Below are 115,343 nucleotides of genomic sequence, written 5' to 3' on the forward strand. Positions count from 1 at the left end.
CCGCGCAGCGCGATTTGACATCGGTCAGCTCAATCTTTCCCGGATACCTCGGGACCGCGCTGTTTCCGGCCGACGCCTCGGGCCAGTGGATGTCGGTGCTGCGCTTCCGCACTGCCGGGCAGTTGGCTAACTGGATTCGGTCCGGCGAGCGTCAGCAGGCGCTGCCCAGTCTGCGCAACGAATTGACGCGCGACTTCGCCGAGTTGCCGCGCAGCGCACCATTCGGATCGACGGTCCGCGTGGCCGACGGACAGACCAAGATCACACCGGCATGGAAGTCGGCGATGCTGGTGGTGCTTTGTCTGTATCCGACGGTGATGCTGCTGACCAAATGGCTGGCGCCGGTGCTGAGCCGGCTCGGAATCGACCAGGTGCCAGCGGTTTTCGTCGGCAACGTTGTCAGCGTCGCGCTGCTGCAGTGGGTTCTGGTCCCCGCCGCCTCGCGGCCGTTTCGACGCTGGCTCGATCCGATTGATGGCGCCTCGGCGGGTATCAGCGCACTCGGCGCGACGGTGGTCATCGGCTGTTACGCGCTACTGCTGGGCATCTTCGCGCTGGTTAGGTAGCTATCCGCTGATCAAAGTATGCAACTCGGCAACCGACCACGGATCGCTGGTTTCATGGTCACGGTACCCGAGTAGCTGCGGTGTCGGCCGGTCGAATCTGCCGACGAAACCGCCTGCGGCAACGATGATTTGGCCAGTCACGTCGCGCGCCAGGTCGCTGGCCAGATACGCGTAGACCCCGGCGACGAACTCGGGGGCGGGCGGGTCAAGAGAGGCGCGCATGGTCGCCTCGTCGAGCACTCCGCGGCGATACAGATCGTCGATGTGCTCTTCGTAGTCTGGGCCAGTCGAGATTCGCGTATTCGCACCGGGACACACCACATTGGCCCGCACCCCGGCACCCTTCAACTCCGCCGCGATGGCCATCGTCAGACCATTGACCGCGCCCTTCCCGGCGGGGTAGCCGGTACCGCCGTAGTCGCCGAGGTACGCCACCGAACTGGTGTTGATGATCGATCCGTAGCCCTGCGCGGCCATGACGGGTGCGGCGACCCGACAGGTGTGAAACACCGTGCCCAGATGCACCCCGATCAAGTGGTCGAATTCGGCCGGCGAGACCGTCAGAATCGACGAGCGCGGCGGCTCGGCGACCCCGGCACAGTTGATCAGCACGTCCAGGCGACCAAAACTGCTCGTGCATTCGTTGATCAATGCGGTGGCGACGCCTTCGTCGTTGGCTGATCCCGCTAGGCCGACGGCTCGTCCCCCCGACGCGGCAACCATGTCGACGGTCTGTTCAACTGCGACCGGATCGCGGCCGTTCACCACGACGGACGCGCCGAGGCTGCAAAGCAATTCGGTGACGGCACACCCGATGCCTCGACTGCCGCCGACCACCACCGCACCGCGACCGGCCAGCTGGACAGGCCCGCTCATGTCGTCGCGGTCACCGGCTCGAGCTCTTCTTGCTCGTCGTCGCTCACCTCCGGTCGCCGCCACCACAGCCAGCGATCCAGCACGACCATCATGGCCGGCAGCACGAAAGCCCGCACCACCAAAGCATTCAGCAGCAGACCCAGGCCTACGGTGACCCCGATCTGCGAGACACTGAGCACGTCGCTACTGGTCAGCGGAAGCATCGTTATCCCGACCGCTACCCCGCCGGCGGTCACGATCGCGCCGGTTGCCGCGAACGCGCGGATGATGCTGGTGCGCATCCCGTCGGTCAGCTCCTCGCGGATCCGCATCGCAAACAGCAAGTTGCCACCGGAGGCGATGCCGACCATCGACACAAACGCGATAGGTGCCACCGACCAGTGCAACTCTTGGTGCAGCAGCCGATGCCAGATGAAAACGCTGGCGCCCAGGGCGCAGACGTAGGAGGCTGCGATCGTGCCGAGAACGACAAGCCCGGCGAGCGTACTTCGCAGCACCACCGCGCAGACAACCAAAACGACGCCCAGCGTAATCAACACCAGCAGCGTCAGGTCCGAGGCGACGATGTCTTGCAGGTCACGGGTTGCCGGCCCGACGCCAGTGAGTTCTACGGCCGTCGGTTTCAGGGTGCTGTCCTTGGTGGCGTCGCCCACCGCCGCCACGATCGCGCGGGCCCGAACCGCACCGTCATTGCCCCATTCGGATCCATTGCCGTAGACGAACAGCCGGGTGGCATGTCCGTTCGGCGAGAAGAATTGGCTCAGCACCGGCCGCAGGGTCGGATCGGTCAAAATCTGGCGCGACGAATAAAGGTCCGTTCCAACGCCGCCTTCGGAGACGGCGACGAGCTTGTGCAAATAGTCGGGCAACTCGGCAGTAGGGACGGGGCGAGGGTTCTTCAGCACCTCCCGCAAACCCGCGGCCAGACCGCGCACCTGGTCGATCTCCGTGCTGACCTTGGCCAACAATGCAGGCAAATCCGGCGCTTGGACTCCGGCGGCGGCATTCACCGTTGATTGCGCCAGTTGTTCGACCGCATCGACCAGCTTTCCGGAACCGTCGACGACACCTGTTGCCCACTGCACGGCTTCCTGGGCGGACGAACACACCGGTGTGTTAGGGCAATCGGCGATAACTCGGACGAAGCTGCGCAGTGGGTCGAAAATCTCCGATACGTCCCCGGCGCGGGTCCGGACCTTGACGGTGGCCTGCTGGGTGAGGTTGACGGCCAAGCTCACGCCGCCGAGGGCATAGCTGCCCGCTTGCATCCCGGTCTGAATCAGGTCGAGCCCATTGAGCAGGTCCCCGACCGCGGCGTCGAGGTTGCCGATGGCTGCGGGCCGCGCGGCGAGTTGGTCGGCAAACTCGTCCAGCCGGTCACCGATATTGCCACCGGTGGCGCTAAGTGCGGCCTGCTTGGACACCATCCCGGCAGGATGGCTGGCCGATTGCACCATCCGCACGCCCGAAATCCCCATGATCGCGGCCGTGACGCGCTCGAGGGCGGACAGGCCGGCGACGGTGCGTAGGTCGTGGTCGGCTTCGATGGTCACGACGCCCGGCTGCAATTGGTTGGGGCCAAAGTGCTCGTCGACGGCCCGGTATCCGCGATTTGCCTCGCTCGCCGGAGAGGTCGAGGTTCTTTCGTCCCAACCGATCGGCACGCCCGGCAGCGCGATCAGCATGATCAGCACGAACACGCCGGTGGCTACCAGGATCGGCGCGGGCCAGCGCGCCACGTGGGTTCCGATTCGTCGCCACTGGCGGCGCACGTTCTTGCGCCGCGGCGGCTTAAGCAGGTCAGCACGACTAGCCAGCGCTATCAGCGCCGGCGTCAACGTCAGGGCGGCCACCCCGACAGCGAGCATGCCGATGGCACACAGGACACCGGTGGTCGCGAACATGCTGATTCGAGCAAGGCTCAGCCAGCCCACCGCGCCCAGGGGCGCGACGACGATAAGCGTCGAGCCGATGATTGCCGGGGCCACGCCGCGATACGCATCCGCCAATGCCGCCACCGGATCGAGGTCCTGCCGTCGCCGCTCGTGGTAGCGCCCGATCAAGAAGATCCCGAAACTCGTTCCGGCCCCGACCGACACCGCAACACTGACCGCGATCGCGAACAACGAAACTCCGATGAGTTCGTTTGCGGCCAGCACGGCAATGATCGGCTTGGCTACGGCTAAAGCCAGCATCACCGACACCAACGGCACCAGGGCGCTAATCGGGGACCGGAAGATGATCACCAACAGGATCAGCAGGACCGCCATGATGAATTCGGTGATGAGCTGCATCTGCCGGTCAATCTCGGCGAACTCGTCCATGATGGTGGCGCCGGGGCCGGTGACGTAAACGTGCAAACCCTCCGGGGGATGCAGCTTGGCCACCGCGTTGCGGGCGGCCATGATCGAATCGACCGCTTCGGTGCTGCCCACCGTGCCGTAGAGCCGAAGGCCGGCGGTGACCACGTGGCGGTCGTCGCTTTGCGCCACATGCGACAGGGCGGGCAACTGCCACCAGTCCGCAACTTCGAAGATGTGTTGGGGATCGGCACGCAGCGCCGTGACCAGTTTGTCGTAGAACACCCGGTCCTGGTCGGTGAGCGGTCCGTGACGCTCGAGCACCAGATACCCGACGTTGTCGGTCGGAGTTTGCGAGAACGCCTCTGCCGACCGTTGCACCGCAAGTGAAGTCGCGGTTCCGGTCGGCAAGAACGGCTGATCCTTATCGGCGACGACCCCTTCGAGTTGGGGGGCGAGGCTGTTCCCGGCAACGGCGACAACGGCCCAGATACCGACGATCAGCAGCGCAAATCGATAGATGAATCGGCCAATCACCGCATCACCTTCTCAATTGACACCGCGCAACCCCCGGTTGAGTCGGATAATTCAACCACCTTGACCACCGGACCGACAGCGGTTTTCATCGATAGGGTCGCCGGTCCTGGGCATCCAAGTCTGGCGGCTTGAACTGTACTTTGTTGTGCCCCCCGGCGGTGGACGCCGGACACCGGCGTCAACGCGCAGTCGTCCCTGCAGATTCCCGTCGCCGCGTGATTCCCTGTTTCGAGCGCACAAGTGTCGTACCGTTCTCGTACCCGTTCTCAGGTCCCGGGCAGACCACTGACAGAGAAGCGACGCTGGGCTATCGAAAGGGGCTAGCGAAGATGAGCAGGCGGGTCTTGAGACCAGTCTTTGTCGTTGTGGCAACTGCCTTGTTACCGGTCGCGTGCTCCGGATCCAAGACGCATTCCGAGGACAGGGCGCCCGCTCCCGCGCAGTCAGCGCAGACCTCGCAGGCGGATCCGTCAAGCGAGCCCGCGGCGGCGGGAAGGATGACCTTCCGCTACGAGGCGGCCGACACGCCTGAAGCGCAGCGCGGCCGCCAGTTGATGGTGGATGCGAAGCTGCTGGAAAGCGTCGCCGGTCACGTCAACGACACCCTGAATCTGCCGCACGAGGTGGGTGCTGTCGGCAAACAGTGCGGTGAGGCCAACGACTACTGGGATCCGAACGTCAACGAAATCCAACTTTGCTACGAGGACATCGCGCAAAGCGAGCAACGCTTCGCCACTGCCGGCAACGCGAACTCGGTGCAGGCCTCCGTCGATGCCACGATCTCGGGGTTCTACCACGAACTCGGACACGCGACCCTCGCCATCTACGAGCTGGCTTTCACCGGCCGTGAGGAGGACGTGGCCGACCAGTTGTCCGCCTTCGAGCTGCTGGCCCCCGGCGCGGACGGAAAGCCCTACCCCAACGGGGTCCAGATCGCGATGAATACCGCGCAGGACTGGAAGTTGAGCGCCAAGGAGGCGGGCGACGCCAACGAATTACCCTTCTGGGACGGACATTCGATGGACATCACCCGCATGTACAACTGGGAATGCTGGATCTACGGGTCGGATACTGCGGCTAACGCCAGCATCGTCACCTCCGGCGACTTGCCCGAAGATCGGGCTGGCAACTGCGAGGAAGAGTTTCAGAACATGTCCAAGGCGTGGCACCAGATGTTGGGACCACACCTCAAGAAGCCCAGCTGAACGCACATTGGTTTGCTCGTGGCGCGAATCAGACTGCCACGCTGCATGATTCGATTAGCGCCGGCCCGTAGACGGCGGCGCCGCATTCACATTCCCAGCGCACATGTGGACCACAGGAGCAAGGCACTGTCGCAACGATCATGTGTCCCGGCAGCAGCCAGTGACCGCGCGTGCAGCGCTGTGGCGGTCGATCCGCCCACTGCGCACGCGAGATGTGTGACAACTCGCCGATATCAGCACTCACGCGGATCACCGTCGCATCAGCACCGTCGCGAAATCTAGCGCACGGCTTGAATCGTTACTCTTCGTTGCCTCTTGTTGACCGTGTCGTTGTGGCCTGCCATCAATGTTCGCTGAGGCTTGCCGGCTTGCCGGTCGCTTCCTCGAGCAGATCGACGATCGGGTGGCGCTGCCAGAGGTAGAGCAGATTCGCCAGCATCTGCAGTGGTGCGCGCAGACTTTCGTCGTCTTTGATGCGGGAGTCCATGCGGTCGTGCGGGAGGTCGGCGCCGAATCGCTTACCGAGCAACGCCGGAACGTCCAACAACCACGCTGCCCCCATCGAAGCCGCATACAGCAGCGTGTGGCGGCGCAGTCTGTCCGCGTCCACCTCCGGTCCACCGCAGCGCTGAAACTCCGTGACGAAGACATCCAGCAGCTCACCGAAATGGTTGTTCCACAGGTCGGTTTCGGCGGCCGACATCGCGCCCCATACCGCCATGCCGATGTTCATCTGGCCCACACAACCCCAGTCCAGTAAGCCGCACTGCAGTGCGCCGTCGACGTCTCGCCAGAACCATGCGTTGTCCACGTTGGCGTTCCAGTGGCACAGCGCGACACAGTCGGAGTCGGCGGCGAGGTGGCGAACAATGGTGTCCTCGTGCGCAGCGATGCGCGAGACTTCATACCGCAGCCGGATGAGAAACTCGCCGTCGACGACGGTCGCAGGCAACAGTCCGGGGCGGCTCTGGACCAAGGTGGCCAGTTGTGTCAGTCTCCGGTCCAGCTTGTCGATGTCGGTCGTCGACCCCTCCCCTACTGTCGCCGCTCGCAGGTCTAGCGCAAAAGGTGCGGTGAGCTCGAGCGGCAACCGACCCGATTTGTGCGTCCCGGCTAACCGGGCCAGTGCGGTCAGCAACACCCGATAGTGTTCGACGGGCTCGGGCATTTCGTGGTCGAGGCACTTGTGATATTGCCGCTCAATTCCATTGCTGCCGAACGGGATTCTTTCGGTGATGAGGATCCCCGTGCCACTCGCTTGGTGATAATCGGCGAACAACACCTGCGGCACCGCGATGGGAAACTCCGGCGCGCGGGACAAGGCGGCGAATCGGACCTCAGGCGCCATCTGGGTCTTCCCGCGATCGCGAATCGGATCGTCCAGATCGCGGGAGAACTTGACGAAAAGCTCGGTAGGCAGCGCAGGTGCCGGGGTGTCGTACCGCACCGAAAGCACGGCTTTGCGGCCGGTGCTCCCGCCGCGGGTCTCCGCCAACCCCGTGATGGCGGCGACGGAGATGTCCTGTCCCAACGCCCCCGACGCCCGAAGTGCTGCAGTCAAGAAGTTAGGACCGCCGCTACGCAACGTTGCGGCGTCGACCGGTAACGGATGCCCGAACATGTCCCCGGTGACCCAGGTCAGCGTGTCGTCGGTCACGAGTCACCAGGTTTGTTCGGCAGCGCGTACCAGCATGTGGTTGACCGCCACCCGACGGTTCCGGGTCACCATGTACAACACCGCATCGGCGATGTCCTCCGAGCGCAGCTTGACCATGCCGGCGGTTTGTTTTTCGAATGCCTCAACGGAAGGCGCGGCCAGCTGCGAAAAGATTTCGGTGTCAACGGTTCCGGGGCCCACCACGCCCACCCGGACCCGCTTGCCCAAGACTTCTTGCCGAATACCTTCGCTGAATGCGTTCACTCCGAACTTGGTGAGCGAGTAGACGGCCGTACCGGGACGGGCCACCCAGCCGGCGGTGGAACTGATGGTGACCAGATCGGCCACCCCACGCGGTGAGTCGGTGGCCGCCTCGATCAGATGTGGAAGCACCGCACGGGTGACATAGAGGACCCCTTGTATGTTGACCGCAACCAGGTCATCCCAATCCTGCAGCGACGCTTGGGTTGCCGTGCCCATCCGGATCAGCCCGGCGTTGTTCACCACGATGTCCAAGCGCCCGAGGTCGGTGACCACGCGCCGCACCGCCGCCGAGACTTGCGCTGAGTCGGTGACATCGGCCGGTACGACGACGGCGGTGCCGCCGGCGGCTTCGATCTCGCCTTGAAGTTGCCGCAACCGGTCGGCACGTCGCGCCAGCAACGCCACCGCGGCGCCTTGTGCGGCAAGGGCTTTCGCCGTTGCCGCGCCGATACCGCTGCTAGCGCCGGTTACTAGCGCCGCAGTGTGGTCCAGCGTCGCGGTCACCGGCGGGCTCCCGTTTGGGTGCCCAGTATCTGGTGTAGGACGTAGTCGGTGTCCTCACCCAAAGTGGGTGCGCCTCGAGTTATCTGCGCCGGGTCGTTGGACATTCGCCACGAGGGTCCCACCACCGGACGTTGACCTTCTCGATGATCGGTGACGAAACGGTACAGCCCACGGTCCCAGAGCAGTTGGTCGGCAATCACGTCAACCGACGTGGCGCTCTTGGCGGCTGGGACTCCGGCGGAGCGAAGCCGCTTGGCAAGATGCTCGGCGCCGTGAGTGGCGGTGTGTCTGGCCAAGGCGGCATCGAGGGCGTCGTGGTGTTCCTGTCGCCTTTCCATGGTCGAGAAACGTGGATCACCGGCCAGCTCAACAGCATCAAGCGCATCGCACAGCGCCTCCCACTGGTTCTGCCCGGCAACGGCCACAGTGATCCAGTCGCCCTCGACGCAGGGATAGCAACCGTGCGGGCACATGTCCGGATGGCGATTGCCTTCGGGACCAAGCGGGCGCCCGGTGAGACTCTGCTCTAGCAGGCGGTCCCCGATCATTGTCGACAAGGTCTCCACGGCTGACACGTCGACGAATTGTCCCCCACCGTGCAAATCCCGGTGCAGTAACGCCACGACTGCGGCGTAGGCCGCGGCCGCGCCCACCGTGGAGTCCCCGTAGCGCATGCTCGCACCGAGCGGGGGTCCGCCGTCGTAGCCGACCTGTCCCGCCAGCCCGGCAAGCGCGGCGAAGCACGGCGCGTAGCCGGTCTGATGCCCTAAGGGTCCGTCATTGCCCCACATCTTGATCGACACCGAAATGATGTCGGGGTTGATGGCTTTGAGTTGCTCGTAGCCCAGACCTTGGCGTTCCATCGCGCCCGGGCGCAGGTTGTTGATGACGATGTCACTGTGCGCGATGAGTTCGCGTAGTCGCGTCATGCCTTCGGGCGTCTTGATGTCGAGGTCAACGCTCAGGATCTCAGGGTTGATGCTCAGGAAGAACGGTGCATGGTCGACGTCCGTGCCACCGTAGGCGCGCATCTCCTCGGGAATTGCCGCCGACTCGACCTTGATGACCTCGGCACCCAACAGCGCCAACAGTTTTCCCGCGTAGGGTCCCGCCCACACTTTGGTCAGCTCGATGACACGCACGCCGGCCAGCGGGCCGCCGCGAGGATTCTTGGCCGTACGCAGTTGCGCCGGCTGCGCCGGCGGCCGGGCCCGTGGGCCAGCCGGTCGGTGCAGGACTGATGCGGTGTGCTGACCGAGACGCGGTGCAGCAGAACGGATTTCGGCAGGAGCGGAACTGGATGCATACGGCACCGTCGGATATTCCGCCTTACCCAAAACCGGATGGTGCACTTGTTGAAAGAAGCCGCGATGCCGATACTGTGCTGACCGGTGCAGGTCGTCGGCACCGTTGACCGGAACGAGCGGCACGCCCAGGTGCTGGGCACGGTCGGCCGCCTCTTCCCTGGGCTGGTCCCGAATCCAAGCCCCGAAGCCCTGCTGGAATCTCGCGACCTTCTGCGGGGTGACGGAGAACTCCAGCCAGTCGTCGTCAAAGTCATTGAGCCACTGCGGATACCCGAGCAGTGCCTTCACGCCCAGCCAGTGCGCGCGGTTGGTGACGTAGAGGTAGACAAACCCGTCCGCACACGCGAAAAACGACGCCGGGCCCTGCTGGTCGTAGTCACTTCGGTCGCCGTCGGCGGGAACCTCGCCGGTCACGAACCGACCCACGACGCAATCGGCGCGCGAGACCAGTACGGCTTGTTGGGAGATGTCGATGAATTCGCCCTTACCGTGGTGTAGCTGCCGGAAAAGCGCCGCAGCAATGCACAGTGCAGCGTCGAGTCCGGCTTCGTAGTCGGCGAGATATCGGCCCGGCCCCTGCAACGGGGAGTTGTTCGGGTCGGCATGGCTGGGAGTGTGGTAACCCCAGCCGCTGGCGTGAAACACGTTGATACTCGTCGCGTTGTCGAGTTCGCGCGCCGCCCCCTGGCCGAACGGCGTGATGGCGCAGCACACCATGTCCGGATAGCGTTCGGCCAGTGTGACCGTGTGCTCGCCGACAACCGCGTCGGCCTCACCGAGCAACCGATGGAGAGCATTTCGGCCCTCAGCCGAGGCGACATCGAGTTCGACAGACTGTTTGTTGGTGTTCAAGTACGCGAACAGAGCGCTGCCCTCCCCGCCTGAGTGCAGTACCGGGCTCAACGCCCGGGTGCGGCTGCCGCACCCGGGCGTCTCGACCTTGACGACATCGGCGCCGAAGTCGGACAGCAGTTTCCCGCAGTATTCGCCGGCGACCGACTCGGCTAGCTCGACCACCCGGATCCCCGTCAGCGCCGACATGTCTTCGGTCAAGGCTTCTGGCGGCCCGACCGGCTCAAGCGCCACTCCGGCGGGAAGTTCAGATCATTGTCTTTCACCACATTGTTGAGGCCCTTCTCGAAGGTGCCTTCGGTGAGGTCGACATCGTTGGCCTGGTCGTTGGCGATCATCGGCAACATTCCCTCGACCATGCCGGTGAGCAGACTTCCGAAGTATTCACCCTTGTGCTGCTTGTACAACTCCAGGAACGTCTTCTGCACCGCGACCGTGTCGGTCGGACGGGAACGCGAACAGGCCAGGGCGTATTTCTCCGTCTCGGCTTCCAGCTTGTCGCGTGGGACCACGCTGTTGACAAAGCCGCAGTCGTACATCTCCTTGGCACTGAACGGCCTTCCGGTGAAAAGCATCTCGGAAAACTTCCGCAAGCCCATCGTTTCGGCCCACCACCACAGCCGCGGTCCCCACCCGACATAGCGAAACGCCGGATGGCCGAATAGCGCGTCTTCGGAGGAGATCACCAGATCGGCGTCACCGGCCTGATAGAAATGCCACCCGTAGCAGTAGCCTTTGGCCTCGATGATGCTGACCTTCCGAAGTTCCTGCAGCGGACGGTTTCCCGCGCGCGCCTTAGCGTAGAAGTCCGTCACGGTGGACAGGTAGCGGTACGAACCGCCCGGCGGGTACTTGACCTCGTCGTCGTTGATCGCGAGTTCGTGCAGCAGCGGCATACCCGGGTTTTCCAGCATGCCGCGTTGTTCGGGCAGATCGCCGCCGCTGCCGAAATCCTCACCCTCACCGCGGATTACCACGACCTTGACGTCGTCGTCCACGTTGCACTTATGGATTAGGTCGGCATAGTTCTGCCGCATGCCTAACGTCGTGGAGTTCTGCGCGTCGGGACGATCGAAGGTGATGTAGGCGATCCTGTTCTTGACGTCCTTCTCGAACCTGATGTACTGCTCGGCTTCCCTTTTCATCTCTTCGTAGTCGTATTCGGGCATGTGACTCTCTCTCTACTCGAGTGGGCTGCCCGCGGCTACGGGAAGCATAAGGGAAGCAAACGCCGAATATCACAATCATCACGAAACACCGTCTACCACCGAGTATTTCGCGGTCAACCGGCCCTTGGCCGGACTCTTCAGGATGCCACTTGCCATCGCTGCCAGGATCGCGTCGAGTTGTTCTGCGCTGTCGATGATCCGGTCGCCGTGGGCCAGCCTGAGCAGGAGGCCGTTGATGAAGGTCAACGTGATGTTGCTCAGGTCCTCGATGACAGCCGCTTCCAGCTCGGCCCCGCGCGGCATTAACTGGACCAGGATTTCCCGATGCAGCTTGGTGAAAGCGTCGGTGCTGTGCTGCAGCGAGGCGGCCATGGCCGGGTCGCGAGTCGCCTGCATGGTCAGCTCGTAGCGAGCTTTGGTGCGGGACAGCTCCGGCTCGTATCCCGACTGGATCACCACCTGCGACAGCGACGACGGTGAACCTTGATCGTCGTCGTCGGCGGTGTCAGCGATGGATTGCAGATTGGCCAGGTCCAGGTCTGCTAAGCGCTCCGCCACCGCGAGCAGTAGTGCCGAACGCGTCCTGAAATAGAACGAAGTCGTTCCGTCCGGCACGCGGGCCTTGCGGTCAACTTTGAGGTGGCTCAGCCCTTTAGCCCCGTCGTCGGCCAACAGTTGAATCGCCGCATCGCATAGGTCGCGGCGGCGCTCGGCCGGGTTTGGCTTTCGTCGTTTGTCCATCGCTCATCCGTCCTGGGCTTGGCCGCCGACAGTACTCTATATTTGTAGTGTCGGTAAAGAGCCCAGGCCGGTTCAGTCGTAGACCTGTGCGTAGATCGCCTCTATCTGGGCCGGGTCCGGTACGACGGGGTTGTTGGCCGGGGACCCGGATGCGACCGCCTGCTCGGCCATCAGCGGGACCAGCGAGTCCCAAGCGGTGCGGTCGATGCCGTAAGACTTCGGCGTGGGGACCTCGAGTTCCCTGCACAACTCGGTGAGCGCCTCGACGAGAGCCAGTGCGGCGACGTGGTCGCTCGTGTGGACGCCAGCAACGCCGTATTCGCGGGCGCAGGTGGCGTAGCGCTGCTGCGCGCCGCCGACGGAGAAGGCGGTGACCGCGGGAAACAGCATGGCATTAGACAGCCCGTGCGCGACGTGAAAGTGCGCACCGATCGGTCGGCTCATCGCATGCACCAGGGCCACACTGGAATTCGAGAACGCCATCCCGGCCTGGGTGGCTGCGGCCATCATGCCCGCACGGGCCGCCGCGTCCGCGCCGTCGCGGTATGCCGGCTTCAAATGTGTTGCGATAAGGCGGATTGCCGACAGTGCCAATCCGTCGCTGATGGGATTGGCTTTACGGCTGACGTACGCTTCCACGGCATGAGTCAGCGCATCAATGCCGGTGTCCGCGGTCAACCGCGGCGGCATAGTCATTGTGAGCTCATAGTCGACGATTGCGGCTATCGGCAGAAACGACAAGCCAGGGCACAACATTTTCTCGTTGGTGTCGCTGTCGCTGATCACCGTGAATTGCGTTGCCTCCGAGCCACTTCCGGCGGTAGTAGGGGCCGCGATGATCGGTAATGCCGGACCGGCATAGCTGTGGGGCGCTTTAAATCTGCGCATTGGACCGGGCTGCACGGCCAATACCGCCAGAGCTTTGGCGGTGTCGATCGGACTGCCCCCGCCGAAGCCGATTACGCCGTCGGCCTGATGGCGCCGTAATGCCTCGACCCCGTCGGCGAGCGAAGCCGTGGTGGGGTCGGCGACAGTACGGTCGAACATAGCGGTCGCCTTGCCCGCCGCCTTCAGGATGTTCACGACCTGCTCCGCGGCGCCGCTGCCAGCCAGGTAAGAGTCGGTGACCAGCAAGGGACGGTGGAGATTCAGGGTTTCCAGCACCATGGCCAACTCGGCGATCGCCCCGCCGCCGAGGCGGATGTGCCGGGGAAATGCGGCGGTTGTCGGCATCATCGAGACACTACGACCAACGCCGCTGTCGTCAAAGCGACAAACGCGGGCCCCAGTTTAGGTACACGGAATCCCGTGCGGTCCGCCAATCCAGTGACCCGGGGGGTTGTTTCCCGGACAGAACTTTTTTATCTGCCCAGGTGCAGGACCCCAGTTCGCCCCATTGTCGATACGCGGCACCGGCGGAATTGGCGGCGGGCCGGGGATATGTGGACCGGGGCGGGCTTGCGCCAGGCCGGCCCCCAAGCCGAAGCTTCCGGCACCAAGCGCGCCGGCAATTATCGCTGTTGCCGCAAATTTCTTCATCATCGTTATTTTCGCCTCCCTCGTCAGCCCGGGCTCAACGTGGAGTACCAGCGGGCCGAGATCACAGCTGGTAAGGAGTACCCGGCCGTACCCTATTTCAACCCCCGCGCCGCCGATCACCGTTGTAACCTGCAGAAATCATGGGCGAACTCGGTCTCGGTTACCTCAGCGTCTTCGGGCTGCCGCCGCTGGAGTTCATCGGTCTTGCAGCCGATCTGGGCTGCCCCAACATCTCGATGTTCCTGCGTGGACTCCCGCTGGCGCCGCTGGGTTATCCACCGTTCTCGCTGAAGAAAGATGCCGCCCTGCGTGGCGCGGTTCGCGCCGCCGCGCAGCAGCACGGCGTCACCATCACCCTTGGTGACGGCTTCCTGGTGACGCCGGATGCCGACGTACGACTATTTGCCGCCGATCTCGATGTGATCGTCGAACTCGGCATCCCTCGGATCAACGTCGTCAGCCTCGATCCCGATCGTGGACGTACTTTCGACCAATTCGGTGCTCTGGCAGAGCTTGCCGCGCAACGTGGCTTGCGAACGGTGCTCGAGCCGGTACCCGGCCTGACCGTCGGTGACCTAGCCACCGCGCTGGCCGCGGTCCGGCACGTGGGGCGACCCGACTTTCAACTTCTGATCGACACCATGCATATGGCGCGGTCCGGTTCCAGCCCGGCCGACCTGGTGGCCGTCGACTCCCAGTACATCGGCTATGCCCAACTCAACGACACGACCCTGCAACCACGTCTGGCAAATTACATGGAGGAAGCCATGTTTGAGCGCTTGCCGCCCGGTGAGGGCGAACTGCCCCTGCGCGAGTTCATCCAGGCACTTCCCACTAACGTGGTGATTGAACTTGAGGTGCCGCAGCGATCGCTGGCACTGTCCGGCCACAGTCCGATCGATCGGCTACGACCTTGTGTCGATGCTGCGCGGCGCTTGTTGTCCGACGACGTAATCGGCTGAGTATCAACTCGGCTCACGCAGCGGCAGTCCTGCGGCACGGTAGATCGCGTCGATCACCATCATGTTCTCGACGGCGTCTTGCGGCGTCGTCTTTACCGGCTCGCCGCCACAACAGGATTCAATACTTCAACGATCCGTCGCTGCCAACCACTTTGGCGCCGATATTCAACAGATCCGTTGACCACATCGAAGTACGGATTGCACCGGTGTGGCCCCCGGCGCACCGCAGCTCTGCGATCATCACCCGGTCCACCCGGGCATCGCGCAGCTTTGCTTGTGCGGAAACAACTTCCGGGGTGGAACCGCCGAACGTGCGAACCATGTGTACGGCATAGCAACCGGCGTCCATGGTCGCCCCGCCGGCCAGCGAATAGTTGGCCAGCGAATAGTTAAGGCCTCCATCACTGGCCCGGTTGACAACCGCGAGCGGGGCGATGCGTGCGGCACCCAGGATCCCGATGCGCAGCGGCGACGCCGCCTTGTCAGCTGTCACGGCGGGCGAACGCGGGGGCATGCTCTGGCAGCACGCCGACGCCGATGAAGTAGGCGGGCACAATAGAGAGCCACGGCAGCCGTTCGACAACCCGGAGCACCGCTGTCGGTGGCGCCGGATCCGCACCACGAAGCAGCGGTCCGAGCAGGCCCCGGTGCAGCATCCGTTGCACCAATTGCGTTACTGCGGTGGGAAATAGCCTCCTGCGGCGGACGGCCGCCAGATCACGATCGGTGACTCGATGCTGCCGTAGCGGCTCGGCCAATTTGGATGCTGCCGCGACAGCATCCTGAACAGCCAGGTTTATTCCGACGCCGCCCATCGGCGACATCGCGTGTGCGGCATCGCCGATGCACAGCAACCCGGCACAGTGCCAGCGACGCAGTCGATTCACCTTGACGTCGAGGTGCTTGACATCGTCCATGGACGTCAGACCCCCGGCCGAGTCGGCGGCCTCCGGCACGAGCGCGGCGATGTCGCGACGAAAAGCCTCGATACCTTGCGCACGCAACTGCGCGTCGGTGCCTTTCAGGCCGATATAGGCGATTTGGAAATAACCCTGCCGAGGGATCACGGCAAGTGCCTTGCCCGGGGCGGTGCGAGGTAAGAAAGAGAATTCGGTGTCGTCTTCGCGTGCCAGTTGGAACCACCAGACGTCGAATTTGACCGGGTAGTCACGGGTTTGCAGCCCGGCCTCCTGGCGCGCGATCGACCACCGCCCGTCGCATGCCACGGTGAGTTCGGCGTGCAGTTCCCCGGGGCCGTCCGGCCCTTGGTAGCGAACGCCAGTGATCCGATCGCCGTCCCGCAGGAGTCCGGTGACTTCGGTGTTCATCCGCAGCGTGAAACTGGGCTCTGCGCTAGCGGCCTCCGCGAGCAGGTTCAGCAAATCCCATTGCGGAACCATCGCAATGAACGGATGCGGTTGAGAGAGCCGCTCGAAGTCGACGTAGGTAACCGAACGTCCGTTGGTTTCGAATGCCGCCTTGCGTACCTGCGTGAACGGCAATTCCGAAAAGCGCTCCCACAGCCCCAGTTCGTCAAGCAACCGCATCGTGGAGCAATGCACGGTGTCACCGCGAAAGTCACGCAGGAAGTCGCCGTGTTTTTCCAACAGCGTGACATCTATCCCAGCGCGGGCCAGCAATAACCCCAGCACCATGCCGGCCGGGCCACCACCGATGATTGCGCACGTCGCCTTCTCGCTCATTAGCGCTTAAGCATAGGCCCGCCAGCCGCGACCCTGGCTCCTGCTCAATGATCAGGTAATCAGCGCAGAAATATCCGCGCCAATCATCTGTGCGGCGCTGATGACAAGGAAGAGTTCGATAGTCGCTGCCACGGTCAGCAACGTCACGTCCGCTGCGAGCGGGTACCCGATGGTGTTGATCAGACCCATCGGATCGCCGTGCGCGAGCTCCCGAATTCCTTCCAGGAACAGGTTGACGTTGTAGGACGGCACGGTGGTGATCAGAGCGTTCACCACGTCTGCGGTCGGCAGCAGCACCTGGTAGCCCGTACCTGCCACTTTGGTAACCGTATTGAGGATATCGGTGTTGACCGTTTGGATCCCGTCGATGACGCTGTCGATCGTGATGGCCGGAGCCGACGTTCCCCCTCCGGATCCCCCACCGGAACCACCACCGCCACCGCCAGTGCCACTGGATCCAGGCGACATCCAGTTCGCCAAGTCAACCGATGGCACGTCGAGATGCGCCATGCTGTAGCCGAAGTCGTTGATTCCTTGCTGAGTTCCCGCTGCCAGGGCATTGGCCACAACCATCGGATCAACTTCGGGGAACACTCCGAACGGGGTGGGAACGTTGGGTGGTGACGTCGAGTAACCATATGCCGGATCGCCGTAGCCGAGGTTGACGATCACCCGCAGGTTAGGTTGAACGAGGTCGGCGATCGGATCGCCGATGATCGGTATCGCGCGCACCGGCTCCAACAGCGGAAGATTTTTGGTGGGCAGGATGTAGTACTCGGTCATGGTCGGGCCCACCGTGTTTGTCAGCGGTATTGCCGCATCGATCTGGTCCGGCGTGAACGTGAAGTAGTTCAGGTGCAGATAGTAGGTGCCCGCCAGCGCGTTCAGTGTTGACACCAGGTTCAGCGGATAGCGCGGGAAGTCTGCGATGCCGTCGTACTCGATGGTGTAGATGCGGGTCGGATACAGATTGTCCGGCGTGGCGGGGCTGGAAGTAACACCCAGGCTGGGAAACGAGATATTCGGAAAACGCGCAGCCACCCCACCGTTGGGGTTGTTGGGATTACCGATGAGTGTGAACGAAAGCTGGTCTGGGGTAGGCGGATTCACCGATGCCGCGAGTCTCGCCATCTCCAGTGACGCGATAGTTGCGCTTTGCGAGTAGCCGAACACCGAGACAGCGTTACCCGCGGCCAGGTGCGACCGGATCGTGTTGTCCAGGATCGCAAGCCCCTGCGCCACTGAGGAATCGAAGGTCAGGTTCTTGATTGCGATGATCGGATAAAGCCCTTCGGGCGTGAACAGCGAGCGCGCGATCGCGGACGGCGCGAGATGGTGGACATAAAGTTCGAAAGCGCGCTGTACATACAGGGCGGACGGAATCGGGGTTCCGCTGCCTCCCATGACTTCGGCAATAGTCACCGCTGCGGCACTGTTGGCCATCACCGAGCGGCTCTCCGGCGCGGCCCAACTCCCTTGCGCTGCGGAACGGGCGGCCGCATTGAACAGTCCCTGTAGCTGTTGGTGCCACGGCGCCAACTGAGCCGCGACCGCAGAGGCGCCGACGTGATAGCTCGACATGGCGGCCACATCCTGGGCCCACATCTGCTCATACAGCGATTCGATCGCTGCAATCGCCGGCGTGTTCTGACCGAACACATTCGACGCGGCCAACGACATCACTTGTGTTCGGTTGGCGGCAACCAGCGCTGGATGCACCGTCGCGGTCATCGCGGTTTCGAATTCAGCAACCGCCGAGCGGACCAGACCCGCCGCACCCTGGGCGTGAGTCGCCGTCGTGTTCAGCCAGGTGATGTAGGGGGCGGCCGCACCCGCCATCGCGAGCGACGCCTGGCCCTGCCACGACCCGCTCGCCAAACCGGTGACGATCGATTCAAATGATGCGGCCGCGGTCTCCAACTCGATCGCCAGCCCATCCCATGCCGCTGCCGCGGCGAGCATCGGCGCCGGGCCCGCGCCGGTGTACACCCGTGCCGAGTTGATCTCCGGAGGGAGAACCGCGAAGTTCGACACCATGGTCAGCGCTATTCCTCCGTTCGGTCGACGGTATCGGATTGTTGAATGGTCGAGATAATAACCGCGTTCCAACGCTTCCGTACGATTTTCGGCGACAAAACGAGCGAGCTTCATTTCCGCGCGAATATTTCTTTCGGAACCGTTGCTATACAGGCGCAGTTGAATTCAACAGAACAGGTGAAACCGTCGGTGCGACAATATATTTCGTGTCCTTGGTGCGGTAAACGCGCTAAAGCGCCACGTGCCGGATTCATGTCACACTGGGTGGCTGTCCCCGAGTCCCCAATTTGGTCCAGTATTTTTACTTCGCCAATTAACGAAATCCGTTACACCTAATCGTGTCCACTTCATTGACATCCACCGCCGTTTGCCGGGCCTGACCCCCGCGACCTTGCCAACCGCCCCCTGCCGATAACATTGCAAATGCAATGTTTATGCTGGTCGCATGAAACCCCGACTCAGGTGTGGTGATTTGTGGTGATCTCTCGAGGTGTGGCTCCGACCCGGCCGGCTCATGGCAATCAGGTCCGGGCCGAACGCACACGCAACACGGTCATCGACGTGACCGTTCAAATCGTATTGAGTGAGGGGATCGCGGCAGCCAGCGGCAGGCACATTGCCGAGACCGCGGGCGTCACCTGGGGAGTGATCCAATACCACTTCGGAGACCGCGACGGATTGCTGATGGCGGTGGTGGACCAGGGATTTGACGAATTGGTGGACGCGCTGAGATCTATACCGTCCGCCACGCCGGACACCACCACACGCGACCGGGTGGCGGCGGCAGTGACGGCGGCCTGGCAGGCGATGTCGAGCCCGACTGCGCGCGCGGCAACCGAGATCCTGATCGGCACCCGCGCGAGCCGCGGATCGACCACGACCGGGCATATCAAGCGGCTCGGCAAGACTTTCAAGACTTTAACTGCCGGCATCGATCGCGATCTGGGTCCGAATGAGAGCGCGGCGATCGGTGAACTGCTGCTCACCACGCTGCGCGGGATGATCGCCAACCAGCTGGTGATGCACCGCTTGGTCGACACAGCTAGCCAACGTCGCCTCCTCGTGGAGATCCTGAGTACCTACATCGACAGCCAGTCTGCGGACCAGCCCCGGATGGAATCACAGTCATGACCGAGACGATCCAGGCACTTCTGCGCCAACGGTTGTCCGACTCGGCGATTGCTGTGAAATATGTTGAACTGCAATGGACTTGGCATCAGTATCTGGAGCGCGCGACCGTGCAGGCCGCCGCGCTTCTCGGTGCCGCCGATCCCGAGCGGCCCATGCATATCGGCTCGCTGCTGGGCAACACGCCAGACATGCTGACGCAGATGGCGGCGGCTGGCCTGGGCGGGTACGTGCTGTGTGGACTGAACACCACGCGGCGCGGCGAGGCCCTGGCCGCCGACATCCGGCGCGCGGATTGTCAGATCGTGGTGACCGATGCCGAGCATCGTCCGCTGTTGGATGGCCTGGATCTCGGCGACGCCAGAATCCTGGAAATCGCGAGCCCGCAGTGGGACACGCTGCTCGCCGATGCCGGGCCGCTGGTCCCCCACCGCGAGGTCGAGATGACGGACCCGTTCATGATGATCTTCACCTCCGGGACCAGTGGTAACCCCAAGGCCGTCCAGGTTTCGCATCTGATGCCGACCTTCGCCGGTCGCAGCCTGGCGGACCGGTTCAACCTGACCGAGCAAGACACCTGCTACGTCTCGATGCCGTTATTCCACTCCAACGCGGTGGTCGCGGGCTGGGCGCCTGCGGTGGTCTCCGGGGCCGCGATCGTGCCGGCGAAGTTCTCGGCGAGCAACTTTCTCAGCGATGTCCGCCGCTACCAGGTGACCTACATGAACTACGTCGGGAAACCTCTTGCCTACATCCTGGCCACGCCGGAGCACGACGACGACGACGCCGACAACCCGCTACGGGTGGCCTTCGGCAACGAGGCGAACGAAAAAGACATCCAGGACTTCGCGCGTCGGTTCGACGTGCAAGTCGAGGACGGGTTCGGTTCCACCGAGAATGCGGTCATCGTGATACGCGAACCCGGAACGCCACCCGGATCGATAGGCAGGGGCATCGGTGGAATCGCCGTCTACAACAGCGACACCGGTACCGAATGTGCCGTTGCGGAGCTCGACCAACACGGTGCCCTGCTCAATGCGGACCAAGCCGTCGGGGAATTGGTGAACACCGCGGGATCGGGCTTTTTCACCGGCTACTACAACGACCCCGAAGCCAACGCTGAACGCTTGCGCGACGGCATGTACTGGTCGGGAGACCTCGCCTACAAAGACCGCGACGGCTGGATCTATCTGGCCGGTCGCACAGCCGACTGGATGCGAGTCGACGGTGAGAATCTTGCCGCAGCGCCAATCGAGCGAATTCTGCTGCGCCACAACGCGATCAACCGTGTTGCCGTCTATGCGGTGCCCGACGAGCGGGTCGGTGACCAGATCATGGCCGCCGTCGTGCTCCACGAAGGACGCACCTTCGAGCCCGAATTGCTGCAAGCCTTCCTCGACGAGCAACCAGACCTGTCACCGAAAGCGCGACCGCGCTACGTCCGGATCGCCGCGGACCTGCCCAGTACTGCTACCCATAAAGTGCTCAAGCGGCAGCTGATCGCCGAGGGAACGACCGTTGGTCCGGGTGAGACGTTGTGGGTGCGTGAGGAACGCGGCACCGCCTATTGGACGATGAGGTGATGACAAACTCCGGCCAGACGGCTGATCCCGGCGCGACGCGAGTGGCCGTCTATTTCGATTTCGACAACATCGTGATCTCGCGCTACGACCAGGTGCACGGCCGCAACACGTTCCAGCGAGACAAAGCCAAGGGCTTGGACAAGGAACGGCTGCGAATCGCAACCGTCGACCTGGGCGCCATCATCGACTTCGCGTCCTCGTTCGGGACGCTGGTGCTCACCCGCGCGTACGCGGACTGGTCAGCGGATGTCAACGCCGGTTACCACGGCCAGTTGGTCGGTCGAGCGGTCGACCTTGTGCAACTGTTTCCCGCGGCCGCCTACGGAAAGAACGGCGCCGACATCCGGCTCGCCGTCGACGCGGTCGAGGACATGTTCCGGCTACCGGATCTCACCCATGTCGTCATCGTCGGCGGGGATTCCGACTACATCGCGTTGGCGCAGCGCTGCAAGCGTCTCGGCCGCTACGTCGTCGGAATCGGGGTAGCCGGTGCCAGCAGCCAGTCCTTGGCTGCCGCCTGCGACGAGTTCCTCACCTACGACGCACTTCCCGGGATTTCGACGACCGCCTCCACGTCGCAACCCAAGAAACGCGGACGGCAGGCCAACTCCGACGACACCGACGAGGAGTCGTCGGCACCCGATCCGCAGGTCGCGGCTACCGGGTTGCTTGAGCGCGCCCTCCGGATCGGTCAGGAAAAGGACGACGCGGACTGGCTGCACAATTCGGCGGTCAAAGCACAGATGAAGCGGATGAACCCGTCGTTCAGCGAAAAGTCCTTGGGTTTCAAGTCTTTCAGCGATTTCCTGCGCTCGCGCAGCGACCTGGTCGAGCTCGACGAGAGCACCACGACGCGTATGGTGCGACTCAAGAGCACCTAGCCGTCGAGCTCGCCGGCGATACCGCGCTCCAGGCCGGTACGGGTGTTGTCCGGCAACACTATGAGGCCCTCGAGTTCGGCGCGTGCCAAACCGTATGCGTGCTGGCGCTCCTGGGTCGTCGCGGCGCTGTCAGCGGCGATCCGAAGCAGGCTTTGTGCCCGGGCCAGTCGCTGCTTCTCGGCCGTGGAGAAGTCGCTGTTGCGCCTGCGAGTCGCCTCTGCTTCGGCGGCGTTGAACGCGGTCACATAGTCCTCGACGGCATCGAGATACTGCCTTGCGGCATCGCGGTCGTCGAACAGATCCTCCGCACGCACCGGCTTGTGCAGATCTGCCCGCAACTTGGCCTTGTGAAAGCCGGTGGTCAGCGGGTCCCGCATGTCGGTCATGACCGGGAAATCCAGCAGTCGGGCCGCGTCGAGTTCATACTGCAGCCAGCGGGCATCGGTCTTGTCGTGCGCGTCGATGGCGCGCTTTATCGCCTGCCAGTGGGTCGCGGGGTTCGTCGGCGAAGACGCAGCGTTGGGCACGGCGTCGGGTGCCCGATCGGCGCTCCCCTGCCCCATCCGCCGGTTCAAAGATGTAAGCGCCTTGATAGCGGCCGCGATCAAGCCGATCAGCGGCAACGCCAGCAATAGCAACTCGATGAGCCGAAACAGCACTCCCACGACGTCAGGATGCCACCATTTCAGCGTTTGTCGGTTTGACCGGCGGCGATCTCGTCGGCCGCCTTGGCAGCCACCCCGCCGGCCAGCCTCGAGGCTACTTCCGGCGCATTCGCGGCGAACCGGGCCAGCACGCGCTGACGCAGCGGCGCTACGGTGATCTCGCCGCGATTGCGCTCGATCGCGGTTACCACCGCCGCGCCCACCTGCTCGGGTGTCCCGGTCCCGATCAGCGGCGGCGGTGCCGCGCCAGAATCAGCGAACATACCGGCGCCGCCGATCGCACCCGGGCTGACAACCGAAACTCCGATCCCGTCGGGTCGCAAGTCGTCGCGCAGGCACAGGGCGAATCCGCGTAGGCCGAACTTGGTCGCCGCATACAGCGAGGCGCGAGCCGTCGCCGTTTTGCCCGAGATCGACGAGATGTAGACGAAATGGCCTGAACCTCTGGCGACGAAGGCCGGGATCAACTCGCGGGTCATCTGTACCGGCACTTCGAGATTGACGCGCAGCGCGCGGTCGATCTGCTCAGCGGTATAGCTGTCGAGCTTTCCCGAGGCCGGCAGCGCCGCATTGGATACCAGCACATCGATCGGGCCGGCTTCGGCCAGCAGCGCCTGGCCCGCGCCCGGTTCGGCGAGGTCGCTGACGATCGTCCGGTGTCCACTGCCCGAGAGAGCAGCCACCAATCCCTCGAGTTCCTGAGGCTTGCGTGAACTGACTATCAGCCGCGCACCGCGGTCGGCGAGTGCCGTGGCGATCGCCTGGCCCAGGCCGCCAGTCGCCCCAGTGAGCAGAACAATCTTTCCCGATAACTCCATTGCGACGACGCTAGTCGATCCAAAGACCCGCCCGTACGGCCATACGTTCAATGGTCTATGTATGGTGCGTGAAATGACGTCCCTATAGACCGCGCACAGTCAGGAGATTCAATGCCGAACCGATTGACCGACAAAGTCGCCCTGATCAGTGGCGGGGCGCGCGGCATGGGTGCGTCCCATGTGCGGGCACTGGTAGCCGAGGGCGCCAAAGTTGTGTTCGGCGACATCCTCGACGACGAAGGCAAGGCCGTGGCAGCGGAAGTCGGTGACGCCGTGCGCTACCTGCACCTCGATGTCACCGACCCCGACCAGTGGGATGCCGCGGTCAACACCACCCTGAGCGAATTCGGGCGCCTCGACATCCTGGTGAACAACGCCGGCATCATCAATGTCGGCATCCTCGAGGAGTACGCGCTCTCGGAATGGCAGCGGATTCTCGACATCAACCTCACCGGCGTTTTCCTGGGCATCCGCTCGGTCGTCAAGCCCATGAAAGCCGCGGGCCGCGGGTCCATCATCAACATTTCCTCTATCGAAGGACTTGCCGGCACCATCGCCTGTCACGGTTACACGGCGACCAAATTCGCTGTCCGAGGTCTGACCAAGTCCGCAGCTTTGGAGTTGGGCCCCAGTGGAATTCGGGTGAACTCCATCCACCCTGGGCTCATCAGGACCCCGATGACCGAATGGGTGCCGGAGGACATTTTCCAGACCGCGCTGGGCCGGATCGCCGAGCCGCAGGAGGTCTCCAACCTGGTCATCTACCTGGCCAGCGACGAGTCCAGCTACTCGACGGGTTCGGAATTCGTGGTCGACGGCGGCTGCGTGGCAGGCCTTGGGCATAAAGACTTTTCGGTGGTCGACACCGCGGGCCAACCCGACTGGGTCACCTAGTCCGTACTTACCCCCGCCTCCGTACCTACCCCAGCGTCCACTGTGCGGTTAACGACGCCCAATCGGCGTGTCGCGTCGTGAAATTCACACTCGACGGGCGGGCCGGGTGCGGGCGGGAGCGGACCAGGCGATCGGCGGGCAAGGCCGGACGAGGGCGGGCGAGGGCGCGGCTAGAACGCGTCCGGATCAAGCGCAACCTCCGGTGGCACCGGATGCTGATAAAGCCGTGCGGCGTTCTCCCAAGTGATCTTTCGAATGACGTCGTCGGGCAGCCCACCGATTTCCTCGTGGATCGTCTGCTGGGTATGCGGCCACGTCGAATCGCAGTGCGGGTAGTCGGCTTCCAGCATGATGTTGTCCACGCCGATCCGCTCGTACTGCACGAACGACGACTTGTCCTCCACCGCGCAGAACCAGAAATTGCGGGTGAAAACCTCTGCGGGCGTGAGGGTTTCACTAAACGCTTGCCAGGTGCCGTACATCGCGTGGTAGCTGAGCATGTGATCTAGGCGGTCCAATAGCCCGGCAACCCAACCGATTCCGCCCTCGGACAAGCAGATTTTGAGGTCGGGGTATCTGCTGGGCAATCCCGAGTACAGCCAATCCACGGCGGCGGAGATGGCGTATGCGAAAAACAGGACGCCCTGCACGTCCGGCGGCGCGTCGGCGGTCGTCGACGGCGAGGACCCGGACGAGCCGATATGCAGGTTCACGACGGTGCCCGTCTCGGCACACGCCGCCATCATCGGCTCCCAGTGGCCGGAGTGGATACTGGGAAAGCCGAGCATCGCCGGGTTCTCGCTGAATGTCACGGCGTGGAAACCGCGCTCGGCGTTCTCGTAGATCATCTTTGCGCCCAGTTCCGGATCCAGCAGCCAGGGCAACTGGCAGGGAATGATCCGGCCGGGATAGCTGCCGGCCCAGACGTCCAAATGCCAGTCGTTCCAGGCCCGCACGGAAGCCAGTGCAAGGTCACGGTCCTTGGTGACCTGCTGCAGTCGCTGTCCGGCGAACCCGGGCAGGAAGGACGGAAAGTTCAGCGACGCGTAAATGCCGTTGAGGTCCATGTCCGCGATCCGCGCATGGATATCCCATGCCCCTCTGCGCATTTCGTCGAATCGGACCGGTTCGAAGCCATACTCTGATACCGGCCTGCCCACCACCGCGTTGAAGCCGACGTTGGGCAGCACCTGTCCGTCATAGACCCACGTCTGCCCACCTTCTGGTGTGTCGACGACCTTCGGCGCGCGGTCGGCAAACCTGCTTGGAAGACGCCCGGTAAATGTGTCCGGCGGCTCGACGATGTGATCGTCCACCGAGATCACTGTGTAGCGCCGCTCGGCCCGAGGCGGATCGGGCAGCAACGTCACCGTTCGGTCCTCACCCGTCTTGGCGGTGGTGAAGTTCAGGTCGGCGGCAAGCTCATCGATCGATTTCACGGGGTCTCCTTCCGTGCGCGAGAAGACGCGGGATTACGTGAGCACATCGGGGTCGGACTTGATCGTCATCCGTGCCGCACCCGCCCAGTAGACATCGGCGGCGCGTTCGATCAACGAGACCTGCATGCCCGCCATGTCCGACCAATTCATCCGCGATGGTTCCTCGCCGGTCAGCAAGACGTCATAGGCCATTCGGCAGACCCGCTCGATCGATGCCGCCCGATACACCGCTTCGGCCAGATTCCGGCCGGTGGCGACGACGCCGTGATTGGCCAGGATCGTCAGGTTGGCTCCGCCGATATGTGCCGCGAGATCGGCTGCGCGGGAAGGGCTGTCGATTTCTCCGTCGTAAGCCGAGACGAGGCACAGATCGTCCAGGAACAGCGATCCGGTCTGGTGGACCAACTCGGGCAGCCGGCCCAGCGCAGCCAGAACGCATACGTAGTAGGGGTGGTTGTGGATGACCACCCGGGCGTCGTCACGAACCCGGTGCAATTCGGTATGGATGTGGATGGCCGGCGTGACGTCCCAGCGGCCGCGCACCACTCGTGCGTCGGCGTCTACGGCACAGATGTCCGATGCGGTCAGTTCGGACCACCACAGCCCCCACGGATTCACCAGCATGTCGGTCTGGCCGTCGAGTTGCCAGGTGATGTGGCCCGCCATGTTCTCGGCGAAGCCGATCGACGCGAGATGCCGGAACGCGACGGCCAACGCCTGCTCGTTGGACAATTCGACACCGATCGGCGGCACCACCGACGGCGCCCACACCTGCAGACCGCCTCTGCGTGCGTTAGGAGCGTCCACCAACACCCTCCATTCTGGCTCGAAGGTCTTCGCGTAGCTGCCCTTTGGCGACCTTGCCACCCGAGGACCGGGGCAGCTCGTCCACCACGATCAGGTGCTCGGGCAGTAATTCCTTGGAAACACCCAGTCCCAGAAGGTGATTGACCAACGCGGGCAGGTCGATCGTCTGCGAATCGGCGAGTTCTATGTACAGACAGACCCTTTCGCCCAAAACGGGGTCGGGCATCGGCACCGCCGCGGCCAGCGCGAGCGCTGGGTGCGTCATGGCAGCGTCTTCGACTTGTGCCGCACTGATGTTCTTGCCGCCACGCAGAATGAAGTCCGACGTTCGCCCGGTGACGGTCAGATAACCATCGGCATCGATCTCGCAGAGATCGCCCATCCGCATCCAACCGTCCGGGGTGAATAACTTGTCGTGGTCGGTGCCGTCTGCCAAACCGCTGAGGTAGCCGAGACTGGTCGCCGGTCCACGGCAGGCGGGCTGGCCGCGACCTGTATGGGTGACGTCCAAATCACCGTCGAAAAGGCGCACGGACATCTCCGGGATTATCCGCCCACCGGTGCGGAGTCGGCGATCCTGCGAGTCATCAAGGGTTGTCGCGCTCAGCGCACCGGTCTCGTTCGAGCCGTAGAACTGAAGAATCTTGGCTCCGGTGAGTTCCTCGAAATCCGCGGCCGGCCGGTACGGCAACGCCTCGCCGCCGGTGAACACCACCCGCAACGAACGAAGATCGACTTCCCGGCTGGCAGGATCAGCCATCAGCATGGTCAATTGTGTACTGACGCAACACAATACGGTCACCTTGTGGCGTGCTATCGCATCGCACGCCTCGCGCGTAGCGAACCGCGGCAGGATCACCGCGGTGGCACCGAGGTAGATCGGGGTGGTATGGCTGGTCCATATTCCGAACCCGAACGGCATCGGGATGATGGGCAGGAATACATCGGCCGATGTCAACAGCCCGTTGGCAACCGCCTGCTGGTGGAAGTAGTGCCAACGGTTCTGGGTGTGCACGACGCACTTGGGTAATCCCGTGGTGCCCGACGTGGAGTTGATCAGGAACACGTCGTCGGGACCTAGTTGCGATGCGGCATCCAGCGCCCCAGGCTCCCCGTCGGCGTCCAAGCCCAGCGCCGCGCCATCTTGGCGCAGTACCAGCACCGGCATCGATGTGCGAGCCACTTCGGATGCGGCAGCGCTGTGCGCCTGATCGCTGACCAGCAGCTTCGGGCGCGTCGTACCCAATAGCTGGGCCACTTCCCGCGGTCCGGCACGCGCCCCGATACCGACAACGACGGCCCCGCACCGCTCCACCGCGACGAAAAACGCGTGGAGGGCCGCCGAGTCGCCATGCCACACTGCGAGCCGATCACCCCTGGCCACACCGATCCCGACCAGCTGCTTGGCCAGCGAATCGGCAGCCAAATCGAATGCCCGCCACGATAAGTCGTCGCCACGGTGGTCCACGTACGCCGTACGATCCGGCGACCGGTTGGCGTTGCGGCGCACCGCGTCCGACAGCGTCGAATCCGACCACCAAGCCGCCGCGTGATAGCGCGCGACATCCTCGGCGGTGAAAGCCGGCGATTGCGCAATACTCAGCGCCCCGGCGGTCATCACCAAATCATAGGAAAGTCGTCCGCGTCGTAGGCCGCGAGCCGTCAGTTTTATGCCGCTGAGCTGCGCTCCAAGAATCCGTAGAGAACCCTCCAAGCTCGGAACCAGAGTCTGATGCCGCCCGAGATACCCCGACATTCAGGAGTGCAGGCACCGCCATGGCCATCCTCGATTCGCCGACCCAGCACCATCACCCGCACTTCCCCGCTCCGCCCGGCTACCGTGAGCACCCGAGACGGCACCCGTGGGAGATCGGGCTGCTGGTCCTGGTGATCGTGTCGAGCATCGTGCTCTATCTGATCGCATTCGCGGTGGTGCTGTCCGGTACGGTCAGCCTGCTGTGGCTCTCGGTACTGGCCAACCCGCTGCTGCTGTTCCTGGGCCGGGGACTCAACTACGGGCAGCAACGCACCAACGGTGTCAAAATGTCGCCCACGCAATTCCCCGAGGGCTACTGGCTGGTGGTCGAGGCTGCCCAACGCTTCGGCCTCAGCGAGGTACCCGACGCCTACGTCGTGCTGGGTAACGGCCAGATCAACGCCTTCGCCAGCGGTCACGGCTTCCGCCGCTACGTCACGGTCTACAGCGACCTGTTCGAGATCGGCGGCCAGGCTCGCGACCCGGAGGCACTGGCATTCGTGATCGGCCACGAGGTCGGGCACATCGCAGCCGGGCACACGTCGTACTGGCGCCAGCTGAGTCAGCTGGCTATGAAGATCCCTTTCCTCGGTCAGGCGCTGTCGCGGTCGATGGAGTACACCGCCGACAACTACGGCTACGCGTTTCGCCCTGACGGTGCCCGTCGCGCCATCGGCGTGCTCAGCGCCGGCAAGTACCTGCTGCGATGGGTGGACTTCGACGGCATGGCCGACCGGGCCGGTACCGAAACCGGGTTTTTCGTCTGGTTGGCCAACATGCTCGCGTCACATCCGGTGAACACGTGGCGCGCCGCGGCTCTACGCAACCGCGCCGTCGCGGGGGCCCTGTTCTTTCGCCCGAAGCAACCGGTCACCGCACCCGCCAGCGCCAGTTGGCCGAGGTAAGCACACCGGCTATGAAGACCAAGATCGCAGTGCTGCTGACCGGTGGCGCGATCGCGGCGATGCTGTTTCTGCACTATGTGGCGCTGACCCGAGCCGGTCTCCCAGTGGACTGGATGCTCTACCTCGGGCTGCCCGTCACAGTGGCAGGCGTGCTGTTCGCGCTCCGGTTGGCCGCGCTCGGGGCTGGCTGGGACAACGCAGATCGGCGTATTGCCAGTTGCGATCCGAGCGAGGACAACTAGGTCTTGCCTAAGCGGTGTGCGATCGAGGTTTGCCGGGAAGACGAAGGCATGACTACGCGCAACCATGAACTAGCACTGCGCATGGCCAAACTGGCGCAAACCGTGGCCGTGCCGAACGAAGTCGAGGACATCCTCGCCGCTGTCACCGCGACCGCGGTCGAGTTGATACCCGGCGCCGACACGGCGGGAGTGCTGTTGATCCGCAGCAACGGACAGTTTGAATCGCTGGGCGACGTCACCGAACTCCCGGCCAAGCTTGATGCCTTGCAACATGACCTGCAGGAGGGCCCCTGCGCTCAAGCAGCGATGAAGGAGACGGTCGTACGTACGGACGACTTTCGGGTGGAAAGGCGCTGGCCGCGCTATTCGCCGGCGGCAGTCGAACTCGGCGTCCTCAGCGGACTGTCCTTCAAGTTATTCACTGCCGAACGCACGGCGGGAGCGCTCAATCTCTTCGGTTTCGAGCCCAACGTGTGGGATACCGACGCCGAGACCATCGGCACGGTACTTGCCGCGCACGCGGCCACCGCCTTGTTGGCCGGTCGACATAGTGCGAACATGCAAGCGGCACTGGTCAGCCGCGATCGCATCGGCCAAGCTAAAGGCGTCATCATGGAACGCTTCGGCGTCGACGAAATCCGCGCTTTCGAGATGCTGCGGACGCTGTCCCAGGAAAGCAACTCCAAACTCGTCGACGTCGCGCAACGAGTCCTCGACACCCGGGACGGCACCGCAAACGAGGATGCCTAGTTCAGGCCCAGTTGGTCTTAACCGCCGCTCTTGAGCCGAATCTTCCAGCGCACAAAACCCAGGTAGCAGATGCTGAGGAACGCCAGCATCGCCATGTCGAAGAACCAAGCGCCGGGCGTGTGCTTCCAGTGGGAATCCCTGGGGATCTGCGGAGCCTGCGACAAGGTGGTCAGGTCGATTGTCGAAGCCGACGCCGCGAAGCCCCAGCGCGCCGGGGTGACCCAGGACATCTGGTCCAGCCCGAGGCGGTTGGTAACGGGAATCATGCCGCCGGAGAACACCAGCTGCGACATGACCGCCACCACTAGTAGGGGCATGATCTGCTCGCTGGTCTTGGCCAGCGACGACAACACCAATCCGAGCATCGCCGACGTGACGGTGGTGGCCGCGATATCGACGTACAACTCCAGGGCGGGACTGCCCAACACGACGGCACCTTGGGTGGGTCCGGGCTTGCCGAGCAACGCGATGACCGTCACGATCGCGGACTGGATCAGCGCCAATACGGTGTACACGCACACTTTGGCCAGCAGGTACGCGGTAGTGGACAGGCCGACCGCCTGTTCGCGCAGGAAGATGGCTCGTTCACCGATGAGGTCACGGATGGTCAGCGCCGTCCCCATGAAGACCGCGCCGACGTTGAGCAGGACCAGGATCTGTGCCGGCTCGGTGGGTGCGTCACCAAGCGGGTTCGGTTTACCGAAGCCGACGTCACCGGGCACCGACATCGACAGTGACCCCATGATGAACGGCAATATCGCCAGGAAGATGAAGTAGCCGCGGTCGGAGACGATCAGTCGTAGCTGGCGCCGGGCGATGGTGGAGAACTGCCGCATGAGGCTGGTGTGCGCCGCCTCGCCCAACTCCGCGGGTTTCTCCGTGGGCGGCACCGGTGGAGGCGGCCCGGTCTGCGCGAGGTAGCGGGCTTTGGCGCCTTCCGGGTCGTCGGCCACGGTGCTGAAGATGTCGGCCCAGTTGGTGGTGCCCATGGACGGACCGATTTGGCTGGGCGGCCCGCAGAATGCGGTCTTGCCGCCGGGCGCCAGCAGCAGCACCTGGTCGCAGACATCCAGATAGGTCAAAGAGTGGGTGACCACCAGCACCACACGACCGGCGTCGGCCAGTTGCCGCAGCATGGTCATGACCTGGCGGTCCAGGGCCGGGTCCAAACCGGATGTGGGTTCGTCGAGGATCAACAGCGACGGGCCGGTCAGCAGCTCGAGAGCTACCGAGGCGCGCTTGCGCTGACCACCGGAAAGCTTGTCGACCCGCGTCTCGAGGTGCTTGGTCATCTCGAGTTCTTCGAGCACCCGGGCGACCACCTGTTCGCGGTCCTCTTTGGTGGTGTCCGGCGGCAAACGCAGCTCGGCGGCATACATCAGGGCTTGCTTGACCGTCAGCTGGCCGTGCACCACGTCGTCCTGCGGAACCATCCCGATTCTGCTGCGCAGCGAGGCATATTCGGCGTGCACGTTGTGGCCTTCGAACGCCACCGTGCCGCTGGTCGGGTGGGTGTACCCGGCCACCAACTTGGCGAACGTCGACTTACCCGCACCCGACGGTCCGATGACGGCGGTGAGCATCCCCGGACGCGCGGTGATGGAGATGTTGTCCAGCAGCGTCTTGTTGCCTTCGATCGTCCACGTCACCCCGCGCACATCCAGGCCACCCGTGCGGGTTTCCAGCAGGCTCTCTTCCCGCCGTGCCAGCACGCCGTTGGAGAAGACCAAGTCGATGTTGCCGATGGTGACCACGTCACCCTCGCGCAGCATCGCCGATTCCACCCGGGTGCCGTTGACGAAGGTGCCGTTGATGCTGCGGTTATCGCGGATCTCGAGGCCGCCGGGCGTCGGGATCAGGGTCGCGTGGTGGCGAGAAGCCAACACCTCGGGAATGACGATGTCGTTGTCGTCGGCGCGGCCGATCTTGATTGCGCCGGCCGGGACACCGGCATCGCCCTTGCCGGGCCGCAGGATCTTCATCATCGAAGTTCGGCCGCCCGCCTCGGCGGTGCGACCGATCACCGGCGGTGGCTGCTGATCGCCAGACCGGTAAATCTGCGGCGCCGGCTGCGGTCCGCTGTGGTGCTGCGGCGGGCCACCCGGCGGCACCGATTGCGGGCCGGACGGGTAGCGCGGCTGCGGTCCGCCCGGTGGAGCCGCGGGCATGCGCGCCGTCGACGGATGCTGGGGCGGCGGCGGTGTACCCCAGTTAGCTCCGGACTGTGGTTGCCCCTGCGCTGGGATGGGTCCGCTGGGTCTGGCCGGGATTGCCATCGCCGTGGTGGCGGGCGGGCGTCCGACCGAACCCTGTTCGCGGCGGCCGACGCCGAAGTCCAGCGCTGGACCGTCCGGGTTGCCGATGTTCACGCGTTGGCCGTCCTGGATGTCAACGACCGGCACGCGGCGGTTGTTGACGTACAGGCCGTTGAGGCTGCCGTTGTCAATGGCAACCCATCGGCCCTGGTCAAAGCGCACCAACAGGTGTACGCGGGAAATCAGCGGGTGTGCGACGCGGACGTCCGCACGCAGGTCACGCCCGATGACTACATCGTGGCCTGCTGCGAAGGTGCGTTCGGCTCCGTCGTACCGGACGGTCAACGGAGGGGCAGCTGTTTGGGTCATCGCAGACAACTGTATCCACATGAATGCCAACTAAAGAAGCAACACATCAAACTTGTGTTTCCTCCTTCAACGCCCGTGCGCAGCCGCTGTCGCCAGTTCGCCGAGTCTGCGGGTGCTGGGCTAGGGCCGAGAGTTGCCCCGCCGGATTTCCTCGAGACATTGACGCAGGGTTTGACCGGTCTGCTCCATGCAAATGCGAACGGGCGTTTCCTGCTCGGTGGGCGGTGGCGACTCGCTCGGCCCAGGACGGGCGGTGACCGTCGGGCTGGACACGGTGCCCTCGGTCAGTGACCAGATGCTTGTGTCGGTGCCCTGGATCATCGAGCAGTAGGCGGTCGCACCGGTTTTGGTGGTTCCGAGGCTGCCGAGCGGAAAACAGGCCGCCCCAATCGCGACCACTGGGATCTCCGGGCCGACAGTTGGCGTGTTGCCGGCGCCGGAAGGCGGCGACGACGTTGCGGCCGGCCCCGTAGTCGACGTGGTCTGCGGCTGCGGAACGGCATGCTCCTCACGGTCGGCACGCAGAAATTCCTGCAGCGCGACCACGACCGCGATGATCAACAGGACCGCGAGAAGGGCCGGGACGATGACGGCGGGCCGCAGCAGCGAGCGCTTCGACGCCGGGACCACGACGCCAGGCATGGACAGACTCGTGTCATCGGGATCGGCGGTGCCGCCCAGGTGGTGGCCGAGGGCGCGGGCGAAGTCGATGCACCGCAGGTAACGATCTTTCGGGTCCTTGGCCAGCGCCTTTGCAAAGACGGGGTCAAGGTTCGACAGGGCTGGCCGGCGGTCACCGATAGCCGGAGGTGACGCGCTGAGGTGCTGACTGATCACGACCGCCGGGTTGGTGTGGTGGAACGGCGGGGCGCCGGTGAGCAATTGGAAAGCCGATGCGGCAAGCGCGTATTGGTCGGCTCGACCGTCCAGGTCGTTGCCCATCAGCTGTTCGGGTGCGGCGTAAGCCACGGTACCCACCGTCATGTTGGTGGCGGTCAATCCGGTCGATTCACCGACCAGGCCCGCAATGCCGAAGTCTGCCAGCAGGATTCGACGATCCGGGGAATGTGGCTGGGCGATCAGGATATTCGCCGGCTTGACGTCACGGTGCAGCAGCTTGTTGAGGTGGGCGTAATCGAGGGCTTCGGCCACCGCCGTGATGATCTCGACGACCTCGGCGCCCGGCATGCCGTCCGGGTAGCGCTCCTCCAGCAGTTCTCCGGCGTCGGTGCCATCGACGTAATCCATGTCGATCCACAGTTGGCCGTCGGTCTCGCCGCGGTCGTGCACGGCAACGATGTGCGGGTGCCACAGCGTGGCCGCCGTATCTGCCTCGCGGTGGAAGCGGTCGCGGTATTCGCGGTCTGCCGATACCTCCGCTTTCAGGACTTTAAGGGCGTCCTGGCGAGGCAGCCGGGGGTGCTTGGCCAGATAAACCTCACCCATTCCGCCGGATCCCAGCGGCCTGATGATGGTGTACCCGGCAAACGTCGAACCTTCGTCGAGCGCCATGGCGGCATAGTAGCCCGCACGCTGGTTTCGGAAACCGAGGCTCGGGGTCATCTCGCGGCTATATCGGTGTTTTTGTGCGGTTGCATATCGGGTAACCGCCGCCCATGCCCGAGCGCGACAATTTGTTCCCCGAGGAGCCGGGGTTCGGTGACGATGTGCCCATCGCCGACGCCGCTGATCAGCACCGCCCAGCGGTCGATTCACCGGCGGACGAACAATCACGACTGGCCCACGAACCTGTCCCGCTGGAAGTGAGCGCCGCGGACTGGCAGGAGCAACAGGAAACGGTCGTGTTCGATGCGGAACTGGAGGAACCCGACCGGTGAGGCGCTCGGGAAAGACGGCCGATCGGTAAATGGGCCGTCAAACTCTTTTAAAACCGTCCCGAGGCCGTGGCGAATAGGGCGCTAGAAGGCATAGATTCGAGAGGCCGGTCGATCAGAGAGTGCTCACCGGTTTCTGTAACGCCGATTCCTTCAATAAGGAGGCGTCATGAAAGTTGAGGCGAGACTTCGCCAGGAGCTACGCAACTACGCCGTCGAATTGCGTCAGGTGGCTTACGGCCTGCCTGGCGGGGTGGGCGAACACGACCTGCTTCGGTTGTCTGATCAGATGCGCGCCGCGGCCGATCAGGTGGTCGGCAAGACAGCGTAGGCGTTCCACCCGACCGGTTGCCGACCTTGGCGATCGGATCTGTACGTCGAAAACCCAAGGCGCAGCGCGTTTTTTGGACATCCGCAGCGTGGCGGGGTGTGCCGCGCCGATGGCTGCCCCGGCCTCGTCGAGCAGCGCCGCTTGCGCTGCGGGTTCGGTGACCGCTAGCTGACGGTCACCGGGATTCCGTTGAGGACACCGTTGCCCGACGGCTCGTCGATGAACGTTGGTGGCGACAACACGTTGGTGTTGACACCCGGCGACCCATTGGCGACCGACATGCGGGTGCCGGGTTTGCCGTGTCCCCAGCCGTGCGGCATCGACACGACGCCCGGTTTGATGGCGTCAGTGACCTCGACCGGCACCTTGATCTCCCCGGCCTCGGATTTCACGGTGACGATGTCGTCATCGGCGATGCCGCCGCGCGCGGCGTCGTCCGGGTGCATCAACAACGTGCACCGGTCCCTGCCCTTCATCAGCGCGGGGACGTTGTGCAGCCACGAGTTGTTGGACCGCAGGTGCCGACGGTTGACGAGGACGAGGGGGTCCGCCGGCCGGTCCAATCGCGCGGCCAGCCGGGACAGGTCGTCGAGGAGGTACTGCGGTGCGAGTCGGATCTTCTTATCCGCTGTGCCCAGGATGTCGGGCAATTGCGGGACCATCGGCCCGAAGTCAATGCCGTTCGGCGTCGCCTTGAGTAGGTCCAGGGTGAGGCCGCCGGGGTTCTCCCCGTATCGATCGCCGAATGGCCCGGTGCGCAACGTGAGATCCAGCATCCGCTGCGGGCCGCCGTGCTCGTAGAGTCGGCGGATCGAAGCACCGTCCAGACCCTGAGTGAAGGCCAGGTAGTCAAAGAATCCGTCGTCGATCACGGCGACATCGACGTCCTCAGCCGGGGTGCCGGTACACAGTCCGGTGAGACGGATCAGAATCTCCCACTCGTGGGGACGCTCCCCCGGCTCGAACACGGGTGCGGAGTAATTGGCGAAGCTGCGAATCGCGAACTGCAGCACCAGGTCGTCGTGGTGCGGCTGCTCCAGTGGCGACAGGCCCGGCAGGATCACGTCGGCGTGCCGGGTGGTTTCGTTCAGCCAATTGTCAACGCAGATCATGGCTTCCAGCATCGGCAGGGCTTCGTCGAGTTTGTCGCCGCCCGGCGAGGACAACACCGGATTGCCGGCGACGGTGATCAGAGCTTTGAGCTGCCCCTCCCCCGGCGTCGCGATCTCTTCGGTCATGCACGAGACCGGCACCTGGCCGAGCACCTCCTTTGCCCCGCGCACCCGGGTTTGCCAACGGCCGAACTCCGGTGCCTCATTTTCCAGGCCGGGTAGCGGCTGCGTGGTGATCGACCAAGCCGCCGGCCGCGGGAACATCGCGCCGCCCGGAGTGTCGAAGTGTCCGGTCAAGATGTTGACCACATCGACCAGCCAGCTGGCCAAGCTGCCGAACTCCTGATTGCACAGACCGATGCGGCCATAGACGACGGATTTATCGGTGCGGGCCAGCTCGCGGGCCAATTCCCGGATGCGGTCTTCGTCGATTCCGGTGACCGCACTTACCCGGCTCGGCGGCCACTGCGCCGCGACCTGGCGCATTGTGTCCAGGCCGTCGACGTGCGGGCCGGGCGTGACGAGGTCCTCAGCGAACAGTGTGTGCGCGACCGCCAGCAACAGTGCCGCGTCGGTACCTGGCACGATCGGCAGCCACTCGTCGGCGCGCGCGGCGGTCAACGTGCGCACCGGGTCGATCACGATCACCTTGCCGCGGTGGCGTATCGCGTCGATCAAGCCCATCACGTTGGGCGCGGCGAGCAGTGAGCCCTGCGACGCCGCCGGGTTCGCCCCCATGATCACCAGCAGATCGGTGCGTTCGATGTCGGGCACCGGAAAGTTCCACCAGCCGCCGTACATCAGGTGTGACGACAGATTCTTCGGCCACTGGTCCACCGTGCCGGGCGAGTAGGTGACGGGTATCCCCGACATACCCAGCAGCACACCGGCGTAGCGAGCCAGCGAGAACGAGTGCGCCAGCGGGTTGCCGGTGTAGGCGGTAACCGCACCGATTCCGTACTTGCGAATCACCGGCGTCAGCAATTCGGTACAGCGCCGGAATGCGGCGTCCCAGCTGACCTCGTGCCACTGTCCGTCGACCTTGATGAGCGGCTGACGGATGCGGTCGGGGTCCTCGTGCAGCGCGGCCAGGGAGGCACCCTTCGGGCAGATGTGTCCGCGACTCCACACGTCGTCGCGGTTGCCGCGGACATCGGCGACTTTGCCGTCCTGGACGCGAATCTTCAAGCCGCACATGGCTTCACAAAGTGGACAGGTGTGCAGATAGCTGCCGTCTACGGGGCTGGTCACCTGCCCACTCTATTCCGCTACCACGGGTATCGGAAGGGCAAGGGCGTAGTCTGGGCAGTGGCGGCACAAAACTTTGGTCGCTACGTTTGATGTCCCCCAGGGTTGGCAACGCGCTAAGCGAGCAGGATGAACGAACGTGCCGCAATGGCGCTGGTCCCCTGCTCGATAAACAGCTGTAATCTTGCTGTTCTCAGTGCTGAGCTGCCATATCGTTTGTTTTGCAGCATCTTTGAAAGACATGTTTATTTCAGTGAACAATTGTCTACCCAGGACCAATGGCGGAACGCGGCGCTCAGCCCCAGGTACCTCGCGGCCGTAGGTGGTTTTTGAAGGCTGTCCGAAATCTCTTCAAGCCCCTGCAGCCCGACGACTACATCGAGATGATCAACCCGCTCTGGACCACCAAGGAGCTACGCGGAAAGGTCGAGCGGGTTGAGCCGCAAGGCTCGGAAGCGGCCAGCGTGCTCATCCGGCCGGGTTATGAGTGGCCCGGTCATCAGCCAGGGCAGTACGTGCGGCTCGGGTTGGTCATCGACGGCGTCTACCACTGGCGGGCGTATTCGCTGACCTCGGATCCCGAACCTGCGGACGGACTGATCAGCGTGACGCCCAAGAAGGTAGACAGCGGCGTGGTGTCGCCCTATCTGGTGGAGCGGATCCAGCCCGGCGAATTGGTCCGGCTCGGCGAAATCGAGGGTGTGTTCACCTTGCCCGAGCCGTTGCCCGCCAAAATGCTATTCATCAGCGCCGGCAGCGGCATTACCCCGATCATGTCCATGCTTCGCAGCCTCGACCACCGCGACGAGGTGCGCGACGTGCTGGTCATCCATTCGGCCCGCACCCGCGAGCAGGTCATGTTCCTCTCGGTCCTCGAAGATCTCGCCAGCCGCCACGACGGGATGCGACTGGACCTGCGCCTCACCTCGGATCGCGGCCGACTCAAGCCGAGCGACCTGGACGAGGTGTGCCCGGACTGGCGCGACCGGGAGGGGTTCTGTTCGGGACCCGAGGAGATGCTCGATGCCCTCATCGAGCACTGGGAAAACAATGGCGATCCCGATCGCCTGCACTACGAACGGTTTCAGCCGAAGATTGGCGGTGACGCCGGCGAGGGCGAAGGCGGCGAAGTCTGCTTCCTCAAGAGCGACAAGGCCACCGAATGTGACGGCGGCACATCCATTTTGGAGGCCGGTGAGAACGCCGGCCTGGAACTGAATTTCGGCTGCCGCATCGGCATCTGCCACACGTGTGTGGGAACACTCAAGTCAGGCAAGATTCGCGACCTGCGCTCCGGTGACATCAGCGAACCCACGGGGCAGGACATCCGCATCTGCATCCACAGCGCCGAAGGCGACGTCGAACTCGAACTGTGATCGAAAGGAACCGCAGTGACTTCAACTCTGCAACGCACCGACCACCCGTTCGCCCACCTGGGAGAACAAGAGCGGGAGAAACTCGGCAAAGAACTGGACGCCATACACGACGAGGTCTTCGCCGACCTCGGCGAACGGGACCGCCGCTACATCAAGGCCGTCATCTCGGCTCAACGCCAGATCGTGGTCCTCGGCCGGGTGCTGCTGCTGGGTTCCCGATCCAAAACCGCCTGGGTGCTGGGTACCGCTTGTCTGGGCATCGCCAAGATCTTGGAGAACATGGAGATCGGCCACAATGTGATGCACGGGCAATGGGATTGGATGAACGATCCCGATATCCATTCCTCGGTGTGGGATTGGGACACCGCCTCCACCGCCGAGTCGTGGAAACATTCGCACAACTACATCCATCACACCTACACCAACATCCTGGGCAAGGATAAGGATCTCGGGTACGAGATCATGCGGATCGATCCGCGGCAGAAGTGGCGTCCGTACTTCTTGGGCCAACCGCTCTACAACTTCTTGCTCACCATTCTGTTCGAGTGGGGCGTCGCGGTGCACGACATGGACATCGAAGCCATCCGGGCCCGCGAGAAGCCTTGGTCCGAGGTGCGCAAGGACCTGAAAGGCATTGGCGTCAAGGTTCGCTCGCAGGTCATCAAGGACTACCTGGGCTGGCCGTTGATCAGCGCCGGGGCCTTTGCGCTGCTGCAGTTGGCGTTGCGCGGTCGCCTGGAGCAGCCGCCGACGTCTCGGCTCGGCCGTCGACTGCGGCGGATATCGGGTCGCATGTCAGGCGGGCGCCGACTGGACACCGCAGCAACGTTTTTCGACAAGTATCTGTCCGGAGCCGAAAGCACCTACCTGCGCACCCTCGCCGCCGACGCATTAGCCAACGTGATTCGCAATGTGTGGGCGCACGCCATCATCTTCTGCGGCCACTTTCCCGACCAGACCTATACGTTCACCGAGGATGAGGTCGCGGACGAGACTCGCGGAGAGTGGTATCTGCGTCAGTTGGTCGGCGCAGCCAACATTGAGGGCAGCCCGCTTTTCCACGTCATCAGCGGCAACCTGGGCTATCAGGTGGAGCACCACCTGTACCCGGACATGCCGAGTAGTCGGTATTCGGAGATCGCACCGAAAATCAAGGAGATCTGCGAGCGCTACGAGCTGCCCTACAATTCCGGGCCCTTCGGAAAGCAGTGGTACACGGTGCACCGCAGCATCTTTCGATTGGCCTTCCCCGGCGGCGAGCCGCGGCCCAAGCCTGGCCCGTATCGCGGTTCGCAGGGGTCGTCGAGAGACCAGGAGTCCAGCGAGGCCAACCGATTTCGCGACCGCGTTCCCGCCGAGCATCCCGATGCCGGCCCCGAGCACGAGTCGAGCGGCGTCGAAGTAGAGCCGCCGCCTCGCGGCAAGGACTGAACCGGCGCGAGCTTTACCCGGCTAATGGCTCAAGATGGGGCCATGGACTCCGCAGTGCAGCGCGGACGGCTGCTACCCGACCGCGTGGCGGTGGTGACCGGCGGCGGTGGCGGCATCGGCGCGGCCACCGCACGCTTGTTCGCCGAACAGGGCGCTCAGGTGGTCATCGCCGACGTCGACAGTGATCGCGCTCGGCAGACCGCAGCGCAAATCGACGACTCGGTATTACCAGTCGGCACCGATGTCAGAGATTCCGAGCAGGTCAGCGCATTGGCGCAGACCGTGCTAGCCCGCTACGGGCGGGTGGACGTGTTGGTCAATAACGTCGGCGACTGGGTGCGTCACCCAGGTGGCTTCGCGGGCACCGATCCGCAGCTTTGGGACGAGCTCTACCGGGTCAATTTGCACCACGTCTTTCTGGTCACCCGCGCGTTTCTGCCCACGATGATCGAGCAGCGCTCCGGAGCGATCGTCAACGTATCGTCCGTGGAGGGGCTGCGCGGCTACCCGGAGGATCCCGTCTATGCCGCATTCAAAGCGGCCGTCATCCAGTTCACCCGCAGCCTGGCGGTCCAGGTCGGTCGCGATGGCGTCCGGGTCAACGCGATCGGGCCCGACGTCACCGAATCCCTGCAGGTTCCGTACTCCCAGTGGCTTTCACCCGAAGAGCAGACGCAGTGGCCGCAATGGGTTCCGGTCGGGCGGATGGGGCATGCCGAGGACCAGGCTCGGGTGATCCTGTTTCTAGCCTCCGACCTGTCGGCTTTCGTCACCGGCCACACCATTCCCACCGATGGCGGCACCGCTGCGGCGGGTGGCTGGTTCCGTTCGTCGCGTCGTCCCGGCCGGGACTGGACGAACCGGCCTTTCGACGCTTGACAGGCGCTAACCCAAGGTCGTGTGCATCAACATCACGTCGTATGCCGACCACAGCGACAAGTTGAAGTACACGTCCTTACCGGTGGTCCAAGGGTGCATCATCGGCGCGTAGACGCCGCCGGGCATCGAGAAGCTCGACACAAGTAGATGCTCCGGGCTGTAGGGCCCCTGCGGGGTCGGCGCCGTCCTGGCCACGACGTCGTTGGCGCCGTTGGTGTACATCACCAGGTACTGCTTGAGGTAGGTGTTGTACTGGGCTGACATCTCGGCTACCGGACCCGGGATCACCTCGGTGGCCGCCGACGGCTTGTTCGGGACCCACGAATTCGAATCAGCGTTCCAGTACTCGTATTTGGTGAGGTCCGGGATGAAGCGCGGCTGCACTCGGGACAGGTGCGCCGCTCCGCCCCGTCCATTCGGCGTGCCGAACGAGTACAGGTAGCCGTCGCCACCCTTCACGTAGGCTCCCATCTGGAAATTCTCGTTCCCGGGAACGTACGGGACCCGCGCGGCGTCAGGTCCGTTCGCGCGGATGGTGCCTGGGTAAACCGCCCAGGTCTGGCCGTTGTCGGTGGACATCGCAATGCCCGAATAGTTGGTCCACCACTCGCCGTCACGGCCCCACTCTTTGATGGACATGAAATTGATGTACTGGGTCTTTCCGACCGAAATGGCCGCGGTCGGGATGATGCCTGTCTCTTCGTTGGCGTACTTGATGCTGTTGATGACCTGTCTGGAAAAGCCTGGTTGCTGGGTCGGCGAACCCGCGAATCTGTTGGCGGGGTCACCGTTGGCCACGTGCAGTCCGTGCGACAGGTCACGATCGTTGCTGCGGAACAGCACGTTGTACCGCCATTGGTCGCCGTGCACAGCGCAGTAGCCGAAGGTGTCACCGAAGGCCATCAGCACCTGGTGGTTGGTGGGATCGCCGTTGTCCCAGAGGATTCCGAGGTCGGTGCCGGAGATACCGAATCGTTCGAGGGTCTTGTTCGGGCCGTCCGGACCGGTCACCCACTCAACAAGTGAGGTGTTGGAGCCGCCGAGCGCGCCACCGGCGTCTGGCGCGTCCGGCGGCGGCGCCGCCTCGGGCACCGGGTTGGGCGCCGGCGCCGCGGCCGCCTCCGGGGTCAACTGCCCGGCGGGCGGTTGCTGAGCGGCGGGCGGCGCGGGAGCGGGTGGTGCCGGGTTGGGGTTGGCACCGGGCACTCGCGCTTGCTGTTGCATTGGCGCGGAGTACCGCTGACCAGGTTGGAGCACCCGCTGCAGCGGCCCGATGCGAGGCAGTGGGGCGCGGTCATTCGCGCCACGGGGCCGCTTGTTCAACGGCCCGAGCACCTTGCCTCCCGGATTGGTCACTACGGCGTTAGCGGGCGGCGGAACATTCGCTTCCGGGGCGCTGCAGGGCAACGCGTTGGCTGCTGGCGCGAGACCGATCGGGAGGATGAGTCCGATAGCTGCCGTCGCTGCCAGCGATACCGAGACGAAGCGAGGAATCGCCGACATGTCACACCTCTCGAGGATCGGACGCGAATTGACGTCCGCAGTGGTTGATGTGACGATAGTGAGCGATGGGGCCATTGTGACCGGTGAGCAGCCAATAGGTATGCGTCCGTGACCGTGTCGCAACCAGTCGATTCGCACTCTGCCCGCCGCCCTCGTGTCAGACCCGATTCGACTGCGGCCGCCTTCCCGCGAAACCGGCTGCCGAGCAACGTATTTGGGCTAGTCAAGCAGCCCTTGTGCGCTGTCATAACCAGCGTCGCAAGTGGCCTCGGACCCGCGGAACTCGCTGAGAGCAATGTCATGCTTAGCTCGGTACTTCAGCGGATATACAGTTCGCGATCGCCGGTCGGTCAAATCCAACGCAAGCGCCTTCAGGAGGCATAGGTGGCTACCAACGCCAGCACGCAGGACACCGCCGCACCGACGAACGCTGAGGCCAGGGAACGACCGGAGGTCTGGCCGGGCAAGGCATACCCGTTGGGGACAACCTACGACGGCTCCGGAACGAACTTCGCGGTCTTCAGCGAGGTTGCCGACCGGATCGAACTCTGTTTGTTCGACGACGACGGCACCGAGACGAAGATCGCACTACCCGAAGTCGACGGATTCGTCTGGCACGCATTTCTGCCCAGTGTCCAACCGGGCCAGCGCTACGGGTTCCGGGTGCACGGCCCCTACGATCCGGCCAACGGTCAGCGATGCAACCCGAACAAACTACTGGTGGACCCTTACTCGAAGGCGATCGACGGTATCTTCCAGTGGGACCAGTCGCTGTTCAGTTACAACTTCGGTGACCCCGACAGCCGCAATGACGAAGACTCGGCGGCAAACATGCCCAAATCGGTGGTGATCAACCCGTACTTCGACTGGGGCGTCGACCGCCCACCCGGCCACGAGTACGCCGATACCGTCATTTATGAAGCCCATGTCAAGGGCCTCACCCAGACTCATCCGGCCATCCCCGAGCGCATCCGCGGCACCTACTCCGCCATCGGACATCCGGCCATCATCGAGCATCTGACCAGCCTTGGCGTCAACGCGATCGAACTGATGCCTGTTCACCACTTCGCCAACGACTCGACGCTGATCGACAAGGGACTCTCGAACTACTGGGGCTACAACACAATTGGATTCTTCGCCCCCGACTTCAAGTACACCGCCAGCAGCACCCCGGGCGGGCAGGTCCAGGAATTCAAGGCGATGGTGCGCGCGCTGCACGAGGCAAACATCGAGGTAATTCTCGACGTCGTCTACAACCACACCGCCGAGGGCAACCATCTTGGTCCCACGCTGTCCATGCGCGGCATCGACAACGCCGCCTACTACCGCCTGGTCGACGACGACAAGCAGTACTACATGGACTACACCGGTACCGGCAACAGCCTCAACGTCGGCCACCCGCACACGTTGCAGTTGATCATGGATTCGTTGCGGTACTGGGTGACCGAGATGCATGTGGACGGATTCCGGTTCGACTTGGCATCCACGCTGGCACGCGAGTTCTACGACGTCGACCGATTGTCGACGTTTTTCGAACTGGTACAACAAGATCCGATCGTCAGCCAGGTCAAATTGATCGCCGAACCGTGGGACGTCGGGCCCGGCGGGTACCAGGTGGGAAACTTCCCGCCCCAATGGACCGAGTGGAACGGTAAATTCCGCGACACCATTCGAGACTTCTGGCGCGGCGAGGACGCCATTCTCAGCGAGTTCGCCTCGCGTATCACGGGCTCGGCGGATTTGTACGAGCACACCGCGCGCCGTCCGGTGGCCTCGATCAACTTCGTCACCGCTCACGACGGCTTCACCCTACGAGACTTGGTGTCTTACAACGAGAAACACAACGAAGCCAACGGTGAGGACAACAACGACGGCGAGTCGCACAACCGGTCCTGGAATTGCGGCGTCGAGGGACCCACCGACGACCCGGAGATCAACGCGCTGCGGACTCGTCAGCAGCGCAATTTCCTGGTGACAACCCTGCTTTCGCAAGGGGTTCCGATGATCTGTCACGGCGACGAGCTTGGTCGCACCCAGCACGGCAACAACAACGGCTTCTGCCAGGACTCCGAGTTGACCTGGATCGATTGGGACAACGCGGACGCCGACCTCATTGAATTCACCCGTTCGGTCGCCGCGATCCGGGCCGCCCATCCGGTGTTTCGGCGCCGCCGGTTCTTCACCGGCGCTCCGCTGCGACACCGTGGATCCCAAGGCCTACCGGACATTTCGTGGTTCCGGCCCGACGGATCGGAGATGAGCGACGACGACTGGGACTCCGGATTCGGCAAATCGGTCGCCGTCTACCTGAACGGTCTGGGCATCGCCGGCACCGACTCGCGCGGCCAGCGCATCACCGACGATTCGTTTGTGCTGTGCTTCAACGCCCACCATGAACCGATCGAATTCGTCCTTCCCCCTGACGAATTCGGCCAAGGATGGCTACCGGTGCTGGACACCGCCGGCGACACCGGACTGGTGGAGAACGGCGACACCCTTGGGCCGCAGGCCAAGACCACCGTCGATGGGCGCGCGGTGGTGCTGCTCCGGCAGATCACCTGACACCGAGGAGCAATACCCGGCGCTAGCCGAACAGTGGCCGGAAGTCGACGTGGAAGCTGCCCGGCCCGGCTACCGCCGACGCGCCCTCAGCGGTAGCGACCGCGAGGTTGATGAAGCCGTTGAAGGCCTTGGCGCCGGCGCCACTGGCCGTGACGATGGCGAAGTTTGCGGCGGCCAGTCCCCCGCCCTGATCGCCGGCCAATGCCGTGCTGCCGACGCCGGCCGTCACCGCGATGTTGAAAATTCCTGCGCCGCCCGCGAACACGTCGTGATTGCCGTCCCCGACGACGGTAGCGATATTGGCGAAGTTGGCTGGGCCGAAGCCGACAGCTTCGACGAGCTTGTTGCCGGAGCCGGCGACAGTCGACACGATGCCGAAGTTGCCCGGCGCCATCCCGCGGGCCGCCACGCCGGTGTTGGAGTCGCCGACCGCGGTGGCGACACCGCCGATGCTCAGCCCGGCCACGCTGGCGGTGACGGTGTTCCCGTTGCCGACCGCGGTTGCGCCGGTGGCGATGTTGCCGCCCAGCCCGGCCGTGGCGATCACCTCAGAGTTGCCGTCACCGACCGCGGTGCCCAGGGTGAGGATATTGCCGCCGACACCGGACGCGGTGGCGACGACCCCGTTGTTCGCCCCCGCCGCGGTGGCAATGGTGCCGATGTTCTCCAAGCCGGTGGCCGACGCGGTGGCGGTGTTCCCGCCGCCGATAAAGGCGCTGGCAATCGTGGCGATGTTGCCCGCGCCGTTGGCGGTGGCCGAAACCGCATTGCCGTCGGTGATGGCGGTGCTCAGCGTGGCGATGTTGCCGCCGATGCCTACGGCCCTGGCGACGGCCGCGGTGTTGTCGTTCCCGAAAACTGTTGCCAGAGTGGCGATATTGCCTCCGACGCCACCGGCCTCGACCACGCCGCCGGTGTTTCCGTCGCCGTACACCGTGCCCAGGGTGGCGATGTTCTCCAAGCCGAAGGCACTGACCTTCATCGAGTTGTCGGAGCCGATCACAGTCGATGCGGTAGGCACGTTCCCCACCCCGGTGACATCGACGGTGGCGGTGTTCTTGTCGCCGATGGAGGTAGCGACCGAGACGATATTGCCCGACCCGGTCGCGCTGGCCGACACCGTGGCATTGTTGTCGCCGATCACGGTGCCCAGGGTGACGATGTTGCCGCCAACACCGATCGCGTGCGCACCGGTCGTGGTGTTGCCGCTGCCGAACACGGTGGCCAGGGTGGCGATGTTGCCGCCCGCGCCGCCGGCCTCGGCTGCCACGGTGCCGTTGCCGTCGCCGTAGGACGTGGCCACCGTGGCGATGTTCTCCAGCCCGAACGCACTGGCTTTCAGACCGCTGTTATTGCCGATGCCGGTGGCCACGGTGGCAATGTTGCCCAGACCAGTTGCACTGACTTCGGCAGTGTTGTTGTCGCCGAACACGTTTGCCAACGTCGCAATGTTGCTGCCACCGCCGCCGGCTGAGGCGGAGACTTGCGTGTTGCCGTCGCCGATTGCGGTCGCGATGGTCGCGACGTTGGCGCCGACACCCGGTGCACTGGCGGCCACGCCATTGTTGTCGCCGTACGCGGTCGCGATGGTGGCGATGTTCTCGACACCGAATGCGTCCACTTTGGCGGTGTTGTTGTCGCCGATGGCGGTGGCGATGTTGGCGGTGTTACCCAGCCCGGTGGAGATGGCCGAAACCGAGTTTCCGTCGCCAATCGCGGTGGCGAAGGTTGCGGTGTTGCCGCCCCCTCCGCCCGCCTCCGCGTGCACCTGGGTGTTCCCCTCCCCGATCGCGGTGGCAAACGTCGCGACATTGAGGCCGACACCGGGTGCACTGGCCGAGACGTTGTTGTTGTCGCCGTACGACGTGGCGACGGTGGCGATGTTTTCCACGCCGAGCGCGCTGGCCGAGGAGGTGTTGTTGTTGCTGAACAGCACGGTGGACAGGGTCGCGGTGTTGCCCGCGCCCAACGCGCTGGCCTGGGCGGTGTTGTTGTCACCGAACACGGTGGCCAAGGTGGCGATGTTGCCGCCCGCGATGCCGGCGTCGGCGTCGACCTTGCTGTTGCCCTGACCGATCGCCGTGGCGATGGTGGCGGTGTTGCCGCCGACGCCTTTGGCTTCGGCAGAGACGTTGTTGTCGTGACCGTAAGAGGTCGCCAACGTGGCGACGTTGCCGACCCCGATCGTCTCAGCCGCTGAGTTGTTGTTGTTGCTGAACAACACCGTCGAGACGCTCGCGATGTTGCCCGCGCCCAACGCGCTGGCCTTCGCCGTGTTGTTGTCGCCGAACACGGTGGCGACGGTGGCGGTATTGCCGCCGGCACCGCCGGCATCGGCGCTTACCTGGGTGTTGCCGTTGCCGAAGGCCGTCGCGATCTGGGCGGTGTTGGCGCCCACACCCACGGCACTGGCTCCGACGCCGTTGTTGTCGCCACCGGAAGTAGCCAGGGTGGCGATGTTCCCCGCACCGATTACGTTGGAGGTGACAGTGCTGCCGTTTCCAAAGGACGTGGCGACGTTCGCGAGGTTGCCGACGCCCAGCACGCTTGCTGTGACGGCCGGGTTGTTCGCACCGAATGCGGTAGCTACCGTGCCGATGTTCCCCGAGCCGTCGGCTTGCGCGGAGACCAGGGTGTTGCCGCTGCCGCCGACGGTTGCCACCGTCCCGAGGTTGTCCAGACCGAACGACGAGGCCTTGATGCCGTTGTTGTCGCCGAATAGCGCGCTGGCCACGGTGCCGATGTGACCGCCGCCGGTGGCCGACGCGGTAATCGAGTTGTTGCTGCCGATGATGGACGCCGCGACGGTGCCGATGTTGCCACCCACGCCCGTCGCACTCGCTGCGACCGTGCTGTTGTTGTTGCCCAAGGCGGCGGCCACCACACCTTCATTGCCGCCGACACCGGTGGCATCGGCGAGCACATTGCTGTTTCCGCTACCGGCCACCGCGGCCACCACAGCGTTGTTCTCCACGCCGAAAGCATTGGCCGCGACCGAGGTGTTGTCGCTGCCGAACACCGCCGAGACGATGCCGGTGTTCTCCACGCCGATCACCTTGGCGGACACCCCGGTGTTGTTGTTGCCGAACGCGGCAGCCACTGTGGCGTTGTTCTGCACGCCCTCGGCGCTGGCCCAGACCGCGTTGTCGTTGCCGAACGCGGCCGCCACAGTGCCGATGTTTCCGACCCCGACGGAGTTGGACAGCACGGTGTTGTTGTTGCCGAACGCTAGGGCTCCGGTGCCGATGTTCACTGCTCCGGTCGCCTTGGCTATCGAGTTGCTGCCGATGACAGCGGCTAGGTTGAGTACGCCGCCGGTCGCGGCGGCACTGCTGCCGTCACCGAAGGCGAGCGCGATGTCGGCCAGGTCGGCGTTGGCCGAACTGTTGGCTCCGGCGGCGATAGCCAGGCCACCGAACGTTGTGTTGGCGTTGGCCGAACCGGACTGCAGCAGTTGCAGACCGAAGATGGAGATGCTGAAGTCGACTCCCGCGATGCCGGGCAACAACGCTTCGCTCCACGGAGCCAATGCCTCGGCCACCGCCGAGGCGCCGGCGTGATAGCCCGCCATGACCGCCACATCTTGCGCCCACAACTGTTCGTAGATCGCCTCGGTGGCCGCGATGGCCGGCGAGTTCTGACCGAACAAGTTCGAGATAACCAGCGCAACAAGGCTATTGCGGTTGGCGGCGATGAGTTCTGGATGCACGATCGCGGCTTGGGCCGATTCGAACACCGCGGCTGCCGAAGCCGCCTGGCCCGCCGTGCCGGCGGCTTGGGCCGCTGCCGCGCCGAGGTAGCTGGCGTACGGTGCGGCCGCAGCCGCCATTGCCGCCGATGCCGGGCCCTGCCAGACTCCGCCGACCAATCCCGACGTGACCGCACTGAATGACGCTGCCGCGGACTGTAACTCGCCGGCGAGTCCTTCCCACGCCGTCGCCGCCTCCAACAACGGGCCCGGTCCGGCACCGGCGAACATCAACAAAGAATTGATCTCGGGGGGCAGCACCGAAAAATTCATCAAATTTGTCCGTTCTCAGGTGGTGGGCCCCCCACGTGCCGTCGCTGCACCGACCGAAGCAGTTGCACCTGCCTCTCGCACCCCATCGCGCGCCTCCAACCGACTTGGGCAATCACCGGTTCCGAATGAGCAACTTGGCAAGACGAACATAGTCGCTCGGCACGGATCATGGTCGAAATTCCCGCAATGAGTTTGGATTGAGACGTTCCGGCTGTGCAGCCCGACCAGCATGCCCCGTAAGCCGATTTGGGAACACCGCGGCGGGGTACCAGCACAGTCATGAGTGCAAAGTCCAAAGCCATGTACATGCCGCTATCGATTGCCACCAGCGTGACGGGTGGATTGTTGGCCGGTGCGGTATTCAGCCAAGTCTGGAAACGCTTTAGCGACGACGACCAGGCGCCGCCGGATCCCAAAGATCTCAGCAACTCCACTCGCGCCGCGCTGCTGGGCGCGGGCTTGCAAGGGCTGATTTTCGGTGTGGTTAAGGCGGCGGTCGACCGGGTCGGTGCCCGTGGCTACCGTGCCGTCACCAACGAGTCACCCGTGCCTTGAGTTTGCGCGCCAACCGCCCCGGTAGAACGTGTTACGGTTTTGCCGACGGTGGCCGTGGACCTGAAATCCGGGTGTTGTGCGCGAGGAGTATCCGATGGCATGGCTGGCCGAAAAGTGCTGCTGCAGAGCTGAATTGAGGACCGTGGCCGCCGGAGATGAGTAAAGCTCGGTCGCTGGCGCTCGTCACCGCCGCATATGTCGTCGCGATCGGCGTGGCCGCCGGCTGGCTGGCGTGGGGCCCGAGCACCGGACGGTTGTGGCTGGATACCTTCATCGCCGACGTGTTCGCCACCCTCGTGGTGTTCGCATTCAGCCGGATCTATCACAACTCGAGCTTCTACGACGCGTACTGGAGCGTCATTCCCCCGCTGCTGTTGTTCTATTGGTGGAGTCAGGCCGGTGCGGGTGTCGACCAGTTGCGTTGTTGGCTGGTCGCGGTACTGGTCCTGGTGTGGGCGGTGCGGCTCACTGCGAACTGGGTGTACGCATTTTCCGGCCTGCATCACGAGGACTGGCGCTACCCGATGTTCAAAGAGCGCGCCGGCCGGGCAGAGTTCGTTGTCGACCTGCTAGCGATTCATCTGATCCCCACCACCCAGGTGTTCGCGGGCATGCTTCCGGTTTATGTCTGTGTGACGTACACCGGCGCCGACATCAGGTGGCTCACCATCGTTGCCTTCGTCCTTGGCATGGGGGCGGTGGCCCTCGAATTCGCCGCCGACGCGCAGCTGCACCGGTTCGTCCGGGACCGGCGCCCCGGGGCGGCGATGGACCAGGGATTGTGGGGCTGGTCGCGACATCCGAACTACTTCGGTGAGTTCAGTTTCTGGTTCTCCCTCGCGCTGTTCGGGGTGGCGGCGTCGCCGTCGGACGCCTGGTGGTTGTTTGTGGGTGCGATGGCAATGTTGGCGATGTTCCTTGGTGCCAGCATCCCGATGATGGAGACCCGCAGTCTGTCGCGGCGCCCCGAGTATCAGACCGTGATCGACCGTGTTCCGCGTTTTGTGCCCCGACCACCGCGCAAAGACACGGCATGACCCGCAAGCGCGTCGTCATTGCAGGCTTGGGGGACGTCGGCATTCTGACTGCGATCCGGCTGGCACCGCACGCCGACGTCGTCGGCATTTCGGTGAAGCCCGGGCTGGTCAGCGGGCAGGAACTCGGCGTACGACTCGCCCGTCCCGACGATTGGGCGCGCGACTACTGGATTCCGTTCGACAGGTTCCGCCGGTTAGACGGGGTCCAAACGGTGCAGGCCGAATTGACCGGTGTGGATCTGACTGGGCAGATGGTGTTCGGCCACCGCGAAGATGGCTCCACCGTCACCGAGGAATACGACGCGCTGGTCATCTCGACTGGCGTCAGCAATGGCTTCTGGCGCCAGACCCAGCTGCAGTCAGCCGCACAAGTGGGCGCTGGGTTGTACGCGGCCCACGAACAAATAGCCACGGCCAGGTCGGTGATCGTGGTGGGGGGTGGCGCGGCGGCGGTCAGCAGCGCCGTCAACATCGCCAGGACCTGGCCGGACAAGCAGGTTGACCTGTACTTTCCGGCAGAACGCCCGCTGGGTGAATATCATCCGAGAATTTGGCAGCGGGTGGCCGGCCGGCTGACCGAACTCGGCGTCGGCCTACACCCGGGCCATCGGGGCGTCGTCGCCGCCAGCTTCACCGGCGACCAGATCACCAACGAACCGGTGCGCTGGAGCACCGGGCAACCCCCAGCCGTCGCCGACGCCGTGCTCTGGGCGATAGGACGGGTGCGGCCCAACACCGGATGGCTACCGCCGCAACTGGTCGACGAGCGCGGCTACATACGGGTGACACCGCAGCTGTGGGTGCCCGGCCACCGGAACGTGTTCGCGGTCGGCGACGTGGCGGCCACCGACCCACTGCGCAGCTCGGCCCGCAATCGTGGTGATGCGTTGGTGGCGCACAACATTCGAGGCACCTTCACCGGCGGCCAGCTGCGGGCGTTTAAGGCACCCGGACGCCGCTGGGGCTCGTTGGTGGGGATCCAGCCCGACGGGTTGGAAGTGTTCTTCCCCACCGGCCACGCGTTCCGGTTTCCGCGGTGGGCGGTCGAGCGGGTGGTGATGCCGTGGATTGTGCGCTGGGGTATGTACCGCGGGGTGCGGGAGAACCGCCCGTTCGGCTGAGAGGAACACGCTGACCATGGAACAGTGGGAACTCGTTGCGCGCGAACAGATTCGAGACACGCTGGCGCGGTACAACTGGGCGGGTGACGCGGGCCGAGTCGACGGACTTGCCGAAACATTCTGCGTCGACGGCGTTTTGGAGATTCGTGGGTTGCGGTCGCTACACGGCCGATCCGAGATCGCGGAGTTCCTGGCGGGCGTGACCGGCAACGTGACAGGCAGCGTGACCGGTAACGCCAAGGTCGAGCCCCACCTAAAGCACGAAGTGAAACCGATAGTGCGGCACAACGTTGCCAACGTGCTGTTTACCGAAGTCACACCGCAACGGGCCCTTGTTTCGTCCTACTTCACCGTCTTCACCCACGTGGGGCTCGACCATTTCGGACGCTATCGCGATGTCCTTGTGCCCGAGGCGGACACGTGGCTGATCAGCCACCGGAAGGTGTCGACCGATTGGGCAGCCCCGGACTCGCAGATGGCACGCGGTTAGCCAGTGCGCGACGGCACCCCGGCGCTGACCCGAGCGGCCAGGGCCGCAACCAGGAAGCAGCCCAGCGCAATCCATCCGTCGCCGGTCAGGCCGTCCTTGGCCATCAGCACCAGCGCGATGCCCGCGAGACAAATCAGCACACCGGCAACCGTCGACCAGACGCCGCCGGAACGAACCGGCGCGTCCCACCAGGGCAGGCGCCGATGCTCGAGCGGTGAGAGCAGCTTGAACGTCACGGCCATGACAACCGCGAAAACCACCGCCCGCAAGGCGAGCAGGCCCCAGAACCCGGGAGCATGCACGTCGAAGGCATCCAGACCGACAGCGTGCAGACCAACCGCGGCAACCGCGATCGCCGGGATGTGCCACAGATAGAGCGTCATCGCTCCACCGTTTCCGACGGCAACGGCCTGCCACACCCTGGGACGCTGAGCCCAGCGTCGGATCGGCCCCGCAGCCGCCACGAACGCGCACGACATCCACGTGCAGTGCAGCGCCAGCAAGAGCGTCGGCGGCGACACGTTGGACATCCGCTCCGCACCGGTCACCACCAGCGAAACCTCGTAGGTGCCAGCCACAGCCAGCAGTACTTGCACGCTCAACGCGCACACCGCGGTGACCAACGCTGCACGCAGACCGATCAGCCCGCGCGCATAGGCCACGCCGATCACCACCGGAATCAGCCAGACGATCAAGAAGTTGGCGATCCCGGATTCGGGCGTACCGACGGCGAACCTGATGGCATCGACAGCGGTGGCAGCAGCGAGCAGACCGGTGACAACGAGTGCGAACGCGCGCCCCGTGCGCAGCCGGGTCAAAGCTGGCACGAAGGCAAGCGCGACCAGGTAGATGCCGAGAAACCACAACAGCGCCACGCACTCGCGGCCGAGTCCGGCCGCGGATTCCTGGCCAACCGTCGCGCGCACAATCAGTAGCGCCACCGTCCACGCCGCCAGATACCAGAACACCGGCCGGCACAGCCGCTGTGACCGGGTGAACAGCCACGACCCCCACGCGGTGCCGGGGTGCCAACCGTAGGCACCGGCGGCCCCGCCGGCCAGAAAGAACAGCGGCATCACCTGAACGATCCAGGTCACCGGCGCGAGGGCGGGAACCGCGCCGAGCAGGTTCCCGATTCGCACCCCACTGGAGTCGATGGTGCCGAGCAGCAGCGCGCAGTGCCCGAACATCACCACGACGAGCGCGGTCAGGCGTGCGACATCGACGGCACGGTCGCGCTGGCGTTTGGTGTTGGCAGAGATCTCACCCGCGGTGGACATGGAGGTAACCAGAGGCATTCGACCAGCATGCCCAGTTATCCGCGACGGCGAATGAGTAGTACTACCCGTCGCGGATCCGTCACTACCGCCCGAATCCCGCATCGCGCAACGCCTGGGCCATCGAATTGCCCGCCGAACCGGCGCCCGCCCGGCCCGAACTTCTGGTGTGCTGCGAATTCTTCTGCCGCGGGCCCGGTCTGCCGTCCCGCGGGGTTCGTGCAGCACGGTCGGGACGCTTGTCCCGTTGCGGCTCGTCATCCAGACGCAGGCTCAGGCCGATGCGCTGACGTTCGACGTCGACTTCCATCACCTTTACTCGCACGACTTGACCGGATCTGACCACTTCGTGGGGATCGGACACGTATCGCTGCGCCATCGCCGAGATGTGCACGAGTCCGTCTTGGTGCACTCCGACGTCGACGAAAGCGCCGAAGGCAGCCACGTTGGTGACGACCCCTTCCAACACCATGCCCGCCTTGAGGTCGGCGATCTTCTCGACGCCAGCCGCGAAGGTCGCCGAAGTGAACGCCGGCCGCGGGTCCCGGCCGGGCTTTTCCAGTTCGGCGAGGATGTCGGTCACCGTCGGGATGCCGAACCTGTCGTCGGCGAAATCGGAGGGACGAAGCTTCCGCAACGCACGTTCGTCACCGATGATCTCGGCCAGCGCGACACCGGAGCGGTCCAGGATGCGCCGGACCACCGGGTACGCCTCGGGGTGGACTCCCGAAGCGTCCAGTGGGTCGTCCCCGTCACGGATCCGAAGAAATCCCGCGCATTGTTCAAAGGCCTTGGGCCCCAACCGTGGAACTTCCAGCAGCGCACGGCGGTTGGCGAACGGGCCGGTGCTGTCGCGGTGGCCGACGATGGCCTCGGCCAACGATTCCGAGATGCCCGACACCCGCGCCAATAGCGGGACCGATGCGGTATTGAGGTCGACACCCACGGCGTTGACCGCGTCCTCGACCACGGCGTCCAGGCTTCGTGCCAGGATTCCCGGGGTCACGTCGTGTTGGTACTGCCCGACACCGATCGACTTCGGCTCGATCTTCACCAGTTCGGCGAGCGGATCCTGCAACCGCCGGGCGATCGACACCGCCCCGCGCAGCGTCACGTCCAGATCGGGCAACTCGTGTGCCGCATACGCCGATGCGGAATACACCGATGCGCCAGCTTCGCTGACCATCGCTTTCGCGGGGGCGCCGGCACCCGCAGCGCGGATGTCGGCGATCAATTCGCTTGCCAGAGCATCGGTTTCCCGCGAAGCTGTTCCGTTACCCACCGCAATCAACTCCACGCCGTGCCGGGCCACCAGCGCGGCCAAGGCCGCCTTGGCGGCCTTCCACTGCCGTTGCGGCGCATGCGGATAGATGGCGCATGTATCGAGCACCTTGCCGGTGCCGTCCACCACGGCAACCTTGACGCCGGTTCGAAAGCCCGGGTCCAGGCCCAGCGTCGTGCGCGCTCCGGCAGGGGCGGCAAGCAGCAGGTCCTTGAGATTCCTGGCGAACACCGCCACCGCCTCCTCTTCCGCGCGTTGCCGCAGCCGCATCCGGGCGTCGATCGTGGCGGAGAACATCAGCCTGGCCCGCCAGGCAAGGCTCACCGTGGTGGACAGCCACGGTGTCGCCGGGTGAACTGCATGCGGCGCCGACATGTCGATCCCGAGAGTGCGCGCGATCATCGCTTCGTACACCTCGTCGTGCCCGCCGTCGAAGTTGAAGGCTAATGCCTTTTCCTTCTCCCCGCGCAGCACCGCGAGGACGCGGTGGGACGGCATTTTCTCCAGCGGTTCGGCAAAGTCGAAGTAGTCGCGAAACTTCTGTGCCTCAGCACTTTTCGCGGCTTCCTCAGACCAAGGTTTGGTCCGGAGCGACGCTCTCCCCCAAAATGTCTCGCGAATCGCGCCGACCAGCTCCGCGTCCTCGGCCGCCCGTTCGATAAGGATGTGCCGGGCGCCTTCCAAAGCGGCGGCGGCATCGGCGACATCGTCACCGAGAAACGTCTCGGCAACGACGTCGGGGACCAGCGTGGGATCGGTGACCAACTGGTCGGCCAGCGGCTCCAAGCCCGCCTCGCGGGCAATCTGCGCCTTGGTCCGCCGCTTGGGCTTGTAGGGCAGATAGATGTCTTCGACGCGCGCCTTGGTCTCGGCCGCCAGCAGCGCCCGCTTCAGCGCGTCGGTCAACTTGCCCTGTTCCTCGATGGAGGCCAGCACCGCCGCCCGGCGCTCGTCGAGTTCCCGCAGGTAACGCAACCGCTCCTCGAGGGTGCGCAGTTGACCGTCGTCCAGACTGCCGGTGACTTCCTTGCGGTAGCGGGCGATGAACGGGACGGTGGCGCCTTCGTCCAGGAGCTTGACGGCGGCGACAACTTGGACCTGTTCAATCGCCAGTTCCTCAGCGAGACGGGCGTTTACGGATTTGATCGGTACGGTCGGATTCACCCGCAGGACCCTACCGAACATGTCCGACAGCGTCGGTCAAGCGGGCACGGCGAGCCTGCTGCGCGGCTGGACCCGCTTAACCCCGCGGGTAGCCGCGGCGCACAGTTCGGTCCAGAACGCCCAGCGTCGCTCGCAGCGCGGCTTCGGAGATGACCGGGAAAATTCCCGCGTCCCGCCACTGTTGATCGATGTTCGACCAGTCGTAGAACGAGGTGACCACCGTCGCCGCATCAGAAGTTTCGGCGGGCGCCAGGCGGTAACCGTAGACGTGGCCGATTTGGGGCCGGATCTGGCCGAGGATCGTCCAGGCGATCAACCGGTCCTGCTCGAACTCGGTGATCTCAACGGTGACGTCGTATTTACCCAGTTGCGGAAAGTCGTTCAGCGACTCGCGGTCCATGTGGACGACGAAGCTGTCGCCCACGGCGGTCACCGGGTCGCCGTCGGCGTCCTGCAGCATCCCGGACGAGTCGATCGCGACATGGCCCTGCGGGTCGCAGAGCACCGCGAAGATGTCAGCCGCGGACGCTGCGATGGTGCGCTCGGTCTCGATGCGTTCGGTCATGCGTCCTCACTGTTGGGTAGGTCAGCCGATCAGTTTGGTCAGCCAGTTCGGATTCTGCAGGTCCACACCGCTGCTGCCGTCCCATACGAACGGCGTGCCGTTGGCGTTGAACCCGGCCAACGACGTACTGGCGTTGGTGGCTTTGGTTTGCGCGGTGCCGAGGTCGGCACCGGACTTGATGCAGTTCGTGGCGGTGGTGTTGGCGCCCACGGTTTGTGCCAGATGCGCCAGTTCGGCGTCAGTGCGGTCCGACAGAGCGCCCTCTTGCGGCTGGAAATCGCTGCCGAACAGCGCGGCGTAGAAGCTCATATAGATCTTCGGATCGTTTTGCGTCGCAACGCAGTACGACGCCGCGACGGCGCGAGTCGAGTAGTTCTTGGTGTGGGACTGTTCGTCCAAAAAGGTCAGCAGGTGGTAGCGCACCGCAAGTTTCTTGTTCTCTACGGCCGTCTCGATATCGCTGGCGTAGGACCTGATGAAAGCCCCGCACGGTGGGCAGATCGGCTCGTTGAACACATCGATCGTGGCGATCGCCGCCGAACTGCCAATGAATACCCCGTCATTGAGCACGTTGAGGGCGACCGCGTCGGCAGCCGGCTGCGGTGTCGAGGTCTTCGGCGGCGCGGCCGAGCGCTTCGACCCGGATAAACCGATGATCAATCCTCCCGCGACCGCCACGATGACGGCGATGGCAAGGCCTACCCAGAGCCAGGGCTTGCGCAGCAATCCGCTCGGACGGTTCGGCTGCTGGCCCCACTGCGGTACTCCGGTGCTGCCCGGCGGTGCCGCACCCCAGCCGTGCGTTCCGGCCCATTGCGGCGGCGGCCCCGATGCGGACATGGGCGTGGGCATGGGCGTGGGCATGGGCGCTGACCCAGGCACTGACCCAGGCCCGGACGGCCACGGTACGGGCGCCGATCCCCCGTGCGGCATCGCATGTGCGGGCGGTGGGACCGGCGCATAGCCGCTGGGGGTCTGGCCGGCGAACTGGGGCGGCACCTGGGCAACCTGGCTGCGCGACAAAATATCGGAAGCACGGTCTTGATCGGGGCTGGCCAGCGCCGCATAGGCCGCCGCCGACAGGTCGCTACAGGTGGGGTACCGATCTGCCGGATCCTTGGCCATGCCGCGGGCGATCACCGCGTCGAACGCGGCCGGAATGCCGGAACGCGCCAGACTGGGCCGTGGCACTGGTTTGTTGATGTGCGAACCCATCACGCTGAGCTGGTCGCCCCGAAATGGTGGCGATCCGGCCAGGCATTCATATAACACACACGCCAATGCGTAGATGTCGGCGCGGTAAGTCACTTCGGTTTCGCCGAAACGCTCCGGGGCCATGTAGTACAACGTGCCGACGGTGCTACCGAGCTGGGTGAGCTTTTCGTCGGTCCCGGCGCTGGCGATGCCGAAGTCGACCAGGTAGGCAAAATCGTCGCTGCTGACCAGGATGTTTTCCGGTTTTACGTCACGATGCGTCACTCCGGCGGCGTGCGCGGCGTCTAGCGCCGAGCCGATCTGGCGAATAATCGCCACAGCGCGAGGCGGGGTGAGCGGTCCGAAGCGTTTGAGGATGGCCGCCAGGTCTTTGCCGTCGATCAGGCGCATATCCACATACAGCTGACCGTCGATCTCGCCGTAGTCGTGGATCGGCACCACATGCGGTTCCTGCAACCGTCCGGCGGTGCGTGCCTCACGTTGCATCCGGGTGCGGAAGACCGGGTCCTGTGACAACGACTGCGACATCAGTTTCAGTGCGACGACCCGTTCCCGCACGGTGTCCTCGGCCTCGTAGACGTCGCCCATGCCGCCGCGGCCGACCAGGCGTCGCAATCGATACGGCCCGAATTGCGTACCCTCTCGCGAACCCTCGGTCGTATCAGCCATCGCCGACTCCTCACCCGCCTTCCATCAGCGTTCGATGCGAGCAAACTCATCCGAAGCGCCTTCGCGCTCCCGACCAGTGATTGCGCCGGAGACGAGTACGCGGTGGCGTGCCACGCATAAGGCTAATGGCTTCAGCAACTATCGGGCGCGCTGACTATCCAGACCGTCGTTAGTTAAGTAATTGATTTGAGCGGGGACGGCACGGCGTCAATGAATACACGGCTTTGTTAGGTTACCCAATGCTAACTTGGCCCGCAGCAGTCCTGCCGACTATACGAGGAGACCCGGACCCATGCGCTGTCGTCGAGAACACCTGATGGCTGACAATTCTTGCTCTCGCGCCGTGTGCCACGGGATGAGGGCACGATGACCGCTCCGGTGTGGATGGCCGCACCGCCCGAGGTGCACTCGAGTCTGCTGAGCACTGGGCCAGGACCCGGCCCATTGCTGGCGGCCGCATCGGCATGGCAGACCCTCAGCGTCGAATACACCCAGATTGCAGCGGAACTGTCCGCGGTGCTAGCCGCGACACAGGGCGCGTCGTGGGACGGCCCGACGGCCGCGCAGTACGTCGCGGCGCATCTGCCGTACCTGGACTGGCTGGTACATAACAGCACCAGCAGTGCCGGCGCCGCGGCACAACACCGGGCGGCAGCGGCCGCCTACGAGTCCGCGCTGGCAGCCATGCCCACGCTCGCCGAACTGGCGGCCAATCACGCCGTCCACGGAGTGTTGGTCGCGACCAATTTCTTCGGCATCAACACCATCCCGATCGCGTTGAACGAAGCCGACTATGTCCGGATGTGGATACAGGCCGCCACCACAATGGCTGTGTACCAGGCACTTTCGACCGCGGCTTGGACGGCTCTCACCCCTGCCGATGCGGCACCGCCGATCGCCACCGCGGAACCGGCCTCGTCACCGCCCACCGATCCCATCGAAGAATTGCTGGCCTGGTCCGAGCATTTCACCAGCATGTACCGCGTCTTGAAGGCACTCGTCACCGATCCGGTCGGCACGGTGGGACAACTCATCATCGACTTCGCCACCAACCCGAGCGCCGCGTTCACGACATGGCTTCCACTGATTTACGTATTCGCCTACGCGGGCGTTTTCGCGTTGATGGGGACCCCGATGTATGCCGCGGTTGCCGCACCGGGGTTCGGAGCCATCCCGCTTGCGCTCGGGCTTTCCGCTCTGTCCCTTGTCCCGGAAGCTCCGGCCCTACTGGCCACGGAGGTGCCTGTCGTCGCCGGCCCGCAGCAGGTTGTGCCGGTGGCAACCCTGTCCCCTACCGTGACAACCGCCGGCGCGGCGCCGGCATCCAGCGTCCCTTCCCAGGCGCCGGCCACCACGGCCACCGCGTCCACGGCCCCGCCCCCCGGATTCCAGGGTTTCGCCTATCTGGTCGGCGGTCCCGGCCCGGGCCCTACGCTCGGTCCCGCTTTGCACAACAAGGCGACCGCCAGCGCGCCCGCGTCGAAGATCGCCGCCGCATCGGCGGCCTCCGCGGCGGCCACTGGCTCGGCAAAGGCGCGCAGGCAACGCCGCGGTGAGGCCAAGAATCGCGGTTACCGCGACGAGTACCTGACCCTGGACGACACCCCCGAATGGGTGTTGGAGGATCGACCGACCGACTTTTCCGCGTCGGATTCAGGTGCCGGACCGCTCGGATTCACCGGCACCGCAACGAAATCCAGAGTCCGCGAGGCAGCTGGGTTGACGACGATGACGGGTGACTCGCTCTCCGAGGCACCGACGTTGCCGATGATGCCGGGCACCTGGGGCACCGATCCAGCTGCCGAAGGACCGCCTGCACACTGATCGGCGCCACCGGTTGGGGACCAACTAGCGATCGCCGTAGCGTGTTGGCGTGACAGCAGCTGAACCGGCGCTACCCGACCCGGACAACAGGTTGCGGCGCAGCCTTGGTGTCGGCGACGCGGTCGTGATCGGGCTGGGCTCGATGCTCGGTGCGGGGATCTTTGCCGCGCTGGCCCCCGCCGCGCAAGCCGCCGGGGCGGGGCTGCTGATCGGTTTGGCAGTGGCCGCAGTGCTGGCGTACTGCAACGCGACCTCATCGGCCCGATTGGCGGCGCTCTATCCCGCCTCCGGTGGCACGTACGTCTACGGACGAGAACGGCTGGGCGAATTCTGGGGTTTTCTCGCGGGTTGGGGATTTGTCGTCGGAAAGACCGCCTCGTGCGCGGCGATGGCGCTGACCGTCGGCTGGTACGCGTGGCCGGCCCACGCCCACGCCGTCGCGGTCATGGCGGTGGTGGGCCTGACGGCGGTCAACTATGTCGGCGTGACGAAGGCGGCATGGCTGACCCGGGTCATCGTGGTGACGGTTCTACTGGCGCTTGCCTGCGTGGTGGGATCTGTTTTCAGTTCCGGCGCAGGCAATTTCGCAAACCTGTCCCTGTCCGGCGATGTTCATGGCACCGGAGTACTGCAATCGGCAGGCTTCTTGTTCTTCGCTTTCGCCGGGTACGCTCGCATCGCCACGCTGGGCGAGGAGGTTCGCGACCCGGTTCGCACCATCCCCCGGGCAATAGTGACCGCACTCGCACTCACGCTGGTCGTCTACGCCGCGGTTGCGACCGCGGTCCTATCGGCGCTGGGACCGCAGCGACTTGCCGCGACGGCTTCACCGTTGACGGACGCCGTGCGCGCAGCGGGCGCCACGTGGCTGCCGCCCGTTATCGCTGTCGCCGCGGTGCTCGCCGCACTGGGTTCGTTGCTGTCACTGCTGTTGGGGGTATCGCGCACCACGCTGGCGATGGCGCGAGACCGTCATCTTCCGGGCCTGCTCGACGCGGTGCACCCGCGCTTCCGAGTGCCGCACCGCGCCGAGCTCACGGTCGCAGCGTTGGCTGCGCTGCTGGCGGCGACCGTGGATCTGCGCGGGGCAATCGGCTTTTCGTCCTTTGCGGTGCTGGTCTACTACGCGATCGCAAACGCCTCGGCCTTAACGCTGCGACGCGAAGAAGGTGCCCCGGCCAAAGTCATTCCGGTGGTGGGTTTTTCGGGTTGCGCACTGGTGGCGCTGGCATTGCCGTGGTCATCGATCATCGCGGGCGCCGGCGTTCTAACAGTGGGTGCGTTGCTGTTCTGGGGTCGTCGTCTCGTTCGACGCAGATCCCGCGGACCGACCGATTAATGGAATATTCGGTGAGGCTGCGCTTGCTGGCGCGGATCACGTCGGTGCGGTTGGCTGGTCCCGTGGTGAGCGGGAAACGAATCCATGCGGCTGAGCCGCACGGTGATGGCGCGTCGGAAAGATTGAACTGGTTGCGAGCGGCCGTGCTTGGCGCCAACGATGGCATTGTCTCGGTAGCCGGTATCGTCGTCGGCGTTGCCGGAGCGACGGCGCAACGCGGACCGATCTTCACCGCAGGGTTGGCCGGTTTGGTGGCCGGCGCTGTCTCGATGGCGTTAGGCGAATATGTCTCGGTATCCAGTCAACGCGACAGTGAGCGCGCCATGCTTGCCAAGGAACGTTCCGAATTGCACCAGACTCCCGAAGCCGAACTGGCCGAACTCACCGCCATCTATGCGGCCAAAGGCCTTTCACCGAAAACCGCCGCGCGGGTGGCCGAGGAACTTACCGCTCACGATGCATTCGCGGCGCATGCCGAGGCCGAGCTCAACCTCGATCCCGAAGAGCTGACAAATCCGTGGCATGCCGCGGTGGCCTCGGCCGCTTCATTCATCGCTGGAGCATTGCTTCCGCTGTTGGCAATCCTGCTGCCGCCGGCAACCTGGCGCGTACCAGTGACGTTCGTTGCGGTGTTGATCGCACTCGGATTGGCCGGGACGCTCAGCGCCAGGATCGGGGGCAGCAGCGTAGGGCGCGCGGTCTCGCGTGTTGTGTTCGGCGGGGCTGCCGGTTTGGCGTTTACCTATCTGGTTGGCCATTTGTTCGGCACCGCTATCGGCTGAGCGGAGTTAGCTCGCGGAAGCGAACGCGCGCAAGTGCTGTCGTGGACCGACTCCGAGAAGTCGCACTATATGCGCGTCGTCCCGCGGACTGTCACCGGGTGCCGGTTCCGGTTCAGTCCGCAGCGATAGCGCATCGCAGGCGAGGGCCGGTAGCGCGGAACACTCACTCCGCAAACGGAAATGGTGAATATCGCAAAAACATTGTCGAAAACGATTGTTGGCCAACCGCTGCCCGCTATGCTCCGCTCAACCTTGGCAGGTTCGAGCATGGCTCGACACGAAGCAGGAGGATCCCGGTGTCATTTGTGGTCGTAGGTCCCGAAGTCCTGGCGGCGACGGCAGGAAATCTCAGGGGCATTGGTTCGGCGCTGAGCGAAGCCAATGTTGTTGCAAATTCGGCGATTACGACACTTCTCCCCAGTGGTGCCGACGAGGTCTCGGCCGCGGTCGCGGCACTCTTCGCCGGGCACGGCAAAGCCTACGAACGCCTGAGCGCACAAGCGGGAGCTTTCCACGCCCAGTTTGTGCAATCGCTGTCGGGCGCCGGTAGTTCCTACGCGGCCGCCGAGGCTGCCGCCGCCGCACCTTTGGCGAACCTAGGAGAAGACTTCCTCGCCATCATCAACGCACCGACCCAGGCGCTACTGGGCCGCCCACTTATCGGCAATGGAGCCGACGGGACCGCGGCGTCCCCCAACGGCGGCGCGGGAGGTCTGCTCTTCGGCAACGGCGGCAACGGCTACAGCTTCGCCACCAGCACAGCCAGCCAAGCCGGCGGCAGCGGTGGCGCCGCCGGCCTGATCGGTAGCGGGGGTAACGGCGGCAACGGGTTCTGGAGCGGGGCCGGTGGGGCCGGCGGCAACGGTGGGTGGTTATACGGCAACGGCGGACACGGCGGGGCGGGCGGAACCACGTCGAACGCCTCGTTGGGTGGTAACGGCGGAGTCGGTGGCGCGGGCGGCAATGCATGGCTGTTCGGTTCCGGCGGTGCGGGTGGCGCCGGCGGCAACGCGACCAACAACAACCTGAATAACTACATGGGCGCAGGCGGGCGCGGCGGCGCGGGCGGCAGCGGCGGATGGTTCTACGGAGACGGCGGAAACGGCGGTGACGGCGGGTTCGCCAACCGCGGTGGCGACGGTGGCGCGGGCGGCGCCGGGGGTAACGCCGGGCTGTTCGGCGACGGCGGACGCGGCGGTGCCGGCAACTACGGCTCGGTTCTGCAGGGCGGCTTCGACGGTGGTAACGGAGGCGTCGGCGGTCGCGGCGGTTGGATACACGGAAACGGTGGCGACGGCGGAGTGGGCGGTCTGAGCGGGAACAACACCGGTGGCGGTGCCGCGGGCGGGCACGGCGGCCAGGGCGGTGCCGCCGGTCTGTGGGGCAGTGGTGGCGGCGGTGGAAATGGCGGGAACGCAACCTATTACGGCGCTGGAACCGGCGGCAACGGCGGCGACGGTGGTGCTGCGGGGTTGTTCTATGGTGACGGTGGATTCGGCGGAAACGGTGGCGCCGGCGGGGTCGCAAACATCGCCCCTGGGCCTATCGGCGGGGCCGGCGGTGCCGGCGGTAACGGCGGCGTTGCCGGATTCATCGGTAGCGGTGGCGGCGGCGGAGCGGGCGGCGCAGGCGGACCCGCGGTCGTCGGTCCTCTCGCCGGCGGTCCTGGTGGACCGGGCGGAGTGGGCGGCAACGCCAAGGTGATCGGCAACGGCGGGGCCGGCGGGCCAGGCGGTGCCGGTGGGGCCGGCAACGGCGGTCCGGACGGGCCGGACGGTGCCGGTGGGGCCGGCGGCAGCGGCGGCTCGTTGTTCGGCGAGGCAGGTGCGACCGGATTGGACGGCGTCTAAACCAATTGCGACCGCGGCTCAATCGCCGGTACGCGCGAATTTCACGTCCACGTCGGTGCTCGGGCATGAGCTGCCCGTCAGCTCTTCCCGGCCATGGCCGACCAGCAGCGTAACCGGATCCTGTGTCGGCTGCGGCAAGGCGAACGGGACCGCTATTTTCACGTGCGTCATGCCGCCCTTCCAGCACCGGGCGTCGAATTCACGTTCATAGACCCAGCTTCCGTCGCGATAGATCAACACCATGGCGGCTGCCGGTGCGGCGTGGAACAGACTCATGCAACGATCACCGGCCCGAAGGCAATCCGTGCGGACCGCGTAGTCACGCTGTTCGGTGAAACCATTGGGTTGGGTTGATGTTTGGTGGTAGCGGCCGTGCAGGGCCGCGGCCGGCGAGTTGATTCGCGGCGGCAGCGCCCCGGGGTCAGGCAGGCTGTTCAGGTCGGCGTCCCCGGTGCGCGTGAACGTCACCGTCCGCTTGTTGGCACACCCCTTGGTCATGGTCTGGGTGGCCTCCCCGGAGAACGAGCCACCTGGAAGAGGTTGCAGTGCAAACGTTTCCCATACTTCACCGTCGACGTTCGCGCACGTGCTTGATCCGACACTCACCGCGACCCAGGTTCCGTCGACCTCGTCCAACACCAACGTCGCCGCCTGCATGGTCTCACCACCCAGGCGTGCGGCCGTCGCCACGCAACCCGACGACCCGCATACCGAGCGGACCCCCCACAGTTCGGTGGTCGGCGTGACCGCGCGTTCGGCCGGCTGACCGTCGACGCCGGTGACCACGCCGAATTCAACTTGGTAGACACCGGTAAAGGGGCCGGTGTTGGGCGGCGAGGGCGCCGTGACCGGGGCGGTATCGGTCGCGGCGACCGCGGTCTGGTGCTGGCGTGAGTAAAGCTGTATACCACCGAAAAAAGCTGCCGCAACGAGCATTACGATGCCGCACAGAGCGCAGGCCAGGACGCCCGCCCGGACACCTGGGCGCCGCCGCGGCGACCTTCTTTGTACGGTGGGGGCTAATGCCGGGCTGTTTAGAGCAGCCACGGTGGCGGCGCCAACGGCGGCCTCGTACTGATTGACCGGACCGCCGGGGATCTGCCCGGCGTAGGCGAAACTCGGCGCCGCGTCGCCCGCCAGTTGGTCGGCGAACGCTTGACAGCTTGCGAAGCGACGCGATGGCTCCTTTGCCATCGCGACGGCGAATACCCAATCCAAATCGCCCAGTGCCGGACGCAAGGCGCCGATCGACGGCGGCGGGGCACTGACATGCTGGGCGATCACCACCGCGGAATTGCTATCGACGTAGGGCGGCTTTCCAGTCAGCAGGTGAAAGGCTGTGCATGCCAACGCGTATTGATCAGCCCGCCCGTCGACTGGCTCACCCTTCAACTGCTCGGGCGCGGCGTAGTTCACCGTGCCGACCGCCATGTTGGTTGCGGTCAACCCGGCCTCGTCATGCATCCGCCGTGCGACGCCGAAGTCAGCCAAATAGACCACCGGAGACTGCCCGTGGCCCTCGGCCAGCAAGATGTTGTCCGGTTTGACGTCCCGGTGCAGCAGGCCGCGATGATGCGCGTAGTCCAAGGCCGAACCGACCGCCCGGATGATCGCCACGACCCTATCCAACGGCATTCCGTCCGGGAAACTTTCGCGCAGCAAGGCCGCCGCGTCGGTGCCTTCTACATAGTCCATCGACAGCCAGAGCTGGCCGTCATATTCGCCCCGGTCGTGAATCCGCACGATGTGCGGATGTGACAACTCGGCCGCCAGCTCAGCCTCCCGTTCGAATCGCGCGCGGAACATCGGGTCGGTGCTCAGTTGCGGCGGTAGGACTTTCAGCGCATTCTCCCGCGGCAACCGCGGGTGCGTCGCCAAGTACACCGCGCCCATGCCCCCCGCACCCAGCATCCGATTGATCGTGAATCCGGCAAACACCTTGCCGAGTGTGTAGGTGGTATCCACTTCGGTTCCTCTGGCCTGCGCTGCATCCACGGCGGGGTCGGCCGACCCGACCGGCACTGCATACGTTGCCGCCCACCGCTTGCCGGATCTTGTCGAAAATCTTGCGAAACTCTTGCGTTGGACCGGGACGAAAGTCAGACGGCAGATCCGGTGTCGCTGAGGCCGAACCGGGCATGTAAGCGAGCCAGAGATTTCGGTGCCCACCAGTTGATCCGGCCGAGCACATGCATGAACGCCGGCACCAGCAGCATTCGCACCAGCGTGGCATCGGCCAGTACCGCCACCGTCAGCCCGAACCCGAACAGTCGCATGAACGACACCTGCGCGGCCATCAGCGCCGAAAACGAGATCGCCATGATCAGCGCCGCTGCCGTAATCACCCGCGCGGTATGGGCCACACCCAATGCGACACTCTCGTCGTTGGCGTGCGCGCCGCGATCCGAAGAGACCCAGTACTCCCGGATCCGCGATATCAAAAAGACCTCGTAGTCCATCGAGAGGCCGAAAGCGATGCAAAACAACAACACCGGGAGTTGCACGCCCAGCGTGCCGGTGGCGGTCGTACCCAGCCCGCCAAAGTGTCCTTCCTGGAAAATCCAAACCAGCGCACCGAAGGCCGCAGACAACGAAAGGGTGTTCATCAACACGGTTTTGATCGGCAGCACGACGCTGCCGGTCAGCAGGAACACCAGAACCACGGTGATCGTGGCGATGATGGCCAGCACCCACGGCAATCGGGTACCTATCGCCTGCACGCTGTCGCGGTTGCTCGCCGCGATACCGGTCAGCCACGCCGTTCTGCCCCTCGGGGTTGGTACGGCATGTAGACGATCGAGTTGATCGGTTGAGGCAGCGGTGTATAGCGGCGCAGAGGTGCCCACGGTCAGAAATATGCTGCCGTCGCGGATCCCGTAGATTGCCGACGGCTGCCCGAAACGATCACCGTCGACGAAGGTGCCGCCCAGTGCGGACACCCATTTCACATCCGGCACCCGGGAGAGGGCCTTGGCGTACCTATCCAGTTCGGCCGGGCTCAGATTGGACGCATCCGGAAGCACCACGGTGACATCGGGTACCCCGCGGTCCGGAAAGTCGTTGCGAAGCAGGTCACCCACCTGGCGAGCCGAAGCCGAGGGCGGCAGAATCCGGTCATCGGCGAATCCCCACCGCGCATCGCGAAACGGTGCGCCCAGTAGCAGCAACAGCACGGTGATCGCGATTCCAATTGGGACCGCATGGCGCATAACCCATTTCGTCCATCGGTACCACGACCACTGGGCAACCGATGCGGGTCTGCCCTGAGCTCCCCACATGATTCTCGACATCCGCGCAGTCATCCGTGACGGGTCGAGCCGACCACCGAGCAACACGATCGCGGCCGGTGTCACGACGATCGCGGCCGCCGCAGCGAAAGCGACCACCGCGGTACCGGCGTAGGCGAAGGACTTCAGGAAGTAAGGCGGGAATAGCACCATCGTCGCCATCGACAGCGCGACGGTCATGGCGGAGAACAACACGGTACGTCCGGCGGTCGCCATCGTGCGGATCAATGCGCCATCGCGAGAGTGGCCGTCGGCCAATTCATCTCGGTAGCGGCTGAGGATCAGCAGCGTGTAATCGACGGCCAGCGCCATTCCCATGGCCACGGACAGGTTCAGGGCGAAGATGGACACATCGGAAAAGAGCGTTATCGCGCGCAGCGAAGCCAGGCAACCGATGATCGCGAATATTCCCACCGCGATAGGCAGTGCCGCCGCGACCAATCCACCGAACACCCACACCAGCACCAGAAAACTCAACGGCAGCGCCACCGATTCCATCAGAAACAGGTCCTGCTGGGTCTGAGCATTCACCTGCCAGTAGACCGTGGCGTCTCCCCCGGCGCGCACGACGACGCCGTCCCGGTCGTGAACGACTTCGTCGGCCAACTGCTTGGCGTTGCGCTGGGCGTCGCTTTCACCGCCGGACACGGCGACCACAATCAGCCCCGTCTTGCCGTCCCGGCTGATGAACGACGACGCCGCCTCGGGCGGTACGGTCCATGCCGACTGCACTTGCCGGGTGTTGTGTGAAAGCTTCAGCCGCGCAACGATATCGGTACCGACCGCGGTCGCTTGTGGTCCTTTAACGCCGCCCGGCGAGGTAAGGGTGATGATCATGGTCATATCGCCCTGGTCGAATTTCTGGGCGAGCAGCGCGGACGCGCGTGACGAGTCCGCGCCGGGATCTGTTCCGCCCCCGGCAGATAGCCGGCCGACAACGGGGACACCGAAGATCGCCGCACCGATCAGCACCAGTAGTGCAACGGCGATGACGCGGCGCGGGTAGTCGATCGCCACCCGAGCGATACGTGTCAGCACCGGGATTCCCGCACGAATTCATGCTCGATGAGATCGCGATAGACGGGTGCATCTAGCAGTTGCGTATGCGTTCCAGCAGCCTGGATACGGCCATCGCGCAGGACCAGGATCTGGTCGGCGTTGGTCACGGTGGACAGCCGGTGAGCGACCACCAGGAGGCTTCGCTGACCGCGGGCCCGTAGCAGGTTGGTCATCACGTCGTACTCGTTGGCGCGGTCGAGATGAGCAGTGGGTTCATCCATCAGGATCAGTTGCGACCGCGACAGAAATGCCCGGGCCAAGGCCAGGCGCTGGCGCTGGCCACCGGACAAGCTACGTCCGCGTTCGAGCACGGGGGTGTCGAGTTGCGCTGGCAGCGCGGCGATTTCGTCGGCGATATTCGCCTGTTTCAGGACACGCCACAGGTCTGCGTCGCCGGCGGCCGGATCCGCGATCAGCAGGTTGTCACGGATGGTGCCGTGCAGCACCGGCGCGTCTTGTTCCAGCAGTCCGAGTCGACCGCGCAGTTCCCGCAGCCCAATGTCCCGCAGCTCGCGGCCTTCCCACCGCACCTGGCCCGCTGATGGATCGTGGAATCGACACAACAAGCCCAAGATCGTGGACTTTCCGGCGCCCGACGGCCCGATCAGCGCGGTGATCTGGTCCCGGTCGAGGGTGAAGGAGACGTTATCGAGCACGAGGCGCTCGGCGTAGGAAAATGACACGTGGTCGAACTCGACGAGCGGTGCGGCCTGACGAATCGTCATGGCGCCGACCGGAGCACGAGCGCCCACCGGGGCCGGCGGATCGTCTTCGGGAAGCTGCCGCATCGTGGCCATCAGGTGCTGGTGCGCACCGGCGGCGGTACGCAACGCGGTGAGTGCGATGAAGGCAGCATTGATCGGGAAAATCGCATACATGGCGAAGGCGAAGAGGCTGACGAACTGACCGATGGAAAGACCGCCGGCGGCGACGCGGCGCCCGTCGATGATCATGATCGCAAGGAACGACCCGGTGATACCTAACCGTACGATGCCGATGTTCGCCGCGGTGTAGGCGGCGACGTGAACGCCGGCCTGATATGCCGCGTGCGCACTGCGGCCAATCGTCTTCACTTCGCGGTCTTCGGCGCCGAACAGCTTCACGGTGCGCGCGGCGCCCAGGGCACGGTCCAATCCGGCTGCGTAATCACCAAGCGCGGCTTGGCGATTCAACGAGGCGCGTTGAATCCGCGACAACAACGGATTCCCCGCGATGAAGCCGGTTGTCAACACGATGATCACGACAAGCACGGTGAACGCGTCGATCGACAACATCAAGACGACCGCGCCGAGCAGGGTCAGGATGCCGAACACGATGTCGCCGACCGCCCGCGGCATGTCACGCATCAGACTCGCATCGCTTGTTCCGCGGGCCAACAGATCTCCGGTGCGGACCCGGTCCAACATTCCTATGGGTAACCGCACCACGTGATCGGTGAACAACGTCCGCAACTGCACCACGATCTTCTCGCCGATGCGGTCCAGCTCGAAATGCCCCAGCGACTCCAGCAGCAGCTGAGCCAGCAGCATCACCAACAAACCGACCGCCAGCGCTGTTGTCGGCGCACCGGTGGCCACGCGGTCGACCAGTCGGCCGGCCAGCAGCGGCTGGACCAGGATGAGTACGGTGGCGGCGGCGAGCGAAAGAAGGCTTGCCGTCATCGAAACCCAGTGAGCGCGCAGCAACTTGAGCATGGGGACCTACAGCAGTCCGAGCAGGCGCAGGTCAGTGGCGTAGCGGACGATGTTGGGCGCCGCAACGTGCGGGATATCGGGGTGGTCATCGGGGTGGTCATCGGGGTGGTCATCGGGGTGGTCATCGGGGTGGTCATTGTCTGGGCCGATCCGGTGTTCCTGCACGGCGGTCCGAAATCGATCGGTCGATGCGTAGGCTCCGCCACCCGGTCGCAATGGCTCGGCCCGGGTGGAGTTGCCCGACAACAACATCGGCAGCACGGTGTGCTGGCGCTGTTGATCCGGTAGGGCACGCAGGGCGGCCTCGAACTCATCGAACCAGTCACCAAAGTCATCGATGCGCTTGATCGGGTACCCGGCCTCGATTAACCAATCCACGTACTCGTCGAGCCCCAGACCGTCGTCATGCGGATTCATTACGTGGTAAGTGGTGAAGCCGGCTGCGCTTGCGGGGGTCAACGTCGCTATCGCCTCGGCGACGAAATCGACTGGCAGACCATCGAAGTGCGCGCGTTGCCGATTGCCCTCAGAGTCCAGCTGGTAGAACGATCGCGGGGCTAATCCGGTGGTTAACAGGCTCAGCACCATCCGGGTGACGGTATCGGACACGTTGATCTGGCCCGCGTATGTGGTGTCGGCCATGATCATGCCGCAGCGGAACACCGCAACCGGTAGACCGCATAAGTCGTTAGCTTCCCGCAGTAACACCTCGGCTGCCCACTTGCTGTTGCCGTAGCCGTTGGCCAACGTGTCGTCGAGTGTCCGGGTCGGGCTGATGACCCGGATGTCGGCATCCTCGGTGAACAGCGCCGGCTCGATCTGTGTCCCGACGTCTGCCGTCGACACGTACGTGTACGGCTTGCGTTTTGTGGTCAGCGCCAACCGGATCAGCTCCGCGGTGCCAACGACATTGGGCCCGAACAGTTCGCTGTAGGGCAGGTAGGCGCTGATGACAGCTGCGGAATCGACGATCAGGTCGACAGTGTCGGCCAGCCGCTGCCAGGTCGGCTGGTTCACGCCGAGGTTGGGTTCGCTCTTGTCGCCCGCGACGACCTCGAGGTGTTCGATCGCCATTTTCTGAAAGTGCCGCAACAGTTCCGGATCGCCGTTGTCGAAGGCGTCGTCAAGCCGACACCGTGCGTCCTCGTCGGACTTGCCTCGCACCAAGCAGATCAGTTTGCCGTCCAGTGCTTCCAGCCGTTCCAGCCATTCCAGAACCAGGTAACGCCCCAGGAAACCGGTCGCCCCGGTCAGCAGCACCGTCCGTGGCTCGCCGCACTCGGGCGTGGATATCGGCAGCGTCGGAGCAGCGGTCAGGGTCGGTGTGGCGATGAATTTGTCCAAGGTGAGGTCGGCGGCATGTATCTCGGTGCAAGTCGCAGCGACCTCTCGGCCCAGCAGCTCACTCAGGGCAGCTACCGATGGCGCGTCAAACAGGTTGCGCAGCTTGAGCTTCGTATTCAGTGCGGTATTGATCGCGGCGGTCACCCGCATGGCCGACAAGGAGTCGCCGCCCAGGTCGAAGAACGAGTCGTCAACACCCACCCGCTCGAGGCCAAGGATCCGCGCGTAGATGCCGACCAGCGTTTCCTCGGTAGGAGTGGACGGGGCCCGGTATCGGTTGATGCCTTGGTAATCGGGCGCGGGCAGCGCGCGGGTGTCGAGTTTGCCGTTGATCGTCAAGGGCAGCGCATCGACGACTATCACCGCCGCAGGAACCAGGTAGCTCGGCAACTGGTCGGCCAGCATCGCGCGCACCGCAGCAGGATCCGCTGTGCCGATGAAATATCCGACCAGACGTCTATCTCCGGGGTGGTCCTCGCGCACCGTCGCCGCTGCCCGCTCGACCCCTTGGAGTCCGGCCAGCGCCGACTGAACTTCACCGAGTTCGATTCGGAACCCGCGGATCTTGACTTGCTCATCGGCACGTCCGACGCAATGCAGTTGCCCGTCGATGCCCCAATAAGCCAGGTCCCCGGTGCGATACATCCGTGTCCCCGCTCCGCCGAACGGGCATGCGACGAACCGTGCGGAGGTCAATGCCGACCGTCGCCAATACCCGACGCCCACTTGCCGGCCCGCGACATAGAGCTCACCCACACACCCGGGCGGCACCGGACGCAACCATTCATCGAGCACGAACAACGCCGATCCCGGCACCGGCGCACCGATCGGGGGTGGCGTCGAATTCACCGACAAGGGCGCACTTCTGGCCGCATCCACTGTCGTCTCGGTTGCGCCGTAGGCGTTGATCAGCACCCGTCCCGGCGCCCATCGCTGCACGAGCTCGGCCGGGCAGGCCTCCCCGCCGACCACCAACGTCATCGATTCCAAACCTTGCGGCGACAACATGCTCACCGCCGACGGGCTCTGGTCCAACACGGTGATCCGTTCTGCAACCAGAAAGTTGTGAAAGTCGTTGGGCGACTCCGTTACTGATTCGGGTACCACCACAAGTCGTCCGCCCCGCAGCAGTGCGCCCCAAATCTCCCATACCGATACGTCGAATGCATACGAATGACATTGCGCCCATACGCCCGCGCGCGGCAGGGACGCATCCAGTGACTCCACCATCGCGATAACGTTGCGCTGCGTGATGGCCACGCCTTTGGGCAGACCGGTAGTGCCGGAGGTGTAGATGACGTACGCGATCTCGGCGGCAGCGGGCGCCGGTAGTGCGCTGGGAGGGTAGGCGTGCAAATGATGAGCCGTGAGATCGTCGATGTCGAGCACTGGAACACTCTGGTCCGCAAGGCGATTCGCCAGTTCGCTGCTGGTGATCACCGCAATCGGCGCCGCATCGGCGAGCATAAACTCGATTCGAGCGGCCGGTAGGGCCGGGTCGATTGGAAGGTAAGCCGCTCCCGCTTTGAGGACGGCGGTCATTGCCACGATGGCCGACATGGAGCGGGAGAACAGCAGCGCCACAGTGGTTCCGGACGACACACCACGGCCGAGCAGGAGTCGGGCCAGCCGATTCGACTGCTCTTCGAACTCGCGATAGGTCATCGACAGGTCACCGAACTTCAGCGCCACCACATCGGGCCCGCGAGCCACCTGCGCCGCCAACGCCGCTGGAATTGACGTTTCGGCCGGTATGGATTGGGTCAATGCCGCCCGATTGCCCCAACCGCCGAGCCGAGCATGATCGGCATCGTCAAGCAGATCTATCGACGACAGCGGCGCGGCCGGATCGGTCGTCATCGCCGATAACAGGCGCACCAAGCGCCCGATCAGGGCGTCGATACTTTCGGCGGCGAACAACTCGGTGTCGAATTCAACGTCGAAGCTCAGCTCGGTACCCGGCCTGGCCTGGAGCGTCAAGGGATAGTGAGTGCGGTCATGGACAGTCAGGTTGGTCAGGGCCAAGTCGCCACTGCCCAACAGCACCTCGGTGTCGATCGGATAGTTCTCGTAGACGAATAGCGTGTCGAACAACCTGTCGTGGCCGGCGGCGCGCTGGATGGCACTCAGTGAGAGGTGCTGATGCTCCAGGGTGTCGTTGTGGGTCCGGTGCAGTTGTTCGAGCAGTTCCGCGGCACTGGTCGTCGGGGTGATGTTGGCCCGCACCGGCACGGTGTTGATGAACAATCCGACCATCGACTCCGCGTCGGTCAACTCGGTAGGCCGGCCGGACACCGGGACCCCGAAGACGACGTCGTGCCGACCGGTCAAACCCATCAAGAGCTGCGCCCAGGCCCCCTGCAGCACGGTGCTCACCGTGGTATGGCAGCGGCGCGCCAGGTCGGCAAGGGCCCGGGTGGCTTGAGCGGACAGGCGTCCCGAAGCAGAGCCACGCCGTCCTGGTACCGACCGACCCGTGGGATCGACCAATGTCGGAGTATCGAAGCCCGCCATAGCTGCGCCCCAAACCGCTTGCGCCGCAGCATGATCCCGACCAGCCAGCCAAGCGACAAACCGGCGATAGGGCGCCACCGCTGGCAGCCGATGCCCGTGATAGCTGCCGAAAATCTCGCGCAGCAGGATCGGCATCGACCACCCGTCGGCCACGATGTGGTGATTGGTCAGCACGAACCGGTGCACGTGCTCGTCGGTACGGATCAAGGCTGCCCGGAACGCGGGCTTTGCGACGAGATCGCATACCGCGGTGCGCTCGGCTGAACATAACCGCTGAACCTGCTCCTCGGTCTCGAGTTCCAGATACTGCCAGGAAGCTGCAGCGTCGACCGGGATGACTTGTACCGACTCTTCGAACCGGTCACAGAACCGGGCCACCAGATTGGGATGGCGCCGCACCACCGTCTGCACTGCGTCCCGTAAGCGATCCGGGTCGAGGTCTCCGGTGACGGTGAAATCCAGTTGCACCGCGTACACGTCGCCCGTGGTGGTGCCGGCGTGGAACAACAGTCCCTGCTGCATCGGGGTTAACGGCAATACATCAGCGACGCGGTATTGCCGCTGCAACTCGTCGATCTGCGGCTGGCTCAACTGCGCCGGTAACACGTCGGACGGCGTGAGCCCGCCCCCACCGGACTGCACATGGGCACAGATCCCGCGCAGTGCCCCGAACCACAACTCACCGAGCCGGTCGACCTGCGCTTGGTCAACGACCGACGGCGCCCAGGTCCAGTCCGCGTGCAGTTGCGGGCCGGCACCGGTATCGACGGTGACCGCGTTGAGGTCCACCGAGTGCGTCAGTGGCAACGCCAGGCCGGTGCTGGCGTGGTCGGTGAACAACGAACCCCATTGGCAGATATGCCAATACCTCTCGGTTGTGGAGGCAGACGCTGCCAGACGGCCGAGATAGTTGAAGCCGATCGTCGGGTCGTTTCCGACCAGGTCGAGGTCGGGGTTGAGGTAGCGCAGCAGGCCGTAAGTCAGCCCGTCTGGTAGGCGCCGCAGTTGCTCCTTGACGTCTTTGACCACCGCGCCCAACGCGGCGTCACCGGCTGCCACCTGCGACCAGGCCAACTCACCGGCCGCCAGCGCCACCGGGTATTTCGCGGTGAACCATCCCACCGTGCGTGACAAGTCGACATTGGGTCCCAGTTCCTCGTTGCGCCCGTGCCCTTCCACGGCGATGCTGATCGGCACGCCGCCACTATTGAGAAACTCGTTGCACGCCAATGCAAACGCGATCAACAAGATGTCCTGGACGCCGGCATGGAACGCCGCGGGCACCTCGCCCAACAGCAGTCGCGTCGTGTCTACCTCGAGCGACATCGACGAATGCCCGGCGCTGCGATAAGTGTCCACCACGGGCTGCGGTGCCGGCAGAGCTGGCGGTGTCGCCACCACTTGCTGCCAAAGATCGGCCTGGTCGACTACCAGCGTCGAACGTGCCCACTCATTGAGTATCGATGCCCACCGCTGGAATGACGTACCAGTCGGAGACAGCACGACGGGTTGCCCGATTCGGTGCTGTGCCCAGGCTATGTTGAAGTCTTCCAGTAGGATTCGCCAGGACACTCCGTCGACCGCCAAGTGGTGGATCATCAGCACCAGTTGTCCGGCCGGGGCCACCCACAATCCGCTCAGCATCACCCCGGCGACCGGGTTCAACCGGGACCGGGCCGCCAGCATCGTCTCGTCGGATATTGTCTGCACCGATTGGAGGCAACTTCCCGCGTCAACCGAACCCGCCTCGGCCACTGAAAAAGACCATCCGTCGCCGACCCGAAGCCGCAGCATGGCATGGTGATCGATCAGTGCCTGAAGCACCCGCACGACGTCGGCTTCGGTGGAACCCGCTGGGGCGGCGAGCAATACCGTCTGGTTGAACTGCGCGGCCTGGCCGTCCAGGCCGTGCGCGGCTTGCAGCCAACGCATGATCGGAGTGGCCGACACCGGACCAACACCCTTGTCGACGACGTCAGCCGCGGAATCGGAAGTCACCGCTACCCGGGCGACCCCGGACACCGTCTGCTCCACGAAAATGTCACGCGGACGGCATATTACGCCGGCTGCACGCGCGCGGGCCACCACCTGCATCGACAGGATGCTGTCGCCGCCCAGCTCGAAGAACGACTCGTCGGCACCGACCCGCTCGAGCCCCAGCACCTGCGCATAGCTAGCGGCCAGAATCTCTTCGACCGCACCGGTCGGGGCGCGGTAGTGGTCGGCATTCTGGTATTCCGGTGCCGGCAGTGCGGCGCGGTCGAGCTTGCCCGAGGAGTTCAACGGGAACTCGTCGAGCACCACGATATGCGCCGGCACCATGTACTCGGGCAACCGGGACTTCAACTGCTGGCGCACCGTATTGACCTTGGTAGCGGCGTGGGGATCGTTGGCGTGGTGGACTCCGCTGACGGGCAAGTAGACATCCGTCAGCGCTGTGATGCGTTGCGGCTCACGGTCTTGCACAGGCAGGAAGACGGCATCCAGCGTGTCGGGGCGAGCGCCGAAGGTGACCGAGACGTGACATCCGGCGGTCTCGCCGAGACGGTACAACTGCTCTGGGTCGACGGTATCTGAAGGCACCGGAGCCTTCGAGCCTAGGACGTCGGTGATCAGATCGCGGCGAGGTATGTCTGTGATGCGCAAGGGGATTCGGGATGACAACGCCATGCGTAGCCCGCTCAGGCCCCCGCATTGGGGCCACGGCCGAATCGTTACGTCGGCCAGCGACCGCACCGGGGTGGGATTCTTGTGGACGACGACGTCGTAGCGGTACCGGTTGAGTTCGTTGTCGGCTGTTCCCCGTTTGACTTGTATGTCGAGCCCGGCCACAGCCGGGTTGCCCGCCGCCCACGAGGTGAAGAACTCTGGCGCCAAGAACAATTCGGACTCGCTGGCGATCGCTCGACGGACTCGTTTGGCGATTTCGGAGTCGTCGGCAGTGCCGCCCGTCCGCGCGAGGGCGACCGCAGTGTGAAAAGCGTCCTGCAGGGTGTGGTTGCGCACATCACCGATGAAGACCGAACCGCCCGGCGCCAGCAGCGCCGTTACCTCCGAAAGCACTTGGGCCAGGTATCCGGCGTGCGGAAAGTACTGAATGACCGAGTTGAGAACGATGGTGTCGAAGCGGCCGCGCGGCAGCCCTTCGGTGACGTGGGCGGGGCGGGCCAGCAGCTGAACGCGATCACGCCACGGGATCTGCAGTTGTTCGAGTGTGCTCCTCAAAGTGTCGACGGCGACCGCCGAAATGTCAGTGCCGACGTAGTTTTCACAATGCGGCGCGATCTGTGACAGCAGCAGCCCCGATCCGGCACCGATCTCCAACACTCGACGCGGCCGCAAAGCCATGATCCGGTTCACGGTGGCCGACCGCCACTCCAGCATCTCCTCGAGCGGAATGGGCTCACCGGTGTAGCTACTGTTCCAGCCGCGGAAGTCCAAACCGAACGCGGGCACCGAGATCTCGGCGCCGTACATCTCGTCGTAAAGGCCCTGCCACTGTTCGACGATCTCGGCGTCTTCGACTTCGTCGCCGTCGTGTGCGAGCGTCAGGTAGGCGACGAGGTGAGCGCCGCCGGTGGCGCCGTGCTGCGCGGTGACGACCGCTTGGGTGACTTGCGGGCAGGACAACAGGACATTCTGAATCTCGCCCAGCTCAATGCGATACCCGCGGATCTTCACCTGCTCGTCGGAGCGGCCCAGATAGCTCAACTGCCCGTCGGCGCCCCACGACACCAAGTCCCCGGTGCGATACATGACGCTTCCGGGTGCCCCGAACGGGCACGCGACGAACCGCGACGCGGTGAGCGCGGACCGCCGCACGTAACCCATCCCTACCCCGCCGCCGGCGACATACAACTCGCCGGTGATTCCGGCAGGGACCGGCCGTAGCCACCCGTCCAGCACGAAGAAGGCGAGATGGGTCAACGGCACCCCGATCGGACTGGTGCTGGTGTCGGTATCGTCAGCGATGATCTCTCGCCACGAGGCATGCACCGTCGTCTCCGTGGTGCCGTACAAGTTGATCATCCGCGGCGACCCCGGCTGGCTTCGCAGCCAACCCCGAATGCGCTGCGGTTCAAGGGCTTCGCCGGCAAACAAGACAGCATCCAGCGCCAGCCGCTGCCCTGTACGCGGCATTCCACCAGCCTGGATAGCGGCTTGGAGTGCATAGAACGCCGACGGGGTCTGGCTGCAGATGGTGACTTGTTCGGCGACCAGCAGCGCGTGGAAATCTTCGGGTGAGCGGGCTACCGACTCCGGCACCACGACGAGGCGTCCGCCGCCGAGCAGAGCGCCCCAGATTTCGCAGACGGAGACGTCGAAGGCCAACGAGTGCCAGTGCGACCATGCTGCGGACGTCGGCAGCTGGGCATGCAGTGACTCCAGCAGTCGGGTGACATTGCGGTGGCTGATCGCAACACCTTTGGGCACACCGGTGGTTCCCGAGGTGTAGATGATGTAGGCGATGTCTCCGGCCGTTTGCGGCCCCGCTGGCCGCGGCAACGCGGTGCACGGGTGGTCGCGCGTTTCGGCCATATCCACGACCGGCAGGTCGAACCCGTCCAACCGATCGGCCAACGCTGCGGTAGTGACCGCGGCGACCGGCCGAGTATCGGCGAGCATGAACCCGATTCGTGCGGCGGGCAGCCCCGGATCGATCGGCAGATACGCGGCTCCAGCCTTCAGGACCCCGAGAATCGCCACGATCGCCTCGGCAGAACGCCAGAACAGCAGCGCCACAGTATTTCCCGGGCCGATGCCACGTCCGGTCAGCAGATTCGCCAATCTGTTGGCGGCCTCGTCGAGTTCGCGATAGGTCATCGAACGCCCGTTGAACGTCAACGCCACCGCTTCCGGTGCGCGCGCCGCCTGATTGGCCCACAGCACCGGAATCGGCGACTCGGCCGGCGCCGGCCGAACCAGAACTGTCCGATTACCCCACTCGTCGAGCCGCGAATGCTCAACGGGATCAAGCCGATTCACCGACGAAAGCGGCCGTGTCGGGTCGGCGGTCATGTTCGTGGCCAGCCGTGTGAACCGCTGGAAGAGTGTTTGGATGCGTTCGGCGCAGAACACTTCAGTGTCGAATTCGAAGCGCAGGCCCAGTTCGCTTCCTGGCAGTGCCTGGATTGTCAGCGGGTAGTGGTTGTAGTCGTGCCGGGACATCTCGGTGATGGTCAGGCCGTGCGCGCCGGACAGCGCGCCGGTGTCGATCGGGAAGTTCTGGTATACGAACAGAACATCGAAAAGCCGTTCGTGGCCGGTGATTCGGTGGATCTCGGCAAGTGCCAGATGCTGATGGTCCAGGGTGTCGTTGTGGGCGTTGTGCAGCTGATCGAGCAAACTTGCCGCGGTGGTTGCCGCCGTGATGGTGGCGCGCACCGGCACGGTGTTGATCAACAGCCCGACCATCGACTCCGCACCGACCAGTTCGGCTGGCCGACCGGAGACGGTGGTACCGAAGGCGACATCGTGTTGTCCGGTCAGCTCCATCAGTAGCTGCGCAAAGACGCTCTGCAGCACGATGTTTGCGGTGGTGTGCCGAGAACGCGCAAGATCGCGCAGCGCCGTGGTAGTGGCTGCGGGCACCCGGAACATCTCGGCGCGCCGCGGGCCTAGACCGAGCCGGTCCGGCGAACCGACCAGCGTGGGGGTGTGAAAGCCGGTCAGCACCGCCCGCCAGGCCGCGTGGGCCGCATCGAGGTCGCGGTCGGCCAGCCAACCCACAAACCTGCGATACGATCCGGGCGCCGGCAGGGACTGTCTTTGATAGCTGGCGAAGATTTCTTGCAGCACGACTGGCATTGACCAGCCGTCAGCCACGATGTGGTGGTTGGTCAGCACGAAGCGGTAGCGCTGGTGCGCGACACGAATCAACACAGCTCGGAATGCGGGCTGTTCGTCCAACTCGCAGACTGCGGCACGTTCGGCGGCGCATACCTGTGGGATCGACTCGTCGGTCTCGAGCTCCAGGTATCGCCACACCGCACTGGGTTTGGCGGGGATGATTTGCACCGGCTCGTCGAACTGGTCGCAGAATCTGGCGGCCAAGTTCGGATGCCTGACCATGACGGTGTGCACCGCTTCGCGAAGGCGGTCAGGGTCCAGTTCGCCGGTCACCGCGAAATCCAATTGCACCGCATACACATCGCTGCGGATCGCGCCGGCATGGAACAGCAACCCACGCTGCACCGGAGTCAACGGCAACACATCGGCAACGCTGTATCGAGCCTCCAGGTCGTCGATCTGCCGCTGCGTCAACCGCGCCGGCGCGATATCCGACGGCGTCAGCCCGCCTCCCCCGCCTCTGACATGCGCGCAGATCCCCCGCAGTGCTTCAAACCAGAACTGGCCGAGGCGGTTTACTTGCTCGCTGTCGACCGCCGACGGCGCCCACATCCAGTCCGCTCGCAGTTGCGGCCCAAAGTCGGTGTCGATGGTGACGGCGTTGACCTCCACGGAGTGAGCCAGCGGCATTTGCAGCCCCGCGTTGCTGTCGCCCAGGCGGGGTGCGATGCGCCAACTCGCTTCGCTGGCTTGGGCGGGCGCACCGAGCCGGCCCAGGTAGTTGAATCCAATGACCGGATCCGGGCCGGCGAGGTCGACGTCGCTGTTGAGGTAGCGCAGCAGACCATAGGTCACGGCGTGCGGCAGCGCGCGCAGTTGCTCCTTGGCATCCTTGATGATTGCGCCCAGCGACTTGTGGCCCTGCACGACCTGGGACCAGCTCGGCGTGTCGACGTCGAGCGCAACCGGGTACCTGGTGGTGAACCAACCGATCGTGCGTGATAGGTCGGCCGTCGCGGCGATCTCTTCGTGGCGTCCGTGCCCTTCGACATCGACGACGACGGGCCCTCCCCCATCCCCCAGGAACTCCGCCCATGCCAGCGCGAACGCGATCAACAGAATGTCTTGCACGCCAGCATGAAACGCCGCCGGCACCTCGCCCACCACCAGCCGGGTAGTTTCGGTGTCCAACGACGTCACGTGGTGTCCGGCCGTCGCGAAGGTATCGGATCCGGGATGCGCGGCGGGCATTGCGGCACGCGAGGCCAGCACCCGCCGCCAGCGGTCGGCCTGCGTTACCACCGCAGGGTCGTGCGCATGGTCGTTGAGCTGCGACGCCCACCGCTGGAACGAGGTACCCACCGCCGGCAGTGTGCGGCTGCGTCCGTTCGCACCTTCTGCCCACGCGGAATTGATGTCTCCCAGCAGGATTCGCCAGGATACCCCGTCGATTACCAGGTGGTGGATGATGATTGCCAATTGACCGGCTTCCGCGGTCCACAGTGCACTCACCATCCGCCCGGCCGCAGGATCCAACCGGGATCTGGCGTCCACCAACGCCTGTTCGGACAGCTCGCCCACCCGTTGAATACACACGCGAGCGTCCAATGAACCGGGTTCCGGGATCCACCGCGCCCATCCCCTGGCGCCATCGTGCTCAATTCGCAGCCGCAGCATGGCATGTCGATCCAGCAAGGCCTGCAGTAGCTCGACGATGTCGGCCTCGGTGACGCCGTCGGGAGCCTGGAAGACCATGGTCTGGTTGAACTGCTCGACCGGAGCACCGGAGACCGCCAGCCGCTCCAGCCATCTCATGATCGGTGTGGCCGAAACCTCGCCGATGCCTTCATCGGTCACCACCGACGCGTCGTCGGTCAGTTGCGCGACGGCGGCCAATCTGGCAATGGTTTGCTCGACGAAGATGTCCCGCGGTCTGCACAACACACCGGCGGCCCGCGCTCGGGCCACCACCTGCATGGCCAGAATGCTGTCACCGCCCAAGTCGAAGAACGGCTCATCGATCCCGACGCGTTCCAGCCCGAGCACCTCGGCGTAGATGACTGCCAGAATCTCCTCGACCGCGTTTATCGGGGCTCGGTAAAGATCGACGTGTTGATACTCGGGGGCGGGCAGTGCGCGGGCGTCGAGCTTGCCGTTGACGGTCAGCGGCAGCGCCTCGACCGTCACCACCGCAGCCGGAACCAGGTAGGCCGGCAATTTGGCTACCAGCGCGTCTCGAGCGGCAACCGGATCTGCCGTGCCCGTCACATAGCCCACCAGTCGCTTGTCGCCCGGGCGGTCCTCGCGGGCGATCACCACTGCCTGGTCCACGCCGGCGATCGCGGCCAGTGCGGCTTGCACTTCGCCGAGTTCGATGCGGTACCCACGGATCTTGACCTGCTCGTCGGCGCGTCCGAGGTATTCCAGTTGTCCGTCCGGCCGCCAGCGGACCAGGTCCCCGGTGCGGTACATGCGCGTGCCGGTGCCGCCGAAAGGACATGCCACGAACCGGGACGCCGTCAAACCACTTCGCTGCCAATACCCGACGCCGACGCCGCGACCCGCTACGTAGAGTTCCCCGACGATGCCTTGCGGTACCGGCCGTAACCAGTTGTCCAGCACCAGTAATGCCGCACCCTGCACCGGTGCACCGATCGGCGGCGGTTGCGCATCCGGCCTCACATCTGGTTTTAAAGGCGCGCTCATCGACGCATAGATCGTGGTCTCGGTGGGCCCGTAGGCATTGATCATGACCCGACCGGGAGCCCACTGTTGCGCGAGTGCGGCCGGGCAGGCCTCACCGGCGACGACGAGCGCCGCCGATTCCAGACCTGCCGGAGTCAAAACGCCTACCGCGGAGGGTGTTTGGCTCAGCACGTCGACTTGCTCGGCGGCCAGCAGCGCGTGAAACTCGGCGGGCGATGCTGCTGTTTCCTCGGGCACGATCACCAACCGCCCACCGCGCAGCAAGGTACCCCAAATCTCCCAGACCGACACATCGAAGGAATACGAATGCCATTGGCTTGCGCTGAACGACGCCGCCGCAGCGGGCGGTTCGAAGAAGCCGGTGACACCGAACAGTTGGGTGACGTTGCGATGGGTGATAGCAACACCTTTGGGAACGCCCGTGGTGCCCGAAGTGTAGATGAGGTATGCGATGTTATTTGCTCGCGGCTCGGGGCGAGCCGTGCCCGGGTATTGCTGAATCAGTGGTGATTCGATGTCACTAACGTCGACCACCGGCAGATCCCGGTCGGTGCGATCGGCGCTAGAGACCGCATTGGTCACGATGGCTACCGCCGTGGCGTCGGCAAGCATGAACTTGATTCGCTCGGGTGGTAACGCGGGATCGACGGGCAGATACGCCGCGCCCGTCTTGAGCACCGCCAGCATCGCGATAATCGCCTCCGCCGAGCGGGAGAACATCAACGCGACGACTTTGCCGGGTCCGGCACCGCGGCCAGCCAGCAAGTGCGCCAACCGATTAGCCGACTTTTCCAGTTCGCGGTAGGTCCACGAACGCCGTCCGCAAGTCAAAGCCAACGCCTCTGGCGTGCGCGCGACCGCGGCGGTCCACGCGGCGGGAATCGACATCGGCGGCGGCGCGGGTTGGGTGAGTACCGCACGGTTGCCCCATTGGTCCAGTTGCCGCTGCTCGCCAGGGATAAGCAGATCCACCGATGACAAACGTCTATTCGGACGGTCGGCCAGCGCGTCCAGCACCGCGGCAAACCGCTCGACGAGCTTTTCCATTGTGGCCGCGTCGAACACATCGCTGCGGAACTCGAGCGTGCCGCCAATTCCCGCGAATTCGCCGGTCCGCGCGAAGGACTCGCCCAACGAAAACGCCAGATCCATCCGCGCGGTGTGGGTGTCGACCGGTACTGGTTCGATCTCGAGATCGCCCAGCACCAGGTCGGGTGCGGCGTTGTTTTGCCAGGCCAGCATTACCTGGACAAGCGGATGGTGGGTGAGCGAGCGCTCGGGGTTGAGTCGATCCACCAGCATCTCGAACGGCACGTCCTGATGCTCATAGGCGCCCAGGCTTCGCGTCCGCACCTGAGCCAGCAGTTCCGCGAAGGTCGGGTCACCGGCCAGATCGACTCGCAACACCAAGGTGTTGACGAAAAATCCCACCACACCGTCCAGTGCCGGGTCGCCGCGTCCGGCGATCGGGAAGCCCACTGCCACATCGGAACTGCCGCTGAGTTTGGACAGCAAGACCGCCAGCGCCGCCTGAACCACCATGAAACTGGTGACGCCGTGGGTGTCGGCCACCTCGCGCACCCGTCGATGCAGAGCCGCCGGCCATTGCACCGCGACTTTGTCGCCGCGGTGATCGGCCACCAGCGGATAGGGCCGGTCGGTGGGCAACTCCAGGTGCGACGGCAACCCGGCCAGCGCACTTTCCCAGTACTCCCACTGAGCCGCCAATGCGCCATCGGACTCGCCATCGCCATCGGCAAGCTCTCCGAAGTTGTCGCGTTGCCACAGGGTGTAATCGGCGTATTGCACAGCCAGTTCGGCCCACTGCGGTGGCCTTCCTGCGCACCGGTCCGCATAGGCCGTCCCAAGGTCGGCGGCCAGCAGCCCGACCGACCAGCCGTCCGCGGCGATGTGGTGGACTACGATCAGCAGCAGGCTCTCCTGCTCGGCGACACCGAAAAGTGCCGCGCGCAACGGTATCTCATTCGCGAGATCGAACGGGTGGCGTGCTGTCTGCGCAACGGCCTCGTCGAACCGGGAGGCCGACCAACCGTCGGTATCCACCACGTGCAGACCGAAACCTGTTGCGTCGAACGGCTTTATTTCCTGGCGCGAAATGCCATCGATAGAAGAGAACAGCGTTCGCAGACTCTCGTGCCGGCCGACGACATCGGCCAGTGCGGCACCCAACGCTTCGATATCGAGCTCGCCTCGCAACCGCAACCCCACCGCCATGTTGTAAATCGGTGAGGGCCCCTGGAACTGGTCGATGATCCATAATCGGTTCTGGGCAAACGACAATGGGACCACCTCGGGGCGCTCGGCGGCCACTACTGGGCTTAACCGACGCCCGCCGACGCCGATACGCGGTGCCAACTGGGCGATCGCCGGGGCGTCGAAAAGGTGCCGCACACCAAGCCCGGCATCCAGGGCCGCGTTTACCGCGGCGACCACCCGCATCGCGAGCAGCGAGTCGCCACCCAGGTCGAAGAATGACTGGTCGACACCTACCCGCTGCACGCCGAGGACGTGCGAGTAGATGCCGGCCAGGATTTCCTCGATCGGGCTGGCCGGAGCACGGTAGTGGTCAGCATCTTGGTATTGCGGCACCGGTAGGGCATTGACATCCAACTTTCCGTTGACCGTCAACGGCAGCACCTCGACCACCACCACGGCGGCGGGCACCAGGTAGGAGGGCAGTCGTTGCGCCAGCTCGGCTCGTATCCCAGCCGGATCCACCGTCCCGGCAATCACCTCGGTGAGATAAGCCACCAGACGCTTATCGCCCGCGCGTTCCTCCCGCACGACCACGACCGCCCGGTCCACCCCGTCCAAGCAATCGAGCGCCGCCTGCACCTCTCCTGGCTCGACGCGGTACCCGCGGATCTTGACCTGCTCGTCGGTGCGCCCGACATATTGCAGTTGCCCGTCCGGTCGCCAACTCACCAGATCTCCGGTGCGATACATCCGGGTGCCGCTACCACCGAACGGGCAGGCCACGAATCGCGACGCGGTCAAAGCGGTGCGGCGCAAGTAGCCGTATCCGACTCCCCCGCCGGCCACGTAGAGCTCCCCGACCACACCGGAAGGCACCGGACGCAACCATGCGTCCAGGACAAACAAGGCCGCCCTGGGCACCGGCGAACCGATGGGTGGAACTCCCGACCCGGGCGCCAGCGGTGCGCTCACCGCCACGTAAATGGTTGTCTCGGTTGGGCCGTAGGCGTTGATCATCATCCGTCCCGGCGCCCAGCGATCCACCACGTCAGCCGGACAGGGCTCGCCGCCCATCAACAAAGTCGCCGACTCGAGTCCTTCGGGGGCCAGCATCCCCACCGCGGATGGAGTTTGAGTGAGCACGTTGACGCGCTGGGAGACCAGCACATCATGAAAGTCGTTCGGGGAGGCCGCGACTGCTTCGGGCACCACCACGAGTCGACCGCCACGCAACAGCGCGCCGAAGATCTCCCACACCGAAAAGTCAAAGGCATACGAATGCCATTGCGACCACACCAGATCGGATCCGGTAGCCAATCCGCCTAGCGACATGATCAGCTGAGTCAGGTTGTGATGACTGATCGCCACACCTTTCGGAACACCGGTAGTGCCCGAGGTGTAGATGACGTAGGCGATGTCATCCGGTGCCGCCGATACCGGACACGATTGCCCGCCGGGCGCAGGGGATTCGACGTCAACGATGTCGATGATCGTCAGGTCATGCCCGTCAAACCGATCACGCAGTGCGGCGGTGGTGATCGCGGCGATCGGTGCCGCGTCACCGATCATGAAAGCCACCCTGTCGCGTGGCGTTGCCGGGTCCATCGGCAGGTATGCCGCACCGGACTTAAGTACCGCGAGGATGGCGACGATGGCCTGGTCAGACCGCTCCAGCAGCACCGCCACGAAGGTGCCGGCACCGACATGCTGACGAGATAACAATGCCGCCAAGCGGTTTGCGGCTTCGTCGACCTCTCGATAGGTCCATGATCGTTCACCAAAGGTCAATGCCAACGCCGCCGGGGTGCGCGATACCTGCGACGCCCACACGTGCGGGATCGACGGCGCTGGAGATACCGGCTGGGTCAAGACCGCCCGGTTGCCCCATCGATCCAGGCAGGCCCGCTCATCGGTGTCGAACCAAGCTATCGACGACGAGCGTTGTTCGGGATCCGCTGTGGCCGTGGCCAATACCGTCGCCAACCGATCGATGAACATTTCGACGGTGGCTGAATCGAACACGTCGGTGCGGAATTCGACCCGACCGCCGATTCCGGCGAGTTCGCCGGCCTGCGTGGTGTTTTCGATCAGGAACAACGCCAGATCCATCCGGGCGGTGTGGGTGTCCACGGGTATCGGAGTGATCTGCAGGCCGCCCACCGTCAGTCCGAGGGTTGGGTCGTTGTGCTGCCAGGCCAGCATCACTTGGATTAGGGGGTGATGGGTCTGTGATCGCGGCGGATTGAGCCGGTCGACCAGTACCTCGAAGGGCAGGTCCTGATGTTCGTAGGCGGCCAGGCTGCGCCGCCGCACCTGGGCGAGCAGCTCGGCGAAGGTCGGATCCCCGCCCAAGTCGACCCGCAGGATCAGCGTGTTGACAAAGAATCCCACTAGCGCTTCCAGTGCGGGATCACCACGGCCGGCGATCGGAAAGCCCACCGCCACATCGGTAGTCGCACTCAGGCGGGACAGCAGCAGGGAAAGGGCGGCCTGAACCACCATGAAGCTGGTCGCATTGTGCTGACGGGCAAGATCGCGGATGCGCTCCTGGAGCGCCGCGGGCCAATCCACCCTCACCTGATCACCACGGTGATCGGCCACCGGCGGATAGGGACGATCGGTGGGCAGCTGCACGCGTTGAGGCATCCCGGCCAGCGCCTCTTCCCAGAAGGCGACCTGCGCAGCCAGCGGGCTGTCGAGGTCGGCTAGATCGCCCAGATTCTCGCGTTGCCACAGCGTGTAATCGATGTACTGGACCGGCAATTCAGGCCAATTCGGCGCGTGTCCGTCGCAGCGACTCACGTAGGCCGTGATGATGTCGCGGGCCAACACGCTGATCGACCAACCATCCCCGGCGATGTGATGCACGACCACCACCAACACATGTTCTAGCGGGGAGACGCTGAAAAGCGTTGACCGAAGCGGAATTTCAGTCGATAGGTCAAAGCCGTACCGGGCAACCTCCTCGATGGCCGCGGTCAGCCGATCCGCCCCCCAGCCGGTAGCGTCGACGACGTCCCAGCCGAAGTCGGCACGCGCCGGCGGAATGACGACCTGCCTAGGCACTCCGCTGACGGCGGTGAACACCGTGCGCAGCGCTTCGTGGCGGCGCACGGTGTCGACCAGCGCGCCCCCTAGCGCGGACACGTCGAGTTGACCGCACAGCCGCAGTGCAACCGCCCTGTTGTAGACCGCCGAACATCCTTGCAATTGGTCGATGAACCACAACCGGCTCTGCGCAAAAGACAGCGGCACCACCGCAGGACGCGGCACCGCCCGCAACGGCTTGATCCCGCCGGAAACACCCGCTAGGCGCGATGCCAGTTGTGAGATCGTCGGCGCATCGAAAAGGGCGCCAATCTTGAGATCGGCGTTCAGCGCCGCATTAGCGGCGATGACCACCCGCATTGCCGATAGCGAATCACCGCCGAGGTCGAAGAAGGATTCGTCAACGCTAAGCCGTTCCGGTTCGACACCGAGCACCTGGGCATAGATGTCGACGAGCATCCTCTCGATCGACGTAACCCGGTCGCGGTCTTGGTTATCCGGTGTAGGTGCTGTCCCGGTGTCGCGTTCGCTGTCCAGCGTTGTCATGGTGCCGCCAACCCCCAGACGGCATACAACTCAGCGGCCCGTGTCCTGCGCCAACCTCTCGCGCAGGCTCTTGGGCCGAATGTCGGGCCAGTGTTGTTCGACGTATTCCAGGCAGGCGGATCGGTCCGCCTCGCCATAGACCACTCGCCAACCATCGGGAACATCGGCGAAAACCGGCCAAAGGCTGTGCTGCTCCTCGTCGTTGATCAACACCAGGAAACGGCCATTGTCGTCGTCGAAGGGATTGATACTCACTCGTACTCCTAACCACCTAGTTGAGATGGGTCAAGGGCTAAACCAGCGAGCGCGGGACCGTCAGGCTTGAGACGGACCAGCGTCGTCAAGATAACACCGGTGACCTGCAATTCGGGAGATAAAAAACATCCGTTAGCGGCTCGCGGCACTTCGGGTTCCGGCCCGGCACATAGGCGCCGTCGACCCGTCGCGGTGTCGGCGAGAGTCGGTCTGCGCGTCCTACCCATTCCCGCTCCTTTGTCATCCAGCCGTTGCGATCAAGTACCCGCCGGGTGCGCGGCTACCGATCCCAAATTCGGGCGGTAGCCGCCGTTCGCCGACCGGCATCACAAAGGTTGCGCCACACCGCTTGTCATCCGTTCGTGAAGTTCTTGCGGAATTCTTGCGCGCTGCACGCAAGGGGGGCAGCGCCGAAACCGACTCCGTCGCGGGTTGATTGGGCCAACACAAAGAGCCGGCTCGGCTAATAACGGACGTCGGGTCTGCGGGTCCGCGGGCCCGGAGGTAGCGTTCGATCGTGCAGGTCGACCTCATGACCGTTCCGCAGCCCTTGGCGCGGATCGGCGATATCGCAAAACGCTCCCAGGCCGCGGGATTCTCGGGCTTGTTGTTCACCGAAACGGGGCGTACCGCCTATCTCAACGCCGCCGTCGCGGCTGGAGCCGCACCCGGGCTTGAGCTTTCAACCGGCGTCGCGGTGGCCTTTCCGCGCAGCCCGTTCGTCACCGCGGCGAGCGCCTGGGAACTACAGGAGGCGACCGGCGGGAAGTTTCGGCTCGGCCTGGGCACGCAGGTGCGCACCCACGTCGTGCGGCGCTACGGGGTGGCGTTCGAACGGCCCGGGCCCCGGCTGCGGGATTACGTGCGCGCGGTCAAGGCCTGCTTCACCGCATTCCGAACTGGAAAACTCGACTATCACGGCGAGTTCTACAACCTCGATTTCATCACTCCGCAGTGGAGCGCCGGCCCGATCGACGAGCCGGATCCGAAAGTCGACGTGGCCGCGGTCAACCCGTGGATGCTGCGAATGGCGGGCGAAGTGGCCGACGGAGTCCATGTCCATCCGCTCGGCGAACCCGGATACATCGGCCGCCACGTCACGACCAATATCGCTGCAGGCGCGGTTAAGTCCGGCCGTTCGCCCTCGGATATCGCGGTGATCGTACCGGTGATGACGATCGTCGGCGACACCGAAGAAGAGCGCCACCACGAGCGCGAACTCGTCCGGTCCAGTCTCAGCTTCTACGCGAGCACGCCCAACTACGCCTTCATCATGGACGAGGCCGGCTTCGAGGGCACCACCGCTCGGCTGCGTGAGAAGCAGAAGGCCGGGGACTTCAAAGGGATGGCGGCCCAGATCACCGACGACCACATCGCCACCTTCGCGACCGAGTCCACCTGGGACGGCTTAGCCGATGCGCTACTGGACAAATATGGCAGCACCGCGACCCGCCTTGTTTTGTACAACGCGCTGAGCGACTCTGCGCGCTTTGAACGCTATGGAGAGATCGCGCGACGCATATCGACCCGCTGAACCGGCTATACGCTGAAGTACAAGCCTGCATTCTTCGAGAGGTAGCGATATGCCTGCACCGTCCGCCGAAGTCTTCGACCGCCTGCGTCAGCTCGTCGCGATCAAAGACTTAGCCGATCGCCCGACCAAGACGATCGACGAGGTCTTCACCGGGAAACCCCTGACCACGATCCCGATCGGCACGGCCGACGACGTCGCGGCCGCGTTCGCCGAGGCTCGCGCGGCCCAGAACGAGTGGGCCCAGCGTCCGGTCGCAGAGCGAATCGAGGTCGTCCGGCGCTATCGCGACCTCGTCATCGAGAACCGTGAGTTCCTGATGGACCTGCTGCAAGCCGAGGCGGGCAAGGCCCGGTGGGCCGCGCAAGAGGAAATCGTCGACCTCATGGCGAATGCGAACTACTACGTGCGGGTCACGGCCGGCCTGCTCAAGCCGCGGCAGGTGCAGGCGCTGCTGCCGGCGATCGGCAAGACGACGGTGTGCTACCAGCCGAAGGGCGTGGTCGGGGTGATCTCGCCATGGAACTACCCGATGACTCTGACCGCCTCGGACTCGGTGCCCGCGCTGCTGGCCGGCAACGCGGTCGTCCTGAAGCCGGACAGCCAGACCCCCTACTGCGCGCTGGCGTGCGCGGAGCTGTTGTACCAGGCTGGGCTGCCGCGAGCGTTGTACGCGATCGTGCCCGGTCCCGGATCGGTTGTCGGCACCGCGATCACCGAGAACTGCGACTATCTGATGTTCACCGGCTCGTCGCAGACCGGCAGCCATCTGGCCGAGCAGGCAGGGCGCCGCCTGATCGGCTTCTCTGCCGAACTCGGCGGCAAGAACCCGATGATCGTGACGCGCGGGGCCAACCTCGACAAGGCCGCGAAGGCGGCCACCCGCGCCTGCTTCTCCAACGCCGGGCAGCTGTGCATCTCCATCGAGCGGATCTACGTCGAGAAGGACATCGCCGACGATTTCACCCGCAAGTTCGGGGAAGCCGTGCGCAACATGAAGTTAGGCGCTTCCTACGACTTCTCCGTCGACATGGGCAGCATGATCTCCAAGGATCAGCTCGACACCGTTACCGATCATGTCGATGACGCAACATCCAAGGGCGCCAAGGTAATTGCCGGCGGCAAGGCACGACCCGACATCGGTCCGCTGTTCTACGAGCCGACCGTGCTGACCGATGTCACACCCGAGATGGAGTGCGCTGAAAACGAGACGTTCGGGCCGCTGGTGTCGATCTACCCGGTCGCCGACGTGGACGAAGCCGTCGAGAAAGCCAATGACACCGAATACGGCCTCAACGCCAGCGTGTGGGCGAGTTCTTCGGCAGAGGGCCAGAACATCGCCGCCCGGTTGCGCACGGGAACGGTGAACGTCAACGAGGGCTACGCGTTCGCCTGGGGCAGCCTGAGCGCGCCGATGGGCGGCATGGGCATCTCCGGTGTCGGACGTCGACACGGCCCCGAAGGCCTGCTGAAGTACACCGAATCGCAGACCATTGCCACTGCGCGCGTATTCAATCTCGATGCACCCTTCGGTCTTCCGAACTCTTGGTGGCAGAAGTCGCTGTTGCCCATCGTGCGCACGGTGATGAAGCTGCCGGGCCGGAAGTGACAGCCGCTCTCGGCCGCCGTCAAGTCCTGCAATTGGTCGCCAGCACCGGTCTGGCCGCGGCCGTCGGTGGCTGCGCGACCGCCAAACCCAGTTCCGGACCGAGCACCATTAGTACCGCCCCGCCCCCAACCAGCGCCGAGACGACGGCAAGCTCCCCGACCCAACCCCCCGCCACCGGAGCGTCCGCCGCGATGCTGTGTCGGGACGCGTGGGGAGCTCGCCCGCCGCGTCCCGGTGGCATCCCACACACCATCAACCGGATGACACTGCACCACTCAGGTGTCGTCCTCGGCGACAACAGCAACGCCCCAGGACGCCTGCGCCAGCACCAGCGTTACCACCAGGACCACTACGGATGGATCGACATCGCCTACCACGTGAGCGTCGACCGCAACGGGAACATCTACCAGTTGCGGACACCGGAGTTGGTCGGCGACACGGCGACCGACTACGACCCCACCGGCCACTTCCTGGTGCTGTGCGAAGGCGACTTCGACACCGAGGCGATCACCGACGCCCAACTCAACGGCGCCGCCATGGCCTTCGCCTGGGCGGCGCAAACATTTCGTGTCTCGGCCACCACCCTGGCCAGCCACCGCGACTTTGCGCCGACCACGAGTTGTCCGGGCGCCAATCTCTACGCACGCCTGAGCTCGGGTGACCTCAAGAGGCGCATTGACGACCTGCTGGCAGGCGGACCGGTAAACCTGCAGGCGGTGTGCGGCCCGTCCGCGGCCGCGACCGTCGCCGATATCGAAGCCGGGCGGTGAAGGACGTCCGCCCTAGAAATACGCCGACAACCTGCTAAAGAGTGCAACATCTGCCCCATACGACACTAGAGTGCTGTAGGTGGGCACGGATGCCGAAGCTAAAGGCTGGGGCCGCTGGTTAGCTATCGCGGCCTCACTCGTGCTGGCCGGTGCCATGATTTACGCCCAGGATACGAAGCCGAAAACGCCGTGCTGCGCCGAGACCTCGGCCCCCCCGGCAGCGGCGGCATCGAGTCCGGCGAACCCGCCGTCCGCACCCGCACCGACGTTCGCCAGCGCCGCGGAAGTGGCGATGCTGGCCGGCAGCGCACCCGCCTTCGCCCAGGACTTCCAAATCGCGTTGCCCGCCGGCATCGCCTCCGAGCAGGGACTGCAGGTCAAGACCATCTGGGCGGCCCGCGCCATCGAGGTGTTGTTCCCGGAAATCAAGACCATCTACGGCTTCCGGCAGGACGCGCTCAGGTGGCATCCCAGCGGTCTGGCGATCGACGTGATGATCCCCAACCACGAAAGTGACGACGGCATCGCGCTCGGCAACCAGATCGCGGGATTGGCGCTGGCCAATGCCAAACGGTGGGGCATCGACCACGTGATCTGGCGGCAGAAGATCTATCTCGGCCCCGCGTCGGGGAGTTGGACGGCGGACCTCGGCAACGAAACCGCTAACCACTACGACCACGTCCACATCGCCACCAACGGCGGTGGCTACCCGACCGGGCACGAGACGTACTTCATCGGATCGATGACGCCCGCGCCGAATTAGCCGGGATGGTGGTCTGAAGCCCTCGCTCAGCGAGCTACGAGCTCCTTTGCCTTCCGGCGGCTTCGCTACCCTGGCCTGAAATGACGGTTCATCGATGGGGCAGGCGCGCGTTGGTGTGCGCCGCCACCGTACTCGTCGCCGGGATCGCGGTCTGCGCAACGCCCGCGCCGACCGGATCCGACACCGCCAGGAGCATCAAGTACGTGGCGCTAGGCGACTCCGCTGCGGCGGCACCGCTGGTCCCCGACCCCGCCGATCCGCCTGGTTGCTTCAAATCGACCAACGATTACCCGGCGGTGTTGGCGAGGCGCATCGGCGCAACGCGTTTCACCGACGTCACCTGCAGTGGTGCCACGACCGCTGACATCACCGACCGTCCACAGCAGACCAGCGGCGGCGCTGTCCCCCGCCAGATCGACGCGGTTTCCGTCGATACCGAATTGGTCACCATCACAATCGGCGGCAACGATGTTGGATTGGCAAGCACTGCATCACGATGCAGCAGAAGGTCGTTGGCGCAGCCACCATGTTTCGACACGCTGGCTACCCCCGGAGCAGACCGGTTCACCGCAGCGATTGACGAACAGATTCCGTTGTGGGAAGCCATGATTGAGGCGGTGCGGGCACGAGCGCCGCAAGCCAGGATCGTTCTCGTCGGCTACGGAACCTACATCCGGCCGGGTGGCTGTTTCGGCCAGCAGCCGATCAACCCGAAGGACGCCGACTACTTTCAAGCCAAGGTCGGCGAAATCAACGACCGCCAGCGGGAATTGGCGGTACGAAAGAACATTGACTTCTTCGACACGCGGCCGCTCTCAGTCGGACACGACATGTGCGCACCACCCGATGACAGGTGGTTCGAAGGTTTTGAACTGGCGCACTACGCGGCTCCACTGCACCCCAACGCGCTGGGAGCTGGCGCGGTTGGCAACGCGCTTGCCGAAATCATCGACCCTGACTCTCAGTGATATGACGATCGATCCCGGCCAGCGGCTACGCGACGAATTACGCCGAGCCATCGACGATAACGGTCCCGGGGCCAGGGACGCCGAAATCGCATTGGGAGACGGGTCGATCGGAAAACGGCTGCGCGCCGCGATTCTCGCATTGGCGGCACGCCGCGGTCCGCAAAGCAGCATCTGCCCATCGGATGCTGCCCGGGCCATCGGCGGCGAGAACTGGCGCGAGACCATGACCGATGCCAATGCGGTGGCGCGAGACCTGGCGAAATCCGGTGATGTGAAGATTACGCAGCGCGGCAGCATCCTGGACCCCGAAGAGACATGGCGGGGACCCATCCGCATCACGATTGCCGACATCGCCCAGACGTAGGCTAGCGGGCATGGCCATCGAATCGGCAATGCTCGCCCTTGGTACCCCCGCGCCATCTTTCCGGCTGCCCGAGCCAGCGACCGGCGGCACCGTCGGCCTTGACGACCTGACGGGTCCCGCGCTGGTGGTCACCTTCATCTGCAACCACTGCCCCTACGTGCAACACGTCGCCGCCGGACTCGCCGAGCTCGGTCGGGACTTCATCGACAAAGGTGTGGCAATGGTCGCAATATCCAGCAACGACGTCACCACCTATCCACAGGATGGACCGGAGCAGATGGTCGCCGAGGCCCGGCGCCACGGCTGGACGTTCCCCTATCTCTACGACGAGACCCAGGACGTTGCCCGCGCCTTCTCCGCGGCGTGCACCCCTGACACATTCGTTTTCGACGGCGAGCGCCGACTCGTGTATCGAGGCCAACTCGACGATTCGAGGCCGAAGAACGAGTTGCCGGTGACCGGAGCCGACGTACGCGCTGCGGTGGACGCGGTGCTTGCCGGACGGCCAGTTGACGCCGAGCAGCGGCCGTCCATCGGTTGCGGAATCAAGTGGCGCTGACCGTCATCGAGCGTTCCTACCCGTTTGCGAGGCCGTCGACCGCTGCCTGCAACGTGGTTGCTGGCAGTCGAACGTCATTGGTGGACAAGCATTTTCCATGAGTCTCCGCAGGGGATCACGCAGTCGCTGCCGCTTGCTTTTTCCGACATCAATTGCGGTATCAGGCTTTAACGTGTGACTAATGATGCCAGTGTTACTGAACTGACGGAACATGTTGCAGCACTAAGACATTGAGCCGGCATTTCGCAGTTTTCTTGCCGGACAAGGGTATTTTGTCGGCCGCCATGTTTGAGCTGCGGTCATATGGCTATGCAAGGTGAGTGCGGTGAGTTCCCACTTGGACCCCCGCTCGAATCACACGCGAATCAAAGGAGCCATAGTGAGGCTTACAACTACCAGTGTCAAGACAGCCATCGGTGCTGCCGGAGTCGCGGCGGCTTGCGTCTTCGGAGCAGGGATCGCTTCTGCCGCGCCGCCAACCATCGAAGGGTTCGGAACCAGCCAACAGCTGGTCAGCGGACCGATGATCACGACCTACACGGTCGGCAACCTCCAGCAGAGCACGGTTACGATCCCCGGCTACACCCCCAAGGGAACGCTCTACCAGGCTGATATCACCGCCAGGTCGGACGCCGGCACCGTCACCCCCATGGTGAAGAATTTCAGTGCCCGCGGGCCGAACGGTCAGACCTACAAGCTGATCGACAAGGCCTCGGCACCGGGTAGCTTGAACCCGGCGCCCATTCCGCAAGGCAGCGAATCGACAGGGACCCTGTACTTCGACGTGACCGGTGCGCCGCCGAATGGTGTCGCCTACAACGACGGATTTCAGGACGTTCTGATCTGGACGTCGAACGTGGCCGGCGAACCGTCGCCGGGCACACCGCCGAACTCAGGTCCGGCCCCGGGCGGACTTCCCGCTCCGGCGACTCCTAGCTAATCCCAGAGCTAATCCCGAAGGCTCCCCGCGCCACTCGCTAGTGGCGCGGGGAGTTTTAGCTGCGATCAATCCGACTACTTGTCGTCTGAGTCCTCGTCTTCTGAGTCCTCGTCGTCATCTTCGTCGTCATCGTCGTCTTCGTCGTCTTCGTCATCTTCGTCGTCATCGTCATCGTCATCGTCCGAGTCGTCGTCATCGTCATCGTCCGAGTCGTCGTCCTTGGCCTTTTTGGCGTCCTTGTCGGCCTTATCGTCGGATTCTCCAGACTCGGAAGAGCCACCGGACTCGGCCTGATCTGCATGCCTGGTCAGAAGCTCAGCCAACTCTCGGGCCTCGTCAGGACTCAACTCGTCGACGAGCAACCGCTCGTTGCTATCCGAGAAGCGCTCGACGTAAACCGTGTTGTCCTTGGAACCGACGTCCCACCGCCCGCCCTCTTGACTACTCATTAGTGCCGCCTTCCGGCTAGTGACTTGTGATCCAGACCTGACGCCCCTCGGCGCTAAGCACTCGTTTACCCAGTGCTTGTATCAGCGCAAACAGCCATGTCGGGGCGGGCCCGAGGTGCGTGACGAGACGGCCGATCGAACATCTACCAAATACACTGCGCTACAAGGCAATCCGATGAGTGCGGTTAGTCAGGCCGAGGCCGGGGTGAAAACGGCGACTGGACGCAAGGTGTTCAGCATGACGAGTGGAATGTGCCGGCTTGTCGATCGCTGATAGGAGACGTACGGCGGGTACAGATGAGACATGTACTCCCATACCTCGTGGCGTTCGGTAGCCTCGGGTTCGCGCCAGGACGCTTCGAACGCTTGAGTTGCCACCTGCACCTCGATGGTTTCACTGGCGACAATGTTCAGGTACCACTCCGGGTGGGCGTCGGCCCCGCCCTTGGACGCCACAATCACGATCTCCCCGCCGACGTTGCCGTAGATGAGCGGCTTGATAAACGTCTTGCCCGACTTGCGTCCCACGTATTTGACCAGGCAGTGGGTCGTCATCTTGCGACCGCCCAGAGGACTTAGGTCGACGATGTGACCCTGGGACCCGCCGGAGCGCAGGTACCTCTCGAGGTGCTCGTTCATCCAGTCGCCGCGTTCGGCGCGAATTGCCGCAGATTCGGCATTGCCCATGAATCGAACCCTTCCCCTTTAAACGCGACTCGGTTCGGTCTCGGCCCGGGGCGGGGTCTCCACCGCGGTCATGGCGGCGGCAAGGCTGCTCCGGACAGATCGGGTGGTAGCTCGCATCGGCGTCACGGACCGGGCGAAGAAGACCGTATAGAAGGCGGTGCTGAAAACTATTGTCGCCCCGACGATGAGCGGTCCAAACAGCAACGGGTGGCGCGCCATCGGCTCGGCAAGATAACGGCAGCACAGCAACAGCAGGGTTAGAAATGCCGTCCCCGAAGCTATCAACCCAATCTGCGACCACCTGCCGCCACGCAATGGTTCGCGCAGTGCCGCCTCCGCTGTCAGACACAACGTCGCGCCTGCCACCAGGTCCACGCCGTAGTGGTAACCGAAGCCGAGCGTGGCTGCGATGGTGGCCATCAGCCAGATCGTGCCGCCCGCACGCAGCCAGCGAGGTCCGCCACGGGAGTGCAGGAAAACCGCCAGGGCCCATGCCGTGTGCATCGACGGCATGCAGTTGCGCGGTGTTCGGGCGTCGAAGGTCACGGGTCGCGGCGACAGATCAATCCGTGGCAGGGCGTGCGGCCAGTAGTTGCCGACCTCGAAGCCCTGACCCGCAGCACCGAAGGCGAATTCGGGCCCGACAAGGGGGAACAACACGTAGATAACGGGCCCGATCAGTCCGAGTAGCAGGAACGTCGGCACCAGGAAGTGTCGTGGCCAGCCGGCGGTGCGGACGTTGCGCAACTGATAGATCGCGACCACCATGGCCGCCACGGGTAACTCGATGTACACCCAGTGCAGGGCTGCGGTGAACACCGGACCGCCTGCCTGCAAGAGCCTCCCGAACAACCAGGATGGTTGTGCTAGTGCGTGATCGGCCAGTAGCGCATATTCGTCGAAGACCATTGGCCGAGTGATCGCCGTGATGCGCAGCCAGCTATCGCCGACTTTGGTTGCGATAACCAGCAGCAGGCCGAAAGCGACTCCGCGAAAGTCAGCGGTAGGTTCGGCCTTGCACCAGCGTCGCAAGGCCACCAGAGCCAAGCCGGTAAGCACGATCAAGGGACCGTTACCCAGGGTCAGCACGCCGCCGCGCAGCATCCGCTCCGCAGCGAAAACAACGTCGAGAGCCGCAGCCACCGACAGGGCGACAAAGCGCCACCGATTGGACAGTCCGGCCATGGCCACGCCCAGTCCGACCCACGACACCGTGGCCGACTTCGGGGTAGCGACATAGTCGCTGATCAGGCTGTGCAACGGCCCCTGGAATCCGGCACCGCTCGCGGCGACCTGCAACCCCACCAGCAAAGCGGCGATCATCGCGACCGCGATCGCCGGCCACGTGCGGGCCAAATGGACGCGCACCTGTGCGGGCCTCACCTCGGGGATGAACACCCGCAGAATTCTAGGTGTCCGACTGACGTCAGTGGTATTAATCCCGCAGGAGTGCCACAAGTATCCGTCGAGGGCACGATGAACAGATGAGCATCGCGTCAAGGCCCGCCCGTGCCGTCCTCGAACGCCTGCCCGACATCCGCTCGTGGCAGGAGGACCTGTACCGCGACATCCACCAGCACCCCGAACTGCCTCACCAGGAAACAAGAACCGCCGGGCTGGTCGCCGAGAAACTACGCGGTTCGGGGTACGAAGTTCATTCCGGCATTGGCGGCACCGGTGTTGTCGGACTATTCCAAAATAGCAGTGGCCCAACGGTTTTACTGCGTGCGGATATGGACGCGCTGCCCGTCGCGGAGGCCACCGGTCTCCCCTACGCCAGCGTTGTGAGTGCGACCGACAGCGCCGGCAACGAGGTGCCGGTGATGCACGCATGTGGTCACGACGTGCACGTCACGTGTCTGCTGGGCGCGGCCGCGCTGCTCGCCGCAGGCACCGAACACTGGAATGGCACTGTAGTGGCGCTGTTTCAGCCGGCCGAGGAAGTTGGCGATGGTGCGCGCGGCATGGTCGATGACGGGCTCAGCCAGGCCATACCCCCGGTCGACGTCGCATTTGCCCAGCATGTCCTTCCCGCGCCGGCCGGACTGGTCGGTACACACAGTGGCCCGGTGCTTTCGGCCGCCGACAGCATGCGGATCACGGTCTACGGCCGCGGCGCACACGGCTCGATGCCGCAGGCAGCCGTCGATCCGGTGGTGCTGGGCGCGATGATCGTCCTACGACTGCAGACCATCGTTTCTCGCGAGGTTGCTCCGGCCGACACCGTCGTCCTGACCATTGGCAGCATCCAGGCCGGCAGCAAAAGCAATGTGATCGGCGACCGCGCCGTGCTGGAGCTGAACTTGCGCACCTACGACCAAGACGTGCGCCGCGCGGTGCTTGACGCGATCCGCCGAATCGTCATCGCCGAGTGTCGGGCCTCGGATTCGCCGAAGGATCCGGAATTCGAGCTCTACGACAGTTTTCCGCTCACCGTCAATGACGACGAAGTCACCGAGCGGGTCAGTGCCGCATTCGCGGAATTCTTCGGTGAGCGCTATCGGCCGATGCCGGCCCAGTCGGCAAGTGAGGACTTCAGCGATATTCCCAATGCGGTGGGCGCCCCCTACACCTACTGGGGCATCGGTGGAATCGACGAGGCGCGCTACCGCGAAGCTGCCGACGCCGGCCGCGTCGCCCGCGACATCCCCGTCAACCATTCGCCGACCTTCGCCCCGGTAATCCAGCCCACCCTCGACACCGGCACCGAGGCGCTCGTCGTTGCCGCACTGGCGTGGCTTGCCCGGTGACTACGACCCGTCGGGATCGCTTCCGTAGCCGCCTCGGGGGCTAGGTGCGTTGAGACCGAAGCGGACCCCGAGCATCCGGATGGCGAAGCAGACCGCGATAGCTAACAGCGCGGCCACCAGACCGTAGCGGCCGAGCTGCATCGCGGCGACGGTGATCGCGGCCGCAGCCAGGGCGGGGATGGCATACAGTTCGCTGCGCAATACGGTAGGGATCTGGCGGACCAGGGTGTCGCGGATCGTTCCGCCCCCTACGGCAGTGACCACGCCAAGCAGCAGTGCGGGCCCGATCCCCAAACCGAAGACGGCGGCTTTGTTCGCGCCGATGACCGCGAACACGCTGAGCCCCAGGGCATCAAGCACAGTGATCGGCATCTCCAACCGGTCCAAGCGCTTGCTCAAACCGAAGGCGATCAGGCCACCGGCAGCGGCGAGAGGAAAATAGCGCCAGTCGACGAACGTGGCAGGCGGGATGGCGCCGATTAGGACATCGCGGATGATCCCGCCGCCCAAAGCCGTGATCATGCCGAGGGTCACGACTCCCACGATGTCGAGTCGCGCGACGCGCACCGCGGTCAAAGCGCCGTTCAAGCCGAAGACGAACGTGCCAGTCAAGTCCAGGACGAGCAATAGTTCCGTTTGGGCGCTCACCTACCGTACTTATCACGGCTCGTCCGTATGGCCGGCGCGTGATCACGAACAATCAGAGAGAATCGCCTGATGGCAACCGAACGCGAAAAGCCACCAGCGGCCGCGGCGAAGCAATCCCGCGCTCGGGTCACGCGAGAGGACCTGGAGCGGTTCGGCGACGAGGACCAGGTGCGCGAGGCGTGGGACGAGGGACGGCTCCGCGACGAGCAACCGCCGCATCACCGCTAGTAAGTTCACCGGCCATCGTGCCGGATCAACCCGGTGCGGATCTAAGCTGAGCGGCTTCTCACTCGGCGGCGGCGCCTTCGACCATCACAGCCAGCTGTTCCTGTGCCCGTGCGACGTGGACAACAAGGAGTGGCCCGACGACGACGGTCTGCCCGCCGCCGAGACTCGACTCGACGAAACTCTCAGTGAGCCCGGCGATGTCCTGCACTATCTCTGTGATTACGGCGACAGCTGGGAGCTGACGCTGCGTCTGGAAGAAGTTCATTCCGCCGAGAGTGGTTGCCTCGCAGCGGTTGTCGTCGGCGGTTAGCGAGCCGCGCCGCCAGAAGACTGCGGGCATCTAGTAGATGCCCGCAGGCTCGCCGAGGTACTCGACGACCCCGCGCTGTTCGACCCGGAGCGGGTCAACAAGGGATTCAGCGACGCGTACTTCGTGCTGCGCGAGGCAGGCATCGACGTGCGACTGGTCGATCTGGTTCATTGGCTCACGTACAGCCCGCACGGCGACGAACTGACGGGCGGCGCTCACGCTGACCGGTACGCGATCGCTGGACTCGGTTGTCCTTGCCGACAATCTGCGGGCGTATCAGTGGTTTCTGGATCGCGCCAACGACGGCGGAATTCCGTTGACAACGGCCGGATACCTCAAACCCGCTGATGTCAATGAAGCCTCGAAAGTGGTTCCGGCAATGAATGATTGGTTCGGCACACACAACCGTGAAGTCCACTGCTATCCGCTGCTGCGTTTCCGCGAAGGCGTGCAGGCGTTGGGACTGCTGCGTAAATACAAGGGCACGCTGTTGCTGACCAAGGCCGGCGAAGCGGCCCAACGTGACGCCGACAGACTGTCGGAACATATATCGCATCGCTTGATTCCCAAGTCCGACAAAACGTTCGACGCGCAAGCGACCCTGCTGATGCTGACTTTTGCGGCTGCGTCGGCTGGTTCAACATTGCCGTTGGACAAGATTGCGGCGCTGTTGGCCGAGCTGGGCTGGCGCCATTCCGACGGTCGGACTCCCGCGGGATCGTCCCTCTACCATCTTCCCGTCAACGAAATTCTGATCAACGTGACCGACCAGCCCGTCACTCGGGCGCTCCGGGATATCGTGAGTCCGGCGGCAGCTGCATTGGCACGCAAGGCGCTGGGCGGAAACTGAGACCTTCGCGCAAGAATTGCGCGCGTTTGCCCGTCGTGTTCAGCCCACCACCGCCGACTAGCAACCAGGCGGCGAGGCTTTCGTGATTCAGGCGGCACGGACGTGCGCCATTGACTACGAGACACCCGTGCTCGCTGTTTGGGGTGGAGTCACCGTCCGGAAGCCAGTAGTCGCCTGGCCGACTCGACCAGGTGCTCCGCCGCGCGGTTCATCTTCTTCAACTCCGCTGAGGTCAGGTTCTGATGCGTATAGGCAGCCTTGTTCTTCATGTTCAACAGCGTGTTCAGGTGTCGTTCGGATCCGCTGCTCGCCCGGTTCGGCAGAGCGACGGCCTCGTTATGGTTGCCGGTGTTCGAGTACACACCGAGGCGGACGCAGCAGATCACGTCCGAAGCGGCAATACCGGCGTCGACGTATAGATCGCCGGCGGCGTTGGGCATCTCCTCACCCAGATGATCAGCGGCGGCGAAGAACTCGTTCGCCTTGGACATGCGCCCCGCGGTGACCACGGCGTCGCAGTCGCGTTGTCCCGCCATCAGGACCTACTCGCTGCCGGAGAATTCGGCCGCAACTGCGTGTTGAACCAGGCCCGTGTCCCAGCGACGGTCAGGCCCTGCTTGGCCACCTCACGAAGCAGGGGTTCACCGGCGGAGGCCGCGGCGGCGAGATCGTGTTCGGTGTACTCGATGACACGGGCGTCGTTGCCGGTCCACGCGGTGACCAGTCGCTTGTGAAGTGGCGGAAAATCCGGCGGTGGTGGTGGGCGAGCCGTGAAGACCTGGAAAGCGACCAGGAAGCCGAGTAAACACCCCGTGCGGTTACAGCGGGGCGGCCCTCCTACCGCGGCGCCACGGTGACGCCGCCGCTTTCATGGACGCGCCGCTGACGAGGTAATTCGGCGAGCAGGTCACGCGGACGGACCGACGGCTCGTAAAATCGCTCCTGATCACCGCGAATCTTGTTGTTAAATATCGCGATTGGCCAGCCAATGCGCCGGTGGACCCCAGCGGCGTAACCCCGAACGGTTCGGGCTCGAGGTGCTTGCGGGCCAGGCCGCCGAACATCGTCCTGGTGGTCTGCTTGCGGTCCGACGCGGCCAGGTTCGTCCGGCGCCAATGAGCGCACCCGTAAATAGCGGTAACGCAGTTGCCCAGCTCAGCGCCCGTAACTGGCTGAAAGCCGACCGTGCTTAAGGTGCACAGACGCGCAGGTCGTTCAGCGTCGCGCATGACGTGTGGTCCCTGAGTGGTCCCAGTGCGACCCCGCTGCCTGAGGGAATCATCTCTAGCTGATATCAGTTAAAGCTGATAATATGCCGTGGTGCGGAAATGGGAGGTCGATCTGACCCTCATCGAAGCATGGATCGACACCCTCGATGACGACGAATACGACAACGTGATTGCGGCTCTTGAGCAATTGGAGGAATACGGACCGGTCACGCGCCGACCGTTCGTAGACACCCTCGAAGGATCAGAGCACCCGAACATGAAGGAGCTTCGGCCCCGCGCCACGAAAGGCGGAGCGCACATACGAGTCCTCTTCGCCTTCGACATCCAATCTCGGGCGATCATGCTGGTCGCCGGAGACAAGGCAGGAAATTGGACGAAGTGGTACGCGACGAACATCCCCACCGCCGATCGCCTGTTCACCGAACACCAACAGAAGCTAATAAAAGAGGCTGAAGCGGCCAAAGCCGCCAAGCCGAAGACAAGAAAGGGGAAGAAACGATGACCTCGCTTGATGATCTTCGACGTCGCCGTCCGGGCAACCGTGTCCGCATTGACGCAATCAAGGACGAGATGGATCGGGAGGTTGCCCAGTACCGCCTCCGCGAGCTGCGCGAAGACGCTGGTTACACCCAGACCTCCCTCGCAGCAGCCATCGGCGTCGGACAGAACCGCGTTTCCCAGATGGAGCACGGCAATCTGGGCACCAGCCGGGTCGACACCCTCCGCAAGTACGTTGAGGCGACCGGCGGTGAGCTAGAAGTTGCGGTGAAGCGCCCAGACGGGTCTCGCGTCTTACTGAGCCTCTGATATCGCCGGAACGGGCGGGATATGTGACAACACTGCAAAGCGCATTTATGAAGCTAGATCGCGCGAAAACGCACCGCGATGCCTTGCGTGCAGATGTCGAGGCGTTTCGCGCACGAGACCCTCATGACTGGGAAATCCAGCAGTCGAGCTATCGCGACCCGAACGACCGCCTGACATTCAGCATTGTGGTCAAGGTAAAAGAAGAAAAGCCCGACCACTGGGGCGTTGTTGTCGGTGATGTGCTCACGAACTTGCGTGCTGCACTTGACCACGCAGTCTTTGGTCACGCGTCAGCGCGGGGCGCATTGACAGCGCGCCAAGAGAAAAACATGTACTTCCCTATCATCACCGATTCGGCGAAATGGCAAGGAGTACAGGCTAATTTAGGCCCCTTGGTTGACCCCGGCGTCCTTGCCGTGATTGACCAGAGCCAGCCGTTCCATTTCCCCCTGCAGCAAGGCGGGCCAGACTGGCACCCGCTCGCTGTGCTAGACGGCCTTGTGAATCATGACAAACACCGCACCGTTCGGACCGTCTCTTACGTCAACGAAGACTTCACAATCGTTAACAGTGAGCTGCCGGTCGCCACTGTGAACGCCCAGCCCGTCGAGATGGACGACGGTGCAGTCGTCGCAACGGTAACCCTTGAGCTGCCACCGGCAACTCCCGTGCGAGTCTGCGATCCGAGATCGCATGACCTGCGGCCAGTGAATTTCCAGGTCGAAAATGGCTACATCGAAAAGATCGAACTACCAAACGTGAGCAATACACGGCCGTTGCTCTTCGTGATGGACGCCGCGGTGGACGGCGTCGAAAAGGTGCTCAATGATCTGCAAGCGGCCGGCTGCTAGGTATCACCCGCTTGTTCACTTTCGACGCGAACACGACACCCTAGATATATCCCTCTACCAGGTTATTGCCTAGCGCGTCGCGTTCACTTTGCCGCGGGGTAGAGAATCCGATCTCGGCGGCTGATACGCAGGCAAGGCCGAGGGCATCCGAGGTTAGCGTGTCGACCTGGTCGACATTGCCGGCTTCGGCGCCGTCCCGGACGCTCGCTTCACACCAGCACACCGGGCAGGTTGCACTGTCGTCGCCGCATGTTAGCTTTCCGGCGATCGACGTGTTGTTGAGGACGTCCGCGCAGACCGGGTAGAGATGCGGAGGGGCCACGATGCGATTGCTGACCTGGAACATCCAACGCGGTGGCGGCCGCCGAATCCCGTCAATCGTCGGTCAGATTGCACAGTTGCAACCCGATGTCGTCGGCCTCACCGAAGTTACGTTCGGAAACCTGGAAGTCCTTCGCCTCTCTCTGGTCGACCGGGGATTTGAACACATCGCGACCACCTGCTCAGCAGGGAACGCCAATAGTGTCCTTGTCGCGTCCAAGTTGCCTTTCAAGGTCGTCGAGAACCCCATCGCCCAAGACCGAGAGCGCTGGCTAGCGATCGAGCTCGACGGCCCAAAAATATACGTGCTGTGCGTTCACATACCGGGAGGCACCGACAACAAGTTCGGCGCAGACGGCGTTGGAGTATCGGGCAAGAAGCGCAAGGAATTGATGTGGGATCAAGTGATTCGGTTCGCCAGACAACGTAGCGGGGACAAGACAATCCTCTTGGGCGACTTCAACACTGGGCTTCCGGAAGATGCGGAAGGTACACCCTTTGCGCTCTCCGACTATATGCGCGTGTTACGGCTGGAAAAGTACGTTGACACATGGCGCTACCTCAACCCACACGCACGAGAATTCACTTGGTATACGAAGCGCAAAAACAAGGGCACCGGTGTCTCGGAGGACTACAACGGCTTCCGCCTCGACTACGTCTTCGTGTCGCCTGCACTGCGCAACGAAATCGTCGACGTACGACACGTTCACGAGGTCCGAACGGACAAGATCTCCGATCACGCGATCGTACTTGCTGATCTGGCCGTAGTGGCCGGAGCCCACCGCACGGCCGAAACGACTAAGACCGGGAGATCAACGCTGAGCCATGAACAAGCCGGACCTGCGACTCTCGGAGGAACTGAGGTGCCCGTTCCCGACCAGTCGCACGACTCTCTCGTCGCAGCGTTGACAAAGGCCCGGATTGCGGCGGGCAATCATGAGTTCATCCGAAGGTTTACCACCCAGATCGGCATCACCTCATACCGGGTTGTGGACAGGCCCGACAAGCCGTGTGTCGTCGCGTCGAGGCGCGACGGTCAACGCGATCTACACATTTTCTATGGGTACACGACCGGGTTCACCTCTGAAGAAGAGATCGCCCGCCTGTTTGGTGCTGGGGCGGGCAGCAACGTCAATTCGCCGAAGGGCACCTGGTGGGTGGAACATCCTGTCAATCGGGTCCGCCCAAGCAGCAAGCCTTCCCGCGACGCGCGGCGCGAAGGACGCATATGCGACTGCGGGATGCAATTGTCCGTGACCGGCGTTTGCAGCAGCTGCGACTAGCCGGATCAGTGATTTTAGCGGGGCCCGTTGGGTTAAACGGATGTCCGCAACTTCATCAACCACGAGTCAGCCTCCTCGGTGGGTTTGGCCGTCACTGTCGGCCCTGCAAAGTAGGGTCAGGTTTGTTTGGTGCTTGAGGCAGACGGAAGAGGGGCCGCCGCATGGATGCGTTCGGTGTACTCGACGAGGTTCTGGGCGACTACGAGAACTTCGTCAAGGGCTTCCTGGAAACCAAGGACGACCAGATCCGCAGCAAAGTCGAAAAAGAGATCGCCGACGGTCTCCTGTGGCCGGAGCCCTGGCTTGCGCTGAACCCGGCGTTCGAGTCTGGCGGAGCGGTCGGCGAATTGGTTGAACGCCAACTCCTGCACCCGGATGCGATCCAGATCTTTCGGGCACGGACCGAGCAAGACCCGGTCGGCCAGGAGATCGCTTTCCATCGCCATCAGACCCATGCGTTTGGGATTTCGGCGGTGGGCAATTCGACGACTCTCCTACAGAGACCACGTGACTCACCATCCGTTGGGACGATGCCCTTGGATTGGGGATCGGCACCGTGGCAGAAATCTGGGACGAAACCGTAGTGGGAGGCGAACCGCACGTAATACGGTGTCGGGACAACCACATTGGCGACCACACCGCCTTGAGGCAGCCCATCCGGTCAGCCAGGATCTTGGCCGGAACCCCGCCGATCGCCTCAAGGCCTCGGCAATCATCGCCAACGTGGTCGAGGCCTTCTCGTCAGCGGCGAAGCGCACGAACCGCCACCGCGAATACGCCAGCACCGCGCAAAACACCATCACCCCCGGGTGCGGCTTGGGCCCAGTCCATCACCAGATAGTCACCCGGTGACCACACCCCAGGACGCCGCTGATGCCGGTTAGCATTGCGCCACAACACTTTCTGCTCGGCCACCAACCGGCGGAAGTTACGTGCCGAGCCCTGATAACCGGCCGCACGGGCAATCGGCAACATCCGCTTCGCCGACATCTTGCCCTTCGACTTCTCGATCCGAGTGGCGACCAGCTCGGTGAACGCATCGACATTGCGTGGTCGCGGATCCCGCGGCGGCGCCCCGCCGGCCTCGGCCCGCTCGATGACCCGCTTGACCGTCTTATGCGTCGTGCCGCACAGCTCGGCCGCGCCGCGATACGACCCGACCTGGCGATACGCAGAAATGATGTTCATACGCTCCCTTGCAGACTTCAATAGAGCTCCCTGGGCGGTGGGGTGACAGTTGGCGCTATCACCGTCACCGCCCAGGCCCACAGCTCCCGGAAATGACACGCGAGCCCGCAAAGGAGTGGGGACTTCTAGTTGGCCACCAGTGGGGACTTCCTACTGGCCACAAACGGGGACTTTCTCATGGCCGTGGACAGCGACGGCGAGTTCTACCGTCTACGCGACCACCACGCCGCCTCCCAAACCCTGCGCCGAAGCACCACCGGCACCTGCCAGCAACTGCACCGAGCCCTACTCACAGGTGAGGAATTCGACAAGCACCGTCTGAGGACCTTCGATGAGCGCGCTCAGGGACTTGTCGTCAGAACACACCCGGAGCTACGGGCCCTACCCGTGTTCCTACAAACGGGGTTCGAATCGTGTCTCCCATGTCCATCAGGCACCCTTCCGACTCTGCGGTGAACATGAAGTCACCGCGCAACGTGCCATCGGCCATCGGTGGATAAATCCACCACTGCGGGACAACAGTTTGTTGCAAGTGGTTGTCGCACCGCGTCTCCATGGTCTGGGACGTGTGGAGTTCCCAGCGGTCAACCAAATAGACGAACGTGCGTCGAAACTGCGGGCCATCAATGGGCCGAAGGTCGTCGTACAGCTGCAGTGAGAGCACGCTGCATACTTGTACACACGACGGACTGAACGCGAAGAATTTGCTCTCTATACCCGCGTGCTTGAGCGGCATCCTCCTCTTGCCGGTGTAACTAGCTTGAGCAGAGTCAAAATCCAGCCGGTATGTTCCTTCGAATAGCGGAAGATTTGCAGTCATCGACGCGGCAGTCCGTGCGCTCTGCTGAGAGGGAGGCGCGGCACTACAGCTTGCATTCATAACGACCACCGCCGCAGCCGACGCTATGAGCAACGTGCTGCGCACCCAGGGGTCCCGCTCACCCACCCGGATCATGTTAGCTGCCAATGCTTCATGTGACGGCCTCGCCCCGATTGTCACTACGTCGACCATCATCGCGACCCGCGAGTTCTCGTACTTACGGCGCATTTAAGTGCCGCGCTTGAACCTCGCGCGCGGGTAGCGCTGGCGGATCCAAATGTGACCGCCAGTCCCATTGAAAATTCTTGCGCACAGCATGGCCGAGGGCGGGGGTATGTCATGCCGTCGGCTTCAGCCCCTGATAAATGATGGGCACGAGTTCACCGAGCAGCTTCGACGACAGCTCAGAGTTATTGAGAATCTGCGTAGATAAATCTTCCGAGGACGCCATGGCTGCAATTACGGCGGTGACGAACTCGTTCTTTAGGTCCGGGCTGGCCGAGAACTGAGCGAGGGTGTTTTTCGGCGCCTGCTGCTGAAGGGTCTCCATTTCTTCGAGCCGGTCCTTAATATGGGTGACGAATTTGCGAACGCGGAATCGGGGTGCTCGCCGGAGAACAGGTCGTTGATCTGGGCGACGACCTGCTCTAGGGCAACCCGTGATCGCCAGCGAGCAAGGTCTTCGTAGTTGACGATCTGCGACACGAAGTCGTACTGGCGCAGGAACGTGCCGATGTCTTTGCGGAAGATGTTCGGCTCTTCTAGGGCCAGGCTGTCGCCGTGGTCGCGAGCGTGGCGTTCCCAATCCCGGATTACGTCGCGTGCTGGCTTAATCCAGCTCGGAATCCTCAACATCTGAGGCGCGTTGCTACCCGTGGCATCCTGAACACAATTGATGCGGTCTCGGATCTCTCCAAAAACCGCCTCTGAACTGCTACGTCTTTCGTCGGGCTGACAGGATTTGAACCTGCGACCACTTGACCCCCAGTCAAGTGCGCTACCAAACTGCGCCACAGCCCGATGCCGCCGAAAACTACCGGCAGCAGGTCGACAGCCTACCGCAGTGCGTTAGCCAAACCGCCACGCCCTATCCACACGCGAGTCGATACGCGGCCACTGCGGCGCGGAGTACAGCGGAAACGACTTCCCAATGGGCTCGTCGCGCGCAGGCGCCGTGGCGGCACGACTCGATCGAGATCAGTTGTCGCTCGGAGCCGGGCAAAAAAGGTATACAACCCGGCAGAGATGCTGGTGAGGCAGATGTGACAAAAGTGCCGTCTTCAAGCCCCTCGTCAGCGGCGCCTGGTTCCGCGCTTTTCGCGCACCCGCACATTGATCCGGATCGGGCTGCCCTCAAATCCGAACGTCTCACGAAGCCGCCGCTCCAGGAACCGCCGGTAACCGGCCTCCAAGAAACCCGAGGTGAACAGGACGAAGGTCGGCGGCCGCGCGGTGGCCTGAGTGGCGAACAGGATGCGGGGCTGCTTGCCGCCGCGCACCGGCGGCGGCGTGGCGGCCACCACCTCTTTGATCCAACTGTTGAGCGGGCCGGTCGCGATCCGGGTGTCCCACGACGCCAACGCGTTTTCCATCGCAGGCACCAACTTCTGCACGGCCCGGCCCGTCTTGGCGGAGATGTTGACCCGCTGCGCCCAGCGCACCTGCACCAACTCGCGGTCGATCTCGCGTTCCAGCAACTCGCGGCGGTCCTCGTCGACCAAGTCCCATTTGTTGTAGGCCAGCACCAGCGCCCGGCCGGCCTCGATCACCATCGACAGCACCCGCAGATCCTGCTCGGTGAGCGGCTGCGAGCCATCGATCAGCACGATCACCACCTCGGCGGAATCGATGGCGCCATGCGTACGCACCGAGGCGTAGAACTCGTGCCCGCTGGCCTGGCCGACCTTTCGCCGCAAACCGGCGGTGTCGACGAACCGCCACACCTTGCCACCCAGATCGATCAGGGAGTCCACGGGGTCCACGGTGGTGCCGGCAACGTCGTGCACCACCGAGCGCTGATCGCCGGCCAACTTGTTCAGCAAGGAACTCTTGCCCACGTTGGGTTTACCGACCAGCGCAACCCGACGCGGTCCCCCGCCCGCCGGCGCCGCTTCGGACACCTCCGGCAAAGCGGCCAGCACCGCATCCAGGAGATCGGCCACACCGCGACCGTGCATGGCACTGATTCCATACGGCTGGCCCAGGCCCAGCGACCACAACATGGCCGCGTCGGACTCGACCTTGTCATTGTCAACCTTGTTGGCAGCCAAGAACACTGGCTTGCCCGAGCGCAGCAGGATGCGCGCGGCTGCTTCGTCCGCGGCGGTGGCGCCTACCGTGGCGTCGACAACCAAAACGACTGCGTCGGCGGTGCGCATGGCGACCGACGCCTGCTCGGCCACCAACTGCTGCAACCCTTTAGCGTCGGGCTCCCATCCCCCGGTGTCCTGCACGACGAACCGACGTCCGGTCCACAGCGCGTCGTAAGACACCCGGTCCCGCGTCACGCCTGGGACGTCCTGCACCACCGCCTCACGTCGGCCGATGATGCGGTTGACCAACGTCGACTTGCCCACATTGGGGCGGCCGACGATCGCGACCACAGGTGCCGGACCCGACTCGCCAAGCTCGTCCGACTCGAAATCAGAGAGTTCCCAATCGCTTTCGTCGGCCCACGTTCCGTCACCGGTCAACGTACTGCCTCATTTCGCTGGGTCACCAATTCCTGAAGATGCGCGATCACCTGTGCCTCGGTCATGTCGCTGGTGTCGACGACGATCGCATCCGAGGCCGCCCGCAGTGGAGACACCGCGCGGGTGGAGTCGAGGCGGTCGCGCCGACGCACGTCGGCGAGCACGGCCTCATAATCGTCGGGCAGACCCGCTTTGACGTTCTGCGCGTTGCGCCGCTCGGCGCGCGTTTCGGCCGAAGCGGTGAGGAAGATCTTTACCGGGGCATCAGGGAACACCACGGTTCCGATGTCACGACCTTCCACCACGATGGTCTCCGAGCCCTCCGCCATTTCGCGTTGCAAATCGACGAGACGGTCGCGAACGGACGGCACCGCAGAGACCGCCGAGACGGCACGGGTGACATCGTCGCCGCGAATCTCTGACGAAACATCCTCTCCGCCAAGGGAAAAGTCGCTCGAGTCGGGGTCGTAACCGACCGACAACCGCACCCTAGCCGCGGTCTGGCCAACCGCATCGGGATCCGCCGGGTCGACTCCGGCGCGGAGCACGGCCAGCGTCACAATCCGATACATCGCCCCGGTGTCGAGGAAACGAGCGTCCAGTCCACGCGCCAATCCCCTTGACACTGAAGACTTTCCGGTACCGGCCGGACCATCAATCGCTACTACGACACCCATTACAATCCGACCGCCTTGTACAGTTGCCCCACCTCGTCGTGCCGCAACGCCCGAACCGAACCCGGCCGCTGCTTACCCAGCGTCACAGCACCGATATCGGTACGCACCAACGCTTCCACCGGAAACCCGACCGCAGCGAGCAGCCGCCGCACAATCCGGTTGCGTCCTTCGTGCAGCGTCACCCGCACCAGCGATTTGCCCGGGATCGAGTCCACCACCGCGAAATCGTCGACCCGCACCGGTCCGTCGTCCAATTCGATACCGGCCCGCAGTTGCTTGCCCAATCCGCGTGGCACCGCGCCCGTCACCGTAGCCAGGTAGGTCTTGGGCACCTCGTGGGACGGATGCATCAGCCGATGCGCCAACTCTCCGTCGTTGGTCAGCAGGATCAAACCTTCGGTATCCGCGTCGAGGCGGCCCACATGGAATAACTTCTTGCTGCCCCGGACTTTTCGCTCGATCAGGTCACCGATGCAGGGTCGGCCGCGATCATCGGACATCGTCGAATGCATGCCGCGGGGTTTGTTCAACGCCAGGTAAACCAGTGAATCGTCGAGGACCACCCGGGCGCCGTCGACACGGATCACCGAGGCATCCGGATCGACGCGGGTGCCCAACTCGGTCACCACCTGCCCGTCGACCTCGACACGGCCCTCGACGATCAACCGCTCGGCAGCGCGTCGGGAGGCAATTCCAGCTTGGGACAACACTTTCTGTAAGCGGGTCCCCTGCGGCTCGTCGAATTCGACCATCAGTCGTGGTCCACGTCGAACGAAAGCGCCTGCTCGGTAGTCTGTCCGCCGGCGAGTTTGATGAAACGTGGCTCGCTGTCCAGGGTTTCGCTGAGATCGTCGATCGTGTCGACGTCGGGAAGCAGGGGCGCGATGTCGGGCAGCTCGGTCAGCGACGTCAGACCCAAACGCTCCAGAAAAAGTTCGGTGGTGGCGAATGTCACCGCACCACTGTCTTCGTCGTTTCCAACCTCGGTAATCAGCCCGCGCGCCAACAACGTTCGCATCACGGCGTCGACGTTGACACCACGCACCGCGCTCACCCGAGCTCGTGTCACCGGCTGGCGGTAGGCAACCACGGCCAGCGTCTCGAGCGCGGCCCGGGTGAGTTTGCTGCGGGCGCCGTCCAGCAACAGTTTCTCCACGTAGGGCGCGAACCGGGCACGGGTGTAAAGACGCCAGCCCTCGCTGGTGTGCCGCAGGTCGAAGCCGCTGTCGCGTTCGGTGAATTCATCGGCCATCAGCCGCAACTTCGCGGCGATCCGATACACCGGCTGCTCGGTGGCCGAGGCCAGTGCCTCAGCGGTCACCGGGCTGTCCACCACCAGCAGCAGCGACTCCAGCACACGTCCGAGTTCGTCGGGATCCATCTCGGCGGGCTCGGCGATATCCGGGATGTCCGGGATACCAGCCTGCAGCTCGTCGGCTTGTTCGGTCATCAATGATCTCGCACTTCTAGCAGGGATTCGTTTGCCGGTCGTTCCCCGGTCCACGAAACCTGGAGCACGCCAAGGGGCTCGGACTGGTCGAATGCTACCGCCCGCGACCGATACAGTTCGAGCAGCGCGAGGAAGCGCCCGACGATCTCGACCGACACGGTGCAGTCGGCGACCAGCTCAGAAAAAGACGCCCACTGGCCGCTGCCGCGCGCTTCGAGCAGGGTCAGGATGTGTCTGGCCTGCTCGGGCACCGAGACCGGCTGCACATGCAGATGCCCAAGGCCCACCGTGGCGACCGGCCGTGGAGTGAAGGCGATGGCGGCGATCTCAGCGAACCGCGCCGCGTCGACGCCGAGCATCACCTCCGGCAGCAGGCCTTCGAATCGCTCCTCGAGCGATACCGAGCGGGGATAGCTGCGCAGCGCCGTGGCTTCCAACTCAGCGAACATCTCCGCGACGTGCTTGAACGCCCGGTACTGCAGCAACCGCGCGAACAGCAGGTCACGCACCTCCAGCAGTGCCAGATCTTCCTCGTCGTCGACCTGCCCGGTGGGCAGCAGCCGGGCCGCCTTCAGGTCGAGCAGGGTTGCGGCCACCACCAGGAAGGCGGTCGTTTCCTCGAGGTCGAGCTGGGCACCTATCGCCTTTGTGTAGGCGATGAAGTCGTCGGTGACCTGGTGCAAGGCCACCTCGGTGACATCTAGCCGATGCGCGAAAATGAGCTGCAGCAGCAGGTCAAACGGACCCTCGAAGTTGTTCAGCCGGACCTGAAAGCCGTTCTCGGGTGCCGCTTGACCGGTTGCTGGGCTACTCGGGACGCCGTTCACACGCCGAATCGGTCGATGAACTCGCGAGCCAGTGCGCGATACGCCAAAGCACCGCCGGACCGGGGGGCCCAGGTGGTGATGGGTTCGCCCGCGACGCTGGTCTCGGGAAAGCGGACGGTTCGGGAAATCACGGTGTCGAACACTAGGTCACCGAACCGCTCGACGACGCGGGCCATCACCTCCCGCGAATTCACGGTGCGCGGGTCGTAGCGGGTGATCAGAATTCCGCTGATGTCCAATTTGGGGTTGAGCCGCTCCCGTACCTTGTCGACGGTGTCGGTGAGCAGCGCCAGCCCACGCAGCGAGAAAAACTCGCACTCCGTGGGGATGACCACGCCCTCCGAGCAGGCCAGGCCGTTGACGGTCAGCAGGCCCAACGACGGCTGGCAGTCGATCAGCACATAGTCGTAGCGATCCAGCACCGGGTACAGCGCGCGGGCCAGCGTCTGCTCGCGGCCAACCTCGTTGACCAGCTGGATCTCCGCCGCCGAAAGGTCGATATTGCTGGGGACCAGATCCAGGTTCTTGACCCGAGTGTGGATCAGCACGTTGTCGATCGACGTCCGCGGCTCAACCAGCAGGTTGTAGACGGTCTTGTCCAACTCCCAGTGCGGCACGCCCAGCCCGGCGGACAACGCCCCCTGCGGGTCCATGTCCACCAGCAGCACCCGTCGGCCGTACTCGGCCAAGGCTGCACCGAGGTTGATCGTCGAGGTGGTCTTGCCGACGCCGCCCTTCTGGTTGCACATCGCGACGACCTTGGCCGGGCCATGTGACGTGAGCGGCTGGGGTTCTGGAATCGCCCGCGGCGGCCGGCCGGTCAGGCCGATCTCCGGGCCACTAGCCGGTTGGTCGGTCATGCCCGGTGGCGGCTGGTGGTGACGGGCGTCAGGGTGGACATCGCAGGAAAGTCTAACGGCTGGGCGCGCCTGGGCCGAGAGACCCGCGGGCAAATCAACCTGCGCGGAAATCTGCGTCCGATGAGGATGGCGGCCTTGTTGGGATCATCGCTTGAACTTGGGTGGGTTGGCTTGCGCTGACCGCATTGCTGCCCGTGAATGCGCAACCAAGCGGCGATCCATGCGCGCGAGCCGCAGGCCGGCCTGGAGTGCGACCCGCAGCTCTTGCTCAG

The 115,343-nt window shown here is 64.3% G+C and carries 85 protein-coding genes, 1 tRNA gene and 5 pseudogenes (2 of these 91 cut by a window edge); 42 read left to right on the forward strand and 49 right to left on the reverse strand.

The genetic code is table 11. The annotated features are described in order from the left end of the window. A protein-coding gene (locus A5634_RS00465; RefSeq protein WP_081290107.1) for a hypothetical protein crosses the window boundary here: on the forward strand, positions 1–566 show its 3' portion. 361 nt of this gene lie to the left of the window's left edge; 566 of the gene's 927 nt are visible here — the last part of the coding sequence; its start codon lies off the left edge, out of view; it ends in the stop codon at positions 564–566. On the opposite strand, the gene A5634_RS00470 is transcribed toward A5634_RS00465, so the two are convergent. After that, positions 567–1,442 carry an SDR family NAD(P)-dependent oxidoreductase gene (locus tag A5634_RS00470; protein WP_065142122.1) on the reverse strand — a complete coding sequence of 292 codons (876 nt, stop codon included), beginning with the start codon at positions 1,440–1,442 and terminating at the stop codon, positions 567–569. Then, positions 1,439–4,279, reverse strand: a complete 2,841-nt coding sequence (locus A5634_RS00475; protein ID WP_065142123.1) for an RND family transporter — start codon at positions 4,277–4,279, stop codon at positions 1,439–1,441. The genes A5634_RS00470 and A5634_RS00475 overlap by 4 nt, the downstream gene beginning before the upstream one ends. Positions 4,280–4,608: 329 nt before the next feature. On the opposite strand from A5634_RS00475, the gene A5634_RS00480 reads away from it, so the two are divergent. After that, positions 4,609–5,484 (forward strand): DUF4344 domain-containing metallopeptidase, encoded by an 876-nt coding sequence (locus A5634_RS00480; protein ID WP_065142124.1) that lies wholly within the window; start codon positions 4,609–4,611, stop codon positions 5,482–5,484. A gap of 343 nt (positions 5,485–5,827) precedes the next feature. Here A5634_RS00480 and A5634_RS00485 read toward each other — a convergent pair whose 3' ends face one another. The 6 genes from A5634_RS00485 to A5634_RS00510 all read right to left on the reverse strand — a co-directional run bounded on the left by A5634_RS00485 (position 5,828) and on the right by A5634_RS00510 (position 13,211). Continuing rightward, positions 5,828–7,105 (reverse strand): hypothetical protein, encoded by a 1,278-nt coding sequence (locus tag A5634_RS00485; protein ID WP_065142230.1) that lies wholly within the window; start codon positions 7,103–7,105, stop codon positions 5,828–5,830. Positions 7,106–7,144: 39 nt separating this feature from the next. Then, positions 7,145–7,909 carry an SDR family NAD(P)-dependent oxidoreductase gene (locus tag A5634_RS00490; RefSeq protein ID WP_065142125.1) on the reverse strand — a complete coding sequence of 255 codons (765 nt, stop codon included), beginning with the start codon at positions 7,907–7,909 and terminating at the stop codon, positions 7,145–7,147. Next, positions 7,906–10,257, reverse strand: a complete 2,352-nt coding sequence (locus A5634_RS00495) for a CaiB/BaiF CoA transferase family protein (protein WP_065142231.1) — start codon at positions 10,255–10,257, stop codon at positions 7,906–7,908. The genes A5634_RS00490 and A5634_RS00495 overlap by 4 nt, the downstream gene beginning before the upstream one ends. 8 nt (positions 10,258–10,265) lie before the next feature. Further along, a complete protein-coding gene (locus tag A5634_RS00500; protein WP_065142126.1) occupies positions 10,266–11,237 on the reverse strand; it encodes an enoyl-CoA hydratase/isomerase family protein in 972 nt (323 codons plus the stop codon). Positions 11,238–11,315: 78 nt separating this feature from the next. After that, positions 11,316–11,978, reverse strand: a complete 663-nt coding sequence (locus A5634_RS00505; protein WP_065142127.1) for a TetR/AcrR family transcriptional regulator — start codon at positions 11,976–11,978, stop codon at positions 11,316–11,318. Positions 11,979–12,050: 72 nt separating this feature from the next. Beyond that, on the reverse strand, positions 12,051–13,211 hold the full coding sequence (locus tag A5634_RS00510) for an iron-containing alcohol dehydrogenase (protein ID WP_065142232.1): 1,161 nt from the start codon (positions 13,209–13,211) through the stop codon (positions 12,051–12,053). Positions 13,212–13,657: 446 nt separating this feature from the next. Here A5634_RS00510 and A5634_RS00515 point away from each other — a divergent pair, with 446 nt between their 5' ends. Next, on the forward strand, positions 13,658–14,479 hold the full coding sequence (locus A5634_RS00515) for a sugar phosphate isomerase/epimerase family protein (RefSeq protein ID WP_065142128.1): 822 nt from the start codon (positions 13,658–13,660) through the stop codon (positions 14,477–14,479). A gap of 3 nt (positions 14,480–14,482) precedes the next feature. Here the strand turns inward: A5634_RS00515 and A5634_RS00520 are convergent. The 3 genes and pseudogenes from A5634_RS00520 to A5634_RS00530 all read right to left on the reverse strand — a co-directional run. Beyond that, positions 14,483–14,855: pseudogene (locus A5634_RS00520) on the reverse strand (Gfo/Idh/MocA family protein); the annotation flags it as partial. Positions 14,856–14,961: 106 nt separating this feature from the next. Further along, positions 14,962–16,182 carry an FAD-dependent oxidoreductase gene (locus tag A5634_RS00525; protein ID WP_081290108.1) on the reverse strand — a complete coding sequence of 407 codons (1,221 nt, stop codon included), beginning with the start codon at positions 16,180–16,182 and terminating at the stop codon, positions 14,962–14,964. A gap of 51 nt (positions 16,183–16,233) precedes the next feature. Further along, a complete protein-coding gene (locus A5634_RS00530) occupies positions 16,234–18,219 on the reverse strand; it encodes a PPE family protein (RefSeq protein WP_065142234.1) in 1,986 nt (661 codons plus the stop codon). A gap of 561 nt (positions 18,220–18,780) precedes the next feature. Here A5634_RS00530 and A5634_RS00535 point away from each other — a divergent pair. Genes A5634_RS00535 through A5634_RS00545 form a run of 3 tightly spaced genes read left to right on the forward strand, consistent with a single transcriptional unit; the run spans position 18,781 to position 21,811 of the window. Next, the gene (locus A5634_RS00535; protein WP_253861436.1) at positions 18,781–19,350 is read left to right on the forward strand and encodes a TetR/AcrR family transcriptional regulator; all 570 of its coding nucleotides are present in this window, start codon (positions 18,781–18,783) and stop codon (positions 19,348–19,350) included. Then, entirely contained in the window at positions 19,347–20,930 is a 1,584-nt protein-coding gene (fadD1, locus tag A5634_RS00540) for a fatty-acid--CoA ligase FadD1 (protein ID WP_065142130.1), read from the forward strand. The genes A5634_RS00535 and fadD1 overlap by 4 nt, the downstream gene beginning before the upstream one ends. Next, a complete protein-coding gene (locus A5634_RS00545; protein ID WP_065142131.1) occupies positions 20,930–21,811 on the forward strand; it encodes an NYN domain-containing protein in 882 nt (293 codons plus the stop codon). Before fadD1 ends, A5634_RS00545 begins: the two co-directional genes overlap by 1 nt. Here the strand turns inward: A5634_RS00545 and A5634_RS00550 are convergent. Together A5634_RS00550 and A5634_RS00555 are read right to left on the reverse strand one after the other, a co-directional pair. Continuing rightward, on the reverse strand, positions 21,808–22,476 hold the full coding sequence (locus A5634_RS00550) for a hypothetical protein (RefSeq protein WP_065142132.1): 669 nt from the start codon (positions 22,474–22,476) through the stop codon (positions 21,808–21,810). The two genes, A5634_RS00545 and A5634_RS00550, sit on opposite strands and share 4 nt — an antisense overlap. A gap of 20 nt (positions 22,477–22,496) precedes the next feature. Beyond that, a complete protein-coding gene (locus tag A5634_RS00555; RefSeq protein WP_065142133.1) occupies positions 22,497–23,294 on the reverse strand; it encodes an SDR family NAD(P)-dependent oxidoreductase in 798 nt (265 codons plus the stop codon). Positions 23,295–23,405: 111 nt separating this feature from the next. Here A5634_RS00555 and A5634_RS00560 point away from each other — a divergent pair, with 111 nt between their 5' ends. After that, a complete protein-coding gene (locus A5634_RS00560) occupies positions 23,406–24,188 on the forward strand; it encodes an SDR family oxidoreductase (RefSeq protein ID WP_065142134.1) in 783 nt (260 codons plus the stop codon). 170 nt (positions 24,189–24,358) lie between these two features. Here A5634_RS00560 and A5634_RS00565 read toward each other — a convergent pair whose 3' ends face one another. The 3 genes from A5634_RS00565 to A5634_RS00575 are packed head-to-tail and all read right to left on the reverse strand — an operon-like array spanning position 24,359 to position 28,052. Then, positions 24,359–25,627 carry an amidohydrolase family protein gene (locus tag A5634_RS00565; RefSeq protein ID WP_065142135.1) on the reverse strand — a complete coding sequence of 423 codons (1,269 nt, stop codon included), beginning with the start codon at positions 25,625–25,627 and terminating at the stop codon, positions 24,359–24,361. A gap of 33 nt (positions 25,628–25,660) precedes the next feature. Next, the gene (locus A5634_RS00570; RefSeq protein WP_172831573.1) at positions 25,661–26,434 is read right to left on the reverse strand and encodes a class II aldolase/adducin family protein; all 774 of its coding nucleotides are present in this window, start codon (positions 26,432–26,434) and stop codon (positions 25,661–25,663) included. Next, the gene (locus A5634_RS00575) at positions 26,421–28,052 is read right to left on the reverse strand and encodes a class I adenylate-forming enzyme family protein (RefSeq protein ID WP_065142136.1); all 1,632 of its coding nucleotides are present in this window, start codon (positions 28,050–28,052) and stop codon (positions 26,421–26,423) included. The genes A5634_RS00570 and A5634_RS00575 overlap by 14 nt, the downstream gene beginning before the upstream one ends. A gap of 158 nt (positions 28,053–28,210) precedes the next feature. Here A5634_RS00575 and A5634_RS00580 point away from each other — a divergent pair, with 158 nt between their 5' ends. From A5634_RS00580 to A5634_RS00590, 3 genes are read left to right on the forward strand one after another with little or no spacing between them, the layout of a single operon-like run. Next, a complete protein-coding gene (locus tag A5634_RS00580; protein ID WP_065142137.1) occupies positions 28,211–29,095 on the forward strand; it encodes a M48 family metallopeptidase in 885 nt (294 codons plus the stop codon). Between the two features lie 11 nt (positions 29,096–29,106). Beyond that, the gene (locus tag A5634_RS00585; protein ID WP_065142138.1) at positions 29,107–29,337 is read left to right on the forward strand and encodes a hypothetical protein; all 231 of its coding nucleotides are present in this window, start codon (positions 29,107–29,109) and stop codon (positions 29,335–29,337) included. 48 nt (positions 29,338–29,385) lie between these two features. Further along, positions 29,386–30,087 (forward strand): GAF and ANTAR domain-containing protein, encoded by a 702-nt coding sequence (locus A5634_RS00590; protein ID WP_065142139.1) that lies wholly within the window; start codon positions 29,386–29,388, stop codon positions 30,085–30,087. 17 nt (positions 30,088–30,104) lie between these two features. Here the strand turns inward: A5634_RS00590 and A5634_RS00595 are convergent, their stop codons facing one another. Beyond that, entirely contained in the window at positions 30,105–32,711 is a 2,607-nt protein-coding gene (locus A5634_RS00595; RefSeq protein ID WP_155769270.1) for an FHA domain-containing protein, read from the reverse strand. 120 nt (positions 32,712–32,831) lie between these two features. Further along, the gene (locus tag A5634_RS00600; protein WP_065142237.1) at positions 32,832–34,223 is read right to left on the reverse strand and encodes a protein kinase domain-containing protein; all 1,392 of its coding nucleotides are present in this window, start codon (positions 34,221–34,223) and stop codon (positions 32,832–32,834) included. A gap of 104 nt (positions 34,224–34,327) precedes the next feature. On the opposite strand from A5634_RS00600, the gene A5634_RS00605 reads away from it, so the two are divergent. Together A5634_RS00605 and A5634_RS28470 are read left to right on the forward strand one after the other, a co-directional pair. Further along, entirely contained in the window at positions 34,328–34,549 is a 222-nt protein-coding gene (locus A5634_RS00605; RefSeq protein ID WP_065142141.1) for a hypothetical protein, read from the forward strand. 166 nt (positions 34,550–34,715) lie between these two features. Continuing rightward, entirely contained in the window at positions 34,716–34,877 is a 162-nt protein-coding gene (locus A5634_RS28470; RefSeq protein WP_172831574.1) for a hypothetical protein, read from the forward strand. A 164-nt stretch (positions 34,878–35,041) separates the two neighbouring features. Here A5634_RS28470 and A5634_RS00610 read toward each other — a convergent pair whose 3' ends face one another. Then, positions 35,042–37,240: a molybdopterin-dependent oxidoreductase gene (locus A5634_RS00610; protein ID WP_081290109.1), complete on the reverse strand. Its 2,199-nt coding sequence runs from the start codon at positions 37,238–37,240 to the stop codon at positions 35,042–35,044. A 275-nt stretch (positions 37,241–37,515) separates the two neighbouring features. On the opposite strand from A5634_RS00610, the gene A5634_RS00615 reads away from it, so the two are divergent. Genes A5634_RS00615 through A5634_RS00625 form a run of 3 tightly spaced genes read left to right on the forward strand, consistent with a single transcriptional unit; the run spans position 37,516 to position 40,923 of the window. Further along, entirely contained in the window at positions 37,516–38,613 is a 1,098-nt protein-coding gene (locus A5634_RS00615; protein ID WP_065142143.1) for a ferredoxin reductase, read from the forward strand. Positions 38,614–38,628: 15 nt separating this feature from the next. Beyond that, positions 38,629–40,044 carry a fatty acid desaturase family protein gene (locus A5634_RS00620; RefSeq protein ID WP_065142144.1) on the forward strand — a complete coding sequence of 472 codons (1,416 nt, stop codon included), beginning with the start codon at positions 38,629–38,631 and terminating at the stop codon, positions 40,042–40,044. A 42-nt stretch (positions 40,045–40,086) separates the two neighbouring features. Further along, positions 40,087–40,923 carry an SDR family NAD(P)-dependent oxidoreductase gene (locus tag A5634_RS00625; protein WP_065142145.1) on the forward strand — a complete coding sequence of 279 codons (837 nt, stop codon included), beginning with the start codon at positions 40,087–40,089 and terminating at the stop codon, positions 40,921–40,923. Between the two features lie 6 nt (positions 40,924–40,929). Here the strand turns inward: A5634_RS00625 and A5634_RS00630 are convergent, their stop codons facing one another. Continuing rightward, on the reverse strand, positions 40,930–42,426 hold the full coding sequence (locus A5634_RS00630; protein ID WP_065142146.1) for a DUF4185 domain-containing protein: 1,497 nt from the start codon (positions 42,424–42,426) through the stop codon (positions 40,930–40,932). Positions 42,427–42,810: 384 nt separating this feature from the next. Here A5634_RS00630 and glgX point away from each other — a divergent pair, with 384 nt between their 5' ends. Beyond that, a complete protein-coding gene (gene glgX, locus A5634_RS00635) occupies positions 42,811–44,988 on the forward strand; it encodes a glycogen debranching protein GlgX (protein ID WP_081290110.1) in 2,178 nt (725 codons plus the stop codon). A 22-nt stretch (positions 44,989–45,010) separates the two neighbouring features. On the opposite strand, the gene A5634_RS00640 is transcribed toward glgX, so the two are convergent. Beyond that, the gene (locus tag A5634_RS00640; protein WP_065142147.1) at positions 45,011–49,009 is read right to left on the reverse strand and encodes a PPE domain-containing protein; all 3,999 of its coding nucleotides are present in this window, start codon (positions 49,007–49,009) and stop codon (positions 45,011–45,013) included. A gap of 279 nt (positions 49,010–49,288) precedes the next feature. Here A5634_RS00640 and A5634_RS00645 point away from each other — a divergent pair, with 279 nt between their 5' ends. The 4 genes from A5634_RS00645 to A5634_RS00660 all read left to right on the forward strand — a co-directional run bounded on the left by A5634_RS00645 (position 49,289) and on the right by A5634_RS00660 (position 52,212). Next, positions 49,289–49,564 (forward strand): DUF4235 domain-containing protein, encoded by a 276-nt coding sequence (locus tag A5634_RS00645; protein WP_065142148.1) that lies wholly within the window; start codon positions 49,289–49,291, stop codon positions 49,562–49,564. Positions 49,565–49,719: 155 nt separating this feature from the next. Then, positions 49,720–50,601 carry a DUF1295 domain-containing protein gene (locus tag A5634_RS00650; RefSeq protein ID WP_081290111.1) on the forward strand — a complete coding sequence of 294 codons (882 nt, stop codon included), beginning with the start codon at positions 49,720–49,722 and terminating at the stop codon, positions 50,599–50,601. Further along, positions 50,598–51,722, forward strand: a complete 1,125-nt coding sequence (locus tag A5634_RS00655; RefSeq protein WP_065142149.1) for an FAD-dependent oxidoreductase — start codon at positions 50,598–50,600, stop codon at positions 51,720–51,722. The genes A5634_RS00650 and A5634_RS00655 overlap by 4 nt, the downstream gene beginning before the upstream one ends. Positions 51,723–51,738: 16 nt before the next feature. Continuing rightward, positions 51,739–52,212, forward strand: a complete 474-nt coding sequence (locus A5634_RS00660) for a nuclear transport factor 2 family protein (RefSeq protein ID WP_065142150.1) — start codon at positions 51,739–51,741, stop codon at positions 52,210–52,212. Here the strand turns inward: A5634_RS00660 and A5634_RS00665 are convergent. The 4 genes from A5634_RS00665 to A5634_RS00680 all read right to left on the reverse strand — a co-directional run bounded on the left by A5634_RS00665 (position 52,209) and on the right by A5634_RS00680 (position 58,384). Continuing rightward, the gene (locus A5634_RS00665) at positions 52,209–53,510 is read right to left on the reverse strand and encodes an acyltransferase family protein (protein ID WP_155769271.1); all 1,302 of its coding nucleotides are present in this window, start codon (positions 53,508–53,510) and stop codon (positions 52,209–52,211) included. The two genes, A5634_RS00660 and A5634_RS00665, sit on opposite strands and share 4 nt — an antisense overlap. 64 nt (positions 53,511–53,574) lie before the next feature. Further along, complete coding sequence (locus tag A5634_RS00670) at positions 53,575–55,935, reverse strand: Tex family protein (protein WP_155769272.1); 2,361 nt, start codon at positions 55,933–55,935, stop codon at positions 53,575–53,577. Positions 55,936–56,011: 76 nt separating this feature from the next. Continuing rightward, on the reverse strand, positions 56,012–56,500 hold the full coding sequence (locus tag A5634_RS00675) for a polyketide cyclase (protein ID WP_065142153.1): 489 nt from the start codon (positions 56,498–56,500) through the stop codon (positions 56,012–56,014). 21 nt (positions 56,501–56,521) lie between these two features. Continuing rightward, positions 56,522–58,384: a serine/threonine protein kinase PknE gene (locus A5634_RS00680; protein ID WP_065142154.1), complete on the reverse strand. Its 1,863-nt coding sequence runs from the start codon at positions 58,382–58,384 to the stop codon at positions 56,522–56,524. A 366-nt stretch (positions 58,385–58,750) separates the two neighbouring features. Here A5634_RS00680 and A5634_RS00685 point away from each other — a divergent pair, with 366 nt between their 5' ends. The 4 genes from A5634_RS00685 (at position 58,751) to A5634_RS00700 (ending at position 64,179) form a co-directional block, all read left to right on the forward strand. After that, positions 58,751–60,208 (forward strand): PPE family protein, encoded by a 1,458-nt coding sequence (locus A5634_RS00685; RefSeq protein ID WP_065142155.1) that lies wholly within the window; start codon positions 58,751–58,753, stop codon positions 60,206–60,208. Positions 60,209–60,257: 49 nt separating this feature from the next. After that, complete coding sequence (locus A5634_RS00690) at positions 60,258–61,547, forward strand: APC family permease (RefSeq protein ID WP_065142156.1); 1,290 nt, start codon at positions 60,258–60,260, stop codon at positions 61,545–61,547. 50 nt (positions 61,548–61,597) lie between these two features. After that, positions 61,598–62,329 (forward strand): VIT1/CCC1 transporter family protein, encoded by a 732-nt coding sequence (locus tag A5634_RS00695; RefSeq protein ID WP_065142240.1) that lies wholly within the window; start codon positions 61,598–61,600, stop codon positions 62,327–62,329. Positions 62,330–62,625: 296 nt separating this feature from the next. Continuing rightward, positions 62,626–64,179 carry a PE family protein gene (locus A5634_RS00700; protein ID WP_065142157.1) on the forward strand — a complete coding sequence of 518 codons (1,554 nt, stop codon included), beginning with the start codon at positions 62,626–62,628 and terminating at the stop codon, positions 64,177–64,179. An 18-nt stretch (positions 64,180–64,197) separates the two neighbouring features. On the opposite strand, the gene A5634_RS29780 is transcribed toward A5634_RS00700, so the two are convergent. The 5 genes and pseudogenes from A5634_RS29780 to A5634_RS00725 form a co-directional block, all read right to left on the reverse strand. Then, on the reverse strand, positions 64,198–66,144 hold the full coding sequence (locus A5634_RS29780) for a serine/threonine-protein kinase (protein ID WP_301337092.1): 1,947 nt from the start codon (positions 66,142–66,144) through the stop codon (positions 64,198–64,200). Positions 66,145–66,278: 134 nt separating this feature from the next. Further along, positions 66,279–68,504 (reverse strand): MMPL family transporter, encoded by a 2,226-nt coding sequence (locus A5634_RS00710; protein ID WP_065142159.1) that lies wholly within the window; start codon positions 68,502–68,504, stop codon positions 66,279–66,281. Continuing rightward, on the reverse strand, positions 68,498–70,186 hold the full coding sequence (locus tag A5634_RS00715) for an ABC transporter ATP-binding protein (RefSeq protein WP_172831575.1): 1,689 nt from the start codon (positions 70,184–70,186) through the stop codon (positions 68,498–68,500). The genes A5634_RS00710 and A5634_RS00715 overlap by 7 nt, the downstream gene beginning before the upstream one ends. 39 nt (positions 70,187–70,225) lie before the next feature. Further along, positions 70,226–88,294 (reverse strand): annotated as a pseudogene (locus A5634_RS00720) (amino acid adenylation domain-containing protein); the annotation flags it as partial. A gap of 120 nt (positions 88,295–88,414) precedes the next feature. Next, the gene (locus A5634_RS00725) at positions 88,415–88,639 is read right to left on the reverse strand and encodes an MbtH family protein (RefSeq protein ID WP_065142162.1); all 225 of its coding nucleotides are present in this window, start codon (positions 88,637–88,639) and stop codon (positions 88,415–88,417) included. Between the two features lie 517 nt (positions 88,640–89,156). On the opposite strand from A5634_RS00725, the gene A5634_RS00730 reads away from it, so the two are divergent. From A5634_RS00730 to A5634_RS00765, 8 genes are all read left to right on the forward strand, one after another. Continuing rightward, positions 89,157–90,173 (forward strand): TIGR03617 family F420-dependent LLM class oxidoreductase, encoded by a 1,017-nt coding sequence (locus A5634_RS00730; protein WP_065142163.1) that lies wholly within the window; start codon positions 89,157–89,159, stop codon positions 90,171–90,173. A gap of 49 nt (positions 90,174–90,222) precedes the next feature. Next, positions 90,223–91,779: a succinic semialdehyde dehydrogenase gene (locus A5634_RS00735; RefSeq protein WP_065142164.1), complete on the forward strand. Its 1,557-nt coding sequence runs from the start codon at positions 90,223–90,225 to the stop codon at positions 91,777–91,779. Next, positions 91,776–92,549 (forward strand): peptidoglycan recognition protein family protein, encoded by a 774-nt coding sequence (locus A5634_RS00740; protein WP_253861437.1) that lies wholly within the window; start codon positions 91,776–91,778, stop codon positions 92,547–92,549. Before A5634_RS00735 ends, A5634_RS00740 begins: the two co-directional genes overlap by 4 nt. Before the next feature lie 79 nt (positions 92,550–92,628). After that, positions 92,629–93,312, forward strand: coding sequence for a glycoside hydrolase (locus A5634_RS00745; protein ID WP_065142165.1), 684 nt, complete (start codon positions 92,629–92,631; stop codon positions 93,310–93,312). 80 nt (positions 93,313–93,392) lie between these two features. Next, the gene (locus tag A5634_RS00750) at positions 93,393–94,280 is read left to right on the forward strand and encodes an SGNH/GDSL hydrolase family protein (RefSeq protein ID WP_081290113.1); all 888 of its coding nucleotides are present in this window, start codon (positions 93,393–93,395) and stop codon (positions 94,278–94,280) included. A 1-nt stretch (position 94,281) separates the two neighbouring features. Continuing rightward, entirely contained in the window at positions 94,282–94,644 is a 363-nt protein-coding gene (locus A5634_RS00755) for a DUF3253 domain-containing protein (protein WP_172831576.1), read from the forward strand. Positions 94,645–94,654: 10 nt separating this feature from the next. Further along, entirely contained in the window at positions 94,655–95,203 is a 549-nt protein-coding gene (locus A5634_RS00760) for a thioredoxin family protein (RefSeq protein ID WP_065142166.1), read from the forward strand. Positions 95,204–95,582: 379 nt separating this feature from the next. Then, a complete protein-coding gene (locus A5634_RS00765; RefSeq protein ID WP_065142167.1) occupies positions 95,583–96,143 on the forward strand; it encodes an MPT63 family protein in 561 nt (186 codons plus the stop codon). 74 nt (positions 96,144–96,217) lie between these two features. Here the strand turns inward: A5634_RS00765 and A5634_RS28475 are convergent, their stop codons facing one another. The 3 genes from A5634_RS28475 to A5634_RS00780 all read right to left on the reverse strand — a co-directional run bounded on the left by A5634_RS28475 (position 96,218) and on the right by A5634_RS00780 (position 98,677). Beyond that, the gene (locus tag A5634_RS28475; RefSeq protein ID WP_065142168.1) at positions 96,218–96,592 is read right to left on the reverse strand and encodes a hypothetical protein; all 375 of its coding nucleotides are present in this window, start codon (positions 96,590–96,592) and stop codon (positions 96,218–96,220) included. Positions 96,593–96,781: 189 nt separating this feature from the next. Continuing rightward, a complete protein-coding gene (locus tag A5634_RS00775) occupies positions 96,782–97,279 on the reverse strand; it encodes a nitroreductase/quinone reductase family protein (protein ID WP_065142169.1) in 498 nt (165 codons plus the stop codon). An 18-nt stretch (positions 97,280–97,297) separates the two neighbouring features. Further along, positions 97,298–98,677: a phosphatase PAP2 family protein gene (locus tag A5634_RS00780; RefSeq protein WP_253861438.1), complete on the reverse strand. Its 1,380-nt coding sequence runs from the start codon at positions 98,675–98,677 to the stop codon at positions 97,298–97,300. 86 nt (positions 98,678–98,763) lie between these two features. Here A5634_RS00780 and A5634_RS00785 point away from each other — a divergent pair, with 86 nt between their 5' ends. Further along, on the forward strand, positions 98,764–100,029 hold the full coding sequence (locus tag A5634_RS00785; RefSeq protein ID WP_065142170.1) for an amidohydrolase: 1,266 nt from the start codon (positions 98,764–98,766) through the stop codon (positions 100,027–100,029). Here the strand turns inward: A5634_RS00785 and A5634_RS00790 are convergent, their stop codons facing one another. Further along, complete coding sequence (locus A5634_RS00790; protein ID WP_065142171.1) at positions 100,030–100,677, reverse strand: trimeric intracellular cation channel family protein; 648 nt, start codon at positions 100,675–100,677, stop codon at positions 100,030–100,032. It lies immediately after the preceding gene. Between the two features lie 69 nt (positions 100,678–100,746). On the opposite strand from A5634_RS00790, the gene A5634_RS28480 reads away from it, so the two are divergent. Further along, positions 100,747–100,905, forward strand: a complete 159-nt coding sequence (locus A5634_RS28480) for a hypothetical protein (RefSeq protein ID WP_172831577.1) — start codon at positions 100,747–100,749, stop codon at positions 100,903–100,905. Between the two features lie 115 nt (positions 100,906–101,020). Then, complete coding sequence (locus tag A5634_RS29020; RefSeq protein ID WP_253861439.1) at positions 101,021–101,215, forward strand: plasmid pRiA4b ORF-3 family protein; 195 nt, start codon at positions 101,021–101,023, stop codon at positions 101,213–101,215. 30 nt (positions 101,216–101,245) lie between these two features. Here A5634_RS29020 and A5634_RS29025 read toward each other — a convergent pair whose 3' ends face one another. Then, complete coding sequence (locus A5634_RS29025) at positions 101,246–101,386, reverse strand: hypothetical protein (protein ID WP_253861440.1); 141 nt, start codon at positions 101,384–101,386, stop codon at positions 101,246–101,248. Positions 101,387–101,531: 145 nt separating this feature from the next. Here A5634_RS29025 and A5634_RS29030 point away from each other — a divergent pair, with 145 nt between their 5' ends. Then, positions 101,532–102,065, forward strand: a complete 534-nt coding sequence (locus A5634_RS29030) for a hypothetical protein (protein ID WP_253861441.1) — start codon at positions 101,532–101,534, stop codon at positions 102,063–102,065. Between the two features lie 149 nt (positions 102,066–102,214). Here A5634_RS29030 and A5634_RS00805 read toward each other — a convergent pair whose 3' ends face one another. Further along, positions 102,215–102,601: a hypothetical protein gene (locus A5634_RS00805; RefSeq protein ID WP_065142174.1), complete on the reverse strand. Its 387-nt coding sequence runs from the start codon at positions 102,599–102,601 to the stop codon at positions 102,215–102,217. Beyond that, a pseudogene (locus A5634_RS29035) lies at positions 102,601–102,792 on the reverse strand (nucleotidyltransferase domain-containing protein); the annotation flags it as partial. The gene A5634_RS00805 and the pseudogene A5634_RS29035, both read right to left, overlap by 1 nt. Positions 102,793–103,385: 593 nt before the next feature. Between A5634_RS29035 and A5634_RS00810 the strand changes: the two are divergent. From A5634_RS00810 to A5634_RS27865, 3 genes are read left to right on the forward strand one after another with little or no spacing between them, the layout of a single operon-like run. Next, positions 103,386–103,796 carry a type II toxin-antitoxin system RelE/ParE family toxin gene (locus A5634_RS00810; RefSeq protein WP_065142244.1) on the forward strand — a complete coding sequence of 137 codons (411 nt, stop codon included), beginning with the start codon at positions 103,386–103,388 and terminating at the stop codon, positions 103,794–103,796. After that, positions 103,793–104,101, forward strand: coding sequence for a helix-turn-helix domain-containing protein (locus tag A5634_RS00815; protein ID WP_015293144.1), 309 nt, complete (start codon positions 103,793–103,795; stop codon positions 104,099–104,101). The genes A5634_RS00810 and A5634_RS00815 overlap by 4 nt, the downstream gene beginning before the upstream one ends. Before the next feature lie 23 nt (positions 104,102–104,124). Then, positions 104,125–104,952, forward strand: a complete 828-nt coding sequence (locus A5634_RS27865; RefSeq protein WP_155769274.1) for a hypothetical protein — start codon at positions 104,125–104,127, stop codon at positions 104,950–104,952. A 40-nt stretch (positions 104,953–104,992) separates the two neighbouring features. Here A5634_RS27865 and A5634_RS00830 read toward each other — a convergent pair whose 3' ends face one another. Next, positions 104,993–105,274, reverse strand: coding sequence for a hypothetical protein (locus A5634_RS00830; protein ID WP_081290114.1), 282 nt, complete (start codon positions 105,272–105,274; stop codon positions 104,993–104,995). A gap of 1 nt (position 105,275) precedes the next feature. On the opposite strand from A5634_RS00830, the gene A5634_RS26765 reads away from it, so the two are divergent. Continuing rightward, on the forward strand, positions 105,276–106,556 hold the full coding sequence (locus A5634_RS26765; RefSeq protein WP_081290115.1) for an endonuclease/exonuclease/phosphatase family protein: 1,281 nt from the start codon (positions 105,276–105,278) through the stop codon (positions 106,554–106,556). Between the two features lie 161 nt (positions 106,557–106,717). Continuing rightward, on the forward strand, positions 106,718–107,140 hold the full coding sequence (locus A5634_RS26770; RefSeq protein WP_253861446.1) for a hypothetical protein: 423 nt from the start codon (positions 106,718–106,720) through the stop codon (positions 107,138–107,140). On the opposite strand, the pseudogene A5634_RS00845 reads toward A5634_RS26770, so the two are convergent. Beyond that, positions 107,083–107,765 (reverse strand): annotated as a pseudogene (locus A5634_RS00845) (helix-turn-helix domain-containing protein); the annotation flags it as partial. The gene A5634_RS26770 and the pseudogene A5634_RS00845 overlap by 58 nt on opposite strands. Positions 107,766–107,933: 168 nt before the next feature. Here A5634_RS00845 and A5634_RS30205 point away from each other — a divergent pair. Continuing rightward, positions 107,934–108,023, forward strand: a pseudogene (locus tag A5634_RS30205) (IS21-like element helper ATPase IstB); the annotation flags it as partial. Positions 108,024–108,099: 76 nt separating this feature from the next. Here A5634_RS30205 and A5634_RS00850 read toward each other — a convergent pair. From A5634_RS00850 to A5634_RS00895, 10 genes are all read right to left on the reverse strand, one after another. Continuing rightward, complete coding sequence (locus tag A5634_RS00850; protein ID WP_155769275.1) at positions 108,100–108,690, reverse strand: hypothetical protein; 591 nt, start codon at positions 108,688–108,690, stop codon at positions 108,100–108,102. A 211-nt stretch (positions 108,691–108,901) separates the two neighbouring features. Continuing rightward, positions 108,902–109,114, reverse strand: a complete 213-nt coding sequence (locus A5634_RS29040) for a hypothetical protein (RefSeq protein WP_065142180.1) — start codon at positions 109,112–109,114, stop codon at positions 108,902–108,904. Between the two features lie 396 nt (positions 109,115–109,510). After that, a tRNA-Pro gene (locus tag A5634_RS00860) sits at positions 109,511–109,584 on the reverse strand. A 272-nt stretch (positions 109,585–109,856) separates the two neighbouring features. After that, the gene (der, locus tag A5634_RS00865; protein WP_065142181.1) at positions 109,857–111,257 is read right to left on the reverse strand and encodes a ribosome biogenesis GTPase Der; all 1,401 of its coding nucleotides are present in this window, start codon (positions 111,255–111,257) and stop codon (positions 109,857–109,859) included. Next, entirely contained in the window at positions 111,254–111,934 is a 681-nt protein-coding gene (gene cmk, locus A5634_RS00870) for a (d)CMP kinase (RefSeq protein ID WP_065142182.1), read from the reverse strand. The genes der and cmk overlap by 4 nt, the downstream gene beginning before the upstream one ends. Continuing rightward, the gene (locus A5634_RS00875) at positions 111,934–112,686 is read right to left on the reverse strand and encodes a pseudouridine synthase (protein ID WP_065142183.1); all 753 of its coding nucleotides are present in this window, start codon (positions 112,684–112,686) and stop codon (positions 111,934–111,936) included. The genes cmk and A5634_RS00875 overlap by 1 nt, the downstream gene beginning before the upstream one ends. Then, positions 112,686–113,384: an SMC-Scp complex subunit ScpB gene (gene scpB, locus A5634_RS00880; RefSeq protein WP_065142184.1), complete on the reverse strand. Its 699-nt coding sequence runs from the start codon at positions 113,382–113,384 to the stop codon at positions 112,686–112,688. Before scpB ends, A5634_RS00875 begins: the two co-directional genes overlap by 1 nt. Continuing rightward, positions 113,384–114,211 carry a segregation/condensation protein A gene (locus tag A5634_RS00885; protein ID WP_065142185.1) on the reverse strand — a complete coding sequence of 276 codons (828 nt, stop codon included), beginning with the start codon at positions 114,209–114,211 and terminating at the stop codon, positions 113,384–113,386. The genes scpB and A5634_RS00885 overlap by 1 nt, the downstream gene beginning before the upstream one ends. Next, positions 114,208–115,071 (reverse strand): ParA family protein, encoded by an 864-nt coding sequence (locus A5634_RS00890; RefSeq protein ID WP_065142186.1) that lies wholly within the window; start codon positions 115,069–115,071, stop codon positions 114,208–114,210. Before A5634_RS00890 ends, A5634_RS00885 begins: the two co-directional genes overlap by 4 nt. Before the next feature lie 268 nt (positions 115,072–115,339). After that, on the reverse strand, positions 115,340–115,343 hold the final stretch of the coding sequence (locus tag A5634_RS00895; protein WP_253861442.1) for a sodium bicarbonate transporter family protein. The gene runs 1,715 nt beyond the window's last position; only the last 4 of its 1,719 coding nucleotides appear in the window; the start codon falls outside the window, past its right edge; its stop codon occupies positions 115,340–115,342.

This window comes from Mycobacterium asiaticum (assembly GCF_001673365.1).
In the GTDB taxonomy this organism is placed as follows: Bacteria; Actinomycetota; Actinomycetes; order Mycobacteriales; family Mycobacteriaceae; genus Mycobacterium; species Mycobacterium asiaticum_A.

Coding starts and splice junctions, on each gene's coding strand:
- A5634_RS00495 (WP_065142231.1), bottom strand. CDS start 10,257: ATGTCGGCGCTGACGGGGATCCGGGTGGTCGAGCTAGCCGAGTCGGTC.
- A5634_RS00555 (WP_065142133.1), bottom strand. CDS start 23,294: ATGGAGTTATCGGGAAAGATTGTTCTGCTCACTGGGGCGACTGGCGGC.
- A5634_RS00715 (WP_172831575.1), bottom strand. CDS start 70,186: ATGACGGCAAGCCTTCTTTCGCTCGCCGCCGCCACCGTACTCATCCTG.
- A5634_RS00515 (WP_065142128.1), top strand. CDS start 13,658: ATGGGCGAACTCGGTCTCGGTTACCTCAGCGTCTTCGGGCTGCCGCCG.
- fadD1 (WP_065142130.1), top strand. CDS start 19,347: ATGACCGAGACGATCCAGGCACTTCTGCGCCAACGGTTGTCCGACTCG.
- scpB (WP_065142184.1), bottom strand. CDS start 113,384: ATGACCGAACAAGCCGACGAGCTGCAGGCTGGTATCCCGGACATCCCG.
- A5634_RS00600 (WP_065142237.1), bottom strand. CDS start 34,223: ATGGCGCTCGACGAAGGTTCGACGTTTGCCGGGTACACCATCATCAGG.
- A5634_RS29025 (WP_253861440.1), bottom strand. CDS start 101,386: ATGAACCAGATCGACCAGTCGCACGTCGATGCCTGCCTCGCGCAGCAC.
- A5634_RS26765 (WP_081290115.1), top strand. CDS start 105,276: ATGCGATTGCTGACCTGGAACATCCAACGCGGTGGCGGCCGCCGAATC.
- A5634_RS00805 (WP_065142174.1), bottom strand. CDS start 102,601: ATGGCGGGACAACGCGACTGCGACGCCGTGGTCACCGCGGGGCGCATG.
- A5634_RS00470 (WP_065142122.1), bottom strand. CDS start 1,442: ATGAGCGGGCCTGTCCAGCTGGCCGGTCGCGGTGCGGTGGTGGTCGGC.
- A5634_RS00510 (WP_065142232.1), bottom strand. CDS start 13,211: ATGCCGACAACCGCCGCATTTCCCCGGCACATCCGCCTCGGCGGCGGG.
- A5634_RS00875 (WP_065142183.1), bottom strand. CDS start 112,686: ATGGTCGAATTCGACGAGCCGCAGGGGACCCGCTTACAGAAAGTGTTG.
- A5634_RS00605 (WP_065142141.1), top strand. CDS start 34,328: ATGCCCGAGCGCGACAATTTGTTCCCCGAGGAGCCGGGGTTCGGTGAC.
- A5634_RS00660 (WP_065142150.1), top strand. CDS start 51,739: ATGGAACAGTGGGAACTCGTTGCGCGCGAACAGATTCGAGACACGCTG.
- A5634_RS00645 (WP_065142148.1), top strand. CDS start 49,289: ATGAGTGCAAAGTCCAAAGCCATGTACATGCCGCTATCGATTGCCACC.
- A5634_RS29040 (WP_065142180.1), bottom strand. CDS start 109,114: ATGGAGACCCTTCAGCAGCAGGCGCCGAAAAACACCCTCGCTCAGTTC.
- A5634_RS00760 (WP_065142166.1), top strand. CDS start 94,655: ATGGCCATCGAATCGGCAATGCTCGCCCTTGGTACCCCCGCGCCATCT.
- A5634_RS00480 (WP_065142124.1), top strand. CDS start 4,609: ATGAGCAGGCGGGTCTTGAGACCAGTCTTTGTCGTTGTGGCAACTGCC.
- A5634_RS00775 (WP_065142169.1), bottom strand. CDS start 97,279: ATGGGCAATGCCGAATCTGCGGCAATTCGCGCCGAACGCGGCGACTGG.
- A5634_RS00640 (WP_065142147.1), bottom strand. CDS start 49,009: ATGAATTTTTCGGTGCTGCCCCCCGAGATCAATTCTTTGTTGATGTTC.
- A5634_RS00655 (WP_065142149.1), top strand. CDS start 50,598: ATGACCCGCAAGCGCGTCGTCATTGCAGGCTTGGGGGACGTCGGCATT.
- A5634_RS28470 (WP_172831574.1), top strand. CDS start 34,716: ATGAAAGTTGAGGCGAGACTTCGCCAGGAGCTACGCAACTACGCCGTC.
- A5634_RS00750 (WP_081290113.1), top strand. CDS start 93,393: ATGACGGTTCATCGATGGGGCAGGCGCGCGTTGGTGTGCGCCGCCACC.
- A5634_RS00500 (WP_065142126.1), bottom strand. CDS start 11,237: ATGCCCGAATACGACTACGAAGAGATGAAAAGGGAAGCCGAGCAGTAC.
- A5634_RS00755 (WP_172831576.1), top strand. CDS start 94,282: ATGACGATCGATCCCGGCCAGCGGCTACGCGACGAATTACGCCGAGCC.
- A5634_RS00625 (WP_065142145.1), top strand. CDS start 40,087: ATGGACTCCGCAGTGCAGCGCGGACGGCTGCTACCCGACCGCGTGGCG.
- cmk (WP_065142182.1), bottom strand. CDS start 111,934: ATGGGTGTCGTAGTAGCGATTGATGGTCCGGCCGGTACCGGAAAGTCT.
- A5634_RS00585 (WP_065142138.1), top strand. CDS start 29,107: ATGAAGACCAAGATCGCAGTGCTGCTGACCGGTGGCGCGATCGCGGCG.
- A5634_RS00685 (WP_065142155.1), top strand. CDS start 58,751: ATGACCGCTCCGGTGTGGATGGCCGCACCGCCCGAGGTGCACTCGAGT.
- A5634_RS00525 (WP_081290108.1), bottom strand. CDS start 16,182: ATGAGCGAGAAGGCGACGTGCGCAATCATCGGTGGTGGCCCGGCCGGC.
- A5634_RS00485 (WP_065142230.1), bottom strand. CDS start 7,105: ATGTTCGGGCATCCGTTACCGGTCGACGCCGCAACGTTGCGTAGCGGC.
- A5634_RS00580 (WP_065142137.1), top strand. CDS start 28,211: ATGGCCATCCTCGATTCGCCGACCCAGCACCATCACCCGCACTTCCCC.
- A5634_RS00505 (WP_065142127.1), bottom strand. CDS start 11,978: ATGGACAAACGACGAAAGCCAAACCCGGCCGAGCGCCGCCGCGACCTA.
- A5634_RS00650 (WP_081290111.1), top strand. CDS start 49,720: ATGAGTAAAGCTCGGTCGCTGGCGCTCGTCACCGCCGCATATGTCGTC.
- A5634_RS00815 (WP_015293144.1), top strand. CDS start 103,793: ATGACCTCGCTTGATGATCTTCGACGTCGCCGTCCGGGCAACCGTGTC.
- A5634_RS00785 (WP_065142170.1), top strand. CDS start 98,764: ATGAGCATCGCGTCAAGGCCCGCCCGTGCCGTCCTCGAACGCCTGCCC.
- A5634_RS28480 (WP_172831577.1), top strand. CDS start 100,747: ATGGCAACCGAACGCGAAAAGCCACCAGCGGCCGCGGCGAAGCAATCC.
- A5634_RS00735 (WP_065142164.1), top strand. CDS start 90,223: ATGCCTGCACCGTCCGCCGAAGTCTTCGACCGCCTGCGTCAGCTCGTC.
- A5634_RS00590 (WP_065142139.1), top strand. CDS start 29,386: ATGACTACGCGCAACCATGAACTAGCACTGCGCATGGCCAAACTGGCG.
- A5634_RS28475 (WP_065142168.1), bottom strand. CDS start 96,592: ATGAGTAGTCAAGAGGGCGGGCGGTGGGACGTCGGTTCCAAGGACAAC.
- A5634_RS00680 (WP_065142154.1), bottom strand. CDS start 58,384: ATGGCTGATACGACCGAGGGTTCGCGAGAGGGTACGCAATTCGGGCCG.
- A5634_RS00630 (WP_065142146.1), bottom strand. CDS start 42,426: ATGTCGGCGATTCCTCGCTTCGTCTCGGTATCGCTGGCAGCGACGGCA.
- A5634_RS00530 (WP_065142234.1), bottom strand. CDS start 18,219: ATGGTGTCGAACTTCGCGGTTCTCCCTCCGGAGATCAACTCGGCACGG.
- A5634_RS00575 (WP_065142136.1), bottom strand. CDS start 28,052: ATGACCGCCGGGGCGCTGAGTATTGCGCAATCGCCGGCTTTCACCGCC.
- A5634_RS00615 (WP_065142143.1), top strand. CDS start 37,516: ATGGCGGAACGCGGCGCTCAGCCCCAGGTACCTCGCGGCCGTAGGTGG.
- A5634_RS00560 (WP_065142134.1), top strand. CDS start 23,406: ATGCCGAACCGATTGACCGACAAAGTCGCCCTGATCAGTGGCGGGGCG.
- A5634_RS00890 (WP_065142186.1), bottom strand. CDS start 115,071: ATGACCGACCAACCGGCTAGTGGCCCGGAGATCGGCCTGACCGGCCGG.
- A5634_RS00595 (WP_155769270.1), bottom strand. CDS start 32,711: ATGACCCAAACAGCTGCCCCTCCGTTGACCGTCCGGTACGACGGAGCC.
- A5634_RS26770 (WP_253861446.1), top strand. CDS start 106,718: ATGGATGCGTTCGGTGTACTCGACGAGGTTCTGGGCGACTACGAGAAC.
- A5634_RS00675 (WP_065142153.1), bottom strand. CDS start 56,500: ATGACCGAACGCATCGAGACCGAGCGCACCATCGCAGCGTCCGCGGCT.
- A5634_RS00665 (WP_155769271.1), bottom strand. CDS start 53,510: ATGCCTCTGGTTACCTCCATGTCCACCGCGGGTGAGATCTCTGCCAAC.
- A5634_RS00545 (WP_065142131.1), top strand. CDS start 20,930: ATGACAAACTCCGGCCAGACGGCTGATCCCGGCGCGACGCGAGTGGCC.